We start from the raw sequence: 115,343 nt of genomic DNA, 5'->3' as shown, positions 1-115,343 counted from the left end.
CGGACGGCGGAGACGACGTCCCGCGTCGGGATGGCGGTGGCCGGCGCCTTGCCCGCCGCGGCACCGGTGGCCGGGCTGCCGCCGGAGCCGCCGGACGCCCCGCACGCCGCGAGCAGCACGAGGGCACCGGAGGTGAGCACGGCCGCCGGCAGGCGGGAACGGCGGCGGGCGGGCGGATTCGTGCTGGTCACGGGGTGCCTCTCAGCGGATCGCGGGGACGGGGACGGGCACGTGCCCGACGGGACGGGTTCGGGGTGCGGCCGGTCCGGGACCGTAGGGGGTCGAGGGCGGTGCGGCCGGTCCGGGAGCGATGGAGTGGATTCGGGTGCGGTGGCGGCGCGTGCGGTGGCTGCGGGGTGCGGTGGGCGTGGCGGATCACAGGACCGCGGACAGGAACGCGCGGGCCCGGTCGTGGCGGGGCGTGGTCAGGACGTGGGCGGGTGGGCCGGACTCCACGACGCGCCCGGCGTCGAGGAAGACCACGGTGTCGGCAGCCTCCCGGGCGAAGCCGATCTCGTGGGTGACGACGAGCATCGTCATGCCGTCGGCGGCCAGATCCTTCATGACGGCGAGCACCTCGCCGACGAGTTCCGGGTCGAGGGCGCTGGTGGGTTCGTCGAACAGCATCAGCCGCGGTTCCATCGCGAGCGCGCGGGCGATGGCGACGCGCTGGCGCTGGCCGCCCGACAGTTGACGCGGATAGCTGTCCTGCCGGCCAGCCAGGCCGACGCGGTCGAGGAGTTCGCGGGCCCGGTCGGCGGCCTGGCGCCTCGGCAGACCGCGGACGGCGACCGGCGCCTCGGTGATGTTGTCCAGGACGGTCAGGTGCGGGAAGAGGTTGAACTGCTGGAAGACCATGCCGATGCCGGCCCGTTGGCGGGTCAGCGCCCGGGGCCGCAGTGCGTGCAGCCGGCCGCCGCGCGGGCGGTGGCCGATGATCCGGCCGTCGACCTCGACGTATCCGGCGTCCGGGCTCTCCAGATGGTTGACGCAGCGCAGCAGGGTGGACTTGCCGGAGCCGGAGGGGCCCAGCAGCACGGTCACCTCGCCCTCGCGGACGTCGAGGTCGACGCCGTGCAGGACCTGGTGGGTCCCGAAGCTCTTGGACAGGCCCCGGATGCGGACCAGCGGCCGGTCGGTGGCGGTCATGACAGACCCGCCAGGTCGGTGCGGACCTGTCCGAACAGCGGCGCGTTGCCGCGAACGGTCCGCCAGAAGCCGCGCCGGCCGGCCCGGCCGCCGTCGTTGCCGCGCGCGTAGTACCGCTCGGTGTAGTACTGGCCGATCGACAGCAGGGTGGTCAGGACGACGTACCAGATGGTGGCCACCAGCAGCAGCGGCATGATCAGGTAGTTCTGGTTGTAGATCAGCTGCACCGAGTACAGCAGGTCCTGGACGGCGATGACGCTGACGATGGAGGTCGCCTTCAGCATGCCGATGAGCATGTTGCCGCTGGCGGGGATGATCGCCGGCATCGCCTGCGGCAGCACGATCCGCCGGAAGACGCGGACCCGCCCGAGTCCGAGGGCCTGGGCCGCCTCGGACTGCCCGGGGTCGACCGACAGGATGCCGCCGCGGATGATCTCGGCGGAGAACGCGGCCACGTCGAGGGTCAGGCCGACGAACGCGGCGAGCACCCCGGAGAACAGGTGCGCGGTGCGTACCGTCACGAACTCCCGCCCGAAGGGCACGCCGAGCGACAACTCCGGGTAGAGCGAGGCGAGTTCGTACCAGAACAGCAGCTGGACCAGCGGGGGGACCGAGCGGATCAGCCACACGTAGCCGAAGCTGAGGCCGCGCAGGACGGGGTTGGCGGACAGCCGCATGGCGGCGATGCCGACGCCGAGGACGTAGCCGCAGACCATGACGGCGGCGGTGAGCCACAGGGTGAGTTCCAGGCCGTGCAGGACCGAGGCGCTGAGGAAGTAACGGCCCACCACGCCCCACTGGAAACGGCTGTTGGTCAGCAGGGTGTGGACCAGCATGGCGGCGAGCACCAGCAGGACGGCCGCCGACACCCACTGGCCGGGGTGGCGTGCCGGCACCCGCCGGGCGGTGAGCAGCGGGTCGGCGGCCGCGTCGGGCTGCGGGGTGGCGGACGGCGACGGCACGGCGGGAGTGGCGGACGTCGCGGACGTCGCGGACGTCGCCGGGGGGAGGGGCGGACCTGTCATGTCTCGTGCTTCCCGTCCTGTTCGGGTGAGCGGCGGGCGTCAGGTGATCGTGCGGGCGTGGTCGTGCGGGGAGCCGGGGCACGGCGGAGCCACAGCCGGGCCCGGACGGCACATGGGCGACGGCGGGGACGGCGGTCGGAACTGCGGGCGGGCACACCGGCGGGCGCACCGGACCGGCGCGTCGCGGGGTGCTCGCGGCACCGGGTGGGTCGGGGTGGGGAGAGGTTGCTCAGCGGGCGGGGGCCGGCGCCGGACACAGCGCGCTGCTGACCCGGAGCAGGTCGACGTGGCGCCGGGCGACCCGGGACCGGAAGGCGCCGGCCGGGAGCGATATGCGGCGGGTGTGCCGTGCGCGCATGTCGTCCTCCAACTGGTCCGGGCCCCGCGGGGCTTCGCGCTGACGGGGTGTCGGGCCCCGCCGGGTCGTCACCTGGAGCACCCCGCCGCGGGAGAGGGGGTTGCCGGTCAGCAAGCCAGGGCTTGACGCTGACACTCGTCACCGGCGCTCACGTTAACCGCTCGAATAGCGGGAGACAATCCCCGGTGCGTGTGACCGGGATCGCCGCGCCGAATTCCCGCCGGTCACCGTTGGGATGACAATCTGTCCGCGCAATGGCGGCGTTCATGTTCCCGCAACATTTTCATCTTCCCGCAACACGGGAGGCATTGTGTGTGCGGGCGCGGCGTGGTTATCGTTGCCGGAGGCCATGACAGTCGCCAGCGGCTGTGCGAAGGGGGTGGCGGTGATGAGCGGGACGTCCAGGCGTACCGAGCGTACCGGCGCCGGTTCCTGCCGGCCCCAACTGCGGGCGTTCTCCCGCCGGCACATCGATCTCCAGCGGGTCGCCGGCGCGCTGTGTCCGGCGTGCCGAAGCGCGGCGGCGTAGCACTTCCGGTTCACCGCGGGCGCTGCCATTCCTCACCACCGGGGCCCTGGCCGGCTCGGGCCCGGCTGCCGGCCGGACCGGCGTTCCGGTTTTCCCGCGATCTTTTCCGTACGGCGTCCACGGTATTCGGTCCGCCGGGCGAAAGACCTGCCCGCATTCACGGTACGGCGCGATCGCGATGCCGCACGTCCGCATCGGATTCCGAATTCGTTTCAGCAGGAAGTGGTATTTCCCCATGCCTTCATCGCCTTCGCCGGTCCGGCTCGCCGTCGCGCTCGACGGCGCGGGGCGGCATCCCGCCGCCTGGCGTGAACCCGGCGCGCGGCCACGCGAGTTGCTCACCGCCGGGTACTGGGCCGCACTGGTGGCGGAGGCCGAGAACGGGCTGCTGGACTTCGTGACGATCGAGGACTCGCTGGGGCTGCGCCCGGCGGGCGAGACCGGTGCGGCCGGCCGGCCCGACCGGGTGCGCGGGCGGCTGGACGCGGTGCTCGTCGCGTCCCGGGTGGCGCCGCTGACGTCGCACATCGGACTGGTGCCGACGGCGGTGGTCACCCACACCGAGCCGTTCCACGTGTCCAAGGCGATCGCCACGCTGGACTACGTCAGCGGCGGGCGGGCCGGGGTGCGGGTGAAGGTCTCGCTCGATCCCGCGGACGCGGCGCTGTTCGGGCGGCGTACCGTTCCGCCGCTCGGCGCCGGGCAGGCGGGGACCGCGGCCGGTCCGGTGCTGGAGGAGTTCTTCGAGGAGGCGGCCGACTGGATCGAGGTGGTGCGGCGGCTGTGGGACAGCTGGGAGGACGACGCGGTGATCCGCGACGTGGCGACCGGCCGCTTCGTGGACCGCGGCAAGCTGCACTACGTCGACTTCGAGGGCGACCACTTCCGGGTCCGGGGCCCGTCGATCACCCCGCGCCCGCCGCAGGGGCAGCCGCCGGTGGCGGCGCTGGGACATCAGGCCGTGCCGTACCGGCTGATCGGCCGGTCCACCGACATCGGCTTCGTCACCCCGCACGACGACCGGCGGGCGGCCGCGATCGTGACCGCCGTGCGGGAGGAGCAGGCCGCCGCCGGGCGGGAGTCGCAGACCGTGCACGTCTTCGGCGACCTGGTGGTGGTGCTCGGCGACACCGAGCGGGAGGCCGCCGAGCGCCGGGAGCGGCTGGACGCGCTGGACGGCGCCGCCTTCTCCCCCGACGCCTACGTCTTCGCCGGCACCGCCGCCCAGCTGGCCGACCTGATCCAGGCGTGGCAGGGGGCCGGGCTGACCGGTTTCCGGCTGCACCCGGCCGTCCTGCCCCACGACCTGGAGCGGATCACCCGGCAGCTGGTGCCCGAACTCCAGCGCCGGGGCGCGTTCCGCACCGCCTACGAGGCGGACACCCTGCGCGGCCTGCTGGGCCTGCCGCGTCCCGCCAACCGCTACGCGGCCGCCTGAGTGCCGACCCGGAGGACCACGCCCGTCATGAGTGAGAACGCCAAGCAGATACACCTGGCCGCGCACTTCCCCGGGGTGAACAACACCACCGTGTGGAGCGACCCGGCCTCCGGCAGCCAGATCGACTTCAGCTCCTTCGTCCACCTCGCGCGTACCGCGGAACGGGCCAAGTTCGACTTCCTGTTCCTCGCCGAGGGACTGCGGCTGCGCGAGCAGAACGGGCAGATCTACGACCTCGACGTCGTCGGGCGGCCCGACACCTTCACCGTGCTGGCCGCGCTGGCCGCGGTGACCGACAAGCTGGGGCTGGCCGGGACGATCAACTCCACGTTCAACGAACCGTACGAGGTGGCACGGCAGTTCGCGACGCTGGACCACCTGTCGGCCGGGCGGGCGGCGTGGAACGTGGTGACGTCCTGGGACGAGTTCACCGGTGAGAACTTCCGCCGCGGCGGCTACCTCGCGCAGCCGGACCGCTACGAGCGGGCCCGGCAGTTCCTGGCCGCCACCCAGGTGCTGTTCGACTCCTGGCGCGGTGACGAGGTGGTCGCGGACCAGGGCTCCGGCGTCTTCCTCGGCGATCCGGACGCCGGCGCCTTCGACCACCACGTCAGCCAGTTCGACATCACCGGGCAGTTCAACGTGCCGCGCTCCCCGCAGGGGCGGCCGGTGATCTTCCAGGCCGGCGACTCCGAGGAGGGCCGCGAGTTCGCCGCCTCGGCCGCCGACGCCATCTTCACCCGGCACGGCACCCTGGAGGCCGGCCGGGCCTTCTACGCCGACGTCAAGGGCCGGCTGGCGCGTTACGGCCGTTCCCCCGACGAGCTGAAGATCCTGCCGGGGGTCACCTTCGTGCTGGGCGCCACCGACGCCGAGGCCCGCGAACGGGCGCACGTGATCCGCCACCAGCAGGTCAGCGGGCAGACCGCGATCAAGCTGCTCGAACAGCTGTGGAACCGCGACCTGAGCGGCTACGACCCGGACGGCCCGCTGCCGTCCGTCGACCCGCTGGCCGGCGAGAACACCGTGGCCCGCGGCCGGGCCAGCGTGCGCATGCACCGCGACCCGCTCGCCACCGCCGCCGAGTGGCGGGCGCTGGCCGAGGCCAAGCAGCTGTCGATCCGCGAGCTGATCATCGAGGTCTCCGGCCGCCAGTCGTTCATCGGCACCCCGGCGGCCGTGGCCGCCTCGCTCAACGAGTTCGTGCAGACCGACGCCAGCGACGGCTTCATCCTCGTGCCGCACCTGACGCCGGGCGGCCTCGACGAGTTCGCCGACACCGTGGTGCCGCTGCTCCAGGAGCGCGGCGTCTTCCGCACCGAGTACGCGGGCGACACTCTGCGCGACCACCTCGGCCTCGGGGCGCCGCGCGGCCCGCGTGACGGCGCGGTGGTGACCCGGTGAGGTCCGCGGTGGCACCCGGCGGCGGGCCGGGCGAGCGGTGAACCGGCCGGGCGGCGGGGGGCGGCGGTGACGGAACGCACGGTGGTGGTGGTCGGCGCCGGGCCGCGGGCCACCGGACTGCTGGAGCGGATGGCCGCCGGCGCGGCCGAACTGTGGAGCGGCCGGCCGCTGCGCGTCCACCTGGTCGACCCCTGTCCGCCGGGCCCCGGGCGGGTGTGGCGGATGGACCAGTCGCCGCTGCTGCGGATGAACTCGATGGCGGAGGACGTCACGATGTTCACCGACGACAGCTCGACGGTCGAGGGACCGGTGCGCCCGGGGCCGTCGCTGGCCGATTGGGCGGCGCAGTTCGCCGGGCGGGCGCCGCGCTGGGAGCCGTACGAGGAACCGCCGTCCGACGTGCGCGAGGAACTGGCCGGGCTCGCCCCGACCGACTTCGCCACCCGGCGGGCGCAGAGCGCCTACCTGGACTGGGTCTACCGCCGGGTGCTGGCCGACCTGCCGGACACCGTCCGGGTCGAGCACCATCCGACGACCGCCACCTGCGTCACCGGCTCGCCCGGCGGGCGGCAGTCGGTGTGGCTGGCCGGCGAGGTGATGCCGCTGACGGCGGATCTGGTGGTCCTCGCCCAGGGGCACCTGCGGTCGGTACCGGCCCCCGAGCACGAGGCGCTGGCGGAGTTCGCGCAGGCCCACGGGCTGTTCCACCTGCCGCCCGAGTACTCCTGCGACGCGCGGCTGGGTGATCTGGCGCCCGGGGAGGAGGTGATACTGCGCGGCATGGGGCTGGCCTTCGTCGACCTGGTGGTCCTGCTGACCGAGGGCCGCGGCGGCGCCTACCGTGAGGAGGCGGACGGGTCGCTGACCTATCTGCCGTCGGGCAAGGAGCCGGTGATTCACGCCGGTTCGCGGCGCGGCGTGCCGTACCACGCGAAGACCGGCTACCGGTTGGGCGGTCCGCGGCCGCCGCTGCCGCGCTACTTCGGCCCGCCGCAGGCCCGGCGGCTGCGGGCCGGCGGCGATCCGCTGGACCTGCGCCGCGACCTGTGGCCGCTGATGGCCAAGGAGATCGGGTTCGGCCACTACCACGAGCTGTTCCACGCCCATCCGGAACGCACCGCGCTGGACTGGCCGCGGTTCCTGGCCGACTACGACCGGCTCGACTGGTACGCGCCGGGGATGGCGGACCTGGTGGCCCGCGCGGTGCCGGCCGCCGGTGACCGGCTGGACTTCGAGGCGCTCGACCATCCGCTGGCCGGGCGGGTGTTCGATTCGGCGGCCGACTTCCAGCGGTACCTGCGCGCGTACGTCTCCCACGACGTCGACCGGCGCGAGGACGAGGCATACAGCGCGGACCTCGGGGCGTTCCTCGGACTGCTGTCGGTCTACGGGCAGTTGCCGGGGTTCCTGGCCGGCGGCCGGATCGCGGCGCGGTCCGCGGCGCGCGAGCTGGACGGCTGGTGGCACGGCTTCTTCAGCTTCCTCGCCTCCGGCCCGCCGGGCTTTCGGCTGCGCCAGTTGCAGGCGCTGTCGCGCGCCGGGGTGGTGCGTTTCCTCGGCGCGGACCTGCGGGTGGCGGCGGACGAGGGGGGCGGGGTGTTCGTGGCGAGCAGCGCGACGGTGCCGGGGCACTCGGTGCGGGCCACGGCGCTCATCGAGGCGTACCTGCCGCGCGCGTCGCTGGAGCGGACCGCGGATCCGCTGCTGCGCGGCCTGTGGGAGGCCGGCGAACTCACCGAGGAGGTCATCGGCGACCGGACCGGCACCCACCGCTCCGGGCTGATCACCATCGCGCCGGACGGCCGGATCGTCGATCCGTCGGCCGGCGGCCCGCACCCGCGGCGGATCGCGCTGGGGGCGCCCACCAACAGCCGCGCGGTGGCGGCCTTCGCCCGCCCTCGCACCGACGCGCCCGCCTTCCGCCAGAACGACGCCGCCGCCCGCCTCATCCTGCGAACGCTGGCCTGAGGTTTTCCGGGGGCGGCGTCACGGTCGCGGCGGCGTCACGGTTCGCGGGGGTGTTCCGGCGGCGGAGGCGTTCCGGCGGAAGCGTGCCGGCTGCGGAGGCGCTCCGGCGTCCCGGCGTCACGGCTGCGGAGGCGTCCCGGCGTCCCGGCGGAGGCGCTCCGGCTGCGGAGGCGCTCCGGCTCCCGGCGTCCCGGCTCCCGGCGGCCCGGCGTCCCGGCAGAAACGTTCCGGCTGCGGCGGCCTCACGTCAGCCGGTGCTGGCCGCCGCCGGTGCGGGTGCCCCGGACCGCCGGGGGTTCGCCGGGTGCCTGGACGCCCTGGTAGGCCTGCCGGCCGACGGGCGCGGCGGTGGGGTCGTAGCCCCAGGCGGCCGGGGCGAGACGGACCTCCCACCAGACCGAACCGCCCGGCTCGGTGACCGGCATGTCGAACGGGCTGGAGGCGGCCTGGTAGCCGCGGGCGCCGACAGTGAGGGCGTACCGGCCGGCGGCGAGGCCGTCGAGGTGGTAGCCGCCGTCCAGTGCGGACTGCCCCGAGCAGACCTCGGCCTGGCCGGACCCGGTGACGGTCAGGAAGGCGCCCGGCACGCCGGCGCCGGTCACCGCGTCGCGGACCACGCCGGTCAGTCCGCCGAACGACGACAGCTCCAGCCCGATCTCCACCGGCCGGCCCTCCGCCGCGAAGGGGATCGCGCCGGACAGGTGACCCTCGGCGGCGCCGGACAGCACGTACGTGCCGGGGCCGGGCAGTTCGACGGTGAAGCCGCCGTCCTGGCCGGTGGCGGTCCGCGCGACCTCGCGGCCCTGCGCGTCGCCGATCGTCAGCGCGGCGCGGGCCAGCGGTCGTCCGGCGCCGTCACGCACCAGGCCGTGCGCGGTCGGCCGGGCGCCGGCCGGTCCGGCGGCCACCGCGGGGCGGGCGGGCGCGGCGGGGACGGCGGGCGGGACCGCGGCGGCCGGCAGGACGCCGGTGCCGGCCGGGAACGCGTAGGACACGCCGGGGGCGAGGGCGAGTTCGTGCAGCAGCTGGCGCAGGTGGGCCAGCCGGCGGCCGGCCGGCGGGGCACCGGAGGTGCCGCCCTGCGGCCGGTGGGCGTAGAGCGCGGCGTCGGCGGCCTCCAGCCGGGCGGTGACGTCGACGGCGCGGCGGCGGCCGTGCCGGCGGGCCGGGGGTTCCTCGGCCAGCACGCCCGCGACGCCGGCGAGTTCGCGGCAGGCGGCGGCGAGGTCGGCGTCGGTCACCGTGCGCCGCGGGTCGCGCGGTGCCAGGGCGAGGGCCCGGCTGTGGCGGGTGGTGGAGGCCAGCAGCGTCAACCGGTGCCGGGTCAGCCGCGGATCGTTGCGCCAGACCAGTGGACGAGTCAACGGCCGTGCCACCAGGGCGAGTTGCTGGAAGCGGTGGTCGAGGGTGCGGGTGAGGGACTCCAGCGCGTCGTCGGTGGCGGGCGGTTGCTGGTCGGCGGCGCCCGGCGCGGGCGCGGCCATGCGGGTGGCGCAGGCGGTGAGCAGGTCGGACAGCGCGGCGAAGTAGCGGCGGCGGGCGGTGACGACGGTGTCGCGGGTGCTGGTCGGCACGACGACGAGGGCGACGGCGATGCCGATGCCGGCGCCGAGCGCGGTCTCCTCCAGCCGCAACAGCAGGAGTTGGGCGGACAGTTCGTGCAGGACGCCGTAGAGCTGGGAGACCATGATGGTGACGCAGAAGACCATGCCGGCGTAGGAGACGGTCACCACGTAGTTGCCGCAGGCCATGGCGACGACGATGACGGCGAGGGTCCACAGCGTGTGGCCGGCGGTCAGGTGGGCCAGTCCGATGCCGGCGCCGAGCCCGACCAGGGTGCCCGCCACCCGGTTGAGGGCCTTGATGGTGGTCTCGGAGCGGGTGGCGGTGCCGGTGAAGGCGATAAAGGTGGCCAGCACCGCCCAGTAGTAGCGGGTCTGGTTCAGTTCGCGGCCGGCGAGGATGGCCAGCGTCGCGGCGATCGCCACCTGGATGGCCTGCCGGGTGGTCAGCGACAGGCGGCTGAACGGGTTCCAGCGGTGGCCGCGGGCCTTGACGGCGCCGGCCACCGCGGCGGACCCGGGCAGCATGCCGGCGTTGAGCGCCAGCGTCGGGGTGAACTCGACCGCGGCCTCGGCGGACAGCAGCGCGGCGTCGGCTTCGGCGTCGGCCGCTTCGTCGGCGGACCAGTCGGCACGGTCTTCGGCGCCGGCGCCCGGCAGGCGTTCGGCCAGGGCGACGTAGTCGACGACGGCGGCGGCCAGGTGCCGGGCGGGCCCGTCACGGTCGGCGTCCGCGTCGGCGTCGAGCATCAGCCGGGCCAGCGCTTCGGCGGAGTCGTGGTCGCGGCGGGCGACGGCCTCCAGGATGCGGGCGGCGGGGGTGATCAGCGCGCCGCTCTCGGCGGTCAGCGTCTCGGCGGCGGCCGACAGCGAGTCGACGGTCAGGTGGATGTCGAGCAGCCGGCGGCGCAGCAGCGGGCCGGCGGCCGGGCCGGACAGGGCGCCGTTCTCCGCCGACCAGCCCTCGATGATCAGCGCGGCCTCGGCCAGCCGGTGCTGGCGGGCGTGCAGCCTGCGCCGTTGCCGGTCCATCCGCCACGGGTCGTCCGGGTCGCTCTCCAGCAGCGCGGCGCAGGCCCCGGCGACCGCGCGGGCCCGGGCGTCGAAGGCCCGGCCGACCCGGCGCAGCGCGCGGCCGGGGTGGGTGCGCAGCACGGTGCACATCAGCAGCAGCACCCAGGCGGTGGCCAGCGCGACGTCGTAGAGCAGGGTCGGCAGGCCGGCGAGGGTGGCGTGCAGGAAGGAGGCGAAGAAGTAGCCGATCCACAGCATGAAGCCGTAGAAGAAGAAGGCCATGCCGAAGCGGCGGACGTAGACCGCGACGAACATCACCGCGACGAACATCGCGAGTTGCAGGTCGGTGCGGCCGGCGACCTCGACGCCGACGAGCATGCCGGCGCCGAGCACCACCGGGAAGAAGACGGCGGTGCGGATCTTGGGCCAGGCCGCGCTGCCGGTCAGGGCCATCGTGCCCATCATGGAGAGCATCGCGCCGAGCATGATCGCGATCATCGTGCCCTGGGCGCCGGCGTGGGTGGTGCGGGCGTAGCCGTACTCCAGGGCCATGGTGCTGATCATGGTGACGGCGCCCGCGAGGGCCGTCCGCAGCCGGGTCAGTCCTGGGTCGGAGCCCAGCACCCGGTCCAGCGCCCGTCGCGCCGGTCCGTTCGCTCCCTTGGGCATGCAGGAGCCTTCCAGATAGTTGTATGATACTCGTAACTCATTGCATCGTACGACTACCGCAGCGGAGCATGTACATGCCCCCCAAGGAGCGGCAGCCGGCCGGCGACCCGGACGGCATGGACCTGATCGAGTTTCAGACCGCCCTGCTCGTGCGTAACTTCGAGCTGCTCAACCGCAGGCGCGAGTTCCGCTACCGCCTGGACCGGGCGGAGTACCTGGTGCTGCGCACCCTGGACGCCCGCGGGCCGATGAGCCTCAACGAACTGGCCGCGATCCTCGGCGTCGCGCCGTCCACCGTCGGCCGGCAGGTGGCCGTACTGCGCGCATCCGCCCTGGTGGTCAGCGAGCCGGCCCCGCAGGACAAACGGCGGTGCGTCATCACGCCGACCGACGAGGGGCTGCGCCGCATGGACGACACCCGCAGTGCCCGCTCCCACGACGTGGCCGCCCTGCTGGCGGACTGGTCACCGGAGGACGTACGCCTCCTCGGCGCGATGTTCGACAAGTACAACCGCGCCGTCAGCGCCCGCTATCTGACCCCGGACGCTTCACCGGGAACGGACTGAGGGGTCGGCGGGGTCGGGGGAACCTTCAACCGGGCGACTGGTGGCAACGTGCGGCCGGTCCGTCCCGCGGAGGCGGCGTGCGATCGTCCGGCGGCGGCTCCGTGCGGACCGTCCACCGGCGGCGGCGCCGTGCGGGTCTGCGGCGGGTCCCGCGCCGGGCGGACCTCCACGTCGAGCGGACCCTCACGTCGAACGGCCCCCGCGTGGAACGGGCCCTCGCGTCGAGCGGACCGCCGCGCCGGGCGGCCGTGCCGTCGCCGTGCGCGGCCGGGCCGATGACCGCAGACTCGGGGGAGGGCGGGCGCGCAGGTGGGCGGCGGCGTCAGCGGGTAGGCGCGAGGCCCCGGTGCTCCCGCGAAGGGCGGGGCGGCCGGGCAGGCGCTACCGAGACAGGAGTTGACGATCATGGCGAAGCAGGCGCAGATCGGGGTCACCGGGCTCGCGGTGATGGGCCGCAACCTGGCCCGTAATCTCGCGCGGCACGGTTACACGGTCGCGGTGCACAATCGCAACACCCAGCGGGTCGAGGACCTGGTGGAGCAGTTCGGCGACGAGGGCGACTTCGTGCCGGCGCGGAAGCCGGAGGACTTCGTCGCCTCGCTGGAACGCCCGCGCCGCCTGGTGATCATGGTGAAGGCGGGCGACCCCACCGACGCGGTCATCGACCAGTTCGCGCCGCTGCTGGACGAGGGCGACATGATCGTCGACGGCGGCAACGCGCACTTCGAGGACACCCGGCGCCGCGAGAAGGCGTTGCGGAAGCGCGGTCTGCACTTCGTCGGCACCGGCATCTCCGGCGGCGAGGAGGGCGCGCTCAACGGCCCCAGCATCATGCCCGGCGGCTCCACCGAGGCCTACGAGTCCCTCGGACCGCTGCTGGAGGACATCGCCGCCTCCGTCGACGGCCGCCCCTGCTGCACCCACCTCGGCCAGGACGGCGCCGGGCACTTCGTCAAGATGGTGCACAACGGCATCGAGTACGCCGACATGCAGCTGATCGCGGAGTCCTACGACCTGCTGCGCCGCGCGCTCGGTATGGAGCCCGCCGCGATCGCCGAGGTCTTCCGCACCTGGAACGAAGGACGGCTGGAGTCCTACCTGATCGAGATCACCGCCGAGGTGCTCGCCCACACCGACGCCCACACCGGCAGGCCGTTCGTCGACGTCGTGCTGGACCAGGCCGAGCAGAAGGGCACCGGGCGCTGGACCGTGCAGACCGCCCTGGACCTCGGTGTCCCGGTCAGCGGCATCGCCGAGGCGGTCTTCGCCCGCTCGCTGTCCGGCCACGCCGACCTGCGCGAGGCCGGCCAGGACCTGCCCGGCCCCTCCGGCACGCTGTCCGGCGCGGAGGCCGACCGGTTCGCCGACGACGTCGAGCAGGCGCTGTACGCGTCGAAGATCGTGGCGTACGCCCAGGGCGTGCACCAGATCCAGGCCGGCAGCGAGGCGTACGGCTGGAACATCGACCCCGGCGCGGTCGCGGCGATCTGGCGCGGCGGCTGCATCATCCGCGCCCGGTTCCTCAACCGCATCACCGAGTCCTACGAAGGCGGCCACGCGCCGGCTTCCCTGCTGACCGCGCCCTACTTCCGCGACGCGATCGGCGACGCCCAGGACGCCTGGCGGCGCGTGGTGGCCACCGCCGCCCGGCTCGGCGTCCCCACCCCGGGCTTCTCCGCCGCGCTGTCCTACTACGACGCCCTGCGCTCCCGCCGACTGCCCGCCGGCCTGATCCAGGGGCAACGCGACTACTTCGGCGCCCACACCTACCGCCGCACCGACACCGACGGCACCTTCCACACGCTGTGGGGCGCGGACAGGACCGAAACCGAGAGCTGACCCGCCACCGGCCCACCGCACGAACCCGCGACACGGCACGCACGTCCGACCTCCTCGTCGGGGACGGCGCCGTGGTCGATGGACCCGGCCGCGATCAGGCGCGGGCCGATGGCCGCGGTGCGAGCGGTGGCGCGCTGCGGGGCTGCCGGTCCGCGGTCGACCGCGGTGAGCATGCAGGCCGGCAGGACGATGCGGTGCGGAAGGATGCCCTGGTACACGACCTGGGCGAAGGGCTCGGGACGGCGGGGGCGCCGGGTCGGCAGGGACCGCGGGGCGTGCCCGCCCGGTTCTTCCAGAAGCCGGGCGAACGGGGTGAGCAGGACCAGCGGGTCACCGCGAAGGGTGCCGGTGTCCGGCGGTGTACCGTCAACTTAAGAAACAAATTTGTTCTCTATTCACGGGAGTTCCGCACCATGGACGCACGCCTTGAGGACCGCGCCGCGATCGCCGATCTGATGACCGGCTGGATGCACCGCGACCTGAGCGAGTGGGACCAGCTGCGCGCCCTCTTCCACCCCGGGGCCACGATCGCGATCACCTGGTTCGACGGCTCGGCCGCCGACTTCGTCGAGGGATCGGCCCGCATGGGCGCCTCCGACCTGCGCAGCAAGCACGTCATCACCAGCCCGTCCATCACCTTCAACGGCGACCGGGCCCTGGTGCAGACCAACGCGATGATCATCGCCGAGAACACCGCCCTGGAACTCGGCGCCACCGCCCACAACCGCTTCCTGGACCAGGTCGAGAAGCGCGACGGCGTCTGGCGCATCAGCCGCCGCGACAGCAGCTACGACATGAGCTGCTTCACCTTCCTCACGAAGGTGCAGGAGATCGACGAGAAGGAGGTGCGCCGCTTCCCGCGCGAGTACGCCGCCCTGGCGTACCTGCTGGAGAAGTCCGGCTTCCCGATCGTGCGCGAGTTCCCCACCCGCGACAGCGCCCTGGAAGCCGGGATCAAGGCAGCCGGCACCGCCTGGCTCGGCGATGCCTGACCGCTCCCCCGCCGTCCCGCGCCACCACCCACCAGGGCCCCGCTGGTCCTCGAGCAGCGGCGAACAGTGGCGGCGGGCCGGCGACCCCGCGACCGGGTTTCGCGGGGCCCCGCCGCCGTCGGAGCCGTCCCCCGCAGCTCTGCGTCATGACCGCGCCGCGTCCCCTGTCAGCCGGACGCAGGGGCGCGGCCGGTGATGCCGTCGTGGTCGACGAGCAGCTCCCGCGGTCCGCGCAGCAGCATGGTGGGCCGGTAGGGCGGCGGGTCGGCGACGAGGCGGGGGGCGGTCAGACGGGTGGCGATCGCGCTGAGTGCCGCCTGCGCCTCCATCCTGGCGAGCGCGGCGCCCACGCAGTAGTGCACGCCGCCACCGAACGCGAGGTGGGCGTTGTCCGGCCGCTCCGGCCAGAAGCGGTCCGGATCGGGGAACCGGAGCGGATCGCGGTTGCCGGCCGCCAGCAGCAGCAGGACGCGGTCGCCGGGTTCGACGGTCTGCCCGCCCACCTGGATCGGGGCCGTGGCGTGCCGGCCCGTCATCTGTACCGGCGGGTCGAACCGGAGCACCTCCTCCACGACGGCCGGGGCGAGGCCTGGATCGGCGCGGAGCCGGGCGAGGACGTCAGGGTGGCGCAGCAGGGCCAGCGTGCCGTTGGCGACGAGGTTGACGGTCGTCTCGTGGCCGGCGATGAGCAACAGGCCGAGGGTGGCGCCGAGTTCGAGCGTGTTCATCCGGTGCGCCGGGTCGCCCTCGGTCAGCAGACCGGAGATCAGGTCGGCGCCCGGATCGGCCTGCCGCCGGGCGATCATCGGCAGCAGATAGGCACGCCAGTCGCGGCGGGTCACCTCCAAGTCGGCGATCTGCCGGGCCGAGAGGGATTCCACCGGGTCCAGGCCCCGGGTCAGGCGGGTGGCGAAGGAGTGGAAGACCGGCTCCTCCTCGCGGGGGACGCCGAGCAGTTCGCAGATCACGCCGACCGGCAGCGGGTACGCCACCGACTCGACGATGTCGAGCCGCCCGGGGCCGCCGCCGGCCGCGTCGAGCAACTGCCCTACCGCGGCCTCGATGTGCGGGCGCATGCCCAGGATGCGGGGGACGAGCTGGTGCATGGTCTGCTCGCGCAGCGTGTCGTGGTGCGGCGGGTCCAGCGACAGGAACGGGCCGGCGAAGGGCAGGCCGTCGGAGCCCAGCGGCGCGTCCGGACCGCCGTGCGGGGCGTCGTCCCGCGCGGACAGCCGCGGGTCGCGCAGCAGCCTGGCGATGTCGGTGTGCCGGGCGACCAGCCACGTGTGGGCGTCGAGCCTCTGGACGGGTTCGGCGGCCAGTTCGGCGAAGAGCGGGTAGGGGTCGTGCCGGTTGGCCTGGTCCATGAGCCGGCCGTACGCGGCCGCGGCGGGCAGGGGTGCGGTGGTGGTCACGGGCGTGCTGCTCCTTCGAGGATCGGGGAGGGGGTGGCGAAGGCCGGTGAGTCGGTGGCATCGATCCGGGGCGGGAACGCCGCCCGTTCGGTGATCAGCGCCCGGTAACCGTCCATGACGCGGGGCGAGTCGACCGAGACCGCGCCGACGGTCACACCGTCGCGGCCGTAGACGGCGACGAACGAGCGCCGGTCGAAGCCGCCCTGGGCCAGGACGACGTGGTCGGCGAGATGCGGCAGGCCGACGGACTTGATGTTCATACCGAACTGGTCGGACCAGAAGGCGGGCACCGCTTCGTTGAACCGCACCCCGTGCGGGGCGCGGGTCAGGTTGTGCGCGGCGGTCTCCGCCTGGTCGACCGCGTTGCCCCAGTGCTCCAGCGCCGTCGGAGCGCCGTCGAACAGCGGGTGCCGCCAGCGGGCGACGTCCCCGACGGCGTACAGGCCGTCGACGACCGCGCCGTCGGTGTCCAGCACGCGGCAGGCCGGGTCGCAGTGCACGCCGCGCGCGTCGACGGCCAGGCCGCTGCCGTGCAGCCATTCCACGTTGCGCAGCGAGCCGGACGCCACGACGGCGACATCGGCGTCGACGACGTCGCCGTCGGACAGCCGGGCCTGCCGCAACCGCCCCTGCCGGTCGCCGACCAGCGCGGCGACCGTGGTGCCGACCCGCAGGTCGACCCCGTGGGCGCGCTGCCGCACGCCGATCGCCGAGCCGACGGCGGTCCCCAGCGCGCCGGCCATCGGTGCGGCGCCGCGGTGCACCAGCGTGACCGCCAGTCCGAGGTCGCGGCAGCTCGACGCCACCTCGGAGCCGGTGAACCCCGCCCCGACGACCAGCACCCGGTCCGGCCCGGCGGCCAGGTCGGCCCGGAGCCGGTCGGCGTCGTCCCGACCGCGCAGTACGTGCACGCCGTTCAGCGCGGCCTGCTCGGCGACCGGCCAGGGCCGCGCCCGGACGCCGGTGGCGATCACCAGGCGGTCGAAGCCGACCGAGCCGCCGTCCGCCAGCCGCACCAGCCGGCCGGCCCGGTCCAGGCCGGTCGCCGCGACGCCCAGCAGCCACCGCGCGGCCAGGTCGGACGTCCGCAGCGCCAGCCGGCCCGTGCCGATCCGGCCCGACAGCACCGTCTTCGACAGCGGGGGCCGGTCGTAGGGCTCGTGGGGCTCGTCGCCGATCAGCACCAGTTCGCCGGTGAAGCCGCCGGCGCGCAACGACTCGGCGGTGCGCAGTCCGGCCAGGGACGCGCCGACGATGACGATCCGTTCCCGGTGCGCGCTCATCGCACCCCGCCCGCCGCCGGCGCCGGGACGGCCTCGGACGGCCGGCCGAGGGTGATCGCCCGCACCGGGCAGGCCAGCGCCGCCCGCTCGACCGCCTGCTCGTACCGGGCGTCCGGAACGTGGTCGTATTCCAGCGATTCCCCACCCCGGAAACGGAACACCTCGGGTGCGGCGTAAACGCACTGCCCATAACTCTGGCAGCGGTTCAGATCGATGACGACGTGCACGAAATCCTCCTCGGTCCACGAATTTCCCCGGTCGGCCGCTCCCGTGCTGTACCGGAATCGGCCGTCCGTACCGGCCCTTTCGGTTCCGGTGCCACGACGCTATGTCCGCGAGGTCCGCCCGGTCTTGGGCCGTACGCCGTAGCTGCGGGTGGAGATCTCTCCACCCGCAGGTCAACGGCGGCCGCCCGCCGCCTCCTTGGGTGGGTGTAGCTCTCCACCCGGGGGTGGAGAGCGGCTCCACCGGGAGATACAGCACCGGGCCGAGGACGGCGAAGGTGAACGCGCCTACGTTGGGTGGCAGTTGAACCGCACCGCAAAAGAGCCCGGCACGACGCGCAATCCGCCGGGCGTCATTTCCGCGGGGAGGACGGCTCCCGCGCCGGTGAGAGGAATGCTTTCCCATGACCTACCTTCGGGGTTTCCTGCCCTGGATCACCTTTTCCGTTCTGTCGACCGTCGGGTGGCAATGGGGTGCCGCGGCCGCGCTCGCCGGCAGCGTCCTGCTCCTGCTCTCCGGCCGCCGCCGGGGCACGGGCGGCGACGCGCAGATCCTGGACTTCGGCACGATCGCCTACTTCACCGCGCTGACCGCCTTCGCGTTCGCCGATCCCCACTCGCCCCTCCAGACGTACGACGGCGCGCTGTCCTCGGCGTGGCTGGCGCTGATCGCCTGGAGCAGCCTGGCCGTCCGCCGCCCGTTCACCCTCGGCATCGCCCGGCAGCGCACCGCGCCGGAGGTGTGGGACACACCGCTGTTCCGGCGGACCAACGTCGTCATCACCCTCGTGTGGACGGTCAGCTTCAGCTACGCCGCGGCCGCCGGGTACCTGTGCGACGCCCACCACGCGGCCGGCCTGCTGAAGGCCGCCAACCAGGCCGTCGGATTCGGCGTCCCCGCCTGCTTCACCCACTGGTACTCCGCCCGGGTCCGGGCCCGCAGGACCACGGCCGGCCGGCTCGTGCCCTCGGCAGAGCTGTAGGGCCGCACCTGCCGTGCGCACCGCATCCGCCCGAACCGAACCGAAAGGCGATGACGCCATGTCCCACGTCCCGGCAGCGGGCCCGGTGCTCCCCCGTACGGCCGCCGGCCGCGCCACCACCCGGCCGCGCCGGCCGTCGGCGGCGGTGCTGGTGGTGCTGTGCGCGGCACAGTTGATGACCTCCCTGGACTCCACCGTCGTGAACGTCGCGCTGCCGGCCGTGCGGCGCTCGCTCGCGCTCTCGCCCGCCGGGATGCAGTGGGTGGTCGACGGCTACACCCTCGCCCTGGCCGCCCTGCTGCTGCTGGGCGGCCGGCTCGCCGACGTCCTCGGCCGCAAGCGGACCTTCCTGCTCGGCCTGGGGCTGTTCACCCTGGCGAGCCTGGCGGGCGGCTTCGCACCGGACGCCGCGGCCCTGGTGGCTGCCCGCACGGTGCAGGGCGCCGGCGCGGCGATCCTGTCGCCGGCGACGATGAGCCTGCTGACAGCCGCCTACCCCGACCCGGACCGGCGCCGGCGTGCCTTGGGCGTGTGGACGGCGGCCGCCTCGTCCGGCGGGGCCCTGGGGGCGGTGCTGGGCGGAGTGCTCACCCAGACGCTTGGCTGGCACTGGGTGCTGTGGGTCAACGTACCGGTGGGACTGGCGGTGTTCCGGGTGGGCGCGCGGGTGCTCACCGAGGCCGGCCGCCGCCCGCACGGCCTGTCCCGGTTGGACCTGCCCGGCGCGCTGACCGTGGGCCCGGGCCTGGCGGCCCTGGTCTACGCCGTGGTCGGCACGGGCACCACGTCGTGGACCTCGCTCCGCACCCTGCTGCCCGCGGCGGCCGGCGTCACGCTGCTCGCCGCGTTCGTCGTCGTCGAACGGCGCGCGAAGTGCCCGCTGCTGCCCCTGGGGCTGTTCCGGCTGCGGGCCGTCGCCTGCGCGAACGGCCAGGCGCTGCTGATGGGCGCGGGGATCTCCGCGATGTTCTACTTCCTGTCGCTGTACCTGCAGACCGTGCTGGGGCTTCCGCCGCTGCTGGCCGGCGTCGCCTTCATGCCCGGCAGCCTGGGCATGCTCGCCGGCTCCGCGCTCGGCACTCGGCTGATCGCCTCGCTCTCGCCGCGCCTGCTGCTGGGTGCGGCCGGGATGCTGGCCCTCGGCGGTGTGCTGTGGCTGTCGGCGGTGCCGGTCGGCGGCAGCTACGCGACCGACGTCCTGCCGCCCGTCGTCCTGGCGACGCTGGGCGTCGGCATGGGGTTCGTGCCCATCACCACCGCGGCCGTCCAGGGCGTCGCCGCGACCGGCCTGGGGGTGGCGACAGGTCTGCTGAAGACCTCGCAGGAGGTCGGCTCCACGGTCGGGCTCGCGGCGCTGGCCACGGTCGCCACCTCCGTCACCGCCCGCCCGCTCGCGGCGGCCGCCACCGGCGCGGCCCGGCTGGCCGCGGTCGCCGGGGGCTACCACGCGGCGCTCCTGGCCGCCGCGGGACTCGTCCTGCTGGAGATCGGCGTGGTCATGGTCATGCCCCGGCTCACCACGGGCGCCGGTGCCCGTACCGCCGCCCCGGTCCTGTCGGGTGCCCCGGCCCGCTGAGCCGAGCCGGCTCCCCGCCGGCCACGGGCGCCGGCTGCCGCCCCGCGCCACGCCCGCAGCCCCGGCACCGCCGCCCCGCGCCGCGCCCGCCGCCGCGGGGGGTGCCCCGCCCTGCGGCGCAGTCGGCCGCGGTGCGTCTCTCCCCCCACGGGTGGAGGCCCTTCTCCACCCGGAGATACGGCGCTCGGTGCACGACGCCGGGGCCGCCCGCTCATAGCCTCGTTGATGTCCAGATCGTTCGTGTTCCCCCGGAGAAACGGAGACCGTGATGAGTGAGCCCCTCGAGATCGTGCTGATCCTGGCGGCGATCTGCTACGTGATGCTGCGGCGCATGATGGGTGAGCCCGCGCAGGCCAAACAGATGCTGGTACTGCCGCTGGTACTGGGCGGGATCGGGCTGTCCGACGTGTCGGGGCAGGTCGCGACGCCCACGTCGGCGGTCTTCCTGGTGGCCACCGCCGGGATCAGCGTGGTGTTCGGTGTGCTGCGGGGCATGACTGTCCGGCTCGCGGAGCGCGACGGGGTGGCGTTCGTGCGGTACACCGGCCTCACGGTCGCCCTGTGGATAGCCAACCTGCTGGTCAAGTTCGGGGCGAACGCCGCGCTGAAGGCCCTCGACGCCAAGGACGCCGGCGCGCTGGGCAACAGCCTGCTGCTGACGCTGGGGGCCGGCATGCTGGTGGAGGGGCTTGTGGTGCTGTACCGGGCGCTGCGCAGCGACCACCAGGTGATGTGGTCGAACAAGGACGACGCCCCCCGGCGGATGTCCCCGTTCCTGGACGGCCTGCGCGACTCCCTCAACGGCCGCGACGCCGCCGGGAATCCGTCGGCCGAACCGTACCGGTACGGTGATCGGCGCGACGGTGTCCACTCCGTCGTCTCCCACCTCGGGAACAGCCTGCGCGACGAACGTCGCTGATAGGGGCCCTCGACATGACCTCGTCCCGGCACCCCGACCCGCAGCCGCAGCCCCGGCCGGCGGGCCGGGCGCCGCTGTCCGGTCCGAGCCGCGAACGGGTCGAGGAAAGCCTGCCCCGGGTCTTCCTGCTGCTCGTCACGATCGCCGGCACCATCGTCCAGTGGCCCGCCGGCCGGATCACCCTGCCCGCGCTGGCCCTGCCGTTGTTCGTCCTGACCTCACTGGCCGCCCTGGGCACCCTGCCGTCGTGGACGCGGCTGACGGACCGGCAGCAGAACGCCGCGGCCGCCGCCTACGTGCTGCTCGGCTCGCTGCTGCTGCCGTTGGCGCACGACACGACGACGGCCTCGCTCTTCCCCTACATGGCCTGTGCCGCGGCCGGCACGAAACTCACCTCCCGCCGCACGGCGGTCGGCATCGCGGTGTCCGGCGCGGTCGTGGCCGCCGCGGCCACCGCACTGGTCGAACACCTCAACCCCGGGACGTCCCAGTGGCCCTGGTGGATCGCGCTGACCGTCGGGCTGCCCGTCTACATCGGCATATCCCGGCGCGACCGGTCGGAGGCCCTGCTCAACGCCCGCCGGGCGACCGACGAGGCACGGCGTGCCACCGCGTCCGAGGCCCGGGAGGCCGCCCTGGAGGAGCGCGGGCGTATCGCCCGCGAGATCCACGACGTCCTCGGCCACTCGCTGTCCGGCATCGCCATGCAGCTTGACATGGCCGACGCGCTGCGCGGGAGCGACCGCCACGAGGAGGCGGACACCGCCGTGCGGCGTGCCCGCGCCCTCGCCGTCGACAGCATCAGCGAGACCCGGCGCGCGGTGCAGGCCCTGCGCGAGGACACCCTGCCGCTCCCGCAGACCCTGCGCCAGATGGCCGAGAACAACTCCGCCGCCTTCGAACTCGCCGGTGATCCGGCGCCGTTGCCGCCCGAAGCAGCCCACACCGTGGTCCGCGTCGCGCAGGAGGCGCTCACCAACGCCATAAAATACGCACCGGGCGCCGCCCGCGCCCTGCGCCTGGGTTTCGCCGACGACCGCACCACACTGACCGTCAGCAACACCGCCGCCACCGGCGCACCCCGCGCGGAACTCGCCGGCGGCACCGGCATGGGCCTGGTCGGCATGCGCGAACGCGTCGCCCTCCTCGGCGGCACCCTGCACGCCGGCCCCCGGGGCGAGGGGTGGACGGTAGAACTGGAGATACCTCGATGAGCCCGATCAAGCTGGCCGTGGTCGACGACCAGGCGACCATCCGGGAGGCACTGGCGGTGATGCTCGACCTCGAAGCGGACGTCGACGTCGTCGGGCGGGCCACCAACGGCGCCGAGGCGGTGGAACTCGCGGCCGAGCACCGGCCGGACGTCGTCCTGATGGACCTGAACATGCCGGTCATGAACGGTGTCGAGGCGACCCGGCTCATCCGGCAGGCCGACCCCGACGTCACCGTCCTGATCCTGACCACCTTCGACGACGACGAGTCGATCCTCGCCGCGCTCCAGGCCGGCGCGAGCGGCTACCTGACGAAGGAGGCCGGCCGGGCCACGGTCCTGCAAGCGGTGCGCAGTGCGGCCCAGGGCCAGACCGTGCTCGCCCCCGAGGTGCAGCGCCGCCTGCTCGCCCTCGCGTCCCGCCCCACCGGCACCACGCCGTCCGACGACGTGGCGTGCGGGCTGACCGCCCGCGAGCGCGAGATCCTCCAGCTGATCGGTGAGGGGCTGCGCAACCCGGAGATAGCCCAGCGGCTGGTGATCAGCGAGGCCACGGTGAAGACCCACATCAACAACCTGTTCGCCAAGGCCGGCTTCCACTCCCGGGCCGACGCGGTCCGCTACGCACTGCGCGGGCGGCCCGCCGACCGGGGCGGGCACCCGCTCCTGTAGCCAGCGCCACCACGGGGTCGTCCCGACGCGTCCCAACCGCGCGGCTCCCGCGCCCTGCTTCCGCGACGCGCAGGACGCCTGGCGGCGCGTGGTGGCCACCGCCGCCCGGCTCGGCGTCCCCAGCAGGAGGCCGTCGGCGGCGGCACCGGGCGCCACACCGCCGCGTTCACCCAGGGGGACGAGGCCGGACAGGCAGCCACCCGGTCCACGAGATCCGCCTCGTATGCCGAAGCCGCATGGGCCCGGCTGTTTTCGTCTTTGCCGGCGTACCTGGACGGCGGCAGGGTGCCGGTCATGACTTCTTCGAGACAACGGGTGACCGCGCTGGCGGCACCCCTTCTGCTGGTGTCGGGCCTGCTCGCCGGATGCGGCGCGGGACAAGCGCCGGCCACGACCCCGTCCTCCGCAGCCTCCGTATCGACCGCGTCAACACCGTCCACCGCGTCATCCGAGTCGACGGACACCGGCGTCCGGGCCGCGTTAGCCGCGTTGGAACGCGCCCACCATGCCCGGCTCGGCCTGTTCGCACTCGACACCGGTACCGGACGGACGCTGACCTACCGCCCGGACGAACGGTTCGCCCACTGCTCGGTGTTCAAGGCGCTGGAGGGCGCGGTGCTGCTGCGGCGGGAGTCGGACGCCCAGCTCGACCACGTCGTCCGCTACCGCGCGGCGGACCTGGCGGCGTACTCCCCGATCACCGGCAAGCACACCGGTACGGGGATGACCGAGCGCCAACTCATCGCCGCCGCCATGGACTACAGCGACAACACGGCCGCCAACCTCCTGCTCGACCACCTCGGCGGCCCGCACGGCCTGGAGTCGGACCTCCGCGCCCTGGGGGACGAGACCACCCACAACGACCGCCCCGAGCCCGAGGTCAACGAGGCCACGCCGGGCGACCTGCGTGACACCAGCACCCCGCGCGCCCTCGGCACCGACCTGCGCCGCTTCGCGCTGGGCGGCACACTGCCGCGGCAGCGCCGGGAGGAGTACACCGGCCTGCTGAAGAAGAACACCACCGGCGGCCCCTTCATCCGCGCGGGCGTTCCGAAGGGCTGGACGGTCGGCGACAAGACCGGCAACGGCGGCTACGGCACCCGCAACGACATCGCCGTCCTGTGGCCGACGCGTGGCGCCCCGATCGTGCTGGCCGTCATGTCCGACCGCGGAACGCAGAACGCCCGCTCCGACGACAGCCTGATCGCGGACGCCACACGGATCGCGCTGAAGGCGCTGCACCGATGAGGAGTACCGGAGCGGAACGCCGCGCCTGACGCGGCCGGAGCACATCCCGGCGGCGGGGACTGCGAACGGGCGGCCATGGCCGCCCATATCGCCCCGTAGGGTTCCATGCGAGGAATCCCGGGAATTCGGGGCATTTCAAAGTCCGTTCGAGTTCCATTGATTGACGCATTGTCAGGCGTCCGGTACGGTACAGGCAATTCTGGGAGATTCCGAATACCGGTCGATCGGCCTACGCGATCCGATGAATCACGGATCACGGCCTTTCCCCGCGCAGGCCCCGGGAGGCGGGGGCCGCCATCGATATTGGTGAACAGCCTTTTCTGATCGGCATGGACGCACGGGGAATTCCGCTCTTTCGACCCCGGGGACGACGCGTTCGACGAGAGCGTGCGAACCGGTACGGATCTCGTACCGTGCCGCGCACCGGCTGCCGGATCGATGTGCGGCGCCCGCTGCCCCGGCGGCCTCGGAACAAGCTCCCCTGGACGCGACAGATTGGTTTCCGATCCGTGTACGACGCGATTGTTGTCGGCACCCGCTGTTCGGGTGCGTCGACGGCAGCCCTGCTGGCGAGGAAGGGCCACCGAGTTCTTGCGGTGGACAGGTCCTCCTTTCCCAGTGACGTCCTCTCCACGCATTTCCTGTGGCCGCATGGAATGTCCTACCTCAATCGCTGGGGACTGATGGACAAGGTGCTGGCCGCCACCCCGTCCCACACCGTCGTCAACCTGGTGAACGAGGGGATCGCGCTGTCCGGCGAGGTCCCGCTCGACCTGCTGCGCCAGCACTTCAAGGAGTTGCACCAGGACGACTCCGGCGTCGTCCAGCGGTACGCGTCGGTGCGGCGCAAGGTCCTCGACGAGATCCTGGTCGAGGCCGCCGTGGAGGCCGGGGCCGAGGTGCGCCAGGGGTTCGCCGTCGAGGACCTGCTGTACGACGGCGACCGGGTCGTCGGTGTGGTCGGCCGCACCAGGGGCGGGGAGCGGGTGGAGGAGCGGGCCCGCGTCGTCATCGGCGCCGACGGGCGCAACTCGATGGTCGCCAGGACCCTGCGGCTGCCCAAGCACGACCAGCGCCCCAAGTGCACGTTCGCCTACTGGAGCTACTTCTCCGGCTTCGACCTGACCACGGCGCAGCTGCACCGCCGCGGCCGCCTGGGCATGGCCGTGGTCCCGACGAGCTTCGGCCAGAACATGACGCTGGTGTGGGGTCCGAGCGAGTGGTCCAAGGAGTTCCGCGGCGACATCCAGGGCAACTTCCACAAGGCGCTGGACTTCATCAGCCCCGAGATCGGGGAACTGGTCCGCACCTCGGGGCGCCGCGAGGAGCGCTTCTTCGGCACCCTGGACCAGGCGGCCTTCCTGCGCCCGCTCGCCGGCCCCGGATGGGTCCTGGTGGGCGACGCGGAGTGCTTCAAGGACCAGTGCACGGCGACGGGCATGACCTACGCCTTCCGCGACGCCGAGCTGGCCTCCACCGCGATCCACTCCTGGCTGGCCGGGGAGCGGCCGCTGGACGAGGCGTTGAACGACTACCGCAGCCGCAGGCGCAGCCAGGTCGCCGCGGCCTACTACGACTACACCTGCACCCTGGCGGAGATGCAGACCCTGCGCCACGACGAACTCCAGCTCTTCGTCGCGCTCCGGAGCAACCAGGACGAGACCAACCGGCTGATCGCCACCCACGCCGACATCGCCCCGGTCTCGGAGTTCTTCCAGGCGTCGAACCTCTTCCTGCTCAACGACGCCGCCAAGCAGTCCTCGGACGCCTTCCCCATCTTCAACGATTTCGAGAACACCACCAAGAGTTACCGCCAGAACCTGTTCGCCTGATGCGGGCGCGTAGTGGGGAAGAGAAAGGAGAGGACCGTTGAATCAGGAGACCTCACCGCGTGAGGACGGCGAACTGGTCGGGGAGATCCTCGCCGCAGCCGATCTGGCCATCGGCCGATTGGACGGGCGCGGAGCCGAAGAGGTGCTGCGCGCCGACCCCGAGACCTCCCAGGTCCTGGCGGAGTGCGCGACCCGGATCGGGGAAGCGGCCCGCGAGATATCCGAGATGATGCGCAACTGGGCGTCCCACATTCCGTGGGAGGCATTCGAGGAACTCGGCACCAGCCAGAAGAGCGACATCGAGGTCGAGCGGCTGTGCGCCTTCCTGCGGGAGGAGTTCCCCAGGACCCGCGCGGACATGGAGGAGATGTGGGAGCCGGGGCACCTGCGCAACCCCGTCGACCCGGACGAGGAGTTCGCGCTCGACAAGAACGCCTATGACTTCTACCGGCCCGCCGGCCGGGACCTGATGCGGCGCACCGAGGACTTCCACGACTGGGTGGAGGCCCGCCGCCGCACCGAGACCTGGCAGTACTCGCGGGTGCTGGAACAGGCCCCGGGAAACAACGCCGTCATCACCAACGACCTGGGCCGGCGCACCCGCGGCATCAACTTCAACTCCCAGGACTACCTCTCCTTCAACGCCCACCCGGCGATCCGGGAGGCCGCGGCCAAGGCGCTGCGCGACTACGGGCCGCACAGCGCGGGCTCGCCGATGGTGCTGGGCAACACCACCATCTCCAACGAGCTGGAGAAGGAACTGGGCGAGCTGACGGGGGCCGAGCACGTCACCCTCTTCCCGACGGGCTGGGCGGCCGGCTTCGGCACCATCGCCGGCCTGGTCCGCCCCGAGGACCACGTGGTGATCGACCGGCTGGCGCACTCCTGCCTGCAACAGGGGGCACGGGCGGCCACCCGGAACGTCTACCGCTACGAGCACCTGAGCGTGGACGCGGTCCGCGGCCACCTGCGGGACATCCGGGCCCGCGACCCGCGCAGCGGAATCCTGGTCGTCACCGACGGCCTGTTCTCCGTGGACGCCGACTGGCCGGACCTGGCCGCGCTCCAGGCGGTCTGCCGGGAGCACGACGCCACGCTGCTGGTCGACGTCGCCCACGACCTGGGCGCCACCGGCCCGGGCGGGTCCGGGGTGATCGGCACCCAGGGCATGCTCGGTGAGGTGGACCTGGTGATGGGGGCCTTCTCCAAGAGCTTCGCCTCCAACGGGGGCTTCCTGGCCTCGAAGTCGCCCGCGGTGAAGCAGTACGTGAAGATGTTCGGCGGCTCGCACTTCTTCTCCAACGCGCTGTCCCCCATGCAGACCGCGGTGGTGCTCCAGGCGACGCGGATCATCCGCTCCCCCGAGGGGGACGAGCTGCGCGGAAAGCTCTTCCAGGCGATCGACGCGCTGCGCGACGAGCTGTCCGGCCGCGGGCTGACCTGCATGGGCGTCCCGTCCCCCATCGTCCCGCTGCTGATCGGTAACGAGAAGCTGGCCCGGGTCACCAACCGGCTGCTGTTCGACCAGGGGGTGCTCGCCTTCATGGTGGAGTTCCCGGTGACCCCGACCGGCTCGTCCCGCTTCCGGTTGCAGGTGCAGGCGGCGCACCGGCCCGAGGAGGCCCGCGAGGCGGCCCGGATCATCGATCGGTCCATCGCGGAGGCCCGGTCCTACCTGTCGAGCGCCTTCGGCAACGACCTGGTCTGACCCGCGCCGGACGAGGCGGCACGTCCCGCGGCGCGGCCCCGAGGAGGGCGCCGGGGCGCGGGACGTGCGGTGACCGCGATCCGGTCGGCAGGTGCCCGGCGGCGGCGAGGATCGCGGGACCGCCCGCCGCGATCGATCGATTGGGGCGTCTCACAACAGGCGGCGCCCCGGATCGGCTGCCGCAGCGGGCACCTCACCGCGAGCACTGCACCGCAGGCACTGCACCGGGCACCTCACCGCGAGCACCCTCACCCGATGCCTCACCGCGGGCGCCCTCACCCGGTGCCTCACCGCGGGCGCCGTGCCTCGGAGATCCGCCAGCCTGCTGACCGCACCCTACTTCCGCGACGCGATCGACGACGCGCGGGACGCCTGGCGGCGCGGGGTGACCACCGCCGCCCGACTCGGCATCCCCACCCCGGCATCTACGCCGTACCGTCCTACTGCGGACACGCTCGCCGCGGACGACCTGGCGGCCGCCGAAGGGGCCGACCCGGCAGGTGCGGCCGTCGGCAGCTGCTACGTCGAGGCCCAGCTGCGCCACCTCGAAAGGGAACACTGACAGCGAGGTGAACGCGCGCCCCATGTCGTATCGACAACCAGGCACCACACGTTGTTCCATGGCGATACGCCAACTTCCCTGCAGGCAAACGAGTTTGCCTGTGTGAGAGGCGCACGCCCGCGTGCGGTGGAGCGGTGTAGGCTCCCCCATCCGGGAAAAGAGTTCTTGACCGGTACGACCCGTGGGGGCAGGTCTTGGAAGGTGGAAAGGGACGGTTAGCCGGCGGTTCGACACGCCCGGCGAGCCGTGGCCGACGGCTGATCACCGCCGTGTCGGACCAGGCGCGGGACGAGAGCCTGTGGATACTGGCGCTGGCCATCCTGGCCGTGATCGCGCCCGTCGTACTTGGCGTCGTCGTTTTGACAGGCATGCATGACACGGACGTGCACTTGTCGGACGCGGCACGGACCGGGCATCGCTTGGACCACGGGCAGGTGGACGACCGCCTGACCTCGGACCTGATCGCCCTTCAGCAGGACGAGACGGCGCTCTTCCAGCGCCAGGTCGACTACGGCGGGCTGACAAGCCACGACCCGCATTACGACGTGGGCCGGGTCGAGGCGGACCTGGCGGTCGCCTCCGGGCCGGTCGGCGACTCCGCGAGGGCCCGGACGGATCTGACGACGATCGCCGACGAGCTGCCCCCCTACACCGAAGTAGAGGCCACAGCGGTCACCGACAACCAGCAGGGGAAACCGGTGGGCGCGGCCTATCTTCGGGCGGGGTTCGGCTACCTGAAGCAGCAGATACTGCCGAAAGCCGCGGACATCCGCGAGATCGAACAGAACCGGCTGCGAGCCGACACCGGACAGGCCGACGGCTTCCCCTGGTTGCTCGTCACGACGGTCGTCGTAGTGCTCGGCTGTCTGGTGCTCACGCACGAGGTCCTGGCCAGCCGCACGCACCGCCGGTTCAACGCGGGGGTGCTCATCGCCGGCGCGTTGATCCTCCTCCTCGGTGCGGGAGCGATCGCCACCAACCTGGCCAGCGGGCACGACGTGGAGACCAGGGTGCGGTCCCAAACGGACGCGGCCGTGCGCCTGACGAAGGTCCGGGACGACGCCGACCGCGCCGAGCTGGACGACGAACTGACCCTGGCCGACCATGACGAGGACTGCACGACATCGCCCCGGCCGCCCTTCACCGCGTTGTGCGACAACGAACAGGACGCGCAGGGCGTCCTGAAGACCGGCGGACCTCTGGTGAGGGATCTCGAGGCGGTCAGGTCGCTGCTGCCGGCGAGCGCGCAAACCGCACCGCAGCGGTGGTACACCGCGGAGGGCGAGCTGCCCATCCTGCAGAACCTGTCCGAGCTGGCCAACAAGCCGAGCGGAGGGAAACCGCCCCTCCGCTACGGCTCGTCGCAGAAGCTGTCCGTCCTGGACCCGTACACCGACCCTTCCAAGGCTCCCTCGACCTCGGCGTACTTCGCATCCGTGAACAAGCCGACGATGCAGGCGACCAAGCTGGCATGGAGCCGGTACACGGCGGCGGTGCGCGATGCCCGTGGCGGGCTGGGGACCCTCGCCTGGGCCGGCCTGTTCCTGGGCCTCGCGGCCGGGCTGGCGGCCGGGCTCGGATGTCGGCCGCGTGTCGTCGAGTACTGGTCCCGGGGAGAGGATGCCGCATGAGGCGCCGATCATCGGTGCGGTTCCGGGCTGCCGCCATCGGCGTGACGGTGCTGCTCGGCCTGACAGCCTGCTCGGCGACGCCGGCCGCCACGACGCCGGTGGTCTCCGTGCCCGAGCCGCTTCCGAGCGCACCGGTCGTGCCCCCGGGCACCGCCGCTCCCTCGCCGGTGACCTCGCACCTCTCGTCCTGCCCGTCCGGAAGCCCGGGGTCCGACCCGATCGCCAGCTGGCGCCCGCCGGCCACGATGCCCGAGCCCGGCGACATGCCGTCCGACACCGCGATGCGCAAGATCCAGCAGCGCGGGTACCTCATCGCGGGCGTCGACCAGGACGAATACCAGGTGTCCTACCGCAATCTGTCGCCGTCCCCCTCCGCACCGTCCTCATCCTCGCCAACCGGTGGCGACACCTACCAGCTGTACAAGGGCTTCGACGTCGACATACTGCACGCGATCGCCGCAGCCGTCTTCGGCCCCCGGGGAGCCGACCGGATCAAGTACGTGCCGGTAACCCAGGACTTCCGGCTGGGCGCCGCCAACCACGGCATCGTCGACGTGGTCGCCGACAGCGTCACGATCACCTGCCAGCGCTGGCAATACGTCGACTTCTCCACCGACTACCTCGACGCGGCCCAAAGGCTGCTCGTCAATGCGGACAACAAAAAGGCGGACGTCAGCCTCGACGACAAGAGGGTGCCGCACATCGAAGGGCTGCGCGGCGGCAAGATCTGCACGGTCGGCAGCACCACGTCGATCAACAATCTCACCGCACTGGAGCGCACCGGGGATTTCCGCGTGGTGGACGCGACCGACTGGTCCGACTGCATCATGCTGCTCCAGCGCGGCGCCGTGCAGGCGATGTCGACCGACGACACCGTCCTGCAGGGACTTCAGGCCCAGGACCCCTATCTCAAAGTCGTGGGCCAACGCTTCTCCTACGAACCGCACGGCCTGATTTTTCCCAATACCGACCCGTACTCGCACCGCAACTCCCAGTTCGTCGCCTTCGCCAACGGCGTGATCGCCGGGCTGGAACGACGGGGCAGCGACGAAGGCTGCCCGGAGCCCATGACTTCCACCGACCGCAGCTGCTGGGCCGCCATCTACCGCACCTGGCTCGGTCCGCAGCCTCCCTCCCCGCCAGTACCGGAGTACGCGCCATGACCGGGGCTAGCGGGCCGATACAGCCCGCCGCCGCGCTGTCCCGCAGGGACCTCGAGGGGGAACTGCAGGGGCAGCGCGAGTCGCTGCGGGAGAGGACGGCACGGCTGGAACGGCTGACCGCTAGGGCGCGCGAGCTGGGGATGGACAGCACCGGTGGTGCCACCAGAGCCAGCTGGCGGTCCGGGGACGCGCTGCGGAAGGCCGAGAAGCTCCTGGTCACCTGGGACTGCCAGCTACGTTCGGCCGGCCAGATGCTCGACGGACGACGCGGCTCCCAGGGCCCGCAGGACGCTGCCGGGGTCCTGCTGGGCCACACGGTCACACTGACAGCGGACCGGGTGCCCATGTCGGAGCAACGTCCGCCCGGGGCGGCCTCCAGCGAGCCGCGCAGAAGCCTCCGCCAGGTGGCGGAGTACGCCGACGAGGATCTACGCAGGGCGGAGAGCTGGCTCCGCGACGTCGCGGACGTCCGCAGAGCCGTCGGCCGGTTCCGGGACCTGCTGGCGGTGCCCGGCACCGGTGACGCCGTAAACGACTCCGGCGACGACCAGGCGGGGGCTGAGCGGCTCTGCGCGCAGGCGTGGGCCGACCCGCTGGGGATCGGCACGCGGAAGATCGTCGCGGCCGAACTGGCCTTCGCGCACCAGACGTACAAACAGCTCGCCCTCGCCATCAACCGGCTGGACGCGCAGGAGACGTACGCCCGCAGCCTGTCGGCGTCCGGGGGCTCGGCAGGCGCCGTTGTCCGGCTGGGCCCCGCGGCCCTGCTCGAACAGCTGCGCACGCTGGAGTCGCGGGGGGACGCCGAAGGGCGTTCGGATCCCGCGGGGATCGCCCGGCTCGCCGGGCTGATCGCGGCGGGACGCTCCTCCCGCGGGCCCCGGGTCCGCTCCTGCGTCAGGTCCGACTGTTCCGGCGGGGTCCTCGACGAGGACGGCATGTGCCCCATTTGTCAGCGGGAGCCGTGGCACCGGGAGGGCCGATGACCGCGTGCGTCAGGTCCAACTGCCCCGGCGGGGTGCTGGACGAGGACGGTATGTGCACCACCTGCCTGCGCGCCCCCGAGAGCGCCCGGCCGCTGGTACCGCACGACTCGGGGCGGCGCTGCCCGCGGGGGGACTGCGCCGACGGCACGCTCGACGAGACCGGCATGTGCGACCGCTGTCAGCGCGAGGAGCCGGCCGCCGGCTGGGTTCCGAAGGGCCACATCCCCCGGCGGCCGGCGGAGCCGCCGGTGTGGTGGGTGGCCGACAGCCGGCTGGTCGACGGGACCGGGGCCGGCGAACCGCTCACGACACCGGTCAGTTCGGTCCGCGACACCCTCGACCGCTCTAAGCTCGGCCTCGGTCTCGTGGACATCCCGGCACCACCCTCGGTCAGTCCGCAGGCCAGGCTGCTCGCGGATTCGGAGATCGTCGAACGCGAGCGGCGGTGCCCCAACCCCGGCTGTCGGGAACCGCTGTGGGACGAGGCGACCGGTTCCGAGCCGAAGAAGGGCCGGTGCGCGCACTGCAGCACCGACTTCTCCTTCCGCCCGGTCCTCGGCCATCACGAGGAGCTCGGTCCGCAGTACGTGATCGAGGGCTGCATAGGCTACGGCGGCCAGGGCCGCGTCTACCTGGCGCGTGACCTGAATCTCGACGACGAGTGGGTCGCCGTCAAAGGCGTGCGCGGGGACCGGGACGAGCGGGCGATGAACACCCTCGCCACCGAGAAGCACGCCCTCATCCGGGTCCGGCACCCCGACATCGTGGACATCAGGAACTTCGTCGCCCGGCGGCGCGAGGGGGACGACGACGGGCTCGACGTGTTCATCGTGCTGGAGTTCATCGCGGGCGTTTCGCTGGAGGAGAAGAAGCAGGTCTTCCCGCCCGGCGAGGCGATCTCCTACGTGCTGGCCGCGCTGCCGGCGCTCGGGTACCTGCACGACTCGGGGCTCGTCTACGGGGATTTCAAGCCGGCGAACGTGATGCACGTCGGCGACCGGGTCAAGCTGATCGACATGGGCGCGGTCCGGCGGATCGGTTCCCGGGTGAGGGACGAACTGTGGACCACCGAGGGCTTCAGTGCTCCGGAGGCACTCGACGGCCGCCCTTCGGCGGCCACCGACGTCTACACCGTGGGCCGGACGCTGGCGGTGCTCACGGCCGACTTCGACCCGAAGGACCCGCGGACCCGCCACCGGTTGCCGGAACCGGGGGACGTACCCGCGTTCGCCGCCCACGAGTCGTTCTACCGCTTCCTGCTGAAGGCCACGGCCGAGGCCCCGCGGCACCGCTTCACCTCCGCGGCCCAGATGGCCGAGCAGTTGTCCGGCGTGCTGCGCGAGGTGGTGGCGCTGGAGGAGGGCCGCGACGACGCGGGACCGGGTTCGGTGCCTTCGCAACTGTTCACCTACGAACGGGCGGCCACCGGCACCGGGACGCTCGAAGAGGTGCGCACCAGCGGGGTCGGCCAGGTGCTGCCCCTGCCCCACCCCGACCCGGACGACCCGGCCGCGGTCAGCCTGTCGGCGCTGCGCGAGATCGCGCCGCGCGAGGCCGTCCGGGACTTGGGGGCACTGCCGCGGTCCCCCGAGGTGGCCTTCCGGCTGGTGGTCGCCCACCTCGACGACAGCGACCCCGGTTCGGCCCGGGAGGTGCTGGACACCGTGGCGCAGCGGGACTGGCGGTACGCGTGGTACTCGGGGCTGGTGGAGCTGGCGCAGGGAGCGGCTCGTGCGGCGTGGCAGAGGTTCGCCGCGATCCGCGACGCGCTCCCCGGCGAGCTGGCCCCCAAGTTCGCGCTGGCGGTGTGCGCCGAGGCCATGCAGGAGTTCGAGCTGGCCCGCCACTACTACCGGACGGTCTGGCGCACCGACAAGGCGTACGTCTCGGCGGCGTTCGGGCTCGCGCGCACCTACCTCCCGGAACGCGACGAGGATCCGCGCCACAGGCGGATCGAGGTGCTGGAGACCGTCCCCCGCGAGCACCACCGCCACGTCGAGGCCGCCCAGGAGGCGCTGTGGCTGCGGCTGGGGAGCCCGCGCCTGGACGCGGCGGGGCTGCGCGAGGCCGCCCGGCGGCTGGAGCGGCTGAGTCCCGAGCCACACACCAGCGAGTACCTGCCGCTGCGAACCGAGGTCCTCGAAGCCGCACGCAGGCTGCTCGCCGAGGATCCCCGGGCGTTCGGCACCGAGGACATCCTCCAGGTAGCCGTGGACGACACGGCGTTCTGTGAGGAGCTGACCCGTGTCTACCTGGAGCGGCGCCGTTCCGAGCCGAACCGGCGCGCCCGAGTCGCACTGGTCCGCAAAGCACACGCCACGCGCCCGTGGACCCGCTGGTGAGGAGAAGCATGACGGACGAGACGCCCGCGACCCCCTTCGCTGTGAAGGTGCATCAGAACCCGTACCTGGCGGTGGGCGAGCGGACGCTGCACGCGGTGGTGGGCGTCGAGGCGTCCGGCGCGGCCGGGGGGTTGGCCCACGGGGAGCCGCTGACGAGGGCGGAGGTCGTCATCATCGACACCTCCGCGTCGATGTCCGCGGAAAAACGGCTCGACAAGGCACGCGAGGCCGCCGCCGTGGCCGTCGACACCCTGGTCGAGGGTACGGAGTTCGCGGTGATCGCCGGCTCCGACGAGGCCACCCAGGTCTACCCCCGCCAGGGTCTGGCCCGCGCCTCGGAGCGAACCCGCCAGGAGGCCCGGCGCGCGTTGCGGGACGTGCGCGCTGCGGGCAGCACCAGCATGAGCACCTGGCTATCCCTGGCGGACAGCCTGCTGGCCGGCTCGGCCGCCCGCAAGAAGCACGCCGTGCTGCTGACGGACGGGCACAACACCGAGGGCGAACGGCCCTTGGCCGCCGCGCTGAAGGCGTGCGAGGGCCGCTTCGACTGCGACTGCCGCGGCATCGGCACGGACTGGAGCCCACGCCAGGTAGCGACCATCACGCACGCCCTGAACGGGGCGTGGCAGCCGGTGGCCTCACCCCAGCTGCTGGCCGAGGACTTCCGCGCGTTGACGGCGGCCTCGATGGCCAAGCACACCGCCGGGGTGGAGCTGCACGTCGCGCCGGGGCTGACCACGCGCATCGTCTCCTTCGGCCAGGTCAGGCCGGTCGTCGAGGACCTTACCGACCGGGGTTCGCCGGTCGGTGAGGGCGTGACCCGCTACCCGCTCGGCTCGTGGGGGGTCGAGAGCCGCGAGTACGTGCTGGAGCTGGAGGTCGACCAGTCGGTGTACAGGATCGAGAACGAGAGCAGGGCGGGCGCGGCCCTGCTGAAGCTCGTGGCCGCCGGGTCCGGCGAACCGGTCCTGTCCAGGGCCCACCGGGTGTTCGCGATCTGGACCTCCGACTTCCGCAAGAGCGGACCGATCGACGCGAAGGTCGCCGAGGCCCTCGGCCAGCAGGAACTGCAACACGCCGTCAGCACCGCCCTGGCCCTGCTCGACGAGCCGGCGGACGACGCGGAAGCCCGCGAGAAGTTCGGCAGGGCGGTGGCACTCGCGTACAAGGCCGGGCAGCACGGCCTCATCGAGCACCTGTCGCACATCGTGGACATCGTGGACCCGCTGCTCGGAGACGTGCGGATGCGGCCTCGGGAGGAGATCAACCGGCTGGACCGCATCTGGTCCGCGCACCTGTCGTCGCAGGCCTCGCCCGGCCGCTCGGCGAGGGCGATCCGTGAGGCCGACGGAGACCGGTGAGCGCGCGTGGCGCCCTGCCGGGCGCGTTCGGCGGCCACCCGGGCCCGGTCCTCGCGCTGGCGTACGGACCGGACGGCGTCCTGGCCAGCGGCGGCTGGGACGGGACGATCCGGTTGTGGGACACCTCGGGCGGCGGCCGGGCGCTCGACGTGCTGCGCGGGCACGCCGGACTGGTACGGGCCCTGGCGTTCGTGCCGGCTGACGGGCTGCTGGTCAGCGGCGGGCGGGACCGCACGGTGCGCCTGTGGGACCTGTCCGCGCCGTCCCGGCCGGTGACCGTGTGGCACACCGATCAGTCCGTGGTGGCGGTGGCGGTCAGCGGCGACGGGGCGTGGATCGCGGCGACGGACCGGGCGGGCCAGCTCCACGTGTGGGACCGGTCCTCCCCGCCTGGCGCACCGGCCGCCGTGTCCGGGCCGGGCCTCAGCGCCCCGGTCTTCGCCCCCGGCGGGACCGACCTGGTGACGGCGGACTCCGAGGGCCGGCTCCTGGAATGGCCGTGGTCGCGCCACGAGGTGCCCGTCCCGCTCACCGCCACCGCGCCGGGACGCGTCGGCTGCCTGGCCTTCTCGGCCGCCGGCGACCGGCTCGCGGTCGCCGGTGTCGGGGGCGAGGTGGAGGTGCGGCCCTGGCCGTTCACCGCCGGTAGCACGTGGGACGGGAGCGGGGCGGAGGCGCCGACCAGGACGCACGCGCTCGCGTACACGCCCGATGGCACCGCGCTGGCCTGCGCGGAGGACGACGGGACAGTCAGGATCCGCGACCTGGCGGGCGGCCGGGGACGGGTCTTCCCGCTCAGCCACACCGGTGCCGCCTACGCGGTGGCCTTCTCCCCGGACGGCGCGCGACTGGCGAGCGCCGGCGACGACGGCTTCATCCGGGTCCACGACCCGGTCGGCGACGCGGTACCGCTGGACCTGCTCGGACACACCAGCGAGATCATGTCCGTCGCTTACCACCCCGCCGGCGGGCTCATCGCCACCGGTGACGTCGACGGGGTGGTGCGGGTGTGGGAGACCCGCCTGGGCGAACTCGTCACGTCACTGCCGGGAGAGCGGGCATGGGTCGAGTCCCTGGCCTTCCTGGAGGGCGGCCGGCTGCTGGCCGCCGGGACCGACAACGATCAGCGAGTCTGGCGAACGGACGGGTTCGAGGAATTGTCCGGGGGCTCCCCCGAGTACGACCGGGTCGCCGGTGCCGTGCCCGGCGACCCGGATCCCGCCGCCGGGTGGCTCTACGGGCCTGCCCCAGAACCGTCCCGGCCCGGTGGCCGCCCACGGCTCGCCCTCTCCCCCGACGGCCTCCTCGCCGCCACCGCCCACGACGACGGCGTCGTCCGGCTGCGGGACGCGCGCACCGGCGAGGTGCGCCGCATCCTGGCCCGGCACACCGGCACCGTGCGCGGCGTGGCGTTCGCCCCGGACGGGGCGACGCTGGTGAGCGTCGGCGACGACGGGCGCATCGTCGAATGGCGAACGCGGGACGGCTCGTACGCGCGCGGCTCCGGCCAGACCGTACGGTCGCTGCCGCCGATACCCGGTGTGCTGAGCGACGAACCGAGCCGGGTGGACCAGCTCGGGGTGGCCGACGAGGTGCGCACGCTCGCGACCCTGGTGGCCGCGACCGGCACCCGGCCACCGCTGGCGATCGCGCTGCTCGGGCCGTGGGGATCGGGCAAGTCCAGCTTCATTGAGCAGGTGCGGACCGAGGTCGCGACGATCGCGGAGCGGTCGCGCGCCGACCCCGCCGGCACCCTGTTCGCCGGGGGCATCCGGCAGGTCGGTTTCAACGCCTGGCACTACAACGACGCCGACGTGTGGACCGGTCTGATCAGCCACCTGTTCCACGCCATCGCCGAGGATCCCGAGGAGTCCGACGCGGCGCCCCAGGACCTGCGGGAGGCACGGGCGAGCGCCGACCGATTGCGCGAACAGCTCCGCCTGGCGACCGCGAACCGCGACCGGCTCCGCGCGCGGACCGGCCCGGCCGGGCTCCTCGTGAACGCCGCCGGGAACATGTGGCTCAGGCGCGGGGCAATCCTGCTGGCGGTCACGACCAGGGCGGCCTGGGAGTGCGCCGTTCAGGTCCTGAAGCAGGTCGGCGGGCTGCACGGGCTCCCGCTCGGGCGCATACCGACGTTCTTCAAGGACGCCCGCGCCCTCACCGCGCCCGGCGGCCCCCTCGGCACTGACGCCGAGCAGCGCCTCAAGGAGGCGGACGGCGCCGTGGCCGCCCTGCTGAACCGGCTGGCACAGATCGACGCCGCCACCCGGCTCGGACTGCTGATGGACACGGGGGAATCCCGCTACGCGGACGCGCGGGGGCTGGTCGGGCAGATCCACCGGGACCTCGAACAGCTCACCCGGGACCTGGCCGCAGCAGGCGCCGAGGCCGCTGCCCGGCCGGGTGGCTGGCAGCCACTCGAACGCATCGTGCTGTACATCGACGACCTCGACCGCTGTACGTCCCGCCGGGTGGTGGAGGTGCTCAGCGCGGTCCACCTGCTGCTGGCGCTGCCCTTGTTCGTCGTGGTCGTCGCCGTCGACCCCGCCTGGGTACGCGGCGCGCTGCGCGACTACTACGGCGAGCTGTCGGCCGCCGGTGCCGGGAGCGCCGAGGCCATCGACCCGCTCGACTACCTCGACAAGATCTTCCAGATCCCGTTCCGCCTCGACCGCCCAGCTGACGCGACGCTCGCCGGCTACCTGCGCACGCTGCTGGGCGGCACCGCGGCAACCGTGCGCGCTCCCGGGGCAGCCCCGACGCCGTACGCCCCGCCCGCGCCGGCCGCCGGCGGACAGGATCCTGTGCCGAGGGGCGCACCGGCGGCACGCCCGGCGCAGGACGCGCCGACGGACCGTCCGCAACCGGCGGGTGCGGTGAGCGACGTCATCCTGGACCTGCGCCCGGAAGCGCTCGTCCCCTCTCCCGCCGAGGCCGGGTTCATCGCGTGGACGGCACCGCTGCTGCCCACCGCCCGCGCGGCGAAGAAGCTCACCAACCTCTACCGGCTCGTACGGGTCACCGTCCCGCCCGGCGAGCTGGCGTCCTTCACGGGCTCCGGCGAGTTCCGGACGGTCCAGCTGCTGCTCGCCCTGATCGTCGGCATGCCGACCGGCGCAGCCGACGTCCTGACGGCGGTCCGGGCCGCGCGGGACGACGAGGACGTCGTCACCGTCGTCCGCTCCGCGGGCGAGGCCGGCGCGCGGCTCGCCGAGGTGCTGACCCGGGTTCGCGCCGCGGATTCGGAAGCGGTCTTCGAAACGGCGGTCTTCCGACGCTGGGCCGCGCGCGTGGCCCACCACAGCTTCCACACCCTCGACGTGCGCTGAGGGCCGCCCGCCCGGCGGGTGATCGCACCGGCCGACTCCGGGCTCCGCGTCAGGTGGGCGTCGGGACGGACCCGAGGCGGGAAATTGTCCGACCGCGGGGTCAGCAAGGTACGCAAGCCGGTCGAGCGCTCGTGAACCCTCCGGCACTCAGCACCGTCTTCAGCGCGACTTCGGCTGAGCAGCGCACGACGAAGGCCCGCCGCCTGGAACCCGGTGGCGCTCCTCGGCGTTGCTGGCCCTGTTCGGCCACTCCAGGTGCGCCGGGCGGCGGAGCCCCGGTCGGACCGTCGACCGAATGCACCTGGTCGACGGTCCGGCAGCCGCCGCGAGCCGCTGGGCAGCTACGAGCTGTCCGGCGCCCGGCGTTCCTGGGAGTCGGGCGGCACCCGTGGCGGTCCGGCGCAGGTCGGGACCGTGGTGCCCGGCCCCCGTCCTCAGCCCGGACCGCTCGGACGCGAACGAGCGGTCCTCCGGTCGTGCGGCGGGCTACGCGGGCAGGCGCAGGATCTGCCGGGGAGCGCGGTGGATCTCCGAGTACCGGTCGGTGCCGGCGTTGTGCCGGCCGAAGACGTCGTCGGGTTCGATCGCTCCGCCGAGCGTGCGCAGTTCGCCGAGGGCCTCGGTCAGCAGCGCCCGGCTCTCCTGCTCGGACTGCCAGGGGGGCACCGCCGGGGGCGATGGCCAGCGCACGCCAGTTTCGCGCTGGCCTCCTGGACCGCCTCGCCGAGGGTGCGCCGGCCGTCCAGGGCCATGACGACCCGCCGCCAGTCGTCGCTGTCCGGCCGGGGCAGGACGTATTCGACGGTGCCGTTGACGCCGACGTACCACTCGTCGTCGGTGTGCAGCGGCGTCAGCGCCATGACGTCCGCGGCGAGGGTGTAGACCGGCAGCGGGCTCGAGGAGGCGTTCCGGTTCCCGGCGCCGGGCTCGCCGGTGCGGCCGGGCAGCAGGGCAAGCGCCACCACACCGGCCAGCGCGCCGACGCCGAGGACGATCCGGTAGACCGCCCGCCACGAGGTGTGCTCCAGCAGGAAACCGCCCAGGGCCGGACTGCCGAGCTGCGCGGCAGCAGACCGAGAAGTCCCGGCGGGCGAACTGGCCCGTCCGCACGGTCGGTTCACCGTCCGCGAGCGTCGCGGGCGTCCGGTCGTGCAGCAGGCGGCGCCCCCGCATGAACTCCTCGGCGAAGGCGGCCAGGTTTTCCGGGCCGTGGTCCGACACGAACTGGCCGTACCAACCCGCGTCCTCGTACTTCCGGTTCAGCCACCCGGCCAGGGACCGCGGGTCGATCCCCGCCTTCCTGGCGAGGGCGACCAGGGCGATCACGTAGTTGATGAGCGTGCTCGGTGTCGGTCAGCGGCCGGCCGGGGAGACGCCGCCGCGGACGGCCCGGCGCAGGGTGGCGCGGCCGAGGTGGGCCAGCAGGTCGGACGGCGGGACGACAAAGACCGGGCAGGCGGCGTACCGCAGGCAGTAGCGGGGAACCGGCGCGGGCAGCACCGCGCGCAGCCGGGTGCGGCGGCCCGCGCTGACCACCAGCAGGTCGCCGGGCTCGGCGGCCTCGACGACCAGCGCGGGTCCGGCCGGCCCGCGTACGACGGCGGCCCGGGTGGACAGCCCCGGCGGGAAGCCGCCGAACGCCTGCTCAAGGGCGGTGTCGAGCCGGATGACGGCACGGTGCTCGGCCTCGGCCAGCAGCGGCGGGCAGGGGCTCCTGCGGTACCCGGCCTCGCCGCCGGGCGGTTCCCAGGCCAGCACCGGTACGAGCAGGGCGTCCCGCCTGCGGGCCTCGTCGGCCGCCCGGTGCAGTGCGGTGAGACTGCTGAGTGATCCGCTGACTCCGACGACGACTCGACAGGTACCGGACATGGCGGTGGGTTCCTTCGGGGTGAGGCGGTGGAAGGGGGCACTTCATGGGACGGTCCCGCCGCCCCCGGAGTGCCGGTATCGACACGCCTTTCACGCGATCAGGGGTGCGCATGACACCCCCTTGACGCATACGACGCACGGGCGTTCGGACGCGGAGGCGTCACCACGACGACGTCCCGAGGGCTGGAGGCCGGCGCCGGGGGCTTGCGGCGGGAGGGGCTGCTCCGGGGGTGCCTGCGGCGGGCAGGGGCTTCAGCAGTGGGTCTGCGCCGGGCGGGGGCTCTGGCGGGCGGGGCTTCCGGCGGGCGGGGATCAGGGCCGGTGACTCCCCGCGTGAGCCGCGTGGACCGCAGGGGCTGGGGGTGCTGGACGCGGGCCGGCGGTGACGGGCGGGCGGGCAACGGGCGGACGGGCAACGGGCGGGAGAACCGTGGGCGGGCGGACGATGGCGGCGGCCCGCAGGTCGCGCAGCGGGTCCGGGGCCGGCGGGAGAGTGCCGCGTTCGCGGGAGACGCGGACCCCGGCATCCAGCGCCCGCAGCAGCGGCGGATTGGCGGCCAGCACGCGGGCGTCGACCGCCAGCAGCTGGCCGCCGGCGTCACGCAGCACGACGTGGACCGCGACGACGCCGGTCAGCCGCACGGCGACCAGCGCGTCGGTGTGCACCACGTGCCGCAGCAGCAGGCCACGCGCCGCGAGCCACCCGTCGCCCGCGCGGACACGCGCCGGAAGCAGCACGGCGAACGCCACCGCTCCGGCCAGCACGCACAACGCGACCCACGGCCCGGTCAGCGCGCCGGTAACGAGGAGCACGCCCAGCTCCATCGCGCCGAAGACGGTTCCGCACCCGGCGGCGAACCACGCGTCCCGGGCCCATTCGCGGTCGGCGGGGGTACTGGCGGGCCCGCGTCCGGACCGCGCCGGCCGCGCCGCGTCATCGCGTTCACGTTCGTGTCCCATACCTCGACGCTAGGCACGCCGGGGCCCACCGCGGGCTGTCGGCGAGGACTCCTGACGCCGCCCTGACGCGCCCTTGGCGTTCCCCTGACGCGTGCTGCGCCCGGGGCCCGGAGGCGTTCGTGTCGGCGCCGCGGCCGTGGCGTGGCGCGGGGGCGTGCGTGTCCGTCCGGGTCGGCGCTCGGGGCGGCCTCCGTGTCCGTGGCCGCCTCCGACCCGGTCAGCGGCGGGGGGCGGCCGGGTCCTGGGGCGGGTAGGGGGAGAGCGGGCCGCCGTTCCAGGTCGAGAAGATCAAGTGGGTCTGGAGCCGGGCGACCTCGGGGCGCGAGGTGAACCGGTCGAGCACCAGGCGTTGCAGATCCTGGCTGCTGCCGCACGCGACGTGCACCACGAAGTCGTCCGGCCCCGCGACGTGGTGCACGGACAGCGTCTCCGGCAGGGACCGGACGTGCACGACGAAGGGGTCGACGAGCGGGCGGGCGTGCGGCTGGACCTGAACCGTCAGCAGCGCCTGGATGGGCCGGCCGATCGCCTCCGGGGAGATCTGCGCCGTGTAACCGGTGATCACACCGGTCCGGCGCAGCCGTGCGACCCGGTCCACGCACGTCGACGGCGCGATACCGACGGCGGCGGCCAGGTCCTTGTTCGCGATCCGGCCGTCCTTCTGCAACTCGCGCAGAATGGCGATGTCCACCGGATCCAGTTGCACGTCCTTGGCACTCACCCGTGCAGGATACGGAATCCCCCACCCCGCCCCGGACCGAGTACGACGGCGGACCGGGCGGGAGCGTACGGGACGGCGACGGACGGCGGGGTGCCGTACGCCTGCCCCGCGATAGGCTGGCAACCGGAGCCCACTCCGTTACGTCACCGGGCGGCCGGGCCACGTCGCCGGGCGGCCGGTGAAGGGCCGGACCACCGCCAGGCACGACGCCGACCGGCCGGGTTCCACCACTGACGAAGCAGGAGGGAACGTGGCCCGGGAGACCGACCGCCCCATGCGCGCCGACGCACGGCTCAACCACGACCGGATTCTCGACGCCGCCGCGCTGGCCTTCGCACGCGACGGCTCGGAGGCGTCACTGAAGGCCATCGCCAAGGACGCCGGGGTCGGCATCGGAACGCTCTACCGGCGGTTCCCCACCCGCGAGACGCTGGTGGAGGCGACGTACCGCAGCGAGACGGCCAAGCTCTGCTCGGCGGCGACCGAACTGCTCGCCGACTCACCGCCGGACCGGGCGCTGCGCGGCTGGATGGACCGCTTCGTCGACTACATGGCGGCCAAGCACGGCATGGCCGACGCCCTGCGCGCCGTGCTCACCGCCGAGGGCGACCTGCGGATGCGCACCCGCGACATGCTCACCGAGGCGCTCGGCACGCTGCTGTCCGCCGGGGCAGCCGACGGCAGCCTGCGTTCCGACCTGGCGACGAACGACGTCCTGATGGGCCTCGGCGGCATCACCCTCATCGCCGGCGAACCGGACCGGCGCGAACTGGCCCACCGCCTGCTCGACCTGCTCCTCGACGGCATCCGCACGCACGGCCCCCGGCAGGCCTCCCACCAGGACTGACTCCGCCGCACGACATCGGAGAGTGTTCCGGGCCGAGCCTTCCGGGCCGACCGGGTACCGCCCGCGCGCGGTGTCGTTCAGCGGCACCTCGCGGTTGGCGGCAGGCAGGCGAAGGCATCGGTCAAGGCGTCCGCCAGGGCCCACGCGGCGGCGTTCAGCGGCGTCTGCGGCGCAGCAGCGTGACGACGAAGAAGATCGGCACCACCCAGACCACCAGCCAGACGACGGCCCACACGGTCGTATGCACCAGCCCACCTCCGCTCTCGCTCCCGTTCCTACCCGGCGCCGGACAGACCACGTGTTTCCGGCCGCGAGCGCCCAGCGGGACCCTCAACACAACGCCAGCGCAGCGTCCCGGCACGGCGACACAACGCCAGCGCATCCTCCGGCACGGCGACCGACCCGCGTCCCGCACCGCATCGCGGACGGACCGCTCAGCCGGAGACGGGGAAGCGCTCGATGTTGTCCTCGACCCAGGTGCGCAGAGCCGCCAACGGCACGCAGGCGTCGCGGCCGAGGTCGGTCAGTTCGTATTCCACGTGGAGCGGGACGGCCGGGTAGACGGTGCGGGTCACGAGTTCGTGCTCCTCCAGCCGGCGCAGGACGGCCGTCAGGACCTTCGGGCTGATGCCCTCCAGGCGGGTCTTGACCGCGCCGAACCGCAGCGGCCCGCCCTCCAGGGCACCCAGGGCGAGCGCGCTCCACTTGTCGGCCAGCAGGTCGAGCATCGAGCGGCACGGGCAGTGCGCGGAGTACACGTCGTGCGGCGCGGACAGCGAGAGACGCGGGCGCGCGGTCCCCATGTGGTTTCCTCCGGGTAGCAGGTTGCCTTACGGGCGTCTGGTACCCGTCGCGCCCATAGTCGCACCGCGTCCGGTCCCCCGTCGAGCCGCGCGACAACAGTCCCAGTACTGCTCGGGTCACCCCGCGCGACTCGGACCGGCCTCCCGGCCGACGGACACTCCGAGCGACCCGACCGACAGGAACGACCCCCGACCGACCCGACCGACAGGCGTGCCGACCGGTACGCCTCCCAACCGGTGGGCACCGCGATCGACGGCATCCCCGGGCCGGCTCTCCCCCACCGCCCCGTCGTCCCTGCCGGCCATACCGTCGATCCCGCGCGTCCGCCGGACCCCGGTCGTCTCCGTCAGCACGGCGCCGTTCCGGCTCCGGCGGTGGCTCACCAGGCCGGTATGCCCCGGTGTTCGGCCGGCATGAGGGCCCACAGCGCCAGGTAGACCAGGAACTGCGGCCCGGGCAGCAGGCACGACAGCAGGAAGATGACGCGGACCTTCGTCGCCGACACGTTGTAGCGCCGGCCGAGTCCCGCGCAGACTCCCCCGATCATGCGGCCCTCCCGGGGACGGACCAGTGTGCTCGTGCTCATCAGACGTCCTTTCCACGCTCACCCCACGCGCCGACCGGACCCGGTCACCGCACTTCCAGGCTAGGACGCCGAGGCCGCCGGCCCCGTCCCCCGCAGGAGTGACCGGCCCCCCACGTTCGACGGGGTCGGACCCTTAGGGGACGCGTGGGGTATCCGCCGGGACGCGTGGAGCACCCGCTGGGACGCGTGGGGGGCGCACCACCGCACGCACCCGCACGGCGCCGTAATCAACCGCACCGCAAGCAACCGCACCGCATGCCCCCACGGCACCGCAAGCAACCCCACCGCCCGCACCCGCACGGCGCCGTCAGCAACCCCACCGCACGCACCGGCGCCGTCAGCAACCGCACCGCACCGCGAGAGCAACCGCACCGCAAGCAATCCCACCGCGAGCCTCCGCGCCCCCACGCCAGCGCGGCCCTCGTACCCCCGCAGCGCCTGCCCGGCCCCGTACCCCCCGGACCCCGCACCCCACGGCCGCCCGAACGAAAAGCGTGCCGCCGTCAGGAACCGTCCATCGGAATCCTGACGGCGGCACGCTCACCGCATGGATCGGGGCTCACCGCAAAGAGCGACCTCCCCGGACGGCGCGGCCTCACCGCAGGGTCGGCCCCACCGGACGGCGCGGCCTCCCGCACGGAGCAACCCCACCCCACGGAGCGACCCGCCCCGCGGAGCGACCTCACCGCACGGATCAACCTCACCCCACGAAGCGACCCGCCCCACGGATCAACCTCACCGCGCGGAGCAACCCCACCCCGCGGAGCGACCTCACCCCACCAAGCAACCTCAGGCAGCCGAGCGGCCCTGGCGGGTCAGGGACATGACGCCGACCAGGCAGGCGATGACGAGCGCCAGGGCGATGCTGACCGCCTCGGTGCCGAAGCCGAGGCCGCCGCGGCCGGTGGAGACCGCACCCCAGTCGGCGAAGGAGGCGCCGAGCGGGCGGGTGACGACGTAGGCGAACCAGAAGGCGAAGACCGCGTTGAGGCCGGCCCAGCGGTGGGCGACGGCGGGCAGCGCGATCAGCACGGCGAAGGCGATGCCGGACGTCAGGTAGCCCAGGTGCAGGCTGGAGGCGGTCAGGTCGCCGGTGGCGGTGCCGAGGGCGAAGGTGGCCATGACGGTGGCCCAGTAGAAGATCTCGCGGCGGACCGTGCGGATGCTGTGGATCGACAGGGTGCCCTCGACCGCGTACCAGGCGCCGAAGATCACGGCGAGGACCACCGCGTAGAGCGTGGTGGACAGCGCGTAGGGCACTCCGAGGCCGACGTGCAGGACGTCGGCGGCCATGGTGCCGAAGACGCTGACCATGACGACCGTCGTCCAGTACAGCCAGGTGATGTGGCGGCGCACGACCAGCTGGGCGACCAGGAAGAAGGCCAGGACGACGCCCGCCAGGCCGACGGCGGGGATCGGGCCGAGGCGCTGGGCGAGGAAGTCGGAGGTCGACTCACCCATGCCGGTGGTCAGGACCTTGATGATCCAGAACCAGGCGGTGACCTCGGGGACCTTGTTCAGCCGCAGGCGGATCACGGTATCGGGGCGCGCGTCGACGGGACGGACGGTCTCGGCGGACATGGCTCTCTCCACGGGACGTTGATGATCGGAAAAGCGGTGTCGCAACGGCGGTGTCGCAACCGCGGTGATCGGAACGGTTTGACGGTCGAACGGTGACGGACGATGACGGACGGAACGGTGACGGACGGAACGTTGGCGGTAGGACTGGTGGCGGTAGGACTAGCGATGATCGGAACGGCAACGGGCGGGAACAGTTGGCGGTCTTACCACTGACGATCGGAACTGGTGATGATCGGACCGGCTCCGCGCCGGCACCCTCCCCCACGCCGGCACCCTCCCCCGCGCCGGCACCCTCCCCCGCATCACCGGCACCCACCACACCGGCCCCCTCCCCCGCACCCCGCTCCCCCACCGCACCCCAAGCACCCGCGCCGTAGGCACCCGCACCCCAAGCACCCACACCCCAAGCACCCGCGCCCCGGCCAACCACTCCCCCGGCCCCCGCGCCCCCACCCCGCACACATCACGCATCGCACGGCCCCTCCCCCCGCGGTGCCGACGGGCGGTCGCGGGGCAGGACGACGTGGAACGCGGTGTGGCCGGGCTCGCCGGTGAGGTCGATCGTGCCGTCGTGCGCGGCGACGACGGCGGCGACGATGGCCAGGCCCAGGCCGGTGCCGCCGGCCGCGCGGGAGCGGCCGTGGTCGGCGCGGACGAAGCGGTCGAAGATGTCGGAGCGGATGGCCTGCGGTATGCCGGGGCCGTCGTCGCGGACGGTGAGTTCGACGGTGGTCGCGCTCTCGGCGACGCGCAGCGTGACGGCGGTGCCGGGCGGGGTGTGGACGCGGGCGTTGGTCAGGAGGTTGGTGACGACCTGCTGGAGGCGGTGTTCGTCGCCGGTGACCGTGACGGCGTCCGGCGGCAGGTCGAGCGTCCAGCGGTGGCCGGGGCCGGTGGCGCGGGCGTCGAGGCCGGCGTCGAGGGCGAGCCGGGTCAGGTCGACCGGCTCGCGGGCCAGCGGGCGGCCGGCGTCGAGGCGGGCCAGCAGCAGCAGGTCGTCGACCAGGGCGCTCATCCGGCGGGACTCGGCGCCGATGCGTTCCAGCGCGTGCCGTACCTCGTCGGGCAGCGGGCCGGGGTGGCGCAGGGCGAGTTCGGCGTGGCCGCGGACGGTGGCGACCGGGGTGCGCAGTTCGTGGCTGGCGTCGGCTGCGAACTGCCGCAGGCGTTCCTGGACGGCGTGCCGGCGGGCGAGGGCGTCGCCGACGTGGCCGAGCATGCGGTTGACGGCGGCGCCGACCTGGCCGACCTCGGTGCGCGGGTCGGTGTCGGGCACCGGGGCGGGCATGGCGACCCGGCCGCTGGCGAGCGGGAGTTCGGCGACGCCGGCCGCGGTGCGGGTGACCCGGCGCAGCGGGCGCAGCGACAGGGTGACCCAGCCGGCCGCGGCGACGCCGGTGACCAGCAGGGCGCCGCCGAAGACGACGGCCTCGACGGCCTCCAGGCGGTGCACGGTGTCCATCACGGGGTGCAGGGGCAGGCCGGTGACGAGGGTGTCGCCGTCGTCGCCGGGTATCGCGAGGACCTGGTAGGCGCCGATGGTGGACAGCTCGACGCGGTGGCCGGTGCCGTCGACGGGGACGGCGGCCAGCACGCGGCGGTCGTGCGCGGTCAGCGGCAGGAGCGTGTCACGGGTGTCGCGGACCAGGGCGGCCCGGGGCGGGGTGCCGGGCAGCAGGCGGGCGCCGAGGGTGCGGTCGGCCTGGCCGCGGGTGTCGCCGACGCTGTCGGTGTCGGGGGGCGACTCGTGTTCGAGGCTGTCGGCGAAGCGGCCGTGGTCGGCGGTCAGGTTCTGGTCCAGCTGGCGGACCAGGAAGCCCTCCAGCGAGAAGACGGTGACGACGCCGACGGTCGCGCAGGCCAGCGCGAGCAGGGTGACGAGTCCGGCGGTGAGCCGGGCCCGCAGGGTGCGGGGCAGCGGCGGCCGGATCACCGGGGTTCCTTCAGGACGTATCCGGCGCCGCGCACGGTGTGGATCAGCGGCACGCGGCCGGCGTCGATCTTCTTGCGCAGGTAGGAGATGTACAGCTCGACGACGTGGGCCTGGCCGCCGAAGTCGTAGCTCCAGACCCGGTCGAGGATCTGCGCCTTGGACAGCACGCGGCGCGGGTTGCGCATCAGGTAGCGCAGGAGTTCGAACTCGGTGGGCGACAGTTCCAGCACGGTGCCGCCGCGGGTGACCTCGCGGGCCTCCTCCTCCATCACCAGGTCGGCGAAGGACAGCGCGGCGCCGCCGGGGTCGCGGGCCATGCCGGCCCGGCGCAGCAGTCCGCGCAGCCGGGCGACGACCTCCTCCAGGCTGAACGGCTTGGTGACGTAGTCGTCGCCGCCCGCGGTGATGCCGGCGATGCGGTCCTCGACGGCGTCGCGGGCGGTGAGGAACAGCACGCAGACGCCGGGCAGGGTGTCGCGCAGTTCGCGCAGCAGCGTGATGCCGTCGGTGTCGGGGAGCATCCAGTCCAGAACGATGGCGTCCGGCCGCAGGTCGCGCGCCTGGACGCGGGCGGCGGCTCCGGTGGCCGCCGTGCGCACCGTCCAGCCCTCGTACCGCAGGACCCCCGACAGCACGTCGGTGAGGTCGGGTTCGTCGTCGACGACCAGGACGCGCACGGGGGTGCCGTCGGGTCGTCGCAGGCCGGTGGAGGTGAGCGGTCGTTCCATGATGACGTCAAGCATCCCCCGCCCCGGAGGGCGAAGAAGCCAGGGGGGCTATGAGTTCCCTCTGAATCGGCGCTGAGAGGTGTCGCGCGGCGGATGTTGAGAGGGTGCTCAGAAGTGGGTCGGCGACGCTGGCGGCATGGCCGTCCCGCGATCGCAGAACAACCCGGTGACCACCCGTTTTCCGGTCCGCCGCCGTGCCGTGGTGCTGCCGCCCTCCGTCGTGCGGCTGGTGCCGGTGGCCGCGGGCGTGCTGGTGGGCGCCGGGGCGGCCGGGGTGCTGGGGCTGTGGTGGGTGGACACCTCCTCGGTGGTGGGGGCGTCGGGCTGGTTCACCGGGGCCGGGCGGATCTGCGGGCTGCTGGCGGGCTACGGGTGCGCGGTGCTGCTGGTGCTGATGGCCCGGGTGCCGCTGCTCGACCGGTACGCCGGTACGGACCGGCTGGCACGCTGGCACGCGTCGGGCGGGCGGTACGTGGTGGTGCTGGCGTCGGCGCACGTGCTGCTGATCGTCTGGGGGTACGCGCTGTCGGCGCACGCCGGGCCGGTGGCGCAGGCGTGGACGCTGGTGTGGACGTATCCGGACCTGCTGACGGGGACGGCCGGGTTCCTGCTGCTGCTGGCGACCGGGGTGGTCTCGGCGCGGGTGGCGAGGCGGCGGCTGCGGTACGAGACGTGGCATCTGCTGCACGCGGCGACGTATCTGGCGTTCTTCCTCGTCTTCGGTCACCAACTGTCGGACGGCGCCGACTTCATGGCGCACCGGCCGGTCCAACTGGCTTGGTACGCGCTGTACTTCGGGGCGGCGGCGGTGCTGGTGCGGTACCGCTTCGTGGCACCGGTACGGTCGGCGCTGCGGCACCGGCTGCGGGTGGCGGAGGTACGCCGGGAGGGCCCGGGGGTGGTGTCGGTGCTGGTGACCGGGCGGCGGCTGGACCGGCTCGGGGCGCTGCCGGGGCAGTTCTTCCGCTGGCGGTTCCTGGCGCCGGGCCTGTGGTGGGCGGCGAATCCGTACTCGCTGTCGGCGCCGCCGGACGGCCGGTCGCTGCGGATCACCGTGAAGGCGTCCGGCGGTCACAGCGCGGCGCTGGCCGCGGTGGCGCCGGGGACGCGGGTATGGGCGGAGGGGCCGTACGGCGGTCTGACCGCGGACGCCGCGCGGGCGGCGGGGACGCTGCTGGTGGCGGGCGGGGTGGGGATCACGCCGTTGCGGACGCTGTTCGAGACGTTGCCGGGTGACGTGGTGCTGGTCTACCGGGTGCGGCGGGCGGCGGAGCTGGTGCTGTGCGCGGAGCTGGACGCGATAGCGGCCCGGTCGGACCGGGCGGTGCACTACGCGGCCGGGGACGCGCCGGACGCCGTGCCGCTGACGGCGCGGGCGCTGGTGCGGCTGGTGCCGGACCTGGCGGCCCGGGACGTCTACCTGTGCGGCCCGCCGGGCATGACGGACGCCGCGCGCCGGGCGGTGCTGCGGGCCGGGGTGCCGCGCGGCCGCGTGCACCACGAGTCGTTCACCTTCTGACCGGCCGCCCGCGGTCGCGCGTTCCCCCCTTTTTTACGGTCCGTTCCCCTGCCTTCTCCCCGAGGAGCCGTCTGTGCGCCGTGCCGTGTCCACCGCTGTCCTGACCACCGCCGGTGTGGTGGTGCTGCTGTCGTTGAAACCGCACCACAGCACGGTGCTGCTGAGCGTGCCGCCGGTGCCGGGGGCGTCGTCGCCGGGACGGGCGGCGGGGCCGCCGAGGGACGGGACGTTCACCGGGGCGGCGGTGCGGACGCCGTACGGTCCGGTGCGGGTGGCGGCGGTGGTGCGCGGCGGGCGGCTGGTGGCGGTGCGGGTGATCCAGGTGCCGTCGGGGACCGGGCGGGACCAGCAGATCGCCGGGTACGCGGTGCCGCGGCTGGCCCGGGAGGCGATCGGGGCGGACAGCGCGCGCATCGACGCGGTGTCCGGGGCGAGTTACACCAGTCAGGGGTACATCGACTCGTTGCAGAGCGCGCTGGACCGGGCCGATGGCTGACGCCGGGCACCGGGCGGGCGCGATCCGGCACGTGGAGCACGTGATGGGGACCGTCTTCTCCTTCGACGTGCGGCCGCCGTACGGGGACGGGGTGCGGGCGGCGCTGGACGAGGCGGTGGCGTTACTGCACCGGGTGGACGCGGTGTTCTCCACCTACCGGGCGGACTCGGCGATCAGCCGGCTGGGGCGCGGGGAGGTGACGGTGGCCGACTGCGGTGCCGAGGTGGCGCGGGTCCTGGCGCGGTGCGCGCGGGCGCGGCGGGAGACCGGCGGCTGGTTCAGCCACACCGCCGCCGGCCGGCTGGACCCGTCGGGGCTGGTCAAGGGGTGGGCGGTGGAACGGGCGTCGGACCTGCTGCACGCGGCGGGCGCCCGCAACTGCTGCGTCAACGGCGGCGGGGACCTCCAGCTGCGCGGTGAGGCGGCGCAGGGGGTGCCGTGGCGGGTGGGGGTGGCGCATCCGCTGGAGCCCGGGGCGCTGCTGACCGTCGTCGAGGGCCGCGACCTGGCGGTGGCCACCTCCGGGACGGCGGAACGCGGCGCCCACATCACCGACCCGCACACCGGCCGGCCGGCCACCGCGCTGGCGTCGGTCACGGTGACCGGGCGCCGGCTGGCGCGGACGGACGTACTGGCGACGGCGCTGTTTGCCATGGGAGACGGCGCACGCGAACGCGCGGCGTCGTTCGACGGCCACGAGGTGCTCGCGGTGACGGCCGCCGGCGCGGTCTGGCACACCGCCGGCTTCCCCGGTGCGGTGGCGGGCGGGGTGAGCGAGGTGGGCGTCGTACGCGGGGGCGCGGTCGCGGCCAGGGGCGCGGTCGTGGCCGGCGGGTGGTGAGGGGGCGCCGCACGGCGGTTGCGTCGTGGCCGGGCGGGCGGTGAGGGGGGCGCCGCGCGGCGGCGGTCGGCCGGTACCCGGATCAGCGGGCCGCGCGGCGGGGATCGGTCCGTAGCGGGTTCGGGCGCCGCGCGGCGGTCACCCCGTGGCGGGGTCGGCCGGGCCGGTGAGCAGGAAGGCGCGGCGGCCGGAGCGTACGCCGTTGACCTGGAGCTCCAGGGCGTGTTCGCCGGGGTGGTAGGCGCGCGTGGTGATCGGGCGGAAGGAGTGGGTGCGGCCGACGGTGGTGGCGGCGCCGGGGGCGAGGGTGCGGGTGGTGAGCTTGAAGACCTTCGGTGTGGTGGTGCCGTTGGCCTTGCGGTGGTGGACGACGTAGTCGACGGCGAGGGTGACCGGGCGGGTGCCGCCGTTGCGGAGGGTGGCTTCGAAGCTGAGGGTGCCGCCGTGCTCGACGACGTCGGCGGCCAGCACGGGACCGGTGACCTCGATGTCGTCCGGCGGCCCGAACCCCTGGGCCAGCAGGGCAGCCGGGTCGCCCTGCTTGATCAGGGTGCGCAGGGCGCGGCGCACGAGGGCGGGGGTGTGCGCGTCGGGCGCGGCGGTCCAGCGGGCGGCGGCGTCGGTGGCCAGGGCGGGGGTGGCGTGGCTGACGTCGTTGAGGTGGTTGGCGACGGACCTGCGCACGTCCTCGGAGGGGTCGCGGTAGAGCGCGTCGAGGACGGGCAGGGTGACGCCGGGACGTTCCAGCAGGCCGCGGACCCGGCGGCCCCACGGCAGCCGCGGCCGGGTGCCCTCGCTGGCCAGCCGGCGCACGGCCGCGTCCGGCCGCCCGGTCCAGGACCGGACGGCGGCCAGGGTGCGGTCCAGGTCGGCGGCGAGGAAGGACCGGATGGCGAACTCGCAGGTCAGCCTGGGCGTCAGGGCGGTCAGCAGTTCCAGTCCCGCGTCGAAGTCGGCGGTGCGGCCCGACGACAGCGCGCGGTCCGCCACCGCCTCGCCGACCGGCCAGATCAGCCAGCCGCTGAACGCCTCCTGCTCCAGGGCGGTCCGCACGACAGCGGCGAAGCCGGGCCAGTCGGCGGGCAGGTCGGCCAGGGTCGCGTCACGGACCAGCCGGACCCGTTCGGCGAGTCCGAGGCCGTCGAGGGCCCCGGCGGCGTGCCGCAGCGCGGTCGGGGTGCTGCCGGGGGCGGCGAGGGCGACGCTGTCGCGCAGGGTACGGACGGTCGCGGCGCTGAGCAGTTCGTCGGCGGTGGGCACGGGATGGCTCCAACGGGGGTGTGCGGGGGCGGTGTTGCGGAGGACGTGGGCGGTGCCGTTGCGCGTCGGGTGGGGGCGGTTGCGGACGCGGGAGCGTTGTTCGCGGCCGGGCCGCCGAGGGGCTCGTGTCGTCAGTCGCCGGGGCCGGTACGGAAGACGGGCCAGCCGATCTCGGTGCGCCAGGCGGAGGGGTCGGGGGTCTCGTGGGAGCTGACGAGGTAGTTCTCCCGCAGCGGCCCGTCGACGGCGAGTTCGTGGCGGGTGACGTAGGTGGCCAGCGCGCCGTACGCGAGGTCGACGTCGCCGTGCGGTCCGTGGTGGACGGTGACGGCGAACTCGCGGGCCGGGACGGTGTGCGCGACGACCCGGCCGGCCGGGCGGAGGGTGCCGTCGCAGGGCACGAAGAGGGTGGCCGGACCGCGTTCGTCGGCGAACAGTTCGGTGGCGTAGTCACCGCCGGACGGTCCGGTGACCCGCAGGCCCTGCGCCTCGATCGTGGCGTACAGCTCGCCGAGGGCGCCCTCGAACCACGCTTCGGCGTCGCGCACGTCGATGACCTCGCTGATCGCGGCCGCCGCGACGGCCGGCACGCCGCGCGTGGTGATGCGGGGGCCGGGCGGCGCCGGGTCGCACAGCAGGTCACGGAGGGTGGCGGCGGCCTGCTGGGTACGGGCCAGGCTCGCTTCCAGCCGGGTGAGGTGGCCGGCGATCAGGTCGTTGCGCAGGCTGGGGTCGGGGGCGGTGAGCACCGCGCGGATGTCGTCCAGCGGCATGTCCAGGTCCCGGAAGCGCCGGATGACCTGGGCGGCGGGGATCTGGTCGGTGGTGTAACGGCGGTAGCCGGTGCGGGGGTCGACGTCGGCCGGCTCCAGCAGGCCGACGCGGTGGTAGTGCCGCAACGTCTTGACGCTCAGATGCGTGGCGCGCGAGAAGTCACCGATGGCGAGAGTGGACCGCATGACCCCAGTCTGCCGCCTCCCCCAGGGGGAGAGTCACGCACCGCTCCCGCCCCTGCGGGACGAACCCGGATCGGAGCCGGGACCGGAGCCGGGGCCGCGGGCGGGACCGGTCGGCGCCGGCGCCCACTGTGAAGACGCCCTGGCCGGTGACGGCACTCAGCCCGGGCAAAGGTTCAAGCCGGTGACGGCACTCAGCCCGTGCAAATGTTCAGGCCGGTGAGGGCGCTCGGCCGGTGCAAAGGTTCAGGCCGGTGAAGGCGCCCGGCCGGTGCAAAGGTTCAGGCCGGTGAGGGCGCCCGGCCGGTGAAGGCGCTCAAGCCGGTGCGGGCGCCCTCGCGTGCAGACGCCTCCCCGGTGAAAAGGTTCAGGCCAATCCGGCGGCCCCGGTGCGAGGCCCCGTGGCCCGGCCACACCCCCGGCGAAGGCCCCCTCGCCCCCGCGCAGGCCTACCCCCGGTGAAGACCCCCGCGCCCCGGCGAAGGCCCCGCGCCCGGCGACCAGGCCCCCGCGCGCCCCCGCGCCCGTCAGAAGTTCAGGCCCGGTGAGGCGAAGTAGTAGCGCCGGCAGACGAGGAGCATGCCTTCGGCGGAGAGGGTGAAGACGTCGACGAAGTCGATCCGTTCCGGACCGTGGGCGTGCCGGCCGGAGACCGGGGAGAGGTGGCCGGTGGCCACGACGCTGTGGCCGTCGGCGACGATCCGGTCGATGTGGTGGCGGGCGCGCGGGACGAGGCCGTCGGCGTGCATCCGCACGACCTGGTCACGGCCGCGGCCGGGCGGGGCGTCGGGGCGGTCGAGGGCGATGTCGTCGTCCAGCAGCGACCCGTAGCCGTCGACGTCGCCGCTGTCGAGGTAGTCGTAGGCGAGCCGCACGTGGTCGACGCCGGCCGCGGTGACGATGGGGCTGGGTACCGGCCGCCCGCTCGGGTCATTGCTCAAGGGATTCCCTTCCCTGCGGGGCGGCGTCGTCCGGCGGACCGCCGTTGTGTTGCCGCCGCGTGACGATTCCGGTGGCAACGCACACTGTCCGCGAGTGGCACAACCCCGCACTATCCCCCCACTATCCTGTCGCGTCGGCGTGTCGAGCCTCAGCCAGGAAAAATCCACGCTATGGACAGATAAGCCTACGTTCAGTAAGACTGCGGCCAACAATTCGCACCCGCTTCACGGGGGTTGGCAGTGCGACGCCGTACCCCGAGCTGTGCTGTGCGCCGTGCCCGAGCGGGGAGCCGCATGACCGAATCACCCGGCGACGGCGGAGCCCCCTCCGACAGGATCGCGTTCCGGATTCTCGGGCCCCTCCAGCTGACCGGCGCCAACGGCACCGTACGGATTCCGCCGGGACGCCAGGAGATCATCCTGGCCGCCCTGTTGCTGGAGGTGAACCGGGTGGTCAGCACCGACTACCTGGTCGACCTCATCTGGAACGACGAGCCGCCGGACACCGCGCGCACCCAGGTGCAGATCTGCGTCTCACGGCTGCGGAAGCTGTTCAGCACCGCCGGGGTGGACGCCGCGATCACCACCCGGCCGCCCGGCTACGTGGTCAAGGCCGACAGCGCGACGGTCGACGCGGCCGTGTTCGGGCGGCAGTTGGCGGACGCCCGGCAACTGGTCAAGCAGGACCGGCCCGCCGAGGCCGTCGACCTGCTGCGGGCCGCCGGTTCGCTCTGGCTCGGCAGCTGCCTCAGCGGCCTGGCCAGCGACACGCTGCGCAGCAAGGCGCTGCAACTGGACGAGGAACGGCTGACGGCGCTCGAAACGCGTATCCAGCTGGAGCTGGACCTCGGCCGCCACCACCAGCTGGTCGGCGAGATCGGGCGGCTGGTCCACGACCACCCGCTGCGCGAACGGCTGCGCGGGCAGCTGATGCTGGCGCTGCACCGCTCGGGGCGCCAGGCGGAGGCCCTGGACGTCTACCGGGTCGGGCGCGAACTGCTCGCCGAGGAGCTCGGCCTCGACCCCGGCGAGGAACTGCGGCGGCTGGAGTCGGCGATCCTGGCCGGCGACCCGTCGCTGCGTGCCGCCACCGACCGGCCGCGGGCGGGCGGGCCCGCACCGGCCGCACCGCAGCCCGCTGCTCCCCCGGTCGTGCCCGGTCCCGTGGCGCGCGAGGAGATCCCGCGCCAACTGCCCGCCGACACCGCCGACTTCGTCGGGGACGAGGAGCAGATCGCCGGCATCGGACGCGCCCTGACCGGCGACGGCACCCGGCGCGCGGTCGGGGTGACGGTCATCGTGGGCAAACCCGGCACCGGCAAGTCCACGCTGGCCACGCACGTGGCCCACCGGCTGAGCGAGAACGGCTTCCCCGACGGGCAGTTGTACTGCGACCTGCGCGGCACGGGGACGCCCGCCACCTCCTCGGAGGTGCTGGGCCGCTTCCTGCGCGCGCTGGGCATCCCCGGCCCGGTCATCCCCGAACTGCTCGACGAGCGCGCCGAGATGTACCGCACGCTGATGGCGTCGCGGCGGGTGCTGGTGGTGCTGGACGACGCGGCGTCGGAGAGCCAGGTGCTGCCGCTGCTGCCGGGCAGCAGTGCCTGCGCGGTGCTGGTGACCAGCCGGCTGCGGCTGACCGCGCTGCCCGGTGCGCACCGGGTGGAGCTGGACGTGCTGAGCACCCCGCGGGCCCTGGAGCTGCTGGCGCGGGTGATCGGCACCGGGCGGGTGACCGGCGAGTCGGTGGCGGCCGAGGCGCTCGTGCGCACGGTGGGCGGACTGCCGCTGGCGCTGCGGATCGTGGCGGCCCGGCTGGCGGCGCGACCGCACTGGACGCTGGCGTCGATGGTGCAGCGGCTGTCCAGCGAACGGCACCGGCTGGACGAGCTGACGCACGGGGAGATGACGATCCGCGCCAGCCTGTCGCTGACGCACGACGGGCTGGCGCCGCAGGACCGGGCGCTGCTGCGGCTGCTGAGCCTGGCGCAGGGGCCGACGCTGCCGGGCTGGCTGGCCGGCGCCCTGCTCGACGACCACCGCTCGTTCCCCTCCGACCTGCTCGAACCGCTGGTCGACGTGCAGATGCTGGACGTCGTCGGGATGGACCGCGGCGGGCAGTTCCGCTACCGGTTCCACGAGATCATCCGGGTCTTCGCCCGCGAACAGCTGGCGGCCAACGACACCCCGGCGATGCGCGCGGCCGCCTCGCAGCGGATGCTCGGCGGCTGGCTGTCGCTGGCCGAACAGGCGCACCGGCGCATCTACGGCGGCGACTTCACCGTGCTGCACGGCGCCGCGCCGCGCTGGAACCCGCCGGCCGGCTGCGTCGAGGAACTGCTGACGGATCCGCTGGAGTGGCTGGACGGTGAACAGGCCAACCTGGTCCAGGCCGTTGAGCACGCGGCCGGCGAACAGCTGCACGAGCTGAGCTGGGACCTGGCCACCACGCTGGTCACGCTGTTCGAGGTGCGCGGCGCCCACGACCAGTGGGAGCACACCCACCAGTTGGCCCTGTCGGCCTGCCGGACGGCGGGCAACACCCGTGGTACCGCTGCCCTGTTGAGTTCCCTCGGCTCGCTCTACCTCAGCCGCAGCCAGCACGAGGAGTCCCGCGACGCGCTGGGCACCGCGCTGGAGCTGTTCACCGGGATCGGCGACCCGCACGGCCTGGCGCTGTGCCGGCGCGACCTGGCGCTGCTGGCGCGCACCGACGGCGACGACGCGACGGCGCTGGAGCTGTACGCCGGGTCGCTGCGGGACTTCGACCTGGCCGGCGACGTGGTGGGCCGGGCGATCGTCCTCACCCAGAGCGCGCACATCCGGATGCGCAACGGCCAGCACGACGTGGCGCAGACGCAGTTGGACGAGGCGCTGGGCATCTACCGTTCGGTCGGCTACACCGGCGGCCTGGCGCGGACGCTGCGCCGCGTGGGGCAGGTGCAGTTGCAGCGGGGGGAGCACGAGCGGGCGGTGCGGACGCTGACCGAGGTGCTGGACCTGTGCCGGGAGACCGGTGACGTGATGGGCGAAGGCCACCTGCTGCGCGATCTCGGTCAGGCGCTGTCCGGTATGGGCCGCGACGACCAGGCCCGGCGCTTCTTCGACAGTTCGCTGTCGGTACGCGAGCAGATCATGGATCAGGGCGGCGCCGCGATGGTCCGGCTGGACCTGGCACGGCTGCTGGAACGGACCGGCGAACACATCCGGTCCCGGGAGTTGCTGGAGTCCGCGGCGCGCACGTTCCGCGACCGGCGGATGAGCCGTGAACTGCGCGAGGCACAGGGGCTGTTGGACATCGCCGTCTGACGTGCGCAGCTGTCGCCCTCCGGCGCGCGGGGGTCGGGGGCGTTCGGCACGGTGGCGCCGGGCCGCGTGACGCGGAGGCGTCCTGCGCGCGGGCCGGCGGAGGCGTCTTTCGTGCGGTTTCGCGGCGGCGCCCTACGGGCGGCTTCGCGGCGGCGTTTCGCACGGTCCGCGGAGGTGTCCTTCACGCGGGTCGGCTGAGGTGTCTTGCGTGCGGCGTCCTTCACGCGGGTCCGCGGAGGGCGTCCATGCGCACGGTCCGCGGCGGCGTCTGTCCCACGGGTCCGCTGCGGCGTCGATCCGCGCGGGCCCGGCAACCGGGTCAGTCCCAGGGGTTGTTGTCGGCGGGCGACGGGGTGGCGGCCGGGGCGGCGGCCTGGACGGTGTGGGTGGTTCTCGCCGCGGTGCCGCCGGTGTGGGCGACCGCTTGGACGCCGAGGACGGCGGTGGCGGCGAGGGCGGCGGTGGCGAGGGCGGTCCGCAGGGCCTTGGTGGTGTTCATCGGGGGTGTTCCCTTCACTGGTTCGTGCGTTGCTGTCCTTGTGGGCACCACGTTATGAAGAGCCGGAATCCCCGGGTTATCGCGGCTTCTATTCCCGCGCTATCTCCTGACGGCCCGCGGCGGAGGCCGGGATAGCGGTGATAGCGGTGATAGGGCCGCCCGCCGGGACCGTTGGTGAGGGGATGCTCCGCCGATAGCGCCGCGCGGACGATGGGTAACCGGAACCGGATGGCGGTCAGTCCGCATATGGACGTCGCGTGACGTGCCGCTCCGGGTTCCGACCCACGCCACACCTTCTGCGGGAGCGCACATGACCAGTCCCCATCCGGAAAGCACGGTCGGCGGCCACGCCGGCACCGCAGCGCGGGACACCTCGCGGTTCGGCGCGCTGGTGCGCGGCCACCGGCAGCGGATCGGGCTGACCCAGCGGGAGCTGGCCGACCTGTCCACCATCAGCATGCGAGCCATCCGCAACCTGGAACAGGGCCGCGCGACAAGACCCCGGCCGGAGACGGTACGGCTGATCGCCGACGCCCTGCGGCTGGGCGACCGGGCCCGTACCGCGCTGGAATCCGCCGCGCAGCAGCGCGACTTCGACCGGATCGCCCCCGCCGACCTGGGCACCGAGGCGCCCGCGCCGCCCACCGCGCTGCATCCCGCGGTGGGCCGGGAACCGGAGACCCGGGTGCTGGCGGACGAACTGTCCAGCGGCGCCGAGCGGTTGGTCAACGTCGTCGGGCTCGGCGGCGTCGGCAAGACCCGGCTGGCCCTGGAGGTGGCCGGCCGGCTGCACGCCGACGGCACCCCGGTGCTGTGGTACGCCTTCCCCGGTACGACGCCCGACTATCTCCCTTCCTGCGAAGCGGAGTTGGCGACCGTGCTGCACGACGGCGTGACGGGCCTGTACGGCGGACCGGCCGGGCGGACCGCGCCGCTGGCCGAACTCGTCGCTGAACGGCCGGTGTTGCTGGTGCTGGACGGTGCGCCGGACCGGCCGCTCGCGGACCGGCTGACCCAGCTGCTGCGCGAGTGCCCGGGGCTGCGGCTGCTGGTCACCGGTGAGCGGCCGTGGGACGTGCCGGGTGAACGCACCTTCCTGCTCGGCCCGTTGGAGGTCCCCGCGGCCGACGGTGACGCGGAGTCGGCGTCGGCGGCGCAACACCTGGGCGAGGTGGCGGCCGTGCGGGTCTTCCTGTCCCATGTGCGGCGGGTACGGCCGCAGTTCGTGGCCACGCCGGCCGACCTGGCCCAGGTCGCGGAGATCTGCCGGCGCCTCGACGGCCACCCGATGGCGCTGGGGTCGGCCGCCTCCTGGCTGATGGTCTACGACCTGGGCACGCTGCGCGAGTGCGCCGGCGACGACCCGGTGGCGCTGCTGGACCACCTGGCGGGCGGTGACGGCGGCCGGTCCTTCCGGCAGGCGCTGCACCGGCGGCTGCACCGGATGCCGCGGGGCCACCAGGCGCTGATGGCGGACGTGTGCGCCGCGCCGGACGGCGAGTTCGGCCTGGCGGACGTGGTGCGGCTGACCGGCCGGCCGGCGGCCGAGTGCGGCCGCATGGTCCGCGACCTGCTGCTGGCCGGCGCGATCCGGCCCTTCCACCGCGGCGGCCGGTCGCTGTTCCAGGTGCTGCACCTCGTACGGGCCGTGCGGACGGCGGAGTCGATCACCGCCGCCGCGGCCGCGGGCTGAACCGCCGCACGGCCACCGCGGACGACGACCGGCCGCTGTCGTGACCGTACCGTCCGCCGTCGGCAACCGCTGTCGCGGGCCCACCGTTCAGCGCCCACCACCGCTGTCGTGGCCGAGCCCGTCCGCCACCGCCGTCGCAGCCCCGCCGCCCGCCGTCCACCACCGGCGTCGCGGGCCCACCGTGCACCGCCCACCACCGGTGCCGCAGCCGCACCGCCCACCACCCGGCACCGCCGTCCCGAGCCGGCCCGGTGCCGAGGCGGGCCTCCCCCGTACCGGCCGAGCCCCGGCGGCCCGACCCGGTGTCGAGCGGGCCGCCACCCGCGCCGCCACCTGCGGCACCCGGCCCGCCGGACCGGCTGCCGTCGCCGGTTCAGCTGCTCACCGAGTGCCGGAGGAACTGCCGCCCGCGGCGGCGGACCGCCCGTTGAATGTGTCCACGAGTTCCCCACCCGACCGCCCGGGCCGCGATCCCCGATCCCCGGCCGGACCGGCCGCGACGGCCGGCCCCGGACCAACCGCCCGGGTCGCCGCCGCCCCCGGGCCCGCGCGGCGGGTGCCGTCAGCAGCGCAGCCGTTACGCCTTCGTCCTCCCGATTCCGCAAGGAGCTCTCCCATGGCGCCCGACCAGGACCCCGCCGACCGCCCGGCAGCAGTCCGGCTGCCGTTGTCGGCCGCGCAGCGCGACATCTGGATGGCGCACGACGTGGACCGCACCGGCAGCCGGTACAACGTCGGCGAGTGCCGCGAGATCCTCGGCGCGATCGACCCGGGGGTGCTGGCGGACGCCTGGTACCAGCTGGCCCGCGAGGCGGACGTGCTGCGCATCCGCGGCACCGAGTCCGGGGACGACGGGATCTGGCAGATCATCGACACCGAGCCCGGCGACCGCCGGCTGCGGCAGCTGGACCTGAGCGCCGAGGCGGACCCGTTCGAGGCGGCGCGGGCCTGGATGGCGGCCGACCTGGCGGTGCCGTTCGACCTGACGGACGGCGGTTTCGGCCGGCACGCGCTCATCCGGCTCGCCGACGACCGCTTCGTGTACTACCAGGGCTACCACCACCTGGCGATCGACGGCATGACCCTGGCGCTGCTCGACGCCCGGCTGATCGAGCTGTACGAACGCGCGCTGGCCGGGGAGCCCTGGGGGCCGACGCCGTTCGCGTCGCTGGCCGAACTGCTGGCGGAGGACAGCGCGTACCGGTCCTCCCAGGAGGCGGCCGACGACCGGGCGCACTGGGCGCGGCACCTGGCGGGCGTCCCGGAGACCCCGCGCATCGGCGAGGGCCGCTCCGCCGGGCGCGACCGGGTGCCGGCACCTTTCGTGCGCCGCATCGTGCACGTCTCCGGCGCGGACACCGACCGGCTCAAGACACTGGCGCGGGCCCGCCACACCACGTGGCCGATGCTGTTCGTCACCATGGTCGCCGCCTACGTCCACCGGATCAGCGGCCACGACGAGCTGGTCGTCGGCCTGCCGGTGACCGGCCGCACCACGGAACTGAGCCGCCGCACCCCGGGCATGACGTCCAACGTGATCCCGCTGCGGATCGCCGTCGGCACCGACCGGTCGCTCGCCGAACTGGCCACCGAGGTGACCGCCGAGGTACGCGGCGGCCTGAAGCACCAGCGCACCCGGTACGAGGACATGTGCCGCGACCTGGGCATCGGCGAGTCGGAACGCCGCATCACCGCGCCGCTGGTCAACATCATGGCGTTCGTCCCCGGTCTGACCTTCGGCGGCCACGCCACCAGGCAGCACAACCTCGGCAACGGCCCCGTGGAGGACCTGGCCATCGCGGTCTACGACCTCGGGCCGGGCCTGGGACTGCGCATCGACTTCGACGCCGCGCCGGAGGTCTGCGACCTGGTGGCGGTCGACGCCCATCAGGACCGCTTCCTGCGCTTCATCGGCACGCTGCTCGACAGCCCCGAACTCCCGCTGCGCACCCTGCCGGTGCTCGGTGACGAGGAGCGGCACCTGGTCACCGAGGGGTGGAACAACACCGGCGCCCCGCTCGACGACGCCTCCCTGCCCACCCTCGTCGAGCGCCAGGCCGCCGAACGCCCCGACCAGCCGGCCGTCATCTTCGGCGAACACACCCTCACCTACAGCGAGTTGAACACCCGGGCCAACCAACTCGCCCACCACCTCACCCAACAGGGACTCACCCGCGGACACCTCGCCGGCATCCTCCTCGACCGCGGCATCCCCTTCGCCATCACCCTGCTCGCCGTCACCAAAACCGGCGCCGCCTACGCCCTGCTCGACCCCGAATTCCCCGACACCCGCCTCACCACCACCGCCCACGACGCCCACCTGCACACCCTCATCACCGACACCACCCACACCCACCGCCTCACCGGCCCCTGGACCACGGTGACCACCGACACCACCGACCTCCACGGCCAACCCCACACCAACCCCGAACACGGCACCACCACCGCTGACACCGCCTGCGTCATGTTCACCTCCGGCTCCACCGGAAAACCCAAAGGCATCCTCTCCACCCACCACAACCTCATCTCCACCCTCACCCACCAGACCTACGCCACCTTCGGACCCCACCAAACCTTCCTCCAGTGCTCACCCGTCTCCTGGGACGCCTTCAGCCTCGAATACTGGGGCGCACTCCTGCACGGCGGCACCACCGTCCTGCAACCCGGACAACGCCCCGACCCGGCGCACATCACCCGGCTGACCGCCCAACACGGCGTCACCATGCTCCAGTTGTCCTCCAGCCTGTTCAACCACCTCACCGACGACGCCCCGGAGACCTTCGCCGGCGTGCACACCGCCTACACCGGCGGCGAACCCGCCTCACCCCACCACGTCGCCCGACTCCAGGCCCGCTACCCCGCGTTGACCATCACCAACGGCTACGGACCGGCCGAGTCGATGGGCTTCACCACCACACACACGATCACCGCGGACTCCGCCACCGACGGCACGATCCCCATCGGCACGCCGCTGACCAACAAGCGCGCCTACGTGCTCGACGCACACCTCAACCCCGTCCCCCCCGGCACCGTCGGCGAGCTCTACCTCGCCGGCGACGGCATCGCCACCGGATACCTCGGACAACCCACCACCACCGCCACCCGCTTCATCCCCAACCCCCACGGCCCCACCGGCACCCGCCTCTACCGCACCGGCGACCAGGCCCACTGGGACACCCACGGCAACCTCCACTACACCGGCCGCACCGACACCCAGATCAAAATCCGCGGCTTCCGCGTCGAACCCACCGAAATCGAAACCGCCCTCACCGGCCACCCCCACATCACCCAGGCCGTCGTCACCACGTACCCAGACCGGCACGGCACACCGCAGCTGACCGCGCACGTCACCGCGGCACCGGGCCACGAGCCGGACGGGCGGGCGGTACGCGGCTGGTTGCGCGAGCGGCTGCCCGAGCACATGGTCCCGGCGTCGATCACCGTGCTGGAGCGGATGCCGCTGACCGCCAACGGCAAGGTCGACAAGCGCGCCCTGCCCGCACCGGTGCTGGCGGTGGCGCGGGGGCGGGCGGCCAGGACGCCGCTGGAGGAGATCCTGTGCGGGCTGTTCACCGACGTGCTCGCCGCGCCGGAGCCGCTGACCATCGACGACAGCTTCTTCGACCACGGCGGCCACTCGCTGCTCGCCGCCCGCCTCACCAGCCGGGTGGCCCGCGCGCTGACGACCCGGCTGACCATGCGCGACGTCTTCCTGCACCCCACCCCGGCCGCGCTCGCGCAGCACCTGGGCACCCTCGCCGCCCACCCGGCCCCGCAGCGCCCGGCGCTGACCGCGGTGGCCGACCGGCCCGAACGGCTCCCGCTGTCGCCCGCGCAGCGCCGGCTGTGGATGGCCTGCGACCTGGAGAGCGGCGGCGCGGCCTACAACGTGCCGCTGTCGGTCCGGCTGGACGGCGAGCTGGACGCCGACGCGCTGCACGCCGCCTTCCGCGACCTGACGCTGCGTCATGAGCCGCTGCGGACCGTGGTGTCGGTGGTCGACGGCGAGCCGTACCAGGTGGTCCGCGCGCCGCACGAGGCGGACGTGCCGTTCGAGCGCCGGTTGGTGTCGGCGGACGAGCTGGACGCCGCGCTGACGGCCGCGGCCGGTCACCCCTTCGACCTGGCCGCCGATCTCCCGCTGCGCGTCACGCTGTTCGACCTGGGCGGGGACGCGTACGTCCTGCTGGTCCTGCTGCACCACCTGGCGACCGACGGGCAGTCGGTGGGCCCGCTGTTCACCGACCTGGCCACCGCCTACACCGCGCGGCGGGCCGGCGGGGAGCCGACGTGGTCACCGCTGCCGGTGGGTTACCCGGACTACGCGCTGTGGCAGCGCCGGATGCTGGGTGCCGCGGACGACACCGGCAGCGTGCTCGGCGGTGAACTGGCCTACTGGCGCGAGGCGTTGGCCGGTCTGCCGCAGGAGCTGGGCCTGACCACCGACCGGCCCCGGCCGGCCGCCGCACTGCACCGGGGCGGTGCGGTCGAGGTGGACTTCGGCACCGAACTGCACCGCGCGGTGGCCGCGTTGGCGCGCGCCGAGCAGTGCACCCCGTTCATGGTGCTGCACGCCGCGCTGGCCGCGGTGCTCACCCGGCTGGGCGCGGGGACCGACATCCCGGTGGGGTCCCCGGTGGCCGGGCGGTCGGACGAGGCGCTCGCCGCTCTGGTGGGCTTCTTCGTCAACACGCTGGTGCTGCGCGCCGACACCTCGGGCAACCCGTCGTTCCGCGATCTGCTGGCCCGGGTCCGCACCGCCGACCTGGAGGCGTTCGCCCACCAGGAGGCGCCGTTCGACCAGGTGCTGGACGCGGTCGGGGCGGAGCGGTCGCTGTCGCGGCACCCGCTGTTCCAGGTCTGCCTGGCGCTGGAGAACGGCACCCCGGCGCCGACCGGCCTGCCGGGGGTGCGCTGCGGCGCGGTGCGGCCGGTCCCGCACGGCTCGGTGAAGTTCGACCTGGAGTTCCTGCTCAGCGGCGACGACGCCGGCGGCCTCACCGGCCTGGTGCTGTTCGACTCCGGCATCTTCGACGCCGCGACCGTGCGGCGGACGGCGGCGATGCTGCGCCGGGTGCTGGAGCAGGCCACCGCCGACCCGGCCGTCACCCTCGCCGCCGTCGACCTGCTCGACCCGGCGGAACGGCACCTGGTCACCGAGGGGTGGAACGCCACCGACACCCCGCTCGACGACGCCTCCCTGCCCACCCTCGTCGAGCGCCAGGCCGCCGAACGCCCCGACCAGCCGGCCGTCATCTTCGGCGAACACACCCTCACCTACAGCGAGTTGAACACCCGGGCCAACCAACTCGCCCACCACCTCACCCAACAGGGCCTGACCCGCGGACACCTCGCCGGCATCCTCCTCGACCGCGGCATCCCCTTCGCCATCACCCTGCTCGCCGTCACCAAAACCGGCGCCGCCTACGCCCTGCTCGACCCCGAATTCCCCGACACCCGCCTCACCACCACCGCCCACGACGCCCACCTGCACACCCTCATCACCGACACCACCCACACCCACCGCCTCACCGGCCCCTGGACCACGGTGACCACCGACACCACCGACCTCCACGGCCAACCCCACACCAACCCCGAACACGGCACCACCACCGCAGACACCGCCTGCGTCATGTTCACCTCCGGCTCCACCGGAAAACCCAAGGGCATCCTCTCCACCCACCACAACCTCATCTCCACCCTCACCCACCAGACCTACGCCACCTTCGGACCCCACCAAACCTTCCTGCAATGCTCACCCGTCTCCTGGGACGCCTTCAGCCTCGAATACTGGGGAGCACTCCTGCACGGCGGCACCACCGTCCTGCAACCCGGACAACGCCCCGACCCCGGACTGATCACGGAACTGACGCAGCGTCATAGCGTCACGATGCTCCAGCTCTCGTCCAGCCTGTTCAACCACCTCACCGACGACGCCCCGGAGACCTTCGCCGGCGTGCACACCGCCTACACCGGCGGCGAACCCGCCTCACCCCACCACGTCGCCCGACTCCAGGCCCGCTACCCCGCGTTGACCATCACCAACGGCTACGGACCCGCCGAGTCCATGGGCTTCACCACCACCTACGCCATCCCGGCCGACGGTGCGACGGCATCGGCCACCGTCCCCATCGGGACGCCGCTGACCAACAAGCGCGCCTACGTGCTCGACGCACACCTCAACCCCGTCCCCCCCGGCACCGTCGGCGAGCTCTACCTCGCCGGCGACGGCATCGCCACCGGATACCTCGGACAACCCACCACCACCGCCACCCGCTTCATCCCCAACCCCCACGGCCCCACCGGCACCCGCCTCTACCGCACCGGCGACCAGGCCCACTGGGACACCCACGGCAACCTCCACTACACCGGCCGCACCGACACCCAGATCAAAATCCGCGGCTTCCGCGTCGAACCCACCGAAATCGAAACCGCCCTCACCGGCCACCCCCACATCACCCAGGCCGTCGTCACCACCCACCCGGATTCCCGCGGCGCCCTCCAGCTCGTCGCCCACGTCACCGTGTCGCCCGAACACACCACGGACGCCCAGGAGTTGCGGGCCTGGACGCGGACCCGGCTGCCGGACCACCTGGTGCCGGCGTCGATCACCGTGCTGGAGCGGATGCCGCTGACCGCCAACGGCAAGGTCGACAAGCGCGCCCTGCCCGCACCGGCCGCGGCCCTCTCCCGGGGCCGGGCACCGCGCAACGGGCTGGAGCGGCTGGTCGGTGAGCTGTTCACCGAGATCCTGGCGGTGCCGGAGCCGCTGACCATCGACGACAACTTCTTCGACCACGGCGGCCACTCACTGCTCGCCGCCCGCCTCACCAGCCGGGTGGCCGCCGCCCTCGGTGCCCGTACGACCGTGCGCGACGTCTTCCTGCACCCGACGCCCGCCGCCTTCGCCGAACACCTCACCGCCCGCTTCGCGGTGGCCGAGGACGGCACCGCCGCCGCACCGGCCCCGGCCCGCCGCGCCCGGCCGGCGCTGCGCCGCCGCACCGAGTCCGGCGCACTGCTCGGCTCCTGAACCGCCGGGCCCCCGCGGCCCCGGCACCTTCTTCCCGTAACGCATTCTCCGAACGGAGTCCGTCATGAGTCACGACTTCACCCCGGCGCCCGACGACGTCGTGTGGGACCTGCCGGGCACGGCGCCCGCGCGGGTGTCCCTGCTGGTGCTGCCGCACGCCGGTGGCAACGCGCACGCCTACGCCGGCTGGCGCGACCACCTGCCGCAGGACGTACGACTGCTGATCGGCCAGTACCCCGGACGCGGCGCGCGGTTCTCCGAGGAGCTGCCGACCGGGATCCGCGACCTGTCGGCACCGGTGGTCACCGCGCTGCCGGCCGATACCGGGGACCTGGTGGTGCTGGGGCACAGCATGGGATCGCTGGTGGCGTTCGAGGTGGTCCGTGAACTGGAGGCGGCCGGGCGCACGCCGCGGGCGCTGATCGCGTCGGCGTGCCGTGCGCCGTTCCTGCCCAACCCGAGCGCGGTGCACCCCGAACTCCTCGACGACGACGGCCTGGTGGCCGCGATCAAGGAGCGCGGCGGCACCGACGACGGCATCCTCGACGAGCCGGAGCTGCGGGAGATCGTGCTGCCGTCGATCCGCGCGGACTTCGCCATCGACGACGTCTACCAGCACCCGGACCCGGCGGTGACCGTCGGCTGCCCGGTGACGGTGCTCGGCGGCGACGCCGACGCGGTGGTGCCGGCCGAGATGCTCCGCCACTGGTCGTCGGTGACCCGGCAGGGCTTCCGGCTGGAGATCCTGCCCGGCGGCCACTTCTACTTCCAGCAGCGGCTGGCGGAGTTCATCGGCGTCGTCGGCTCCGTGCTGGACACCGCCGGCGCCGCCCCGCAACCCGCCTGACGCAGCGTCACTTTCCGCTTCGCACCGGCGCCGTCCCCGCGTTCGCCACCATCCGATCCACTCACGACCGAAGGACCTGCCATGACCATCACCGCTGAGCCGGCCACCACCGCGGGCATCGACCCGGTGCGCGAGCCGGGCAAGCCGGTCGTCGTCCACACGCCCGCGTTCACCGGCATGGACGAGGCCGTCGCGTGGCTGACGGCCCAGCGTGCCGCGATCCAGGCCGAGTTGCACCGTTCCGGCGCCGTGCTGCTGCGCGGTGTGCCGGTCGGGGACGCCGCCGGGTTCGCCCAGGCCCGCGACGCGCTCATCCGGCAGCGGGCCGGCTACAAGGAGAAGGCCACCCCGCGCACCGACTTCGGAGAGGGCGTCTTCTCCTCGACGGACCTGCCGGCCATCCAGCCGATCCGGCTGCACAACGAGAACAGCTACACCCTCGACTTCCCCGGCGTGCTGCTGTTCGGCTGCATCACCGCACCGCGCGAGGGCGGCGCCACCACCGTCGGCGACATGCGCCAGGCGCTGCGGCTGCTGCCGCCGGAGCTGGTCGAGCGGTTCGCGCGGGCCGGCTGGCTGCTGGTGCGCAACTACTCCGAACTGGCCGGGCTGCCCTGGTACAAGACGTTCGCCACCGAGGACCGGTCCGTCGCCGAGGCGTACTGCCGGGACAACACCGTCGGCTACGACTGGCTGGACGACGACAGCATGCGCACCCGGCAGCGCCGCTCGGCGATCGTCACCCACCCGGTCACCGGGGAGCGCTCCTGGTTCAACCACTTCGCGTTCTGGAACAGCCGCACCCTCGACGCGGACGTGCGCGAGGTGCTGGAGGAGACCTACGGCCAGGACGGCCTGCCGTTCAACACCTACCTGGGCGACGGCAGTTCGCTGACCGACGCCGAGGTCGACGCGGTCAACGCGGTGTACGACCAGGTGACGGTCCGCGAGACCTGGCAGAGCGGTGACCTGATGCTGGTCGACAACATCCTGTGCGCCCACGGCCGCGAGTCCTACAAGGGCGACCGCAAGGTCCTCGTCGCGATGGGCGAGCCGGTCGCGCTGGCCGACTGCGCCCCGCAGACCGCCCCTTCGACGACCGTTTTCGGGGAGTGACCACCGATGACCGCTGTACTTCCTGAGCGCACCGAGATCCGCGCCGCCGTCCCGGCGGACCTGCTGGAGCGGCTGGCCGCGGTGCCGGCCGACCGCCCCGCCGTGGTGGCGGGCGACCGCCGGCTGACCTTCGGCGAGCTGCGGGCCGAGGCCGCGCGGATCGCCGCCCGGCTGACCGCCCGCGGCATCGGCCCGGAGAGCGTGGTGGCCCTGGCGCTGCCGCGCGGCGCCGACCTGGTCGCCGCGCTGATCGGCACCCTGACGGCCGGTGCCGCCTACCTGCCGGTGGACGTGAAGCTGCCCGCCGAGCGCCGCCGTTACCTGGTGGAGGACTCCGGCGCCGACCTGGTCGTGGTGGCCGGTGACGGCAGCGAACCGGTGACCGCCGCGGCACCGCAGCTGGCGGTGGCCGAACTGACCGCGGCCGGCGGCCCGGCGCCGCAGGCGTTCCGTCCGGTGCCGGTGGCGGGCGGCACGCTCGCCTACGTCATCTACACCTCCGGTTCGACCGGGCGCCCCAAGGGCGTCGAGATCGGCCGGGCGGCGGCCGCCGCGCTGCTGGCGGAGCTGGAGGACGCCGGTATCGCGGTCGGCGTCGGCGGCCGGGTCGGCTGGAACGCCTCCCCGTCGTTCGACGCCTCCGTTCAGCAGTGGGTGCGGCTGTGCCGGGGCGACACGCTGGTGATGATCGACGACGAGACGCGCGCCGACCCGCAGTTGCTGGCCCGGCTGGTCGACGAGCAGGGGCTGACCGACCTGGACATCACGCCGTCGCACGCCGACGCGCTGCTGGACCTGCTGACCGCGGACGGCGGCCCGCGGCCGCTGACGCTGCTGGTCGGCGGCGAGCCGATCGGCCCGGCGCTGTGGCGGCGGATCGTGGCCCGGGGCGCCGAGGGCGTGCTGCGGGCGGTCAACCTCTACGGGCCGACCGAGTGCACCGTCGACTCGACGGCCGGCTGGATCGACACCGACGAGGCGCCGCACATCGGTTCGGTGCTGCCGGGGCTGCGGATGCGGCTGCTGGACGGGAAGCTGAACCCGGTCGGGTTCGGCGAGACCGGTGAGCTGTACCTGGCCGGTTCCCGGGTCGCCCGCGGCTACCGCCGCCGCCCGGTGCTGACGGCGGAGCGCTTCGTCGCCGACCCGGCCGACGGCACGGTGGCCGGCGGGGCGCGGATGTACCGCACCGGTGACCTGTGCCGGCTGCTGCCGGACGGCCGGCTGGTGTACGTGGGCCGGGCCGACGGGCAGGTCAAGCTGCGCGGGTATCGGATCGAACTGCCGGAGATCGAGGCCGCGTTGGCGGCGTTCCCCGGGGTCGCCGAGACCGCGGTGGTGCTGCGCGAGGACGTCAACGGCGCCCCGGGCCTGGTGGCGTACTACCGGACCGGCGACGCGGTGGACGCCGGGGCGCTGCGCGCGGCGCTGGCCGAGCGGCTGCCGTCGTACATGGTGCCGTCCGCGTTCGTGGTGCTCGACCGGTTCCCCACCACGGCCAACGGCAAGCTGGACCGGGCCGCGCTCCCCGCGCCGGCACCGGCCGCCGCGCCGTCGCAGCCCGTGGACACCGGTGCGCCCGACGGGCCGAGCGGCGCCGTGGAGGAGCTGATCGCCGGGGTGTGGCAGACCGTGCTGGGCGCCGAGCGGATCGGCCCGCAGGACAACTTCTTCAAGCTCGGCGGCCACTCGCTGCTGGCGATCAAGCTGGTCTCCCGGGTCCGCGCCGAGCTGGCTGTCGCCCTGCCGGTCAAGGCGGTCTACGCCAACCCCCGGCTGCGCGACCTGGCCGCCCACATCGAGACCCTGCTGGCGGCGCGCGACGCCTGATCCGCCCGCGGCGCCGGTCCCGCACACGGCGGCGCCGGCGGCGGCAAGGCCCTGACGGCTCACGGGAGCGCGCGTTCGGCGCGCTCCCGGCCGGGGCCGGATGGCGTTCCCCGCCCGGCGCGGTGCTCCCCGCCGCGCCCGTTCCCCTCCCCGAGTCCCGTTCCGCCCGCTCACCTTCCGAGGAATCACCGTGATCCCGTTGTCCTTCGCACAGCGTCGGCTGTGGTTTCTGAACCGCCTTGAGGGCCCGTCCGCGACGTACAACGCGCCGGTGGTGCTGCGGCTGGACGGCGTACCGGACGCGGTCGCGCTGGGCGCCGCCGTGACGGACCTGGCGGCACGGCACGAGACGCTGCGCACCGTCTTCCCGGCGACCGACGGCGAGCCGTACCAACTGGTGCTGGAACCGGCGGAGGTGGCGCTGGCCACCGAGGAGTGCGCGCCGCAGCGGCTGGACGCGGCGGTGCAGGCCTTCACCCGCGAGACGTTCGACATCGTGACGGAACGGCCGTTGCGGGCACGGCTGTTCACGCCGGGTGACGGCACGTCGGTGCTGGTGCTGCTGGTGCACCACGTGGCGACGGACGGCCTGTCGGTGGCGCCGCTGCTCGACGACCTGGCCGAGGCGTACCGGGCGCGGCTGGCCGGCGGGGCCCCGGCGTGGGACGAACTGCCGGTGCAGTACGCGGACTACGCGTTGTGGCAGCACGACATGCTGGGCGACCCGCTGGACCCGGAGAGTGTGGCGTTCGAGCAACTGGAGTTCTGGCGCGAGGCGTTGGCGGAGCTGCCGGCGGTCATCGAGCTGCCGGCCGACCGGCCGCGGCCGGCGGAGCCGACGCATCGCGGTGTGACGCTGAACGGGCGGGTGGATGCCGGTACGCACCGGGCGCTGCTGGCGCTGGCGCGTTCGCGGTCGGCGAGCCTGTTCATGGTGGCGCGGGCCGCGCTGGCGGCGGCGCTGTCGGCGGCCGGGGCCGGTGAGGACCTGGCGATCGGCTCGCCCGTGGCCGGCCGGCCGGAGGAGGACCTGCACGCGCTGGTCGGCTTCTTCATCAACTCCCTCGCCCTGCGCACCGACCTGTCCGGCGACCCGTCGCTGGGCGCCCTGGTGGACCGGGTGCGCGACGCGGACCTGGCGGCGTTCGACCACGAGGACCTGCCGTTCGACCTGCTGGTGGAACACCTCAACCCGGCCCGGGAGTTGGGGCGCCACCCGTTCTTCCAGGTGATGCTGACGGTGGCGGCCGCCGCCGGTGAGCCGCCGGCGCTGGGCGGCCTGACCGCGCGGACGGCCGACGCGGACCTGGCGGCGGCCAAGTTCGACCTGACGTTCTACTGCGCGGAGACCACCGGTGACGACGGTGAACCGGGCGGCCTGGAGGTCGGGTTGCAGTACGCGGTCGACCTGTTCGACGGCGGTACGGCCCAGTTGCTGCTGGAGGTCTACCTGCGGGCGCTGCGGGCCTTCGCGGCCGACGGCGGGGTGCGGCTGTCGGCGCTGGAGCTGCTGTCGGCGCCGGAGTCGGCGGGGCTGGCCGGGCGCCGGGAGCGGCTGGCGGAGCTGGCGGCCGCGCGCGTGACACCGGTGGCGGCGGGTGACGAGGGCGGTACGCGGGTGGTGCTGGCGCCGCGTGAGGAGATCCTGTGCGGCCTGTTCGCCGAGGTCCTCGGCCGCGACCACATCGGCCCCGACGACAACTTCTTCCGCAACGGCGGCCACTCCCTGCTCGCCAGCAAACTCATCAACCGCCTGCGCGCCGTCCTCGGCACCGACATCGGCATCCGCGACCTCTTCCTCGCCCCCACCCCCACCGGCCTGCACCACCGCATCGACACCACCACCGCCACCACCCGCCCCACCCTCCACCACCACACCCCCGACCAACGCCCCCACCACATCCCCCTGTCCTACGCCCAACGCCGCCTGTGGTTCCTCGACGAGCGCGACGGCGCCGGCAGCGCGTACAACGTGCCGATCGTGCTGCACCTGGACCGGGCGCCGGACCCGCTGGTGCTGGCCGGCGCGCTGGCGGACGTCGCGGCGCGGCACGAGGTGCTGCGGACGGTGTACCGGGCGGCGGACGGCGAGCCGTACCAGGTGGTGCTGGCCGACACGGTTCCGGTGCTGGAGACGGTCGCCACCACGCCGGACTCGCTGGCGGCGGCGGTGGACGCGGCCGCCGGGCACGTCTTCGACCTGGCCGCCGAGATCCCGTTCCGCGGCTGGCTGCTGGACCCGGGCACCGGGCGGGAGCGGACGCTGGTGCTGCTGCTGCACCACATCGCCGCCGACGGCTGGTCGACCGGGCCGCTGCTGGCCGACCTGGCGCGGGCGGTCGCCGCCCGGTCCGCCGGGGACGCCGCCGAGCTGCCGCCACTGCCGGTGGCCTACGCGGACTACGCGCTGTGGCAGCGGGAGTTGCTGGGCGACGCCGAGGACGAGTCGAGCCTGATGCGACGTCAGATCGCTTTCTGGAAGCAGGCGCTGGCCGGTCTTCCGGCGTCGACGCCGCTGCCGGCCGACCGACCGCGGCCCGCCGAGCCCAGCGGCCGGGGCGCGACGGTCTCCGGTGTGCGACTGGACGCCGGCACGCACCGGGAGCTGGCGGCGCTGTCGCGCACGGCGCGGGCCACGCTGTTCATGGTGGCGCGCTCGGCGCTGGCGGTGGCGCTGTCGGCGGCCGGGGCGGGCGATGACCTGGCGATCGGGGTGCCGGTCGCCGGCCGCTCCCACCAGGACCTGCACGACCTGGCCGGCCTGTTCGTCAACACCCTCGTGCTGCGGGCCGGCCTGGACGGCGACCCGACGGTCCGCGAGCTGGTCGAGCGGTCGCGCGAGTACGACCTGGCCGCCTACGCCCACGACGACCTGCCGTTCGACCTGCTGGTCGAACACCTCAACCCGGCGCGGGAGTTGGGCCGTCACCCGTTCTTCCAGGTGATGCTGACCCACCAGCGCGGCGAGGCGGAGGCCGTGACCATCGGCGGTGGCACCGCCCGCGCGACCTCGACGGACCTGGCGGCGGCCAAGTTCGACCTGACCTTCCACTGCGCCGAGAGCCAGACCGCCGACGGCGAGCCGGCCGGCCTGGAACTCGGGGTGCAGTACGCGGTCGACCTGTTCGACCAGGACACCGCCACGCTGCTGCTCCAGTTGTTCGCCCGCGCGCTGACGGCGTTCGCCGCCGCGCCGCACAGCCCGGTGGCCGGTCTGCTGCCGCTGTCGCCGGCGGAGGAACGCGGACTGGCCGGCCGGCGCGAACGGCTGGCCGCGGCCGAGGCCGAGGCGGCCCGGGCGGCGGCCCGCACGGTCACGGCGGGCGGCGCCGGCCCGGTCCGGACGGTGCTGGCACCGCGTGAGGAGATCCTGTGCGGCCTGTTCGCCGAGGTCCTCGGCCGCGACCACATCGGCCCCGACGACAACTTCTTCCGCAACGGCGGACACTCCCTGCTCGCCAGCAAACTCATCAACCGCCTGCGCGCCGTCCTCGGCACCGACATCGGCATCCGCGACCTCTTCCTCGCCCCCACCCCCACCGGCCTGCACCACCGCATCGACACCACCACCGCCACCACCCGCCCCACCCTCCACCACCACACCCCCGACCAACGCCCCCACCACATCCCCCTGTCCTACGCCCAACGCCGCCTGTGGTTCGTCAACCAGCTGGAGGGGCCGAGCGCCACGTACAACATCGCCGTCGTACGGCGGCTGGACCGGCGGCTCGACCCGGCGGTGCTCGGCGAGGCGCTGGCCGACGTCGCCGGACGGCACGAAGTGCTGCGCACCGTCTACCCGGTGCTCGACGGTGAGCCGTACCAGCGGGTGCTGGACGGGGTCCGCCCGGTGCTGGAGAGGGTGGAGACCACCCCGGAGCAGGTGCCGGCGACGGTGGACGCCGCCACCGCACACGTCTTCGACCTGGCCGCCGACCTGCCGTTGCGCGGCTGGCTGCTCGACCCGGGCGCGGACCAGGCGCAGGTCATGGTGCTGCTCGTGCACCACATCGCCTTCGACGGCTGGTCGACCGACTGCCTGCTCGCCGACCTCGCCCTGGCCTGCGCGGCCCGCCGCGACGGCCATGCCCCCGACTGGCAGCCGCTGCCGGCGCAGTACGCCGACTACACCCTGTGGCAGCGCGAACTGCTGGGCGACGCCGACGATCCGGAAAGCCTGATGGCTCGTCAGCTCGCTTACTGGGGTGAGGCGTTGGACGGGCTCGCCCCGGTGATCGACCTGATCACCGACCGGCCCCGGCCGGCCGAGCCCTCCGGCCGTGGCGCGCTGACCCCGTTCGGGCTGGACGCCGCCACGCACCGGGCGCTGACCCGGGTGGCGCACGAGTGCGGCGCGACGCTGTTCATGGTGGTGCAGGCGGCGCTGGCGGCCACCCTCACCCGGCACGGCGCCGGCACCGACCTGGCCCTGGGCACCACCGTCGCCGGCCGGTCCGACGACGCGCTGCACCCGCTGGCCGGCCTGTTCGTCAACACCCTGGTGCTGCGCACCCGCACCGACGGCGACCCGGCCTTCGCCGACCTGGTCCGCCGGGTGCGGGAGACCGATCTGGCCGCCTACGGCTGCCAGGACGTCCCCTTCGACCGGCTGGTCGAGCACCTCAACCCGCACCGCTCCTCGGCGCACCACCCGCTGGTGCAGGTCATGCTCCAGGTCAACGCCGCCAGCACGGCCGGCCCGGCGGCGGACGGCGACGGCATGCTGGCCGGCGTCCAGCTGCCCTTCGGCACCGACAGCGCCAAGACCGACCTGACGTTCGCGCTGACCGAGGAACGCGACCGGCGCGGCGAACCGGCCGGCCTGTCCGGTGTGCTGGAGTACGCCACCGACCTGTTCGACGCCGCCACCGCCGCCCTGCTCGCCGAACGCCTGGCGGACACCCTGCGGACGGTGGCCGCCGACCCGGCCGTGCGGCTCGGCGACATCGGCCCGGCGGGCGACGCGCCGCACAGCGCGGACGGGCCGGCGCGGACCACGGTGCACGACGGCGTGCGGCAACGGGCCGGCGCCACCCCCGAACTGATCGCGCTGTCGTGCGGCGACGAAACCCTCACGTACGGCGAACTCGACCGCCGGGCCACCCGGTTGGCCGGGCAGCTGGCCGGGTCCGGGGTGGGCCGGGGGACGACGGTCGCGGTGCTGGTGGAACGCGGCACGGACCTGGTGGTCGCGGCGCTGGCCGTGCTCATGTGCGGCGCGGCGCCCGCGATGCTCGACGTCGACGGTGACGTACCGGGCGCGCTGGCGCTGCTGGGCGCCCCGGTCGTGCTGACCCGGGCGGCCTTCGCGGACCGGGCGGCCCGGGGCGCGGCACGGATGCTGCGACTGGAGTCGATGGCCTCGGCCACGCCGGCCGGGCTGCCGCGGTGCGGTCCGCCGGACGCCGCCGCGGTCTGCCTGACCGCCGGCCCCGACGGCGGCGCGCGGGCGGTGCGGATCTCGCACGGCACCGCGGCGGCCGGCGCCTTCGGCGGGCTGCGGCACGTGGACGCGGCGACCGGCACGTGGGCGTTCGCCCGCGACCTGTGGTCGGCGCTGCTCGGCGGCGGTTCGTGCGTGCTGCGCCCGGCGCGGCCGCTGACCGGCGCCCCCGCGGCACCGGGCGGATACGCGGTGCTGGACGCCCGGCTGCGGCCGGTGCCGGCCGGGGTGCCCGGTGAGCTGTACCTGCGGGGTGCCGGCGACGGCGACGGCTTCCCGGCGCTGCCCGGCGCGACGGCGGCGGCCTGGGTGCCGGACCCGTTCGGCCCGGCGGGCGCCCGGATGCTGCGCACCGGGCGGCGCGCGGTGCTCGGCGCGGCCGGCGACCCGCGCGACCTCGGCCCGCTCGCCGGTGACGGGGACGTCGGCGGCTACCGGGCGGAGACCGACCGGGTGGCACGGACGCTCACCGGGCACCCGGCGGTCGGCCGGACCGCGGTGGTGGTGCGCGAGGACGTGCCGGGGCAGCGCCGCCTGGTGGCCTACCTGGTGCCCGCCGGGGCCGGGACCGTGACGGAGGCCGACCTCCAGTCCTGGGCGGCCGAACGGCTGCCGGACTACCTGGTGCCGTCGGCGGTGGTGGTGCTGGAGTCGCTGCCGGTCGGCGCGGACGGGCGGACCGACCGGGCGGCGCTGCCCGCGCCGGAGCGGCGTGCGCCGGGCTCCGGTCCGGCGCCGCAGGAGGTGCCCGACGACGGGCGCGGCCGGTGGGAGGAGCCGCTGTCGCGGCTGTTCAGCGAGGTGCTGGAGGGCCGGCAGGTCGGCGCGGACGACAACTTCTTCCGGGTCGGCGGCCACTCGCTGCTGGCGGTCCGCCTGGTCAACCGGGTACGGGCCGAACTCGGCCAGGAGATCACCCTGCGCGACGTCTTCCGCTTCCCGACGGTGACCACGCTGGCCCGGTGGTTCGCCACCGAGGCGGCCGCCGCACCGGGCACCGCGGCCGCCGGTGCGACCCCGGCGCCGTCGGCGGGGCCGGACGCCGTACCGAACCGGCCCACCCTGCGCCGCCGCACCGCGGGAGGCTCCCGCACCCGCACCTGACCCGTACGCCCGCCGCCTCCACGGGGGCGAGGGGGCAACCGCCCCCGGGTGCAGGCCCGTTGGGCGAGCGGGGACGCGGCATCGCGGCAACGCGACAACACCGGGACAGACCCGGCCGGACGACTCCGGCCGGGTCTTCGCGCTGCCGCGCGCCGGGCCGGTCGTCAACGACCGCGCCGACAGGGGGCGTTGCTCCGGCCAGCGGGTTTCGTCGCACCGCCCGCCCGGCCTCGTCGCACCGGTCGGCCTCACCACTCCGGCCGCCCGGCATCATTGCACCGGCCGACCTCACTACTCCGACCGCCCGGCATCAGCACCCCGGCTGCCCGGCACGTTGCGCCGACTCGTTGCGCCGGCCTCGTTGCGCCCGCCCCCAGCCTCGTTGCCCCGGCTGCCGGGCACGTTACGCCGACACCCTGCGCCGGCCTCGTTGCACCGACCGCCGGGCCCCGTCACCCCCCGATCCCCCATCCCCCGGCCCGATCCCCATCCCCGGCCCACCCGGCACCGGCGCGCGAGCTCTTGCCCCTCCCGGCGTCGTTGTCCCCGCGCCGCCCCGGTCCCCGCCCCGCGGGCGGCAGTTCGGGGCCGGTGTCCGCGGCGCGAACTGCCGCACGCAGTGCCCCCCGGGCGGGGAACGGCTCCCTAGCCTGGGGGCATCCGGACGAGGGATCGCGTCCGGCGGTCCACTGTCTCCTTCACCGTGACGCCGGCCGACCCGTTCCACCGCCTCAACGACCCGCCTCCCCCGCATTCGTCAGCCATCCCCTCGTCCGGAGGAACCGCGATGCCCTCGACCGGCCAGCTGCCGACCGTGACCGATCCGATCGGGCCGGCCGGGACCGTCTCCGCCCCGTCCGCCGTGCTGGACGGCGGGCCGGCGATCACTCCGGCGCCGCCGGTGATGGACCGCGTCGCGGCGCACGTCGCCGCCGCGCCGGAGGCCGTCGCGCTGGTGCACGGCGACCGGCGGGTGACCTACGGCGAACTGGCGCTCGCGGTGGCGTTCCGGGCGGAGGCCCTGGCCGCGGACGGCGCCGGCCCGGGCCGCCTGGTGGCGGTGCACCGGCGCCGGGGCGTCGAGGCGGTCGTGTCGCTGCTGGCCGTGCTGCGCACCGGTGCCGCCTACCTGCCGCTGGACCCCGCTGCCCCGGCCGCGCGCAACGCCGGCATCCTGGACCACTGCCGCGGCGAGGCCGGTGCGCCGCTGCCGCAGGGCGAGAGCGATGTGGTGCTGGACGGCCCCGGCGTCGAGGCCGGCGCCGCGTACGTCATCCACACCTCCGGTTCGACGGGCACGCCCAACGGGGTGGTGGTCGGGCAGGAGGCGCTGGCGCACTTCACCGCCGGCGCGGCGGTGCGCTACGGCGTCGGCCGCGAGGACCGGGTGCTCCAGTTCGCGCCGCTGCACTTCGACGCCAGCGTCGAGGAGATCTTCGTGACGCTCGGCGCGGGCGGCACGCTGGTGCTGCGCGACGAGGAGATGCTGGACGTCACCGGGCTGCTGGCCGGGTGCGCGGCGCACGGCATCACGGTGCTGGACCTGCCGACGGCGTACTGGCACGAGCTGGCGCACGCGGTGGGCACCGGTGCGGCGGTGCTGCCCGACAGCCTGCGCACGGTGATCATCGGCGGTGAGGCGGCGTTGCCGGAGCGCGTCGAGCGGTGGACCCGGGCGGTCGGCGACCGGGTGCGGCTGCTGAACACCTACGGGCCGACCGAGGCCACCGTGGTGGCCACCGTCGCCGACCTGACGCACCATCAGAGCGGCCCGATCCCGATCGGCCTGCCGCTGCCCGGGGTTCGCGCCGCCATCGTGGACGGTGAACTGCTGCTGCTGGGCGGCGGGTTGGCCCGCGGCTACCTGGGCCGTCCGGAGCTGACCGCGCTGCGGTTCGGCGACCTGGACGGTGAACGCGCCTACCGCACCGGCGACATGGTGACGGTGCGCGAGGACGGGCAGCTGGGCTTCACCGGGCGGCGCGACGACGAGGTGAAGATCAACGGGCACCGGATCGACCCGGCGTCCGTGGAGTCGGTGCTGTCGGCCCACCCCGGGGTGCGCGAGGCCGCCGTGGTGGTCCAGGAGGACCCCGAGGGCGTCAAGCGGCTGGTGGCGTTCGCCGCCGTCGACGGCGTGACGGCGGCGCAGCTGCGCGATCACGCCCGCCGGGCGCTGCCGCCGGCCGCGGTGCCGGGGGTGATCGGGCTGGTCGCCGGGCTGCCGCGGACCGCCTCGGGCAAGATCGACCGCAAGCTGCTGCGGGTGACCCGGGCCCGGTCGCAGGCCGCGGCGGCCGAGGCGGCGGGCGTGCCCGTGCCGGACTTCGACGGGGTCGCGCTGCCGCAGGAGGAGCGGGTTCCGCTGTCGTACGCGCAGCGCCGCCTGTGGTTCCTGGGCCGGCTGGAGGGCCCGTCGGCCACCTACAACGCGCCGGTGGTGCTGGAGCTGGACGGCGTGCCGGACCGGGCGGCGCTGCGGGCCGCGCTCGCCGACGTCGCCGGGCGGCACGAGGTGCTGCGCACGGTGTACCCGGCGGTCGACTCCGAGCCGTACCAGCACGTGCTGGACGCGCCGCGGATCGAGGTGGCGGTACGCGAGTGCGCACCGCGGGAGGTGACCGCGCTGATCGCGCGGGCCACCGCGGAGGTCTTCGACATCACGTGCCAACTGCCGCTGCGCGTCACCCTGTTGACGCCGGGCGACGGCACGTCGGTGCTGGTGCTGCTGCTGCACCACGTGGCGACCGACGGCTGGTCGGTGGCGCCGCTGCTGCGCGACCTGTCCGCGGCCTACCTGGCCCGGCTGGCCGGCACCGCACCCGACTTCGAGCAACTGCCCGTGCAGTACGCGGACTTCACCTTGTGGCAGCAGGACCTGCTGGGCGACGCGGAGGACACCGAAAGCCTGTCGTACCGTCAGCTGGCTTACTGGCGTGCAGCGTTGTCGGGGATGCCGACGGCGATCGACCTGCCGGCGGACCGCCCCCGGCCGGCCGAACCGACGGCCGAGGGCGCGACGATCACCGCGACGCTGGACCCGGCGACGCACGCCGCGCTGGTGGCCGTCGGGCAGGACCGCGGCGCGAGCATGCTGATGGTCGCGCAGACCGCGCTGGCCGCGGCGCTGGCCGCCGCCGGCGCCGGGACCGACATCGCGATCGGCACCCCGGTGGCCGGCCGGTCGGACGAGGCGCTCGACGACATGGTGGGCTTCTTCGTCAACACCCTGGTGCTGCGGACCGACGTCGGCGGCGACGCCACCTTCGGCGAGCTGGTGGAACGGGCCCGGGACGCGGACCTGGCCGCCTACGCGCACGGCGACCTGCCGTTCGACCTGCTCGTGGAGCACCTCAAGCCGGAGCGGTCGCTCGCGCACAACCCGTTCTTCCAGGTCATGCTGACCGTGCAGGGCGGTGGCGGGGACGACCAGGGGGCGCCGCTGGGCCCGCTGACCGGGCAGTTCGTGTCGGCCGGCCTGGACCCGGCGAAGTTCGACCTGAGCGCCTCGTGCGTGGAGCTGCGCGACGCCGAGGGCGGGCCGGCCGGCTTCGAGGTGTGGTGGAGCTACGCCGTCGACCAGTTCGACGCCGGCACCGCGCAGTTGCTGCTCGACCTGTACCTGCGGGCGCTGCGGGCCCTGGCGCTGACGCCCGGGGCGCGGCAGGCCGACCTGGAGCTGCTGACCGAGGCGGAGGAGGCGTCGCTGAACGAGCGGCGCGTGCGGCTGGCGGCGGCCCGGGAGTCGGCGGGCCGGCCGGCCGTGGCCCGCAGCGGGCTCTCGCAGCGCGAGGAGATCCTGTGCGGTCTGTTCGCCGAGGTCATCGGGCACGACCGGATCGGCCCGGACGACGACTTCTTCGCCGCGGGCGGCCACTCGATGATGGGTGTGCGGCTGATGAACCGCATCCGGACGGTGCTCGGGGTGGAGGCCCGCATCCGTGACCTGTTCCTGGCGCCGACGCCGGCCGGGCTGGCCCGGCGGATCGCCCGGCAGGCGACGGCCGACGGCCGGCCGGCGCTGACGCGGGCCGAGCGCCCCGAGCGGGTGCCGCTGTCGTACGCGCAGCGCCGCCTGTGGTTCATCGACCAGTTGGAGGGCGCGGGGCGTTCGTACAACATCCCGTTCGTGCTGCGCCTGGAGCGGCCGATGGACCCGGCGGTGCTGGCGGACGCGCTGGCCGACGTGGCGGAGCGGCACGAGGTGCTGCGCACGGTGTACCCGGCGGTCGACGGCGAGCCGTGCCAGCGGGTGCTGGCCGGGGCGCGGCCGCGGGTGGAGGTGGTGGTGACCACCCCCGCCGGGCTCGGTGAGGCCGTCGACGCGGCGGCCGGGCACGTCTTCCTGCTGGCCGCGGAGATCCCGTTCCGCGCCTGGCTGATCGACGCGGGCGACGGCGCCGGGCAGGTGCTGGTGCTGCTGGTCCACCACATCGCCGCCGACGGCTGGTCGACCGAACCGCTGCTGGCCGACCTCGACACCGCCTACCGGGCCCGGGCGCAGGGGACGGCTCCCGACTGGCGTCCGCTGCCGGTGCAGTACGCGGACTTCGCGCTGTGGCAGCAGGCGGCACTGGGGTCCGCCACCGACGACAGCAGCCCGATGGCACGCCAACTCGCCTACTGGAAGGACCGGTTGGCCTCCGCGCCGCCGGTGCTGGAACTGCCGGCCGCCAGGACCCGGCCGGCCGAGGCCACCCACCGCGGCGCGGTGGCGCCGCTGGCGGTGGACGCGGCGACCCACGGCAGCCTGGCGAGGATCGCGCAGGCCACCGGCAGCACGCTGTTCATGGTGGTGCAGGCGGCGCTCGCGGCCACGCTGACCCGGCACGGCGCGGGCACCGACCTGCCGCTGGGCACGGTGGTGGCCGGCCGCGACGACGAGGCGCTGGACCGGCTGGTGGGCTTCTTCGTCAACACCGTCGTGCTGCGCACCGACACCGGCGGCAGCCCGACGTTCACCGAACTGCTGGGCCGCGTACGGGAGTCCGACCTGGCCGCCTTCGCCCACCAGGACCTGCCGTTCGACCGGCTGGTGGAACACCTCAACCCGCAGCGGTCCACCGCGCACCACCCGCTGGTGCAGGTCATGGTGCAGGTGCACCCGGCGGACGCGGCGGCCGGCGGGGACTCGCCGCTGGCCGGGTCGCCGGTGGGGGTGGAGATCGGCCTGACCAAGTTCGACCTCACCCTGTCGCTGCGCGAGACCCGGGACGCCTCGGGGGCGCCGGCCGGGCTCACCGGGGTGCTGGAGTACGCGACCGACCTGTACGACGCGGCGACGGCGCGGCTGCTGGCCGCCCGGGTGGCCGGCACGCTGGACGCGGTGGCCGCCGACCCCGACCGCCGGCTGGACGCCATCGCGCTGATGACGCCGGGCGAGGAGCGGCTGCTGGGCGAGTACAACGACACCGCCACCGCGCGGGCCGCGAACCCGGTCGTGCACGAGGTGTTCGCCGCCCGGGTCCGCAGCCACCCCGACCGGATCGCGATCAGCTACCGGGACGAGACCCTCACCTACGGCGAACTCGACGCCCGTGCCAACGCGTTGGCGCACCGGCTGCTGGCGGCAGGGGTGTGCCGCGGCGGCGCGGTGGGTGTACTGATGGACCGGGTACCGGAGTTGATGGTCTCGGTGCTGGCCGTCCTCAAGTGCGGTGCTGCCTACGTGCCGTTGGACCCGCGGCTGCCGGGCGCACGGGTGCGGATGATGATGGCGGACACCGGCGCGCCGGTGCTGCTGACCCGCGACGCGCACCTGGACTCACCGGTCGTCGAGCAGGAACGGGCCGCCGGTGTCGCGGTGTTGACCGCCGCGGCGGCCGGGGCGCCGGACGCCGGTGCGGGCGCGCCGGCGGTGCGCACCGCCGGCGAGGACCTGCTGTACGTGATGTTCACCTCCGGCTCGACGGGCCGGCCCAAGGGCGTCGGGGTGACCCACCGCAACGTGGTGGAGCTGGTCGCCGACCGGGCGTGGGACATCGCGAACCACGAGCGGATGCTGGTGCACTCGGCGATCGGATTCGACGCCTCCACCTACGAGTTGTGGGTGCCGCTGCTCAACGGCTGCCGTCTGGTGATGGCGCCGGGCGACGGCACGGACGTCGCGGAGATCGACCGCACGGTGCGCGAGGGCGGGGTGACGGCCGCGTACTTCACGATGGGCCTGTTCCACATCATGGCGGACGAGGGCCTGGAGACGCTGAAGCTGCTGCGCGAGGTGTGGACCGGCGGCGACGTGTGCGCGCCGGCCGCGCTGCGCCGGGTGCTGGAGCACTGCCCGGACACCGCGGTGGTGCACTCCTACGGGCCGACGGAGGCCACGTTCGCCTCGCACGTGCAGCGGTTCGGCACCGGGCGGGGCGAGTTCGGCGGTGTCTTCCTCGGCGTGCCGATGGACAACACCCGCGTGCACGTGCTGGACGCCGGGCTGCGGCCGGTGCCGTCCGGGGTGCCCGGGGAGATGTACCTGGCCGGCACGCACGTGGCCCGCGGCTACGTGGGCCGCGCCGGGCTGACGTCGGAGCGTTTCGTGGCCGACCCGTTCAGTGCCGACGGCGGGCGGATGTACCGCACCGGCGACCTGGTGCTGTGGCAGCCGGACGGTGAACTGCGGTTCGTCGGGCGGGCGGACGGCCAGGTGAAGCTGAACGGGTTCCGGATCGAGCCCGGTGAGGTGGAGGCGACGCTGGCACGGCATCCGGCGGCCGGCCAGGTCGCGGTGGTGGTCCGTGAGGACCGGCCGGGCGACAAGCGGCTGGTCGGCTACGTGGTGCCGCGCGCCGGGAGCACGACCAGCGAGGCGGCGCTGCGGGCGGCCGTGGCGGCCGAACTGCCCAAGCACCTGGTGCCGTCGGCGATCGTGCTGGTCGACGCCATCCCGCTGACCGTCAACGGCAAGCCGGACCGCTCGGCGCTGCCGGCGCCCGCGGTGCGCTCGGCCGCCGACGGCCGCCGACCGCGCAATCCGCGCGAGGAGGTGCTGTGCGGACTGTTCGCCGAGGTCCTGGGCCTGGACGGGGTCGGCATCGACGACAACTTCTTCGCGCTGGGCGGCCATTCGCTGCTGGGGGTGCGGCTGATGAGCCGGATGCGGACGGCCCTGGGCATCGAACGCGGGGTGCGCGACCTGTTCCGCGCCCCGACGGTGGCCGGGCTGCTCGGGGACGACGCGGAGCAGGGCGACCCGATGGGGGTCCTGCTGCCGCTGAGCCCGCGCGGTGCGCAGCGCCCGCTGTTCTGCGTGCACCCCGGCACCGGGGTGGGCTGGCCGTACGCGGGGCTGGCCCGGCACCTGGGCACCGACCAGCCGCTGTACGCGCTCCAGACCCGGTCGCTGCGGGAGCCGGACTACGCGCCGCAGAGCGTGGAGGAGATGGCCGACGAGTACCTGCGCCGCATCCGCGAGGTCCAGCCGTGGGGGCCGTACGCGCTGCTGGGCTGGAGCTTCGGCGGCACGGTGGCGCACAGCATGGCGGTGAAGCTGGCCGAACAGGGCGAGCGGGTCGAGCTGCTGGCGATGATGGACGTGCGTCCGATGCCCGTGCAGACGGTGCGGGTTCCGCTGACCGAGGGTGAGAAGCGCGAGACGCTGTTCGACATGGTCGACGACCAGGACAACGCCCCGTTCGACGTGCCGGCCGCGATCGCCGAACTGCGGCGCCGCGACCCGGTGCTGGCCGGTTTCTCCGACGCGGAGATGCGCGGCGTCATCACCGCCACCATCGACCAGGCGGAGATCCTGCCGCTGTACGCGCCGGTGCCGGTCAGGACCGAGCTGCTGTTCTTCTCCGCCCGGCAGCCGCTGGACCCGGGCGACGGGCTGGCCATGGAGTGGGCGCCCTTCATCGACGGCCCGGTGGTCAACCACGGCATCGACTCCACCCACTTCAAGATGGCCGAGGAGGAGCCGATGGCGCACATCGGACGGATTCTGTCCGAACGGCTGCTGGCCCTTCGTGCGAACGAGCGCGAGGCGACCTGGAAGTCCGGTACCGATATTCCGCTGAGTCTTTCCCAGTAATTCCCGAATTCCCGGGAACGCCATTCCGCGATGATCCCGGAAATACCACCCGATCTGCTGTCCCACATTCTTCGACCAAGGAGCAGGACATGACGAATCCGTTCGACGACACCGAGGGCACCTTCCTGGTCGTGGTCAACGACGAGAACCAGCACTCGCTGTGGCCGTCCTTCGCCGACGTGCCGGCCGGCTGGACCGTCGCCCGAGGTGAGGGCAGCCGCGAGGAGGCGCTGGCCTACGTCGAGGAGCACTGGACCGACATCCGCCCGAGCAGCCTGGTGGCCAGCTACTCCTGACCGGCGCCCCCTGCGCGCCCACGCTCGTGGCCGGGTCCGGCAGCGTTTTCCACGCTGCCGGACCCGGCCTTTTCCCGTACCGCACGGCCGGAATTCAGCCGCGGGCGCCTTCCTCCGTTCTGCCGCTCCAACTTCCTCTCGGCCGCCGGACCCGGACCTATATTCGTCACAAGCGTCGGGGAACCGTTCCCGGTCCCTCGCGACGGACACTCCGGAGACACCACATGTCGCTCCCGCCAACCGGCCAGACGGTTCTGGTGACCGGTACCGCGTCGGATTCCCACACCTGGAATCTGGTCTACCTCCAGCTGTTCGTGGAGGAGCTGGGGTACCGGGTCGTGAACCTCGGCCCGTGCGTGACCGACGACCTGCTGGCCGAGGCCTGCCGGGTGCACCGGCCGGACCTGGTCGTCATCAGCAGCGTCAACGGGCACGGGTACCGCGACGGGCTGTCGGCCGTGACGCGGCTGCGCCGCGGGCCGGGCCGGAGCGACATCCCGGTGGTCATCGGCGGCAAGCTGGGCGTGCTCGGCGAGCGCAGTCCCGAGGCGGCCGCCCGGCTGCTGGCGGCCGGCTGCGACGCGGTCTTCGACGACGCCGACCTCGACGCGCTGCGGGAGTTCCTGACCCGGCCGGCCGCCGGGGCGCGGACCGCGCACCGGCACGCCGGGAGCACGGTGTGAGCGCGCCGCAGTCCTTCGGGCGGTTCGTGGCGCGCGCGGCGGCCGGCGGCGGCCTGGTCGTCCAGCCGCGGATGGGCTTCGGCACCCCGCGGCTGATGCGGGCCGGCCTGGAGCGGGTGCGGGCGGCGGCCGGCAGCACCGCGGGCACCTTGACCATCGACAGCTACACCCGGGTCGGCGACCTGGCCGCGGCCGGCGCCGCGCTGGCCGAGGGAGCGGCACTCAACGGCTACCCCATCGCCACCCATCCGCCCGCGGTGACACGGGAGTTGCTGGACGGCATCACCGCAGCGGACTTCCCCGTCCAGGTGCGGCACGGCTCGTCGCGGCCCGAGCCGATCATCCGGGCGCTGGCCGCCGCCGGGCTGGACGCCACCGAGGGCGGCCCGGTCTCGTACTGCCTGCCCTACGGGCGTACGCCGCTGCGCGAGTCGGTGGACAACTGGGCGCGCGGCTGCGAACTGCTGGCCGAGCTGGTGCCGGCGCCGCGCACCCCGCACCTGGAGACCTTCGGCGGCTGCATGCTGGGCCAGCTGTGCCCGCCGGGACTGCTGGTGGCGCTCAGCGTGCTGGAGGGGCTGTTCTTCGCCGAGCACGGCATCGGCGAGCTGTCGCTGAGCTACGCGCAGCAGACCGACGCCGGCCAGGACGCCGAGGCCGTACGGGCGTTGCGGCGGCTGGCGGCGGAACTGCTGCCGCCGCGGGTGGAGTGGCACGTGGTGCTCTACACCTACATGGGCGTCTACCCCGGCACCCGGGCCGGCGCCGACCGGCTGCTGGAGGCGTCCGCGCGGCTGGCGGTGCGGTCCGGCGCGCGGCGGCTGATCGTGAAGACGGCGGCCGAGGCGCACCGCATCCCCACCGTGGCGGAGAACGTGCGGGCGCTGGAGATCGCCGCGGCGGCCGCCGCGCTGACCGAACCTCCCGCCGCCGGCGACGAGTCGGCCGACAGCGAGGTCTACCTCGAGGCGCGGGCCTTCGTCGGCGCGGTGCTGGACGGCGGGGGGCCGGTCGGCACGGCGCTGCGCACCGCGTTCGCCCGCGGCTGGCTGGACGTGCCGTACTGCCTGCACCCGGACAACGCCGGGCGCTCGCGCAGCGTCATCGACCCCACCGGCCGGCTGCGCTGGTCGCGGACCGGGTCGATGCCGCTGGCCCCGGTGCGCCGGTCCGGCCGGGTGCCGGAACTGACGGCCGACGGACTGCTCGCCGCGGTGCACGCCGTCGCCCGGCGGTACGACCACGTGGCCTGACGGCGCGTCACCCGGCCGCGCGGCCGGTCCGGCGGCACGTCGACCGACGTGTCCGAAACGTCCCTTGAACCCCTGACTCCGGGAGTCGACATGCAGCAGACAGTCACCGCCGAGGCCGGCACGGCCGCGGCGCAGGACGGTACGGCCGGCCCGAACACGGACGGCACGGTGCCGATGCCGCCGCCGCTGGGCGAGCACCTGGCCTCGCCCGCGCTGCGGTCGGCGATGCTCGTCCAGCAGGAAACCCTGTGGGCGGCCCGGGAGTTCCTGCGCTCGCGGGGCTTCACCGAACTGCTGCCGCCGCTGGTGGGCCCGGTCACCGACCCGGGCGGCCGCGGCGCCAAGGCGCTCGACGTGGACTACTACGGTGAGCCGTACAAGCTGATGACCAGCGCGATCCTGTACAAGCAGGCGTCGCTGCGCGGCTTCGGCAAGCTGTTCTACATCGCGCCGAACGTGCGGGTCGAGCCGCCGGAGACCGCCGGGACCGGCCGCCACCTCGTGGAGTTCCACCAGATCGACGTGGAGATGGCCGGCGCGGACCGCGACACGATCCAGGAGATCGCCGCCGGCCTGCTCACCCACGTCGTCGCCCACGTGTGGCGGACGGTGCCGGAGGAGCTGACCGCCCTGGGCCGCGACCGCGCCGACTTCGCCGCCCTGCTGGCCGGCGACTTCGGGACCGTCACGCACGCCGGCGCCGTCGAGCGGCTGGCGGAACTGGGGCACGCGCAGAGCCCGGACGCGGAGATCGACTGGGCCGGCGAGGCGGTGCTGTCCCGCCAGGCCGACCGGCCGTTCTTCATCAACGACTACCCCAAAGGCTCGCGCGGCTTCTACGACCGCGAGGACCACGAACGGCCCGGCGTACTGCGCAACTTCGACCTGATCGCGCACGGCGGCTACGGCGAACTGGTCAGCGGCAGCGAGCGCGAGTCGGACTACGCGACGATCGTGACCCGGATGCGCGAGAGCGGGGAGAACCCGGCGAAGTACCGCTGGTACCTGGACCTGGCCCGCGAGGGCATCCCGGCCAGCGCCGGCTTCGGCATGGGCCTCCAGCGCCTGGTGCGCTTCCTCACCGGCCTCGACGCCCTGTGGCAGGTCAGCGCCTACCCGAAGCTGCCCGGGGTGGTGGCGCCGTGAGCGGGCTGCGCGCCGCGGGCTTCCCGGAGCGCGAGGTACGCGCCCGGGCCCGCAACGGCACGGCCGAGGTCTTCCCGCCGGCCGACTCCTACGGCGACGAACTGTTCGGCGAGGGCCACCAGGACCACGAACGGCCCGCGTCCGGGAGTCCGGACGAGCTGGACCGGGCCCGGCTGGTCCCGCCGGTCTTCATGCCGCAGCGGCTGGAGAAGCTGATCGAGCTGGGCAGCGAACCGCTCTACGACGACGTGGACCTGAGCACCGCGGTCGGCGGCTTCGCCGCCACCCTGCCGCTGTACCTGTCGGCGTTCGGCTCGACGCGGGCCGGCAGCGGCGACCTCGCGGTGGCCGCCAGCGGGCAGGCGGCCCGGCTGGGCATCCCGATGGTCATCGGCGAGAACATGGTCCCGGTGCACGGCTACCGGCGGGCCGGCGGCCTGGCCCGGTCGGCGCTGCCGGACCGGATCGCCGCGTACGTCGAGCAGGTCCCGGACGGCGTGGGCGGCGTGGTGGTGCAGCAGTCCACCGAGGACGCCGACTCCGAGGTGTGGAACCTGCTCTACAGCGACCCCGGCACCCGGCCGCTGCTGGAGTCCGGCCGGCTCGGCTTCGAGCTGAAGATCGGCCAGGGCGCCAAGCCGGGCCTGGGCGGCATGACGGTGGTCGGCGCGGACGAGGCGGCCCGGCTGGCCGGGCGGTTCGCGGTCCGCGACGTCCTCGGGCCGGACGGCGGGCAGCAGTTGCGCTGCGCCAGCCCCGGCACGTACACCGAGGAGATCGTCCGCCAGCAGCTGCGGTTCATGCGCAACAACTTCCCGCGGGCCAGGACCTGGGTGAAGTTCCACCCGGGCCGCGACATCGCGGACGCGGCGGCGACCGCGTGGCGGGCCGGCGCGGACGCGGTCACCGTGGACGGCGCCGAGGGCGGTTCGGGGTGGGCGCCGCGGGTCTTCCTCGACCAGGTGGGCCTGCCGCTCGCCGAGTGCCTGCGCCGCATCGGCCGTCCGGCCGGCTGCCTGCTGGCCACCGGCCGGATGTGGGAGGGCGGCCGCGCGGTACGGGCGCTCGCGCTCGGCGCCACCGCCGTCGGCCTGGGCCGGGCCGCGCTGGTCGCCGTCGACGAGGACCCGCGCGACGGCCTGGTGCGGCTGGTGGAGAGCCTGGCCCTGGAGAGCCGGCTGCTGATCAGCGCGCTCGGCAAGTACCGGGTCGGCGCGCTCGGCCCGGAGGACGTCTGGTGGGACGGCGACCCGGCCGTCCGGGACGCGCCCGCGCCCACGCAGACCGGCACCCCGTCATGACCCCGCCCGGCGCCCGGCCGCGCGGCACGCACGCCCCCGGCGCCCCGGCCCGCTCCCGCGGCGCCGGCCACCTCGGCCGAACCGCCCGCGGCACCGGAAGCCGGCACGCCGTAACCCGGCACGCCGTAAGCCGTCGCGGCGGCCGGCGGCCCGGCCGCACCGCCCGCGGCGGGCCGCTCCCCGGCGTCCGCCCCGCGCCCCGTCCCGGGCCGCCCGGGCACGGCACCGGACCCGGCGGACGTACGGTCCGCGCCCGGTTCGTCCTGGGCGACCTGCCGGAGGTACGCGTGCGGCCGGCCGGCGCGGACGGCGCCGCCACGGCCGTCCTGCGCTCGCTGGCCTCGGCCGGGCGCGGGTACGCCGGCGGCCGGCTCACGCTGACGACCTCCGGCGTCCCGCCGCGCACCGCCGCCCAGACCCGCTCGGTCGCCGCCGCCCAGCGCCGCGCCGCCGCCCTCGCCGTGACCTCCGCACTGCGCGGCGGCCCCGGCACCGCCCGGGTGCGCGTCCGCGGCACCGGCTGCCCGCTCGCAACGCCGTGACACACCGCCCGACTCCCTTACCGAGAACAGGTGATCGCATGGAAACGACAACGCCCCCCAGTGCGCCCCCGGGTACCCGGAGAGGGCCGGCGGACATCGACTGGGGCAAGGTCGGCGCGCTGGTCAGCGGCCAGGCGGTGGTCCAGGGCGGCAGTTACGCGCTGCTGATCGCCATGAACTGGACGGCGGTGAAGATCGGCGGCACCGACGCGGTCAGCATGCTGATGCTGGCCTCGACGATCCCCCGCGCGCTGATGCTGATCTTCGGCGGCGCGGTCAGCGACCTGCTCGGCCCGCGATTCGTGCTGCTGCGCACCACCGCCGCCCGGGCCGTGGTGCTGATCGCCGGCGCGCTGATCACCGCGTCGTCCCGGGAGTTGTGGCCGCTGATCGTGGTCGGCCTGACCGAGGGCATCCTGCTCGGCCTGGCCGCGCCCGCCTCCGGGGTGCTGATGCCGGCGCTCGCCAAACGGCAGCAGCTGACCCGGGTCAACTCGCTGTACGCGATGGTGCTGCGGGTCGCCCCGATCCTCGGCGCGCCGATCGGCGCCTGGCTGATCAGCGTCGGCCACATCTCGCAGGCCCTGCTGGCGGCGGCCGCCACCGGCGTGGTGTGGCTGGCCTGCCTGATCTACATCACCCGCGGCTTCCAGCGCCCGGCCCGCGAACCCGGCGTCTCGCTGTTCAAGCGGTCCGCCGACGGCTTCCGGCTGCTGATCGACCACAAGCGGCTGCGCTGGATGTTCGTCGCCTCCTTCTGCCTGGACCTGGCGTTCGGCTGGCCGGCCGACGTCGCACTGCCCTCACTGGTCCACCAGCGCGGCTGGGGGGTGAGCGCGGTGGGCGTGGTGCTGGCCGCGTTCAGCGCCGGCGCCCTGGGCTCCAGCGCGCTCGGCGCCCTGCTCGGCAACCGCATCAGCCTGTTCGTCCGCCTGGTGGTCACCGGCAGCGGCCTGGCGGTCGGCATCCTGGTGATGGCCCTGATGCCGTCGGTGCTGTCGCTGAGCGTCACCGCCTGCCTGGTCGGCCTGCTGTCCGGGCTGAACGGCCCGGCCATCGTCACCGTCTACCAGGAGTCCGCCCCCGAGTCCCGGATGGGCGCCGCGATGTCGACGCTGTCGCTGTCCGGCATCGGCGTGGGCCCGATCTCCATCGCGATCTTCAGCTCGCTGGCCATCGTCCTCGGCGTCCAGCACACCTGGCTGATCTGCGGCACCGTCGCGCTGTTCTCGCCGTTCGCCGCCGCTCTGGCGCTGCGCCAGCCGGTACCGGCGGAGGCCGCGCGTCCGGACGAGCCGGTTCGTCCGGAGGAGCCGTCCACCGGGGCGGCGCTGGCCCCGGCCACCGAGGCGGCGGCGGTGGTCCCGGCCGCCGGCCACGACCTGCCCCCGGTCGCCGCCACCGTCCCCGCGACCGTCCGGACCGACGTCCCGGACCCCCTCCCCGCGTCCGTGTGAGGAAGCCATGAGGCAACCGCTGTCCCCGTCCGCCACCGCCCCGCCACCGGTCGGCACGCTCCTCGTCCCGGCCGTCCTCGGCACGGTCTACGACGTACCGCCGCCGGTCACCCCCGCGACCGGCGCACCGCAGCTGTGGCTGGTGGACGCCGGTGTCCACCGCGCCGTCGCCGGACGGTACGCGCCCGCCACGCTCGACGCCGAGGAGCTGACCCGCGCCGCGCAGTTCCGCTACGACGACGACCGGGACTCCTACGTCTGCGCCCACGTGGCGCTGCGGCGGCTGCTGGGCGCCTACCTGCGGATGCCGCCCCGTTCGGTGGCCGTCTCCCGGGCACCCTGCGCCCACTGCGGCGGCCCGCACGGCCGTCCCGTCCTGCCGGGCGACACGCTGCACTTCTCGCTGTCGCACTGCGCGGGGCTGAGCCTGCTGGCGTTCGCCACCACACCGGTGGGGGTGGACGTGGAGTCGGTGCCGGAGCCGCGCACCATCGCGGAGACCGCCGACGTGCTGCACCCGCGCGAGGCCGCCGAACTCGCACTGCTGTCCCCGGCCGAACGCCCGCCCGCGTTCACCCGGGTGTGGACCCGCAAGGAGGCGTACCTCAAGGGCTGCGGGGTCGGCCTGTCCGACAACCCGGCCGCCGACTACGTCGGTTCCGGCCCGGTCCCGACCGCCCCGGACGGCTGGACCCTCACCGACGTCCTGGTCCCCGAAGGCCACTGCGCCGCAGTGGCGATCCGCACTCCGGCCGGCCCGGACTGACCCGCGCCGGGCGGTGCGGGGTTGCGGCGCGTGGGTCGGGCCGGGTCGCGCGGGCGGAGTTGGGCCGACGGGCCGAGGGCGCGGGGGCCGAGGGCGCACGGCTCAAGGTGAAGTCGCCGCACGGGGAGGGGAGTTCGGCGGCACCAGCGGGAGGCGCACGGCTCGGGCGCGAGGCCCCACGCCTCCGGTGAAGTCACCACACGGGCAACGGAGTTCAGCGGCACCGGCGCAAGGTCTTACGCCCCGGGGTGCGTTCACCGCGCACGGAGAGGGCGGGCGCCCGACCCCCGCCGGTCACCGGCGCCTACCGACGGCCCGCACCGTCATCCGTGGAGCCGCCGTCATCCGTGAAGCGACCATGCCCACTGGAGCCGTGGCCGGCCGGGCGGAACGCGCGGGCCCGGGTGAGTACCGCGTCGGCGGGCCACAAGTCCCGGGCGACGAGCGGCAGTCGGGAGCGCAGGCTCGTCCAGTGCGACGTCACCCGGTCCTCCACCTTCGCCTTTCACGGCGGGCGCTTGCGGGTGCCGGCCGGCCGCCGGGCCTCGCGGGCCCGTGTCGGTTCGGCGGAGGAGCGCCGTGACGGGGAGCGCCGCGTCTCGCGCTCGCCGTCGGAGGACGACCGGTGTTCCCTCGGAACCCGTCCGGTGGCCCTGCCCCGCGCGGAGTCCGCCTTCCGGCCCGCCGACCGCGCCTTCTCGCCCGCGGCACCGGCCCCCTTCTTCGCCGTGCTGCCGGCCCCCTCGGCCGCGTCGCCGGCCTTTCCGACGGCCTCGCCCGCCGCGTCCCCGGCCTGCTCACCGGCGCCCTTGGCGGCCTCACCGGCATCGCCGGCCACGTCCTGCGCCGCGTCCCCGGCGCCCTTCGCGGCCTCCCCCGCCCCGTCGCCGACGTCACCGGCGGCCTTCCCGGCCCCCTTGCCGGCCTCCCCGGCGGCCTCTCCCGCACCCTTGCCGACCTCACCGGCCGCCTGGCCCGCGCCCTCGCCGACGTCCTTGGTGGCTTCCCCGGCGCCCTCGCCGACGTTTTCCACCGCGTCGCCGGCACCCTCGCCGACGTTCTCCACCGCGTCGCCGGCACCCTCGCCGACGTTCTCCACGGCACCGCCCGCGCCCTTGCCGACGTCCTGCACGGCACCGCCGGCACCCTTGCCCACGTCCTCGACCGCGCCGCCCGCGCCCTTGCCGACGTCCTCGACGGCTCCGCGGGCGCCCTCGCCGATCTCGCCGACGGCGCGGCCCGCGCCGCTGCCGACCTGTTCCACGGCCTTGCCGGCGGAACGGGTGAGGTTCTCCAGGATCTGCGGATTGCGGTCGATCGTGGTGAGGACGCGGCCGAGGATGGCCGCGACGTTGTCGAGCCGGACCTTCAGCAGGGCCTGGACGTCGACGTCCTCGATGTCCAGCGTCACCCGCCCGAGGTCGACGTCGGCCCCCACGTTGAGCTTGAGCAGGTCGAGGACCTCTGCCTGGAGGGAGACCCGGGCGTGCAGGTCCTCCACCTCCAGCTCGATCTTGCCGATGTGCAGCGTGGGAACGTCCAGCAGCACGTCCGGCTCACCGCCACCCGCCCCCTTGCCGGTGCCGGCCTCGACGATCTCCCCCTCGGCGACCTCGTCGTCGTAGCCGTCCTCGTCGGACCCGCCGGAATCCTCGGACCCGTCCGAGTCGTAGGACTCGTAACCGTCGTCCTCGTCCTCGCCCTCGTCCTCGTCGGCGTCCTCGTCGTCCATGTCGTCGTCGGCGCCGGAATCCTCCGGTTCACCGGCGTCGTCGGCGTCCTCGGCGCCGTCGTCGTCCGTGTACTCGACGTCCTGGATGTCCTCGGGCTCTTCACGCTCGTCGGTCCGGGTGTCGTCCGCCATGTCACCCCTCAGCGTCCGCGCGGAATGTCGCACTTATCCCTTTACGGTAAGCCCGAGCCGCCATCCCCGCGTCCTGCGGGGGAACCGGTCACCGGCCGTGAGCGTCCGGCCGCCCGCCGCCGTCCCGCCGGGCGTGCCGGGTGGCGGCCGCGGGGCCCGCGGCGGGGCCGAACGGGCGGGCGGCGTGCCGGGCCGAGGCGGGCCGGCGGGCGGGGAGGTCGCTGGTGTCGGCGGCCGGGGTGGCCCGGAGCACGGAGGGCGGCCCGGTGACGGGCGGTACGTCGGCCCGGCCGGGGTCGCCGCCCTGGGCGAGCGGTGAGATGAACGCCAGCGCGGTCACGGTGAGCGCGGTGCCCACGGCGGCCGCGACCGCCGGAATCCGGCGGCGGCGCGAGCAACGGGCCGGGCGCGGCGGGACGGCCGCGGGGGCCGGCGGCAGATCGGGGGCCCCGCGCCGCCAGGTGCCGCCGTCGAACCAGTCGGCGACCTCACGGGCGGCCGGCCGTTCCGCGGGGTCCTTGGCGAGCATGCGCAGCACGTACGCGGCGAAGGCGCCGGGGATCTCGGGCCGCAGCGTGCACGGCGAGGCGGGGGTGTCCTCGACGTGCCGGCAGAGCACCGCCAGCGCGTGTTCGCCCTCGAACGGGGGCCGCCCGGTGAGCAGTTCGTACAGCGTGCAGCCCAACGAGTAGACGTCGGCCGGGGGTTCGGCGGGCCGGCCGAGGGCATTCTCCGGCGCGAGGTAGAGGCTGGTACCGCTGATCGCGGTGACCTGGCCGGTGGTGTCGCCGGACGGGCAGCGCGCGATGCCGAAGTCGGCGATCTTCACGGTGCCGTCGGGGGCCAGCAGCAGGTTGGCCGGCTTGATGTCGCGGTGCACGACGCCGTGCCGGTGGGCGGCGTCCAGTCCGGCCGCGGTCTGGCGGGCCACCGAGGCGGCCCGGTCCGGCGTGAGCGGCCCGTCCTCGTGCAGCGCCTCCGCCAGGCTGCGGCCCTCGACGAGTTCCATCACCAGGAAGCACTCGTCGTCGCAGACGCCGGCGTCGAAGACCGAGACCACGTGCGGATCGCTCAGCCGGGCGGCTATGCGGGCCTCGGCGTCGAAGCGGCTGTCCAGGTCCTCCCGGCCGGCGCCGGGCACCATCAGCTTGACCGCCACCGGCCGGCCCAGCCGCTCGTCCCAGGCCCGCCAGACCTCGCCCATGCCGCCGCGTCCCAGGGGTGCGTCGAGTCGGTAGCGTTCTGCCAGCATCACGGGAACGCGCCCCTTTCGCAGGACCCGGCGGCCGGCCGGGCGCCGGGCATGAGGGTTCGCCTGCCCAGAGAAGGGCTCTTTACCGCATGCTTACCGAGATTTCTCCGGCGAACGCGACCGAAAGCCCGTCAACACGGACCCGAGAACGCCCACTTCGACCGCAATCTCACCACCCGGGCCCCGGCTTCGGCTGCGCCCCGTCGGCCACCACGCCGCCTTCGGCCGCAACCCCGCGCCCCCGGCGATTCCGCACCCCCGGCCTCGGCTTCGTCCTCGGCCTCGGCTTCGGCTCGGGCTGCTTCGACACCGGCTTCCGCCTCGGCCTCGGTTTGGGCTACGACGCCGGCTTCCGCGTCCGCTCCGGCTCGCTGGAAACGCCGACGGCGCGGCCCCGGAGACCCGCTCCGAAGCCACGCCGTCGCCGTAACAGAACCCACGCCGTCACCGTGGCGGAACCCACGCGACCGGGCCACGCAGGCGTCAGGTGATCAGGCGGTCATGCGATCACCGTGCCACCACCGCGCCGCGCCCCCGCAGGCGCCCGCGGCCGGTTACCGGAAACCGGCGATGCCGCGCGGGGTGTAGTGCTCCTCCAGCTGGGCGGTCTCCTCGGCGGTGAGGGTGAGGCCGACGGAGGCGACCGCGTCGTCGAGGTGTTGCTGCTTGGTGGCGCCGACGATGGGCGCGCTCACCCCGGGACGGCCCAGCAGCCAGGCCAGCGCGACCTGGGCGCGGGAGACGCCGCGGGCCTCGGCGACGGCGGTGACCGCGTCGACGATGTGCCGGTCACGTTCCTGGTAGAGCGACTTGCCGAACTCGTCCGTCTCGCTGCGGGCGCTGGTGGCGTCCCAGTCGCGGGTGAGCCGGCCGCGGGCCAGCGGGCTCCACGGGATGACGCCGACGCCCTGGTCCCGGCAGAGCGGCAGCATCTCGCGCTCCTCCTCGCGGTAGAGGAGGTTGTAGTGGTTCTGCATGGTGACGAACTTCGTCCAGCCGTGCGCCTCGGCGGTGTACTGCGCCTTGGAGAACTGCCAGGCGTACATCGAACTGGCGCCGAGGTAGCGGGCCTTGCCGGCCTTGACGACGTCGTGCAGCGCCTCCATCGTCTCCTCGACGGGGACGTTGTCGTCCCAGCGGTGGATCTGGTAGAGGTCCACGTAGTCGGTGCCGAGGCGGCGCAGGCTGTTGTCGATCTCGGCCATGATCGCCTTGCGGGACAGGCCGGCGCCGTTGGGACCGGGCCGCATGCGGCTGTGGACCTTGGTGGCGAGCACGATCTCGTCACGGCGGGCGTAGTCGGCCAGGGCGCGGCCGACGATCTCCTCGCTGGTGCCGTCCGAGTAGACGTTGGCGGTGTCGAAGAAGTTGACGCCCGCCTCCAGGGCACGCCGGATGAAGGGGCGGCTTTCCTCCTCCTCCAGCGACCACGGGTGGTTGCCGCGGGACTTGAGGCCGTAGCTCATGCACCCCAGGCAGATCCGCGACACGTCCAGGCCGGTCCGGCCCAGCTTCACATAGTCCATGGACTCTTCCAGCTTCCGGTCAGGCGTTCTCGTGCAGGGTGGAGATGTCGATGACGAAGCGGTACCGCACGTCACTGGCCATAACGCGCTCGTACGCCTCGTTGATCCCGTCGGCGGCGATGACCTCGATCTCGGCGCCGAAGCCGTGCTCGGCGCAGAAGTCGAGCATCTCCTGGGTCTGCCGGATGCCGCCGATGCTGGAGCCGGCGAGGCTGCGGCGCAGGCGGAGCAGGGAGAAGTACCCGAAGGTACCGGGGGCCTCCGGGGCGCCGACGTTGACCATGGTGCCGTCCAGGCCGAGCAGGCCAAGGTAGGCGTCCACGTCGAGGTTGGCCGAGACGGTGTTGACGATCAGGTCGAAGGTGCCGGCCAGTTCGGTGAAGGTCGCCGGGTCGCTGGTGGCGTGGAAGTGGTCAGCGCCCAGGCGCAGGCCGTCCTCCTTCTTGTTCAGGGTCTGGCTGAGCACGGTGGTCTCGGCGCCGAGGGCGTGCGCGATCTTGACGCCCATGTGGCCCAGGCCGCCCATGCCGACGATGGCGACGCGCTTGCCGGGACCGGCGTTCCAGTGCTTGAGCGGCGAGTAGAGCGTGATGCCGGCGCACAGCAGCGGGGCGGCGACGTCCAGCGACAGGCCCTCGGGGATGCGCAGCGTGTAGTTCTCGTCGACGACTATGTGGGTGCTGTAGCCGCCGTAGGTGGGCTGCCCGTCCTTGCCGGTGCCGTTGTACGTGGAGACCCCGCCCTTGAGGCAGTACTGCTCCTCGCCGGCCAGGCAGTGGGCGCACTCGCGGCAGGAGTCGACGAAGCAGCCGACGCCGGCCCGGTCGCCGACGGCGAACTTCGTGACGCCGGAGCCGACCTCGGTGATGACGCCGGCGATCTCGTGGCCGGGGACCATCGGGAAGGTGCCCTCGAACCACTCGTCGCGGGCCTGGTGGATGTCGGAGTGGCAGATGCCGGCGTACTTGATCTCGATCAGCACGTCGTGCTCGCCGACCGGGCGGCGCGGCACGGTGGTCCGCTCCAGCGGGGCCTTCGGCTTGGGCGCGGCGTAGGCGACGACGTCGGTGATGCTCATCGTGGGAACGTCTCCTTCAGCGGGACGGCTTCTGCGGTGACGGCCCCGGCGGCTGCCGGACGGCCCGCGGGCGACCGGGCGACGTCCCGCCGGGGCGGTTCGCCTCAAGATCGTCCACTCCTCAAGTATCCGCGCGGGGCCGACGTCCCCGGAGGGCCGAGAGGGGGCCTGACAGACCCAGGATGGCTACCGACTGTCGCTTTACGATCACTTCCCTGCCAACTTCTGACCGTTTCGGCTCACCTTTGACCGCAAGCTCGTCGGCCATCCCGACCGGCCACCGCGGTCGGCCACCGCAGTCGGCCACCGCAGCCTGTCGCCTCGGCCGGCCCCGCCGCCCCCGCCCCGCGAACGCCCCCGCGAACGCCGCGGCCCCCGCCCGGCGGTGGACGCCGGACGGGGGCCGCGGTGCGCGGTGCGCGCGGTTACTGGTTGAGGGCGAGGGCCTGGAGGCGGTCGATGGCGCCGTCGAAGTAGTCCTGGTCACCGGGGAAGGTGCCGGAGTCGGCGTACTGCCAGAAGGTCCAGGCGGCCCAGCCGGCCGGCAGCGTGCCGACCGTGCCGTTGTAGTCGGCGACGAACAGCGGGTTGGTGGCGGAGAAGGCCGAGCTGTTGCCGGTGCAGGTGGTCCACCAGTCGGTGGTGGAGTAGATCGTGGGGTACCGCCCGGTGCGGGCGAGGACCTCGTTGCTGAAGGCGGCGATCCAGCTGACCATGTCGGCCTGGCTGAGGTCGTAGCACTCGTCGCCGTACGGGTTGTACTCGATGTCCAGCATGGGCGGCAGCGTCTTGCCGTCCGCGGACCAGCCGCCGCCGTTGCTGACGAAGTAGTCGGCCTGGGCGGCGCCGCCGGAGGTGTTGGGCGTCGCGAAGTGGTAGGCGCCGCGGATCATGCCGGCGTTGTAGGACCCGTTGTACTGCTGGCTGAAGTCCGGGTTGGTGTACGAGGTGCCCTCGGTGGCCTTGACGTAGGCGAACTGCCCGCCGTTGGCGGCGGCGGTGGCCCAGTCGACGGCGCCCTGGTAGGCGCTGACGTCCATGCCGGAGACGGTGGCGTCGAGCGGCTTGACGGCCGCCGCGGGGCGCAGGGCGGCACCGGGGTCGTGCGCCGGCACCGTGGAGCCGAGCCAGTCCAGCTCCGGGTGGGTGACCTTGGCGGCAGCGGCGGCCTGGGCGGCGGTCTGCCCGGCCGGGTGCGTCACCGGATGCGCGGTGGGGAGCGCGGCCGGGGCGGCGCTCGCGGTGCCGGGCAGCGCGAGGACGGCCGACGCGACGGCGAGCAGGGCGCCGGCGGCGGTGGCGAGGCGGGCCGTACGGGATCTGTGCCGGGCGGTTTCGCGGGCGATTTCGCGAGTGGTGGACATGGCGGACTCCAGGGCGTGGGGGGATCTCTGGACGCCAATTTGACGCGGCCATGTCATATTGGCACGTCAACGGGGCGCTCCAGCAACCTAACGGTGAGTATCGGCGTCCCGGAAGAGCCCCGGCCGCCGCCGTTGGTCTACACCACTGTCGTCGGCCCCCCAACAGCGCGATCCGGCTCCCGGCGGCGGAAACTTTCCGCCATGGCGACGAACGGACACCCGCCCGCCCGGGCCGAGTTGACCGCCCGATGACCTTTTCCCGACCAGGTCATCGCCGAACGGGCCGATGAGTGCGGAGAGCGAGGCGGGGCGCCGGACGGTGGGTGACGCACCCGGGGGACGGGTGCCGGACGCGAGCACGTGGACACCGGCGACGGAGGGCGGGCGACGCCGTGCCGCCGGTCCGCCCGGCGCGGGACCCGGCCTCCGGCGCCGAGTGCTCGCGTCCGCGCCCGTGTCCGCCGGCCCCCGCCGGGGTCGCCCCCGCGGCACCGCCACCCCTCCCCGGCATGCCCCCGAGCGGCGCGGCACCCCCTTCCGCCACCGGCTCCCCCGCCGGCTCCGCCACCCGCTCCCCCGCGTTCCGCCACCCGCTCCCCGCGGGCCGTCCTTGCCCGCCTCACCCCGGCGACCTACGATCTTCCCCGACCCGACCTGCCCGATCAGGGGCCCGGCGCGGCACGGCGGACGACGCGGACCCGCGAACGGCGACAGCGGCGTCCTGCGTCCGGCGCCCCCAGCGAGGAGCCCGCCCGCCATGCCCGTCACCGACGTGACCTCCCTCATCGACTTCGACTCGCTGCTGGACGACGAGGAACGCCTCATCCGTTCCACCGTCCGCGACTTCGTCGACGACAAGGTGCGCCCGCACATCGCGGAGTGGTTCGAAGCGGGCACCTCGCCACGTGAACTCGCCCCGGAACTCGGCCGGTTGGGCCTGCTCGGCATGCACCTGACCGGCTACGGCTGCACCGGTTCGTCCGCCGTCGCCTACGGTCTGGCCTGCCTGGAGCTGGAGGCCGGCGACAGCGGGCTGCGCAGCCTGGTGTCGGTGCAGGGGTCACTGGCGATGTACTCGATCTGGAAGTACGGCTCCGAGGAGCAGAAGCAGGAGTGGCTGCCGCGGATGGCGGCCGGCGAGGCGATCGGCTGCTTCGGGCTGACCGAGCCGGACTTCGGTTCCAACCCGGCCGGCATGCGCACCCGCGCCGAGCGCGACGGCGACGACTGGGTGCTGACCGGCAACAAGATGTGGATCACCAACGGCAGCGCCGCCGACATCGCCACGGTGTGGGCCCGTACCGAGGACGGCATCCGCGGCTTCCTGGTGCCGCGCGGCACCGCCGGCTTCACCACCTCCGACGTGCACCGCAAGCTGTCACTGCGGGCCTCGACCACCTCCGAGCTCACCCTGGACGGCGTCCGGCTGCCGTCCTCCGCGATGCTGCCGCAGGCCCGCGGGCTGTCCGGGCCGCTGGGCTGCCTGAACGAGGCGCGGTTCGGCATCGTCTTCGGCGCGATGGGCGCCGCCCGCGACTGCCTGGACGCCACGCTGGCCTACGCCGGCGCCCGCACCCAGTTCGACCGGCCCATCGCCGGCTTCCAGCTGACCCAGGCCAAGCTGGCCGACATGTCCGTCGAGCTGTCCAAGGGCCTGCTGCTCGCCCTGCACCTCGGCCGCCTGAAGGACGCCGGCCGGCTGCGCCCCGAGCAGGTCAGCGTCGGCAAGCTGAACAACGTCCGCGAGGCCATGGAGATCGCCCGCACCTGCCGCACGATCCTCGGCGGCGCCGGCATCACCTTGGACTACCCGGTGCTGCGGCACGCCAACAACCTGGAGTCGGTCCTGACCTACGAGGGCACCAGCGAGGTCCACCAGCTCGCGATCGGCCAGGCCCTCACCGGCATCTCCGCCTACCGCTGACGCCCCCGCCCGGCCCCGGCTCCCCCGCCGGGGCTCCGGGAGGGGCGGCCGCCACCCCGCGTCCACCGCGCCACCCGGCGTACCGGCGAGGGCTCACCGCGCGCCGACCCGGCTTGGCGATGGGCGAAAAGGGTACACAGGGGACATGGTGACGGTGGGCGTGGAGGAGGAGTACCTGCTGCTGGACGCCGACACCGGATCGCCGGTGTCGCGCGGCGCGCACGTGCGCGGTCTGCCGGCGCTGGCGCCGATGGTCCGGTGCGGCGAGGTCGACGCCGAGCTGCTCCAGGCCCAGCTGGAGGTCGCCACCCCGGTCTGCGGCGCCCTCGCCGAGGTCGACGCCCACCTGCGGCGGCTGCGCGCGGCGCTCGGCGAGGCGGTGGCCGGCGCCGGCTGCCGGATCGCGGCCAGCGGCACCGCCCCGCGGCTGGGCCAGTCGCACGTCACCGCCGAACCGCGCTACCTGGCCATGTGGGCCGACGCGCCGCAGCTCGTGGTCGAGCAGCTGATCAACGGCATGCACGTGCACGTGGCCGTGCCGGACCCGGACAGCGCGGTCGCCGCGCTCAACCGGCTGCGGCCGTGGCTGCCGGTCCTGGTGGCGATGGCCGCCAACTCCCCGTTCTGGGACGGGCGCGACACCGGGTTCGCCAGCTGGCGCACCGTGGTCTTCGGCCGCTGGCCGGTCAGCGGGCCGCCGCCGGTCTTCGCCGGTGCCCGCGACTACGCCGAGCGCACCGGGCGGCTGCTGGCCACCGGCGTCATACGGGACCTGGGCCAGATCTACTGGCAGGCGCGGCTGTCGCAGCGGTATCCGACGCTGGAGGTGCGGGCGCTGGACGTGCAGCTGTGCCCGCGCGAGGCGGTGACCTTCGCCGGCCTGGTCCGCGCCCTGGTCGTCGCCGCGCTGACCGACGCGCGCGCGGGCGTCCCCGGCGCCGACGTGCCGGGCGAACTGCTGACCGCCGCGAACTGGCGTGCCGCCCGCCACGGCCTCGGCGGCACCCTGGTCAGTCCGCTCGACGGCACCCTGCGACCGGCCGCCGAGGTGGTCATCGCGCTGGTCGACCACGTCACGCCGGCCCTGAAGACCACCGGGGACCTGGACCGCGTCACCGAGGGCGTCGACCGCCTGCTGCGGGAGGGCACCGGCGCCCACCAGCAGCGCGCGGCGTTCGCGGCCGGCGGACGGGCCGGGCTGCTGGACCTGCTGGGCGCGGGCTGCCCGCCGGCGTAGGACGCGCCCGAAGACCGCGCGGGAGGTGCCCGGAGGCCGCGCCGCGCGGGACGCGCCCGAAGGCGGCCCGGGCGGCGGGGCACCGATCGGTGGAGACACCGGCACCGGGCGGTTCGTGGCGCCAGGTCATGGCACCGGGCGGCCGGGCACAGGCGCCGGGGCAGCTGTGCCCGTCCGCCCAGGACGCGCGCACGGCGGATCAGGTCAGTCGTGGGACCGGATGAAGTGGCCGGCCGCCTCCTCCACCCGGTGGGCCAGGGCGACGTCGCGTGAGGTGATGCCGCCGGCCGAGTGGGTGGAGAGCGCGAAGGTCAGCTTTCCGTACCGGATGTCCACGTCGGGATGGTGGTCGAGCTTCTGCGCCTCGGTGACCACCTTGTCGACGATGCGTGCCGCGGTGCGGAAGTCGTAGGTGTCCATGGTCCTGGTCAGGGCACCGCCGGCGCGGTGCCAGTCCGGCAGATCGGCCATCGCCGCGTCGATCTCGCCGGTGGTCAGCAGTTCGTCCGCCATGTTGTCGCTCCCTCGGTCGCCGAAGCCCCTCCTGCCGTTCCGGGTGCCCGCACGGCACGGTGGCTAACACCCGGCCGCCGTGACCTGCGGTGACGGCCGGGGTCAGGGCTGTCCGGCGGCCGCGATCCGCTCGGCGGCCGGCACCGGTCCCGGCGCGGTGCCGTCACCGAACGGGCGCCCGCCGAGGTCCTCGCGGCCGTGCGGGGTCAGCCAGCCGGACAGGTCCGGGCCGGCGGGCAGGATGCCGGTGGGGTTGATGCCGGTGTGGACCAGGTAGTAGTGCCGCTTGATGTGGTCGAAGTCGACCGTGTCGCCGAAGCCCGGGGTCTGGTAGAGGTCGCGGGCGTAGGCCCACAGCACCGGGTCCTCGGTGAGCTTGTTGCGGTTGCACTTGAAGTGGCCGTGGTAGACCGCGTCGAACCGCACGAGGGTGGTGAAGGCCCGGATGTCGGCCTCGGTGATGGTCTCCCCCACCAGGTAGCGCCGGTCGGCGAGCCGGGCGGACATCAGGTCCATGCGGTGGAAGACGTCGCGGTAGGCGTCCTCGTAGTCCTGCTGGGTGGTGGCGAAGCCGGCCCGGTAGACGCCGTTGTTCAGCTGCCGGTAGACGCCGTCGATGACCTCGTCGATCTCGTCGCGCAACGGCTCCGGGTACAGGTCGGGGGCGCCGGGGCGGTGCAGCGCGGTCCACTCGGTGGCGAGGTCGAGGGTGAGGCGCTGGTAGTCGTTGGTGACCAGCTGCCCGCTGGGCACGTCGACGACGGCGGGCACGCTGACGCCGCCGGGGTAGCCGCTCTGCCGGGCGTCGTACGCCTCGGACAGGTGGTGGATGCCGAGCACCGGGTCGCGGTCGCCGGGGTCGAGGGTGAACCGCCAGCTGCGGTCGTCCTGGATGGGGTCGGCGACGGCCAGCGACAGGGCGTCCTCCAGGCCGAGCAGGCGGCGCGAGACCAGGGCGCGGCTGGCCCACGGGCAGGCGCGGGAGACGACCAGCCGGTAGCGGCCGGCCTCCACCGGCCAGCCGTCACGGCCGTCGGCGGTGATCCGGTCGGCGAAGTGGCTGCGGGAGCGCTGGAAGCCCTTGCGGCCGTACTCGCTGTTGCCGTCGGAGCCGGTCTCGTCCCGCCGGGCGGGGGTCGCTGCTGATCGCGTCATCCCCTACCGGTACCCGTTCACCCCGGTCCGTACCGCGTGCGGGCACGGACCGGGGTGAACGTCCGGTCATGGATCGGACGGGGATCGGACCGGGATCGGGGGCGGCGTCAGACCAGCTTCCACAGGTGGTCGGCGCTGCCGTTGTCGGTGTACTGGGTGACCTGGGCGCTGTCCGCGGTGGACATGCCCGAGACCGCCAGGACCTTGCCGGAGTTCTTGTTGACGATCTTGGTCCAGCCGCCGCCGGCGTCGACCAGGGTCCACAGGTGGTCCGCGGAGCCGTTGTCGTTGTACTGCTGGACGGCGGCACCGTCGGCGGTGGACTGGTTGTTGACGGCGAGCAGCTTGCCGGAGTTGCGGTTGTAGATCTTGACGGTGCCGTCACCGTTGTCGACCACGGTCCACAGGTGGTCGTTGGTGCCGTTGTCGGTGTACTGGGTGACGTTGGCGCTGTCGGCGATCGACTGGTTGGAGACGGCCAGGACCTTGCCGGAGTTCTGGTTCTGGATCTTCTTCCAGGCGGCGGACTGGGCGGCGGCCGGCAGCAGCAGGGAGAACATGCCGCCGATGACCGGGCGGTTGGTGAAGCCCTGCTGGGCGCCGGAGGCGACGACGTACCAGTCGGAGAACGGCACCCGCTGCGGGGTGGTGTTGGCGAAGCCGTAGACGCCGTTGACCAGGGTGTCGCGGGTGGTGGGCTGGTCGGCGAGCCAGGCGGCGGTCCACATCTCCCAGTCGGCCTTGGTGTAGTCGTTGCGCGGGTCGAGCAGCACGCCGTAGGTGCCGGCCTGCGACTGGTACCAGTTGGCCTCCATGTACGCCACGCCCAGCGGCACCAGGCCCAGGCCCAGCAGCCGGTCGGGGAAGCCGTTGTACTTCAGGCTCCAGGTGCCGTCCTGGTCGTAGGCGAGCTTCATGTGCTGGCCGGTGGAGTCCAGGCCCTTGGTGACCCACTGGCTGATGTAGCCGCGGGCGACCCCCAGGTAGTGGGCGGCGTCGGCGGTGTTGCCGGCCGCCGCGGCGACCAGGCTCATCGCGCCGATGCCGATGATGCCCTTGAGCGCGAGGTTGACGCTGTGCGCGATGAAGCCGGTGAAGTCGTCGGTCTGGTTCTGCAGGCCGGGGTCGAGGGCGTTGCCGACCAGGTAGTCCGCCCACTGCTTGAGGATCGTGTAGTGCGCGGTGGCGAACGACGACCCGGCCGAGGCGGACAGCCGCTGGACGACGGCCGCCGTCATGATCAGCATGTTGGCCGACTCCTCGACCGGCATGTCCTCCTCGTTGCCGTCGTTGTGGCCGGCGGCGTTGGGGTAGCTGGACCCCAGGTCGTGCTCGGCGAACGTCTTGGGCCAGCCGCCGGTCTCCGCGTAGGCCAGCATCGGCTCCAGCAGCAGTTGCAGGTAGCTGGGGGCCAGGTAGAGGTAGGCGGGGAAGCCGGGGTAGGTGACGTCGATGGTGGAGACGTTGCCGTCGGAGGAGATCTCCTTCAAGAACGCCCAGGCCGTGCCGGAGTGGTCGACCAGTTCGGTGCCGCCGACCGCCTGGCGCAGCGCGAGCGCGCACACCGCGGCGTAGTGGTCGCCGGTGGTGCCGCCGCCGACCGCGTTGGAGGCGTCGGAGGCGATCTTGGCGTCCAGGGCGTTGGCGGCCGACAGCGCCGAGGCGAAGTCGGAGTTGAACCAGTCGAGCATCGCCGGCCAGGTGCTCCAGTACGTGGTCCACCAGGGGTTGAGGTCGGCGCCGAGGTAGCTGACGGCCGGGGTGCGCACGTGGCCGATGGTGACCCGGAAGGCGGCGGAGGCCGACGAGGTCACGGTGCCGAGGTTCTGCGAAAGGGCGAAAACCGGCCAGTTGTTGTTGATGGCGCGCGGCTGGGCGGTGTCGTTGGTGCCGGCCAGCGCGCCGTTGGTGGCGAACGCGGTGCGCACCACGGTGTCCTGGCCGGTCTGCCAGCTGACGCCGGTGGCGGTGGGGGCGGCGAGGACCAGCGAACCCCAGGACGCCTGGTCGCCGTTCTCCTGGAGCACGCCGGGGGTGGCCGGCTGGCAGCTGAGGGCGGTCATGCTGCCGGTCGTCTGCTGGCTCCAGGTCACCTGGGTGCTGCTGTCGCCGTGCACCCACTCCGCGGAGGCGTCGAGGTAGACGGCGACCGTGTGGTTCTTGCCGTCGTTGGCCGCCGCGGTGACCGTCACGTAGCTCATCGGGACCGACTGGCGCTGGAGGTTGCCGGGGTCGACCGGGGACAGGAAGGAGACGGTGAGGGTGACGCCGCCGCCGGTGAGGGTGTACGTCGACTGGGTGGCGGTGATCTTCAGCGCGGTCTGCGTCATCGTGGTCAGCGCCGGTCCGCCGGGCAGCGAGGGCGCCCCGGCGAACAGGTACGGCGTGCCGTCGATGCGGGCCAGGCCGCACAGCGCGGTGGTGCGGCCGTTCCAGAACGCGGGCCAGCTGCCGGCCAGGTTGTCGCCGGGCAGATAGGTCGACAGGTACATCGAGCGGACCGACAGCGGGGTGGCCGGCGGGCGCAGCGGGCTGAAGGTGGAGGCGGCGGGCACCGCGCCGGGCCGGGAGGCGGCGAAGGCGGCACCGGAGGTCAGCCAGCCGGAGGTGGCGGCCGCGGCGGTGGCGACACCGCCCCAGCGCAGCAGGTCGCGCCGGGAGACGGGGGCCGCGGGCCGTTCGCGGTCAGCGTGAGGAGGCACGGGAGGTTCCTTCCGGTGGGGAGGCGCAAGGAGAAAGGACGCGGGGTGCGTGCGGACGCGTCGGGCCGGCCCGGCGGCGTGAAGTCACCCCGGGGTGCCGCGGACGGAGCCGTTAACAACGTTGTAATGGTCATTGAGGCACCGGTGGGGCCGACCGTCAAGGGGCTGCGGGCCAGCCGGTCATCGCGACCCCGGGGGCCGGCCGGGCGACCCGGAACCGATCGTCCGGTCGATGCGGCCGGCATCGTTTCAGCTCGCGAACGATGTGGAAGCTGTCCCCTCGCATGTCTTGACACGCCCGTTCGGATGCTGCCTGAATGTCCCCGTTCCATCGTTGGAATTTCTTACCCCTTGGCATCGTGAGGACGTGATCGGCACATGAACGCGGTTATCCGGACCAGAGCCCTTCCCGCCGCGGTCCTGGCCGCTGCTGTGTGCCTGGGCGCGACGGCGTGCACCAAGACCGACAGCGCCAGTTCGAGCCCGTCGCCCACCGCGACCAACTCCGCGGCGGCCCAGCAGGTCGCCTCGTCCGGGTCCTCGGGCCCGGCGTGCACGTACAGCTCCTACGCGGGCGGCGTGCCCAAGCTGAACCTGACCGACGGCAAGACGATCGTCGGCTTCTCGCAGTCGGAGTCGACCAGCAACCCGTTCCGGGCGACCGAGACCAAGACCATCGCGGACGAGGCCAAGCGGCTGGGCATCAAGCTGATCCAGCGCAACGCCAACGCGGACGTCAACGCGCAGAACTCGCAGATCCAGGACATGATCGCGCAGGGTGCCAAGGTGCTGATCGTGGCGCCGGAGGACTCCGCCGGCCTGGGCCCGGCGCTGAGCGAGGCGAAGGCCAAGAAGATCCCGGTGCTGACCATCGACCGCACCGCGGTCGGCAAGGCGTGCACCGACTTCATCTCCTTCATCGGCTCGAACTTCTACGGTCAGGCGCAGATAGCCGCCGACGACCTGGCGGGCGCCACCGGTGGTTCGGCCAAGGTGGCGGTGCTGACCGGTACGCCGGGCAACGACGTCTCCACCGACCGCACGAAGGGCTTCAACGACCGGATCAAGGCGAAGTACCCGAAGCTGAAGGTGATCGCCTCGCAGACCGCCAACTTCGACCAGACCGACGGCCAGAAGGTCATGGAGCAGCTGCTCCAGAGCCACCCGGACATCACCGCGGTCTACGCGGAGAACGACGAGATGGCGCTCGGCGCGCTCCAGGCGATCCGCTCGGCGGGCAAGACCCCGGGCAAGGACATCAAGGTCGTCTCGATCGACGGCACCCAGCAGGTCGTGCAGGGCGTCGCCGACGGCCAGGTGGTGGCCGACGTGGAGACCAACCCGCGCTTCGGGCCGCTGGCCTTCCAGTCGCTGGAGAACTTCTACTCCACCAAGGGCGTGTCCTCCGACGTGATCATCAAGGACTCGCACTTCACCAGCGCCAACGCCAAGCAGGCGCTGTCGCAGGGCCTGGTGTACTGACCGCGCGGAAGACGGACCGCCCGGACACCCTTTCGCGGGGTGTCCGGGCGGTGTGCGAAGGAGGCAGCACGTGATCCCCACTCAGGCCCCGGCCCCGGACGGCGAGCCCGTCCTGGAGGTCGTCGGGGCCGGCAAGACGTTCGCGGGGGTGCACGCCCTGCGGGACGTGAGCCTGAGCCTGCGGCCCGGTGAGGTGCACGCGCTCATCGGCGAGAACGGCGCGGGCAAGTCCACGCTGATCAAGGTGATGACCGGGGTGCACCGGCCGGACACCGGCACGGTGACGCTGGCCGGCCGGACGGTGGCGTTCACCACCCCGCTGGAGGCGCAGGCCGCCGGGATCTCCACGATCTACCAGGAGGTCAACCTCATCCCGCTGATGTCGGTGGCCCGCAACCTCTTCCTGGGCCGCGAGCCGCGCCGCTTCGGCGTGGTCGACACCCGCGCGATGAACCGGCAGGCGGCGCAGATCCTGCGCGGCTACGGCGTCGAGTCCGACGTCAGCCGGCCGCTGCACACGCTGGGGCTGGGCGCGCAGCAGATGGTGGCGCTGGCCCGGGCGGTGCGGATCGACGCGCGGGTGGTCATCATGGACGAGCCGACCTCGTCGCTGGAGCCGCGCGAGGTCGAGACGCTGTTCTCCGTCATCCGCGACCTGCGCTCCAAGGGCGTCGCGGTGGTCTACGTCAGCCACCGGCTCGACGAGCTGTACGCGATCTGCGACCGGGTGACCGTGATGCGGGACGGCGCGGTGGTGCACACCGGTGAACTCGCGGGCCTGGAACGGCTGAAGCTGATCTCGCTGATGCTGGGCCGCGAGATGTCGGAGGTCCGGCGGGAGGGCGCCACCGCGTTCGCCGCCGACGGCCACGACCGGCAGGAGGACCAACCGATCCTGGAAGCACGGGATCTGGCGGTACGTCACAAGGTCAACGGTGTCTCGCTGTCGATCCGGCCCGGTGAAGTAGTGGGCCTGGGCGGCCTGTTGGGCTCCGGGCGCAGCGAGACGGCCAAGGCGGTGGTCGGCGCGATCGCCACCGAGGGCGGCACGGTGTCGGTGGCGGGCACCGCCATGACCCGTCGCTCGCCGGCCGCCGCGATCCGCGCCGGGGTGGTGATGCTGGCCGAGGACCGCAAGGCGGAGGGCATCATCCCGAGCCTGTCGGTGCGGGAGAACATCGTGCTGGCGGCGCTGCCGCGGCTGTCGCGGGGCGGGATCGTCTCCACCGCGCGGCAGGACGAGGTCGTCACGTACTTCATGGAGCGGCTGGGCATCAAGGCGTCCGGCCCGGAACAGCGGGTCAGCGACCTGTCCGGCGGCAACCAGCAGAAGGTCCTGCTGGCCCGCTGGCTGTGCATGAACCCCAAGGTGCTGCTGCTGGACGAGCCGACCCGCGGCATCGACGTCGGGGCCAAGGCCGAAGTGCAGTCGCTGGTGGACGAGTTGGCGCGGGAAGGACTGGGCGTGCTGCTGATCTCCTCGGAGTTGGAGGAGCTGATCGAGGGGTCGGACCGGGTCGTGGTGCTCAAGGACGGCGCGGTCGTCGGCCATCTGGAGGGCGACGGGGTGACCGAGCAGGCGCTGCTGGCGGCGCTGGCCAGCTCCGGTGCGGACGGTGCCGACGGCGATGTGCCGGGCGCCGACGGCGATGTGTCCGGTGCCGACGGCGACGCCTCCCGGGCGGAGGAGACGCGATGAGCGCCACCACGGTGAGCGGCCGGCTGCCGCAGAAGGCCCGCGTGCTGAAGGACATCCAGAACTACGGCGTCTACCTGGCGCTGGTGGTGCTGATCGTCGTCGCGGTCGCGCTCAACACCTCGTTCCTGTCGGCGAGCAACCTGCGCGTCCAGCTGTTCCAGCTGTCGCCCACGCTGCTGGTGGCCCTCGGCATGGCCCTGGTCATCGGCACCGAGGGCATCGACCTGTCGGTGGGCGCCACCATCGCACTGTCGGCGGCCGTGCTGCCGCTGTACCTGGGCTACGGCCTGGGCGCCGCGCTGGCGCTGGCGCTGCTGATCGGCGCGGTGGCCGGCGCGATCGGCGGCTCCATGGTGGCGTTCGCCCGGGTCCAGCCGATCGTGGCGACGCTGTCGCTGATGATCGGACTGCGCGGGGTGGCCGAGCTGATCAACGGTGACGCGGCCAAGCCGGTGACCGCCCAGTCCCTGCTGTCGCTCGGCGGCAACAGCGCGGCCGGGGTGCCGTGGATGGCGTGGGTGGCGATCGTGGCCGCCGCGGTGGTCGCGGTGGTCATGCGGCGCACCACCTTCGGCCGCCAGCTGGTCGCCATCGGCGACAACCGGCAGGCGGCCCGGCTGGCCGGCCTGCCGGTGCGCCGGGTGCTGGTCACCGTCTACGTGATCTCCGGCATCCTGGCCGCGCTGGCCGGCGTGCTGGTCGTCGGGCACGGCGCCGAGGCCGACCCGGCCAACCAGGGCCTGAACATGGAACTGGACGCCATCACCGCGGTCGTGGTCGGCGGCACCCCGCTGAGCGGCGGCCGGGTGCGGGTGCTGGGCACGGTGGCCGGCGCGCTGTTCATGCAGCTCATCAGCGCCGTCCTGACCCAGCACGACGTCCACACCTCCTACACCCAGATCATCGAGGCGGCCATCATCTGCGGCGCCGTGTACGTCTCCCGGGAGCGTGGTAGCCGATGAGTTCCACCGCGGTACGCGACCAGGCGGGCCCGAAGACGCCCGGTCCCGACGGCACCGGCCGGGGCGAACGGCTGGCGGCCCTGGTCCAGAAGCGCGGCGCACCCATCGTGCTGCTGGTGGTCGTCGTGGTGGCCTCCATCGCCTCCCCCGGCTTCGCCGACTGGGCCAACGTCAGCGGGGTGCTGGGCGGCAACGCGTTCGTGTGGCTGCTGGCGCTGGGCATGACGTTCGTGATCACCACCGGCGGCATCGACCTGTCGGTGGGTTCGATGTACGCGCTGGGCGGGGTGCTGGCGGCCGACGGGTCGCGGGCCGGCTCCTGGGCGGCGGTCCTGCTGCCGCTGGCGGTCGGCGCGGCCTGGGGCACGGTCCAGGGCATGCTGGTGGCCCGGGCCAGGATGGCACCGTTCATCGTGAGCCTGGCCGGCCTGCTGGGCGTGCGCGGGGTGCTCCAGGCGATCACCAACGAGGGGTCGACCACGTATCTGGTGCCGGCCGGCTCCTGGGCCCGCAAGCTGGGCGAGGGCACCTGGACCCCGGTGCTGATCGTGGCGGCGCTGTTCGTGCTGGGCGGGCTGCTGCTGACCCGCACCCGGTTCGGCGCCACCCTCACCGCGATCGGCGGCAACGAGAACGCGGCGGTGCTGATGGGGCTGCCGGTGGCCCGCGCCAAGGTCTACGTCTACGTGCTGTCCGGCTCGCTGGCGGGCCTGGCCGGCGCGCTGGGCGGCCTGCGGCTCGGCTCCGGGGTCACCACGATCGGCGTCGGCTACGAGCTGACCGCGATCGCCTCGGTGGTCATCGGCGGCACCCTGCTGACCGGCGGTTACGGCACGGTGGGCGGCACGGTCTGCGGTGTGCTGCTGCTGGCGGTGCTGCACAACCTGATCGACCACTACTTCTCGTCGTACGGCTCGGCGTTCACCGACGCGGTCAACGGCGCGTTCCTGGCCCTGGTGGTGCTGTCGCAGACGCTGCTGGGACGGGCGCGGCACGTGGAGTGACGTGGGGGCGCACGCGTCGCCGGCGGCCGCCGGGGGATCACCCCCGGCGGCTGCTTTCGCGTTCCACCAGGCGGAAACCGGGCTGGACCAGCCGGCGCGGGGCGTCGTCGCCGTTGGCGATCCGGTCGAGCAGCGCCTCGACGGCGGCCTCCGCTATGCCGGCCTTGTCCGGGGCGACCGTGGTGAGCGAGGGGACCGCGTACTCGGCCTCCTCGGTGTCGTCGAAGCCGGCCAGCGCGATGTCGTCCGGCACCCGTACCCCGGCCTCGTGCAGCGCGCGCAGGGCGCCGAGCGCCATCAGGTCGTTGAAGCAGAAGACCGCGTCGGGCGGTTCGGGCAACGCCAGCAGTTCGCGCATCGCCCGGGCGCCGTCCGGCCGGAAGTAGGCGCCGACCGGCGGGAAGAGCGCCGGGTCGACCGGCAGCCCGGCGGCCCGCAGCGCCTGGGAGTACCCCAGCAGCCGCTGCTGGGCGGTGGCCCGCGGGGCCGGGTCCTGCCAGCCGACGGCGGCGATGCGCCGGCGGCCCTGGTCGATCAGGTGGCGGGTGGCGGTCCGGGCGGCGGCGACGTTGTCGATGTGCACGTGGTCGCAGACCAGTCCGAAGTCGGCCTCACCGAGCAGCACCAGCGGGATCGGGCGGCTGCGGGCGGCCAGTTCGGCCTGGTCCAGGCCGAGCGGGCTGAGGATGACGCCGTCGATGAGCGGGTCGCCGAGTCCGGAGGCGATGCGCAGTTCGGCACCGGGGTCCCCGGCGGTGTCGTCCATCAGCACCGTGCAGCCGTGCCGGCGGGCGGCCTGGATGACCTCGACGGCCAGTTCGGCGAAGTACGGCGACGGCAGTTCGGGAAACGCCAGCGCGATGACGCCGCTGCGGCCGGAACGCAGCCGGCGGGCCATCATGTTGGGCTGGTATCCGAGGGCGTCGATGGCCCGCTGCACGCGCTGCCGGGTGTCGTCGGCGACGTGCTCGAAGCCGTTGACCACGTTGGAGACGGTCTTCACCGACACGCCCGCCGCCTGAGCGACGTCCTTGAGCCGCGGCGCGGGAGCCCCGCCCGGGCGTCCTGCCATCGCCACCCGCATCCGCCTTCCAGCCACCGGGCGGCGCCGCCCGGACCGGGTGGGGGCGGCGGCCGGTGTCCGTCACGCGCCCGGTCCGGCCCCAGTGTTCGTTTACAACGTTAGAATAGCGCACGACCGGCCATTACGGCAGGGCCGCCGGCTCGGCGGGGACCTCCAGCGGATCACCGCCGCGCGCGACCCGGTCCAGCACCTGCGCCGGGGTGAACCACAGCGCCCGCGCGTCCCGGCAGCCGGCCACCTCCTCCCACGTCACCGGTGCGGCGACGCGGGGCGCGTCGAGAAGCCGCAGGGTGTAGGGCGCGGCGGTGGTCTTGGCGGAGGCGTTCTGCGACCAGTCGATGAAGACCTTGCCGCTGCGGGCGGCCTTGGCCATGGTGGCGGTGGCCCGGCGCGGGTGGCGCGACTCCAGGCGGCCGGCCAGCCGGCGGGCGTACCCGCGCACCGCCTCCTCGCCGGCCGGGACCAGCCGGACGTACAGGTGCATCCCCTTGGAGCCGGAGACCACCGGCTGGGCGGTCAGGCCGTCGGCGGCCAGCTCCTCGCGCAGCGCCTCGGCGATCCGGCAGCACTCGGGCAGGCCGGCGCCCGGTCCGGGGTCGAGGTCGAGGACCAGCCGGTCGTGGGCCTGCGGACCGGCGGCGACCGTCCACTGCGGCACGTGGACCTCCCAGGCGCCGAGGTTGGCCATGGCCAGCAGGGTCGCCGCGTCGTCGACCATCACGTGCGGCGCCGGGCCCTCGCTGGAGGCGATCTCGGCCACCGGCACCCACTCGGGCATACCGGGCGGCGGGTTCTTGGCGTACCAGCGCTGGCCGCCCGGCCCCTCGGGCGCCCGGACGAACGACGCGGGCCGCCCGGCGGTGTGCGGCAGCAGGACCGGCGCGATCCGCGCGTAGTAGTCGAGCGCGGCGGCCTTGGTCAGCCCGGTGGCCGGAAACAGCACCTTGGACAGGTGGGACAGCACCAGCCGCCGCCCCTCGAACTCCACGGCCTGCCGGTCGGCACCGCCGGACGCCTGCGGCACGTCAGCGGGCGGCCGCGACGGACCGCGGCCGCGTCGGGGCGGGGGTGCGGGGGGTGGGGTTGGTGTTGCGGTGGGCGGAGTGGGGGACGTCGGCGCTGCGGAGGCTGGCGTGGCGGGCGGGGGTGCGGTG

Annotated in this window: 80 protein-coding genes and 1 riboswitch (1 of these 81 running past the window's edge); of the genes, 48 read left to right on the top strand and 32 right to left on the bottom strand. The window is 74.0% G+C overall.

The annotated features are described in order from the left end of the window. The 4 genes from POF43_RS11850 to POF43_RS11835 all read right to left on the bottom strand — a co-directional run. Window positions 1–191: the 5' end (the start) of an ABC transporter substrate-binding protein gene (locus POF43_RS11850; protein WP_271325403.1), read on the bottom strand. It extends 790 nt beyond the left edge of the window; 191 of the gene's 981 nt are visible here — the first part of the coding sequence; the start codon lies at window positions 189–191; the stop codon falls past the left edge of the window. A gap of 184 nt (window positions 192–375) precedes the next feature. Continuing rightward, window positions 376–1,149 carry an amino acid ABC transporter ATP-binding protein gene (locus tag POF43_RS11845; RefSeq protein ID WP_271318541.1) on the bottom strand — a complete coding sequence of 258 codons (774 nt, stop codon included), beginning with the start codon at window positions 1,147–1,149 and terminating at the stop codon, window positions 376–378. Next, window positions 1,146–2,174 (bottom strand): amino acid ABC transporter permease, encoded by a 1,029-nt coding sequence (locus POF43_RS11840; RefSeq protein ID WP_303659345.1) that lies wholly within the window; start codon window positions 2,172–2,174, stop codon window positions 1,146–1,148. Before POF43_RS11840 ends, POF43_RS11845 begins: the two co-directional genes overlap by 4 nt. Before the next feature lie 229 nt (window positions 2,175–2,403). After that, window positions 2,404–2,532, bottom strand: coding sequence for a putative leader peptide (locus tag POF43_RS11835; protein WP_282704545.1), 129 nt, complete (start codon window positions 2,530–2,532; stop codon window positions 2,404–2,406). 31 nt (window positions 2,533–2,563) lie between these two features. After that, a riboswitch (SAM riboswitch) is annotated at window positions 2,564–2,675 on the bottom strand. Between the two features lie 92 nt (window positions 2,676–2,767). On the opposite strand from POF43_RS11835, the gene POF43_RS35130 reads away from it, so the two are divergent. The 4 genes from POF43_RS35130 (at window position 2,768) to POF43_RS11820 (ending at window position 7,871) form a co-directional block, all read left to right on the top strand. Continuing rightward, entirely contained in the window at window positions 2,768–3,061 is a 294-nt protein-coding gene (locus tag POF43_RS35130; protein WP_372515967.1) for a putative leader peptide, read from the top strand. Window positions 3,062–3,296: 235 nt separating this feature from the next. Continuing rightward, window positions 3,297–4,499 (top strand): LLM class flavin-dependent oxidoreductase, encoded by a 1,203-nt coding sequence (locus tag POF43_RS11830; RefSeq protein WP_271324770.1) that lies wholly within the window; start codon window positions 3,297–3,299, stop codon window positions 4,497–4,499. A 27-nt stretch (window positions 4,500–4,526) separates the two neighbouring features. Next, on the top strand, window positions 4,527–5,903 hold the full coding sequence (locus POF43_RS11825; protein ID WP_271312849.1) for an NtaA/DmoA family FMN-dependent monooxygenase: 1,377 nt from the start codon (window positions 4,527–4,529) through the stop codon (window positions 5,901–5,903). Window positions 5,904–5,969: 66 nt separating this feature from the next. Then, window positions 5,970–7,871, top strand: a complete 1,902-nt coding sequence (locus POF43_RS11820; protein ID WP_271324769.1) for an FAD/NAD(P)-binding protein — start codon at window positions 5,970–5,972, stop codon at window positions 7,869–7,871. A gap of 242 nt (window positions 7,872–8,113) precedes the next feature. Here the strand turns inward: POF43_RS11820 and POF43_RS11815 are convergent, their stop codons facing one another. Then, complete coding sequence (locus POF43_RS11815; RefSeq protein WP_282704544.1) at window positions 8,114–11,116, bottom strand: carboxypeptidase regulatory-like domain-containing protein; 3,003 nt, start codon at window positions 11,114–11,116, stop codon at window positions 8,114–8,116. 74 nt (window positions 11,117–11,190) lie between these two features. Between POF43_RS11815 and POF43_RS11810 the strand changes: the two genes are divergently transcribed. The 3 genes from POF43_RS11810 (at window position 11,191) to POF43_RS11800 (ending at window position 14,513) form a co-directional block, all read left to right on the top strand. After that, a complete protein-coding gene (locus POF43_RS11810) occupies window positions 11,191–11,682 on the top strand; it encodes a MarR family winged helix-turn-helix transcriptional regulator (protein ID WP_271322181.1) in 492 nt (163 codons plus the stop codon). Window positions 11,683–12,087: 405 nt separating this feature from the next. After that, the gene (gene gnd, locus POF43_RS11805; RefSeq protein WP_271312845.1) at window positions 12,088–13,521 is read left to right on the top strand and encodes an NADP-dependent phosphogluconate dehydrogenase; all 1,434 of its coding nucleotides are present in this window, start codon (window positions 12,088–12,090) and stop codon (window positions 13,519–13,521) included. Window positions 13,522–13,934: 413 nt separating this feature from the next. After that, the gene (locus tag POF43_RS11800) at window positions 13,935–14,513 is read left to right on the top strand and encodes a nuclear transport factor 2 family protein (RefSeq protein ID WP_271322180.1); all 579 of its coding nucleotides are present in this window, start codon (window positions 13,935–13,937) and stop codon (window positions 14,511–14,513) included. 167 nt (window positions 14,514–14,680) lie between these two features. Here POF43_RS11800 and POF43_RS11795 read toward each other — a convergent pair whose 3' ends face one another. Genes POF43_RS11795 through POF43_RS11785 form a run of 3 tightly spaced genes read right to left on the bottom strand, consistent with a single transcriptional unit; the run spans window position 14,681 to window position 17,438 of the window. Continuing rightward, window positions 14,681–15,928 (bottom strand): cytochrome P450, encoded by a 1,248-nt coding sequence (locus tag POF43_RS11795; RefSeq protein ID WP_271322179.1) that lies wholly within the window; start codon window positions 15,926–15,928, stop codon window positions 14,681–14,683. After that, window positions 15,925–17,211, bottom strand: coding sequence for an NAD(P)/FAD-dependent oxidoreductase (locus POF43_RS11790; protein ID WP_271322178.1), 1,287 nt, complete (start codon window positions 17,209–17,211; stop codon window positions 15,925–15,927). The genes POF43_RS11795 and POF43_RS11790 overlap by 4 nt, the downstream gene beginning before the upstream one ends. Next, complete coding sequence (locus POF43_RS11785; protein WP_271312841.1) at window positions 17,208–17,438, bottom strand: ferredoxin; 231 nt, start codon at window positions 17,436–17,438, stop codon at window positions 17,208–17,210. Before POF43_RS11785 ends, POF43_RS11790 begins: the two co-directional genes overlap by 4 nt. Before the next feature lie 401 nt (window positions 17,439–17,839). Here POF43_RS11785 and POF43_RS11780 point away from each other — a divergent pair, with 401 nt between their 5' ends. The 15 genes from POF43_RS11780 to POF43_RS11710 all read left to right on the top strand — a co-directional run bounded on the left by POF43_RS11780 (window position 17,840) and on the right by POF43_RS11710 (window position 38,960). Beyond that, window positions 17,840–18,418, top strand: coding sequence for a hypothetical protein (locus POF43_RS11780; RefSeq protein ID WP_271322177.1), 579 nt, complete (start codon window positions 17,840–17,842; stop codon window positions 18,416–18,418). A 58-nt stretch (window positions 18,419–18,476) separates the two neighbouring features. Then, complete coding sequence (locus tag POF43_RS11775) at window positions 18,477–19,994, top strand: DHA2 family efflux MFS transporter permease subunit (RefSeq protein WP_271322176.1); 1,518 nt, start codon at window positions 18,477–18,479, stop codon at window positions 19,992–19,994. Window positions 19,995–20,262: 268 nt separating this feature from the next. Further along, window positions 20,263–20,913, top strand: a complete 651-nt coding sequence (locus tag POF43_RS11770; protein WP_271312838.1) for a hypothetical protein — start codon at window positions 20,263–20,265, stop codon at window positions 20,911–20,913. A 14-nt stretch (window positions 20,914–20,927) separates the two neighbouring features. Then, the gene (locus tag POF43_RS11765; RefSeq protein ID WP_271322175.1) at window positions 20,928–22,127 is read left to right on the top strand and encodes a sensor histidine kinase; all 1,200 of its coding nucleotides are present in this window, start codon (window positions 20,928–20,930) and stop codon (window positions 22,125–22,127) included. Beyond that, the gene (locus POF43_RS11760) at window positions 22,124–22,795 is read left to right on the top strand and encodes a response regulator (RefSeq protein ID WP_271312836.1); all 672 of its coding nucleotides are present in this window, start codon (window positions 22,124–22,126) and stop codon (window positions 22,793–22,795) included. Before POF43_RS11765 ends, POF43_RS11760 begins: the two co-directional genes overlap by 4 nt. Window positions 22,796–23,089: 294 nt before the next feature. Then, window positions 23,090–24,043, top strand: coding sequence for a class A beta-lactamase (bla, locus tag POF43_RS11755; RefSeq protein WP_271322174.1), 954 nt, complete (start codon window positions 23,090–23,092; stop codon window positions 24,041–24,043). 329 nt (window positions 24,044–24,372) lie between these two features. Next, on the top strand, window positions 24,373–25,875 hold the full coding sequence (locus POF43_RS11750; protein ID WP_271312834.1) for an NAD(P)/FAD-dependent oxidoreductase: 1,503 nt from the start codon (window positions 24,373–24,375) through the stop codon (window positions 25,873–25,875). Window positions 25,876–25,912: 37 nt separating this feature from the next. Next, window positions 25,913–27,583, top strand: a complete 1,671-nt coding sequence (locus POF43_RS11745; RefSeq protein WP_271322173.1) for an aminotransferase class I/II-fold pyridoxal phosphate-dependent enzyme — start codon at window positions 25,913–25,915, stop codon at window positions 27,581–27,583. Window positions 27,584–27,884: 301 nt separating this feature from the next. After that, on the top strand, window positions 27,885–28,145 hold the full coding sequence (locus POF43_RS11740; protein WP_271322172.1) for a hypothetical protein: 261 nt from the start codon (window positions 27,885–27,887) through the stop codon (window positions 28,143–28,145). A 269-nt stretch (window positions 28,146–28,414) separates the two neighbouring features. Then, window positions 28,415–29,776 (top strand): GlnX family signal transduction membrane protein, encoded by a 1,362-nt coding sequence (locus tag POF43_RS11735; RefSeq protein WP_271322171.1) that lies wholly within the window; start codon window positions 28,415–28,417, stop codon window positions 29,774–29,776. Further along, entirely contained in the window at window positions 29,773–30,939 is a 1,167-nt protein-coding gene (locus POF43_RS11730) for a transporter substrate-binding domain-containing protein (RefSeq protein ID WP_271322170.1), read from the top strand. The genes POF43_RS11735 and POF43_RS11730 overlap by 4 nt, the downstream gene beginning before the upstream one ends. Further along, window positions 30,936–31,925 (top strand): hypothetical protein, encoded by a 990-nt coding sequence (locus POF43_RS11725; protein WP_271322169.1) that lies wholly within the window; start codon window positions 30,936–30,938, stop codon window positions 31,923–31,925. Before POF43_RS11730 ends, POF43_RS11725 begins: the two co-directional genes overlap by 4 nt. Beyond that, a complete protein-coding gene (locus tag POF43_RS11720; protein ID WP_271322168.1) occupies window positions 31,922–34,267 on the top strand; it encodes a serine/threonine-protein kinase in 2,346 nt (781 codons plus the stop codon). Before POF43_RS11725 ends, POF43_RS11720 begins: the two co-directional genes overlap by 4 nt. Window positions 34,268–34,275: 8 nt before the next feature. Next, window positions 34,276–35,628 carry a vWA domain-containing protein gene (locus tag POF43_RS11715; protein WP_271322167.1) on the top strand — a complete coding sequence of 451 codons (1,353 nt, stop codon included), beginning with the start codon at window positions 34,276–34,278 and terminating at the stop codon, window positions 35,626–35,628. Continuing rightward, window positions 35,625–38,960: a P-loop NTPase fold protein gene (locus tag POF43_RS11710; RefSeq protein ID WP_271322166.1), complete on the top strand. Its 3,336-nt coding sequence runs from the start codon at window positions 35,625–35,627 to the stop codon at window positions 38,958–38,960. Before POF43_RS11715 ends, POF43_RS11710 begins: the two co-directional genes overlap by 4 nt. Before the next feature lie 486 nt (window positions 38,961–39,446). On the opposite strand, the gene POF43_RS11705 is transcribed toward POF43_RS11710, so the two are convergent. The 5 genes from POF43_RS11705 to POF43_RS11685 all read right to left on the bottom strand — a co-directional run bounded on the left by POF43_RS11705 (window position 39,447) and on the right by POF43_RS11685 (window position 42,510). Beyond that, the gene (locus POF43_RS11705; RefSeq protein ID WP_271322165.1) at window positions 39,447–39,626 is read right to left on the bottom strand and encodes a hypothetical protein; all 180 of its coding nucleotides are present in this window, start codon (window positions 39,624–39,626) and stop codon (window positions 39,447–39,449) included. After that, window positions 39,584–40,081, bottom strand: a complete 498-nt coding sequence (locus POF43_RS11700) for an MFS transporter (protein WP_271322164.1) — start codon at window positions 40,079–40,081, stop codon at window positions 39,584–39,586. Before POF43_RS11700 ends, POF43_RS11705 begins: the two co-directional genes overlap by 43 nt. Window positions 40,082–40,313: 232 nt before the next feature. Continuing rightward, window positions 40,314–40,829: a universal stress protein gene (locus POF43_RS11695; RefSeq protein ID WP_271312830.1), complete on the bottom strand. Its 516-nt coding sequence runs from the start codon at window positions 40,827–40,829 to the stop codon at window positions 40,314–40,316. Between the two features lie 312 nt (window positions 40,830–41,141). After that, window positions 41,142–41,789, bottom strand: a complete 648-nt coding sequence (locus tag POF43_RS11690) for a hypothetical protein (RefSeq protein ID WP_282704542.1) — start codon at window positions 41,787–41,789, stop codon at window positions 41,142–41,144. Window positions 41,790–42,006: 217 nt separating this feature from the next. Further along, a complete protein-coding gene (locus POF43_RS11685) occupies window positions 42,007–42,510 on the bottom strand; it encodes an Lrp/AsnC family transcriptional regulator (protein WP_282704541.1) in 504 nt (167 codons plus the stop codon). A gap of 274 nt (window positions 42,511–42,784) precedes the next feature. Here POF43_RS11685 and POF43_RS11680 point away from each other — a divergent pair, with 274 nt between their 5' ends. After that, window positions 42,785–43,357 carry a TetR/AcrR family transcriptional regulator gene (locus POF43_RS11680; RefSeq protein WP_303657592.1) on the top strand — a complete coding sequence of 191 codons (573 nt, stop codon included), beginning with the start codon at window positions 42,785–42,787 and terminating at the stop codon, window positions 43,355–43,357. A gap of 434 nt (window positions 43,358–43,791) precedes the next feature. Here POF43_RS11680 and POF43_RS11675 read toward each other — a convergent pair whose 3' ends face one another. From POF43_RS11675 to POF43_RS11655, 5 genes are all read right to left on the bottom strand, one after another. Beyond that, window positions 43,792–44,160: a winged helix-turn-helix transcriptional regulator gene (locus POF43_RS11675; RefSeq protein WP_271318113.1), complete on the bottom strand. Its 369-nt coding sequence runs from the start codon at window positions 44,158–44,160 to the stop codon at window positions 43,792–43,794. Window positions 44,161–44,540: 380 nt separating this feature from the next. Then, complete coding sequence (locus POF43_RS11670; RefSeq protein ID WP_271325509.1) at window positions 44,541–44,747, bottom strand: PspC domain-containing protein; 207 nt, start codon at window positions 44,745–44,747, stop codon at window positions 44,541–44,543. Between the two features lie 789 nt (window positions 44,748–45,536). Continuing rightward, window positions 45,537–46,328 (bottom strand): COG4705 family protein, encoded by a 792-nt coding sequence (locus POF43_RS11665; RefSeq protein WP_271318802.1) that lies wholly within the window; start codon window positions 46,326–46,328, stop codon window positions 45,537–45,539. A gap of 463 nt (window positions 46,329–46,791) precedes the next feature. After that, a complete protein-coding gene (locus tag POF43_RS11660; RefSeq protein WP_271325468.1) occupies window positions 46,792–48,258 on the bottom strand; it encodes a sensor histidine kinase in 1,467 nt (488 codons plus the stop codon). Continuing rightward, the gene (locus POF43_RS11655; protein WP_271318340.1) at window positions 48,258–48,989 is read right to left on the bottom strand and encodes a response regulator transcription factor; all 732 of its coding nucleotides are present in this window, start codon (window positions 48,987–48,989) and stop codon (window positions 48,258–48,260) included. The genes POF43_RS11660 and POF43_RS11655 overlap by 1 nt, the downstream gene beginning before the upstream one ends. A 136-nt stretch (window positions 48,990–49,125) precedes the next feature. On the opposite strand from POF43_RS11655, the gene POF43_RS11650 reads away from it, so the two are divergent. The 3 genes from POF43_RS11650 (at window position 49,126) to POF43_RS11640 (ending at window position 51,845) form a co-directional block, all read left to right on the top strand. Further along, window positions 49,126–50,508 (top strand): ferredoxin reductase family protein, encoded by a 1,383-nt coding sequence (locus POF43_RS11650; protein ID WP_282704540.1) that lies wholly within the window; start codon window positions 49,126–49,128, stop codon window positions 50,506–50,508. Window positions 50,509–50,581: 73 nt separating this feature from the next. Then, on the top strand, window positions 50,582–51,004 hold the full coding sequence (locus POF43_RS11645) for an FMN-binding protein (protein WP_271318741.1): 423 nt from the start codon (window positions 50,582–50,584) through the stop codon (window positions 51,002–51,004). Next, window positions 50,997–51,845 carry an FAD:protein FMN transferase gene (locus POF43_RS11640; RefSeq protein WP_282704539.1) on the top strand — a complete coding sequence of 283 codons (849 nt, stop codon included), beginning with the start codon at window positions 50,997–50,999 and terminating at the stop codon, window positions 51,843–51,845. The genes POF43_RS11645 and POF43_RS11640 overlap by 8 nt, the downstream gene beginning before the upstream one ends. Window positions 51,846–51,983: 138 nt before the next feature. Here POF43_RS11640 and POF43_RS11635 read toward each other — a convergent pair whose 3' ends face one another. The 3 genes from POF43_RS11635 to POF43_RS11625 all read right to left on the bottom strand — a co-directional run bounded on the left by POF43_RS11635 (window position 51,984) and on the right by POF43_RS11625 (window position 55,002). Next, window positions 51,984–53,105, bottom strand: a complete 1,122-nt coding sequence (locus POF43_RS11635; protein ID WP_271325664.1) for a DNA alkylation repair protein — start codon at window positions 53,103–53,105, stop codon at window positions 51,984–51,986. A 131-nt stretch (window positions 53,106–53,236) separates the two neighbouring features. Continuing rightward, complete coding sequence (locus POF43_RS11630) at window positions 53,237–54,064, bottom strand: MerR family transcriptional regulator (protein ID WP_271325663.1); 828 nt, start codon at window positions 54,062–54,064, stop codon at window positions 53,237–53,239. A gap of 524 nt (window positions 54,065–54,588) precedes the next feature. Beyond that, on the bottom strand, window positions 54,589–55,002 hold the full coding sequence (locus POF43_RS11625) for a nuclear transport factor 2 family protein (protein WP_271322844.1): 414 nt from the start codon (window positions 55,000–55,002) through the stop codon (window positions 54,589–54,591). Between the two features lie 294 nt (window positions 55,003–55,296). Here POF43_RS11625 and POF43_RS11620 point away from each other — a divergent pair, with 294 nt between their 5' ends. After that, complete coding sequence (locus POF43_RS11620) at window positions 55,297–58,311, top strand: AfsR/SARP family transcriptional regulator (protein WP_271322845.1); 3,015 nt, start codon at window positions 55,297–55,299, stop codon at window positions 58,309–58,311. Between the two features lie 319 nt (window positions 58,312–58,630). Here POF43_RS11620 and POF43_RS11615 read toward each other — a convergent pair whose 3' ends face one another. Beyond that, window positions 58,631–58,810: a hypothetical protein gene (locus POF43_RS11615; protein ID WP_271322846.1), complete on the bottom strand. Its 180-nt coding sequence runs from the start codon at window positions 58,808–58,810 to the stop codon at window positions 58,631–58,633. A gap of 310 nt (window positions 58,811–59,120) precedes the next feature. Between POF43_RS11615 and POF43_RS11610 the strand changes: the two genes are divergently transcribed. From POF43_RS11610 to POF43_RS11540, 15 genes are all read left to right on the top strand, one after another. Beyond that, the gene (locus tag POF43_RS11610; RefSeq protein WP_271322847.1) at window positions 59,121–60,503 is read left to right on the top strand and encodes a helix-turn-helix domain-containing protein; all 1,383 of its coding nucleotides are present in this window, start codon (window positions 59,121–59,123) and stop codon (window positions 60,501–60,503) included. Between the two features lie 616 nt (window positions 60,504–61,119). Further along, complete coding sequence (locus POF43_RS11605) at window positions 61,120–67,536, top strand: non-ribosomal peptide synthetase (protein ID WP_282704538.1); 6,417 nt, start codon at window positions 61,120–61,122, stop codon at window positions 67,534–67,536. Window positions 67,537–67,600: 64 nt separating this feature from the next. Further along, window positions 67,601–68,383: a thioesterase II family protein gene (locus POF43_RS11600; RefSeq protein ID WP_271322849.1), complete on the top strand. Its 783-nt coding sequence runs from the start codon at window positions 67,601–67,603 to the stop codon at window positions 68,381–68,383. An 81-nt stretch (window positions 68,384–68,464) separates the two neighbouring features. Beyond that, window positions 68,465–69,499 (top strand): TauD/TfdA family dioxygenase, encoded by a 1,035-nt coding sequence (locus POF43_RS11595; protein WP_271322850.1) that lies wholly within the window; start codon window positions 68,465–68,467, stop codon window positions 69,497–69,499. Window positions 69,500–69,505: 6 nt separating this feature from the next. Beyond that, window positions 69,506–71,329 carry a non-ribosomal peptide synthetase gene (locus POF43_RS11590; RefSeq protein WP_271322851.1) on the top strand — a complete coding sequence of 608 codons (1,824 nt, stop codon included), beginning with the start codon at window positions 69,506–69,508 and terminating at the stop codon, window positions 71,327–71,329. 190 nt (window positions 71,330–71,519) lie between these two features. Continuing rightward, window positions 71,520–77,876, top strand: coding sequence for a condensation domain-containing protein (locus POF43_RS11585; protein WP_282704537.1), 6,357 nt, complete (start codon window positions 71,520–71,522; stop codon window positions 77,874–77,876). A gap of 787 nt (window positions 77,877–78,663) precedes the next feature. Further along, the gene (locus POF43_RS11580; protein WP_271323109.1) at window positions 78,664–85,899 is read left to right on the top strand and encodes a non-ribosomal peptide synthetase; all 7,236 of its coding nucleotides are present in this window, start codon (window positions 78,664–78,666) and stop codon (window positions 85,897–85,899) included. Between the two features lie 89 nt (window positions 85,900–85,988). Further along, on the top strand, window positions 85,989–86,195 hold the full coding sequence (locus POF43_RS11575; protein ID WP_271314165.1) for an MbtH family protein: 207 nt from the start codon (window positions 85,989–85,991) through the stop codon (window positions 86,193–86,195). 224 nt (window positions 86,196–86,419) lie between these two features. Then, complete coding sequence (locus tag POF43_RS11570; RefSeq protein WP_271314166.1) at window positions 86,420–86,878, top strand: cobalamin B12-binding domain-containing protein; 459 nt, start codon at window positions 86,420–86,422, stop codon at window positions 86,876–86,878. Beyond that, a complete protein-coding gene (locus POF43_RS11565; protein ID WP_271323108.1) occupies window positions 86,875–88,131 on the top strand; it encodes a methylaspartate mutase in 1,257 nt (418 codons plus the stop codon). The genes POF43_RS11570 and POF43_RS11565 overlap by 4 nt, the downstream gene beginning before the upstream one ends. A 174-nt stretch (window positions 88,132–88,305) precedes the next feature. After that, on the top strand, window positions 88,306–89,277 hold the full coding sequence (locus POF43_RS11560; RefSeq protein WP_271314172.1) for an asparagine synthetase A: 972 nt from the start codon (window positions 88,306–88,308) through the stop codon (window positions 89,275–89,277). Next, window positions 89,274–90,578: a glutamate synthase-related protein gene (locus POF43_RS11555; protein ID WP_271314168.1), complete on the top strand. Its 1,305-nt coding sequence runs from the start codon at window positions 89,274–89,276 to the stop codon at window positions 90,576–90,578. Before POF43_RS11560 ends, POF43_RS11555 begins: the two co-directional genes overlap by 4 nt. Before the next feature lie 287 nt (window positions 90,579–90,865). After that, window positions 90,866–91,120 (top strand): hypothetical protein, encoded by a 255-nt coding sequence (locus POF43_RS11550; protein WP_271323107.1) that lies wholly within the window; start codon window positions 90,866–90,868, stop codon window positions 91,118–91,120. A 38-nt stretch (window positions 91,121–91,158) separates the two neighbouring features. After that, a complete protein-coding gene (locus POF43_RS11545; protein WP_271323106.1) occupies window positions 91,159–92,577 on the top strand; it encodes an MFS transporter in 1,419 nt (472 codons plus the stop codon). 7 nt (window positions 92,578–92,584) lie between these two features. Continuing rightward, window positions 92,585–93,343 (top strand): 4'-phosphopantetheinyl transferase family protein, encoded by a 759-nt coding sequence (locus tag POF43_RS11540; protein ID WP_271323105.1) that lies wholly within the window; start codon window positions 92,585–92,587, stop codon window positions 93,341–93,343. A gap of 505 nt (window positions 93,344–93,848) precedes the next feature. Here POF43_RS11540 and POF43_RS34860 read toward each other — a convergent pair. The 5 genes from POF43_RS34860 to POF43_RS11515 form a co-directional block, all read right to left on the bottom strand. Continuing rightward, complete coding sequence (locus POF43_RS34860) at window positions 93,849–95,207, bottom strand: hypothetical protein (RefSeq protein WP_308217734.1); 1,359 nt, start codon at window positions 95,205–95,207, stop codon at window positions 93,849–93,851. An 88-nt stretch (window positions 95,208–95,295) separates the two neighbouring features. Continuing rightward, window positions 95,296–96,459, bottom strand: coding sequence for a serine/threonine-protein kinase (locus tag POF43_RS11530; RefSeq protein WP_271325048.1), 1,164 nt, complete (start codon window positions 96,457–96,459; stop codon window positions 95,296–95,298). A 554-nt stretch (window positions 96,460–97,013) separates the two neighbouring features. After that, entirely contained in the window at window positions 97,014–97,985 is a 972-nt protein-coding gene (locus POF43_RS11525; protein ID WP_271325047.1) for an aldo/keto reductase, read from the bottom strand. Window positions 97,986–98,004: 19 nt separating this feature from the next. Further along, the gene (locus POF43_RS11520) at window positions 98,005–99,063 is read right to left on the bottom strand and encodes an NAD(P)-dependent alcohol dehydrogenase (protein ID WP_271317234.1); all 1,059 of its coding nucleotides are present in this window, start codon (window positions 99,061–99,063) and stop codon (window positions 98,005–98,007) included. A 425-nt stretch (window positions 99,064–99,488) separates the two neighbouring features. Next, window positions 99,489–100,427, bottom strand: a complete 939-nt coding sequence (locus tag POF43_RS11515) for a lysozyme (protein ID WP_271325953.1) — start codon at window positions 100,425–100,427, stop codon at window positions 99,489–99,491. Window positions 100,428–101,184: 757 nt separating this feature from the next. On the opposite strand from POF43_RS11515, the gene POF43_RS11510 reads away from it, so the two are divergent. Next, window positions 101,185–102,351 carry an acyl-CoA dehydrogenase family protein gene (locus POF43_RS11510; protein ID WP_271318700.1) on the top strand — a complete coding sequence of 389 codons (1,167 nt, stop codon included), beginning with the start codon at window positions 101,185–101,187 and terminating at the stop codon, window positions 102,349–102,351. A 145-nt stretch (window positions 102,352–102,496) separates the two neighbouring features. Further along, a complete protein-coding gene (locus tag POF43_RS11505; protein WP_271314632.1) occupies window positions 102,497–103,588 on the top strand; it encodes a carboxylate-amine ligase in 1,092 nt (363 codons plus the stop codon). Window positions 103,589–103,792: 204 nt separating this feature from the next. On the opposite strand, the gene POF43_RS11500 is transcribed toward POF43_RS11505, so the two are convergent. From POF43_RS11500 to POF43_RS11490, 3 genes are all read right to left on the bottom strand, one after another. Next, window positions 103,793–104,101 carry a 4a-hydroxytetrahydrobiopterin dehydratase gene (locus tag POF43_RS11500; RefSeq protein WP_271314633.1) on the bottom strand — a complete coding sequence of 103 codons (309 nt, stop codon included), beginning with the start codon at window positions 104,099–104,101 and terminating at the stop codon, window positions 103,793–103,795. A 102-nt stretch (window positions 104,102–104,203) separates the two neighbouring features. Beyond that, complete coding sequence (locus POF43_RS11495) at window positions 104,204–105,256, bottom strand: glutathione S-transferase family protein (RefSeq protein WP_271323500.1); 1,053 nt, start codon at window positions 105,254–105,256, stop codon at window positions 104,204–104,206. Window positions 105,257–105,363: 107 nt separating this feature from the next. Beyond that, a complete protein-coding gene (locus POF43_RS11490; RefSeq protein WP_271323501.1) occupies window positions 105,364–107,958 on the bottom strand; it encodes a glutaminase domain-containing protein in 2,595 nt (864 codons plus the stop codon). Window positions 107,959–108,336: 378 nt separating this feature from the next. Between POF43_RS11490 and POF43_RS11485 the strand changes: the two genes are divergently transcribed. The 4 genes from POF43_RS11485 to POF43_RS11470 all read left to right on the top strand — a co-directional run bounded on the left by POF43_RS11485 (window position 108,337) and on the right by POF43_RS11470 (window position 113,105). Further along, a complete protein-coding gene (locus POF43_RS11485; protein WP_271314636.1) occupies window positions 108,337–109,440 on the top strand; it encodes an ABC transporter substrate-binding protein in 1,104 nt (367 codons plus the stop codon). Between the two features lie 70 nt (window positions 109,441–109,510). Then, window positions 109,511–111,139: a sugar ABC transporter ATP-binding protein gene (locus POF43_RS11480; RefSeq protein ID WP_372515965.1), complete on the top strand. Its 1,629-nt coding sequence runs from the start codon at window positions 109,511–109,513 to the stop codon at window positions 111,137–111,139. Beyond that, complete coding sequence (locus POF43_RS11475; RefSeq protein WP_271314637.1) at window positions 111,136–112,101, top strand: ABC transporter permease; 966 nt, start codon at window positions 111,136–111,138, stop codon at window positions 112,099–112,101. The genes POF43_RS11480 and POF43_RS11475 overlap by 4 nt, the downstream gene beginning before the upstream one ends. Next, a complete protein-coding gene (locus POF43_RS11470; protein ID WP_271314638.1) occupies window positions 112,098–113,105 on the top strand; it encodes an ABC transporter permease in 1,008 nt (335 codons plus the stop codon). Before POF43_RS11475 ends, POF43_RS11470 begins: the two co-directional genes overlap by 4 nt. Window positions 113,106–113,142: 37 nt before the next feature. Here POF43_RS11470 and POF43_RS11465 read toward each other — a convergent pair whose 3' ends face one another. Together POF43_RS11465 and ligD are read right to left on the bottom strand one after the other, a co-directional pair. Beyond that, window positions 113,143–114,177: a LacI family DNA-binding transcriptional regulator gene (locus tag POF43_RS11465; RefSeq protein ID WP_271314639.1), complete on the bottom strand. Its 1,035-nt coding sequence runs from the start codon at window positions 114,175–114,177 to the stop codon at window positions 113,143–113,145. Between the two features lie 133 nt (window positions 114,178–114,310). Beyond that, entirely contained in the window at window positions 114,311–115,213 is a 903-nt protein-coding gene (ligD, locus tag POF43_RS11460; protein WP_271323503.1) for a non-homologous end-joining DNA ligase, read from the bottom strand. Between the last annotated feature and the right edge of the window lie 130 nt (window positions 115,214–115,343).

The sequence above is a fragment of the Streptantibioticus silvisoli genome, assembly GCF_027947535.2.
Taxonomy (GTDB): Bacteria; Actinomycetota; Actinomycetes; order Streptomycetales; family Streptomycetaceae; genus Streptantibioticus_C; species Streptantibioticus_C silvisoli.
This window is presented reverse-complemented; position numbering and strand designations above follow the sequence as displayed.

Excerpts from the sequence above, each read along its gene's own strand:
- POF43_RS11845 (WP_271318541.1), bottom strand. The coding sequence starts at position 1,149 with ATGACCGCCACCGACCGGCCGCTGGTCCGCATCCGGGGCCTGTCCAAG.
- POF43_RS11840 (WP_303659345.1), bottom strand. The coding sequence starts at position 2,174 with ATGACAGGTCCGCCCCTCCCCCCGGCGACGTCCGCGACGTCCGCGACG.
- POF43_RS11835 (WP_282704545.1), bottom strand. The coding sequence starts at position 2,532 with ATGCGCGCACGGCACACCCGCCGCATATCGCTCCCGGCCGGCGCCTTC.
- POF43_RS35130 (WP_372515967.1), top strand. The coding sequence starts at position 2,768 with ATGACAATCTGTCCGCGCAATGGCGGCGTTCATGTTCCCGCAACATTT.
- POF43_RS11830 (WP_271324770.1), top strand. The coding sequence starts at position 3,297 with ATGCCTTCATCGCCTTCGCCGGTCCGGCTCGCCGTCGCGCTCGACGGC.
- POF43_RS11825 (WP_271312849.1), top strand. The coding sequence starts at position 4,527 with ATGAGTGAGAACGCCAAGCAGATACACCTGGCCGCGCACTTCCCCGGG.
- POF43_RS11815 (WP_282704544.1), bottom strand. The coding sequence starts at position 11,116 with ATGCCCAAGGGAGCGAACGGACCGGCGCGACGGGCGCTGGACCGGGTG.
- POF43_RS11810 (WP_271322181.1), top strand. The coding sequence starts at position 11,191 with ATGCCCCCCAAGGAGCGGCAGCCGGCCGGCGACCCGGACGGCATGGAC.
- gnd (WP_271312845.1), top strand. The coding sequence starts at position 12,088 with ATGGCGAAGCAGGCGCAGATCGGGGTCACCGGGCTCGCGGTGATGGGC.
- POF43_RS11800 (WP_271322180.1), top strand. The coding sequence starts at position 13,935 with ATGGACGCACGCCTTGAGGACCGCGCCGCGATCGCCGATCTGATGACC.
- POF43_RS11790 (WP_271322178.1), bottom strand. The coding sequence starts at position 17,211 with ATGAGCGCGCACCGGGAACGGATCGTCATCGTCGGCGCGTCCCTGGCC.
- POF43_RS11780 (WP_271322177.1), top strand. The coding sequence starts at position 17,840 with ATGACCTACCTTCGGGGTTTCCTGCCCTGGATCACCTTTTCCGTTCTG.
- POF43_RS11775 (WP_271322176.1), top strand. The coding sequence starts at position 18,477 with ATGTCCCACGTCCCGGCAGCGGGCCCGGTGCTCCCCCGTACGGCCGCC.
- POF43_RS11770 (WP_271312838.1), top strand. The coding sequence starts at position 20,263 with ATGAGTGAGCCCCTCGAGATCGTGCTGATCCTGGCGGCGATCTGCTAC.
- POF43_RS11765 (WP_271322175.1), top strand. The coding sequence starts at position 20,928 with ATGACCTCGTCCCGGCACCCCGACCCGCAGCCGCAGCCCCGGCCGGCG.
- POF43_RS11760 (WP_271312836.1), top strand. The coding sequence starts at position 22,124 with ATGAGCCCGATCAAGCTGGCCGTGGTCGACGACCAGGCGACCATCCGG.
- bla (WP_271322174.1), top strand. The coding sequence starts at position 23,090 with ATGACTTCTTCGAGACAACGGGTGACCGCGCTGGCGGCACCCCTTCTG.
- POF43_RS11750 (WP_271312834.1), top strand. The coding sequence starts at position 24,373 with ATGGACGCACGGGGAATTCCGCTCTTTCGACCCCGGGGACGACGCGTT.
- POF43_RS11730 (WP_271322170.1), top strand. The coding sequence starts at position 29,773 with ATGAGGCGCCGATCATCGGTGCGGTTCCGGGCTGCCGCCATCGGCGTG.
- POF43_RS11725 (WP_271322169.1), top strand. The coding sequence starts at position 30,936 with ATGACCGGGGCTAGCGGGCCGATACAGCCCGCCGCCGCGCTGTCCCGC.
- POF43_RS11720 (WP_271322168.1), top strand. The coding sequence starts at position 31,922 with ATGACCGCGTGCGTCAGGTCCAACTGCCCCGGCGGGGTGCTGGACGAG.
- POF43_RS11715 (WP_271322167.1), top strand. The coding sequence starts at position 34,276 with ATGACGGACGAGACGCCCGCGACCCCCTTCGCTGTGAAGGTGCATCAG.
- POF43_RS11695 (WP_271312830.1), bottom strand. The coding sequence starts at position 40,829 with ATGTCCGGTACCTGTCGAGTCGTCGTCGGAGTCAGCGGATCACTCAGC.
- POF43_RS11690 (WP_282704542.1), bottom strand. The coding sequence starts at position 41,789 with ATGGGACACGAACGTGAACGCGATGACGCGGCGCGGCCGGCGCGGTCC.
- POF43_RS11680 (WP_303657592.1), top strand. The coding sequence starts at position 42,785 with ATGCGCGCCGACGCACGGCTCAACCACGACCGGATTCTCGACGCCGCC.
- POF43_RS11675 (WP_271318113.1), bottom strand. The coding sequence starts at position 44,160 with ATGGGGACCGCGCGCCCGCGTCTCTCGCTGTCCGCGCCGCACGACGTG.
- POF43_RS11670 (WP_271325509.1), bottom strand. The coding sequence starts at position 44,747 with ATGAGCACGAGCACACTGGTCCGTCCCCGGGAGGGCCGCATGATCGGG.
- POF43_RS11665 (WP_271318802.1), bottom strand. The coding sequence starts at position 46,328 with ATGTCCGCCGAGACCGTCCGTCCCGTCGACGCGCGCCCCGATACCGTG.
- POF43_RS11655 (WP_271318340.1), bottom strand. The coding sequence starts at position 48,989 with ATGGAACGACCGCTCACCTCCACCGGCCTGCGACGACCCGACGGCACC.
- POF43_RS11650 (WP_282704540.1), top strand. The coding sequence starts at position 49,126 with ATGGCCGTCCCGCGATCGCAGAACAACCCGGTGACCACCCGTTTTCCG.
- POF43_RS11640 (WP_282704539.1), top strand. The coding sequence starts at position 50,997 with ATGGCTGACGCCGGGCACCGGGCGGGCGCGATCCGGCACGTGGAGCAC.
- POF43_RS11630 (WP_271325663.1), bottom strand. The coding sequence starts at position 54,064 with ATGCGGTCCACTCTCGCCATCGGTGACTTCTCGCGCGCCACGCATCTG.
- POF43_RS11620 (WP_271322845.1), top strand. The coding sequence starts at position 55,297 with ATGACCGAATCACCCGGCGACGGCGGAGCCCCCTCCGACAGGATCGCG.
- POF43_RS11615 (WP_271322846.1), bottom strand. The coding sequence starts at position 58,810 with ATGAACACCACCAAGGCCCTGCGGACCGCCCTCGCCACCGCCGCCCTC.
- POF43_RS11610 (WP_271322847.1), top strand. The coding sequence starts at position 59,121 with ATGACCAGTCCCCATCCGGAAAGCACGGTCGGCGGCCACGCCGGCACC.
- POF43_RS11605 (WP_282704538.1), top strand. The coding sequence starts at position 61,120 with ATGGCGCCCGACCAGGACCCCGCCGACCGCCCGGCAGCAGTCCGGCTG.
- POF43_RS11600 (WP_271322849.1), top strand. The coding sequence starts at position 67,601 with ATGAGTCACGACTTCACCCCGGCGCCCGACGACGTCGTGTGGGACCTG.
- POF43_RS11595 (WP_271322850.1), top strand. The coding sequence starts at position 68,465 with ATGACCATCACCGCTGAGCCGGCCACCACCGCGGGCATCGACCCGGTG.
- POF43_RS11590 (WP_271322851.1), top strand. The coding sequence starts at position 69,506 with ATGACCGCTGTACTTCCTGAGCGCACCGAGATCCGCGCCGCCGTCCCG.
- POF43_RS11580 (WP_271323109.1), top strand. The coding sequence starts at position 78,664 with ATGCCCTCGACCGGCCAGCTGCCGACCGTGACCGATCCGATCGGGCCG.
- POF43_RS11575 (WP_271314165.1), top strand. The coding sequence starts at position 85,989 with ATGACGAATCCGTTCGACGACACCGAGGGCACCTTCCTGGTCGTGGTC.
- POF43_RS11570 (WP_271314166.1), top strand. The coding sequence starts at position 86,420 with ATGTCGCTCCCGCCAACCGGCCAGACGGTTCTGGTGACCGGTACCGCG.
- POF43_RS11560 (WP_271314172.1), top strand. The coding sequence starts at position 88,306 with ATGCCGCCGCCGCTGGGCGAGCACCTGGCCTCGCCCGCGCTGCGGTCG.
- POF43_RS11545 (WP_271323106.1), top strand. The coding sequence starts at position 91,159 with ATGGAAACGACAACGCCCCCCAGTGCGCCCCCGGGTACCCGGAGAGGG.
- POF43_RS11540 (WP_271323105.1), top strand. The coding sequence starts at position 92,585 with ATGAGGCAACCGCTGTCCCCGTCCGCCACCGCCCCGCCACCGGTCGGC.
- POF43_RS34860 (WP_308217734.1), bottom strand. The coding sequence starts at position 95,207 with ATGGCGGACGACACCCGGACCGACGAGCGTGAAGAGCCCGAGGACATC.
- POF43_RS11530 (WP_271325048.1), bottom strand. The coding sequence starts at position 96,459 with ATGCTGGCAGAACGCTACCGACTCGACGCACCCCTGGGACGCGGCGGC.
- POF43_RS11525 (WP_271325047.1), bottom strand. The coding sequence starts at position 97,985 with ATGGACTATGTGAAGCTGGGCCGGACCGGCCTGGACGTGTCGCGGATC.
- POF43_RS11520 (WP_271317234.1), bottom strand. The coding sequence starts at position 99,063 with ATGAGCATCACCGACGTCGTCGCCTACGCCGCGCCCAAGCCGAAGGCC.
- POF43_RS11515 (WP_271325953.1), bottom strand. The coding sequence starts at position 100,427 with ATGTCCACCACTCGCGAAATCGCCCGCGAAACCGCCCGGCACAGATCC.
- POF43_RS11510 (WP_271318700.1), top strand. The coding sequence starts at position 101,185 with ATGCCCGTCACCGACGTGACCTCCCTCATCGACTTCGACTCGCTGCTG.
- POF43_RS11505 (WP_271314632.1), top strand. The coding sequence starts at position 102,497 with ATGGTGACGGTGGGCGTGGAGGAGGAGTACCTGCTGCTGGACGCCGAC.
- POF43_RS11500 (WP_271314633.1), bottom strand. The coding sequence starts at position 104,101 with ATGGCGGACGAACTGCTGACCACCGGCGAGATCGACGCGGCGATGGCC.
- POF43_RS11495 (WP_271323500.1), bottom strand. The coding sequence starts at position 105,256 with ATGACGCGATCAGCAGCGACCCCCGCCCGGCGGGACGAGACCGGCTCC.
- POF43_RS11485 (WP_271314636.1), top strand. The coding sequence starts at position 108,337 with ATGAACGCGGTTATCCGGACCAGAGCCCTTCCCGCCGCGGTCCTGGCC.
- POF43_RS11475 (WP_271314637.1), top strand. The coding sequence starts at position 111,136 with ATGAGCGCCACCACGGTGAGCGGCCGGCTGCCGCAGAAGGCCCGCGTG.
- POF43_RS11470 (WP_271314638.1), top strand. The coding sequence starts at position 112,098 with ATGAGTTCCACCGCGGTACGCGACCAGGCGGGCCCGAAGACGCCCGGT.
- POF43_RS11465 (WP_271314639.1), bottom strand. The coding sequence starts at position 114,177 with ATGGCAGGACGCCCGGGCGGGGCTCCCGCGCCGCGGCTCAAGGACGTC.